Raw genomic sequence first — 115,343 nt, forward strand, 5'->3', positions numbered from 1 at the left:
TATCCAATCCGGATGGGGTTTTCTGTTTTATACAGGTTTTCGAATTTAAGTTCAAGAGTATGCCTTGTCAGTTTAATTAATCTATTTTAAAGAGATTGTTTTTATTTATGACATTTGTCCTTCTTCTTTTTAGAAATAGAGCTTTAAAATGCCTAAAAAATATAGCAAAATCGAGATTGAATTTGCAGTTTATCTGTTGGACTTAGTTTTTGTCTTAATTAAGTTTTATTTTTGATCTGTTATGAAGTTAAAAAAAATAGATGGAAAAGCTAATTCAGATTATAAATAGTTTTCAGGAATTAGATTTAGAGACGGAATCCGCCATTAGAAAAAGTTTTGTAGAGGAAACTTTTAAAAAAGGTGAGTTTCTTGTGCAAGAAGGTAAGATTTGCGATAAAATCTATTTTGTCAAATCAGGTACTGTTAGAAGATTTTGTATTGAAGACGGAGATGAAGTTACGAAGTGGATTTATACCGATAATCAATTTATAACTTCGATGAGTAGTTTTTTTGAGCAGAAACCTTCATTCGAGAATTTCCAAACTTGCGAGGAAACGATTGTGTATGCCTTATCTTATGCAGATGAACAGGCTTTGTTGGAGTATCCTTTGTTTGTGAAGTTTCATATTAAGCAACTTCGATATTATCTTTCTAAAATAAATGAGTTTAATCATTTATTTCGTTTAATGACTGCAGAGAAAAAATACTTATTTCTTTTAGAGTCATTCCCTCAAATTGTTAAAAAAGCTAAATTAAAGCATATTGCTTCGTTAATTGGAGTTAGCCAAGAAACTCTGAGCAGAATTCGAGCATCAATTATTTGATATTACATCAATAAAAATTATTTAAAGTTTTTCAATTTTTGTAGCTAATTAAAGTTATAAAAATTGAAAGATACTTTTATTCATAAAAATGCCATTTTGGGTAATAACATTTCTGTAGGAAATGGTGTTACTATTGAACATGATGTTATTATTGGTAATAATACACAGATTGGAAATAATGTAACGATTTTGAGCGGATCGAGAATTGGTAAAAATTGCCAAATCCATTCTAATGCAGTTCTGGGTGGGATACCGCAGGATTTAAAATATAAGGGAGAATATACTCTTCTAGAAATTGGAGATAATAATATAATTAGAGAGTTTGTAACTATTAACAAAGGGACAATCTCTAAAGGTAAAACTTGTATTGGAAATTCTAATCTAATTATGTCAAATGCTCATATTGGGCACGATTGTATAATAGGAAATAATTGTATAATAGGAAATAATTGTATAATAGGAAATAATTGTATTATAGGATTTAGTGTTGGAATTGCTGGAGAAGTAATTGTCGAGGATTGGGCTAATATAAGCGGACTTACGGCAATACATCAGTTTTCTGTTATTGGCGAACATGCCATGATTAGTGGTTTGAGTCGAGTAGTTAAAGATGTTCCGCCTTATATTGTTGCCGCTCACGAACCTTTACGATTCGCTGGAGTAAATACGGTTGGTTTAAAAAGAAAAGGATTTAATTCTGATAAAATTGATGAACTTCGAGCGATATATCGTGTTTTATTTCAAGAAAAGAGAAATACTAAGTTTGCTTTGGAATCAATTGCTGAAAAATTTCAAGATACGGTTGAGCGAGATAAAATTTTAAACTTTGTGAAATCATCAAAAAGAGGAATTATTAAAGGATTTGAGTTGTAATTGTACGAAATAGTTTCTAAATTCATATATTCAAAAAGAATGTTTTTTTAAATGAATTTATCATGACAGCATATAGCGCAAATTCTAAAGTCGATTTTTATTTCGAAAAGGCAGAAAAATGGAAATCTGAGCTAGGAAAATTAAGAGAGATTGCTTTAGATTGTCATTTAGTTGAAGAATTAAAGTGGGGAAGCCCATGTTATACTTTTGATGGAGCGAACATTGTTTTAATTCATGCATTTAAGGAGTATTGTGCTTTTTTGTTTTTTAAGGGAGCTTTAATGAAGGATCCAGATAAAATATTAATTCAGCAGTCAGAAAATGTGCAGGCGGCGCGTCAGGTTCGATTTACTAATGTTCAAGATATTTTAGCGAAGAAAGAAATTCTAAAGAAGTATATTTTTGAAGCGGCTGAAATTGAGAAATCAGGGCAAAAAGTAGAATTGAAAAAAGTTTCTGAATTTGAAATTGCCGAAGAACTTCAGAATAAGTTTGATGCCGATGTAGATTTTAAAAAGGCTTTTTATGCTTTGACTCCTGGAAGACAACGTGCTTATTTGCTTCATTTTTCTCAACCAAAACAATCTAAAACGAGAGAGGCTCGAGTAGAAAAAAATATTCCTAGAATTTTAGATGGGAAAGGATTGAACGATTAAAACATTTTATAGTATAAGAAGAAAAACTCCTTTTAAGAAAAAGGAGTTTTTTTTGTTTTACAAGCTAAGAAATTTGCTGTTCGATTGTGTCTTTCTTTCGAATAGAAATTACTGACTGAAATAAAACGGAAGTCATAACCAAACCAATTCCTGTATAAAAAGAGAAATTGACAGATTGTCCTTCGTTAAAAAATAAGAAGGCTAATATTATAGAATATATTGGTTCCAAGTTGAATGTTAAGTTTATAGTAAATGCTGGAATCTTTTTAAGTGATTCTGCAAACATTACATAAAGAGCAACGGTGCAACATGAAGCTAATAGTAATAAATAGAAAAGGTCTGTTAGGTTCGGAATGAAAGACTGGTTTGGAAAATTATAAAAATAGAATGGCAGAGCGATTCCTAATGTTAAAGTTCCGCCTAGCATCTGATAAAAATTAATCAGTTTGCTATCGTAAAATTGAACCAACCTTTCGTTGTAAATGGTGTACAGAGCAGCAAACGCAGAAGAAATTACACCAAGTAAAATTCCAAATTGGTAAGAAGAATCAAAATGGAAAATTAGACTTATCCCTATTAAAGTTAACATACTTAATAAAACCTGAACCAGATTGAATCTTTTTTTGTTGAGAATAGGTTCAAAATAAGCAGTAAAAAAACTTGTCAAGCAATAACATATTACACCAATTGATATGTTGGAATATTTAATGCTGGCATAGAAAAAAATCCAGTGAATAGTAATAAGAACTCCTGCTTTAGAGATTTTTGCTGCTTCAGAAAAGGACTTCAGCATTTTAATATTGTATATTTTTAAAATGAAAAGTAGAATAATCGAAGCAAAAAACACTCTGTACCAAACTAGGGTAATTTCATTAAGAGAAATAAGTTTTCCAAAAACGCCAGTAAAACCAGCAAGTAAAACTGCAGTATGCAGTATTAGATAAGATTTTTTCATAAAAAGTTGTCTATCCTTTTTTGAAGGATATATTTAGAATATTAATAATTGAATTGAGGTATAGACACAACAAATCGGACTGAGTGCGATCAGTCGGTGTCAATACTAAAAACGTATTATTAATTTACTGGAGGAGGAAGACAACCTTTTAAGCTCATGATAAAATTTGATTTTAGCAAACTTATTAAAAGAATCCAGAATTAGAAAGTTTAAAAAGTTATTTAAATGCCAAATTTAAGTTTATCTAGTAGCTGAATTGAATAATTCTAATTTTGATTTGAATATTAATTTGTAGAACTTGCATCGATACCAAATCACCAATTCAATAATTAATGAATACTTATCAATCGCCTGCCACAATTCTTGAAACCAAACAGCATTTTGAAATTTTAGATGGATTAAGAGGCATTGCAGCTTTTGCCGTTGTGGTGTTTCATTTTATGGAATGGATTTTTACCGATCCAAGTCAGAATTTTATTGGGCATGGATTTTTGGCTGTCGATTTTTTCTTTTGCCTTTCGGGATTTGTAATTGGATATGCTTATGATGATCGTATTGCTAAAATGGGTCTTCGTAATTTCTTTATATCTAGAATTATAAGATTGCATCCGTTGGTTGTAGCGGGATCCATATTAGGATTGCTGGCTTTTTTATTTGATCCGTTTGGAAGTCATTTGGAATTATACAGCACCAGAAAAATTATTTTGACATTTATCTGTTCATTATTTCTTATTCCGTTTCCAGTAATTGCCGATCGCGGATTTAATTTGTTTAGTTTCAATGCGCCAGCGTGGTCCCTGTTTTGGGAATATATTGCCAATATTGTGTATGCGTTTGTGCTTTATAGAATTGCACGAAGCTATTTGGTGATTTTAACTTTTCTTTCTGCAGTAGCAATTTGTTATGTAGGATATAGTTCTGGTAATTTAATAGGAGGCTGGAGTGGTCCAACTTTTTGGGACGGTTGTGCTAGAATTTCTTATTCTTTTTTGGCAGGATTACTCATCTATCGATCCAATTGGATTATTAAAAACAAACTTGGCTTTGGCGGATTGACGATTTTGTTATTGTTGGCTTTTATTATGCCTTTTTCAGAATGGAATTGGATCTCAGAACCTTTAGTTGTCTTGTTGTATTTTCCGTTACTAATTTCTTTGGGAGCTGGAGCTATCTTAAAGCCAGGACTGAAAAAGGCATGTGTTTTCTCTGGAAAAATCTCTTATCCGCTATACATGACACATTACGCAGTTTTATGGATGTTTGGAAATTATTACACCAATTATAAACCAGACACGGGACAATTAACTTTTATTGTTATAACTTCGGTTTTTCTGCTAGTTGGATTTGCTTATGTGGTAATGGTGTTTTATGATATTCCACTGAGAAATTATTTGAATATCAAAAGAAAAGAAAAATTGGAGAGACAATAAAAATAAAATCAAAGCAATAAAAAACTCTATTAGAAATAATGGAGTTTTTTTATTTGTTCAAATTGATGGGCATTTAGCATAAAAACAATTCGTCATGAAGAAACAACAATTCAGTCAATAAGAATTGATTGTTTTGTGTGAGAAAAATACTTTTACATCAAAATAAATATAACCAGAACCATGAAGAAAATTTTAAAAATCGCCAAAATTACATTTATTACCCTTTTTACTATTGCTATAATATTTGTTACTTATTTATATATCAGTAATAGAATGTTTTTAGAGTCTAAAAATGAAGAGAACATTAGTTATCTGTCAAAAAATAATGTTCAAGTTTCGGGTTCAATAGACGGGAAATTGTTTGATGCAGATTTTTATAAATCACAAGTTTTCTTGTTGGGAGAAATTCATGGTTATGCAGACAACCAAGCTATAGATAAAGAGATGCTTTTCTTTTTGAATAAGAAGGCTGGAGTGAAATACTACATTGCTGAGATGGATAGCTTGGTTGCTAAAAGATTAAATTCCTTTTTGCTTGGAAAACAAAAAAATGTAACAGCTTTGAAAGAAGTTGTCGAAACTATCAAACAGAGAATTCCGCAGCAATCTAGCCAGGAATTATTTGATAAATGGAGTTCAGTTTATGATTACAATCAAAACTTAGCTGACTCTTTAAAGATTACAGTTATTGGAATTGATAAAAACTTTGATGATCAATCTAAAGGCTCAAGAGATGTTGCAATGGCTGCTAACTTCAAAAATACTATCAAAAAAATGAATATTGAAAACGAAAAGTTTTACGGACTTTTTGGATTTTTTCATACTCTTCAAAAGAAAACAGAATCAGGTAGAGAAACTTTCGCACAAGGATTAAAAGAATCTGGAACTAAAGTTACAAGTTTAGTTAGTTATACGATTGACAGTGAGATGTATCTTCCTAAAAATCCTCAATTTCCAACCCCAAAAGATGAAAAAGTAGATTGGATGAATGCCGATGGGCCATTAATGTTGGTAAAAGGAATAAATGATTTAAAAGAATTAAGCAAACCAAATGCCATTACTCTTTTCAAACTTAGTGCTAAGAATTCTCCATATTTGAAATCGCAAAACTTAGTAACCGTAAAATCGAGAGCTTTTGGTGAAAACATTGTTCCTTTGAAAGATGCTTCAGCAAATGATTATTTTCAATATGTGTTTTTATTAAGAAACTCTAAAGCACTAACAAAATTGAGATAAGTTCTATAATTGACAAAAAGAAAACCTCCAAGATTTATTTTGGAGGTTTTTTGTTCTCTCTAAGTTAATAAGGTTCTTCGTATTTGGAAACATACTATATTAGCCTTTTAATCTTACAAAATTTTACTAACCAAAAATAATAGAACTTGAAAATTAATAATGTAATTAAGTATATATTTCTCTTTTTAGCTGTTCATGCATTCGGACAAAACCCTTCTTTTAAAATCAAATATTCGGAGCAGCTGGCAGTTTTTGTTTTCTTGCAGAATTTATCTGATTATTATTCCGATAATGTTTTTAAGACAGAATTTCAAAAATCAAAATATAATAATGAGAAGTACAAAAGCTTGATCTCAAAATTTGATCAATTGTCTATTTCCTATAGTTTTCGTTTTGAAGATTTTCCCTATGGTTCAAAGAAAACCATGCAGACGCAGGATATGTTAAAAAAGAATTTGATTGAAACAGATAATCTCAATGATTTCAAACTTCGTTCTGCCGGCATGATTCCAAATAAAACCTTGAGTAATTTGGGTGAATGCATTTCAGAATTTACTCCAATTTATAACGAGCTGATTTATAATCCGAATAAAGAACAATTTGGAAAACAATTGGACGAAATCATTAAATATTCTCAAGAACATCACATTGAAGATTACTTTAAAACAGGATTACTATTTTATAATTCAAGTTGGGATAATTCAATTCCGTTTGAAGCGGCTTTTTATCCGCTGCCTAATTCAAAAGGATTTACAGCTTCTGCATTTTGCAACAATTTCGTCAGTGCCATTCAAACCGATTTAAAATCGCATAAAGATTTGTTTAGTGTAATGATGCACGAAACGTATCATATCGTTTATGATGAGCAATCGCTTGAAGTTAAAACGGCAATCGATGCTTATTTTAAAGAAAACAAATCAAAATGCAGCAACTACGCTTACCAATTATTAAACGAAGTTTTGGCAACTGTATTGGGCAATGGTTATGTCTACGAAAAATTGGATGGTAAAGTCGATGAAGGAGATTGGTACAATAATAAATATATCAATCTAATGGCAAGACATATTTATCCGTTAACCAAAGAATATATTGAACAGAAAAAGCCGATTGATAAGAATTTTATAGATCAGTACATTCAGCTTTATGAAACCAATTTTCCAGATTGGATAAATGAAATGGATAACATAATGACGTATCTCTATGTGATTACAGAAAATGAAAAAGATTTCAATACCATAAATAAAATGTTTCGCTATCGTTCCAGAACAGAATACGAAGATCAAATTACAGAAACTAGTATTGAAAAAATGCAGAATACTCCGCTAACAAAAATGGTAATTATCTCAAAAGATAGCAAAGGGAAGATTAAGCTTTTAAAAGATAAGTTTAAAGAATTGAAGAACTGGAAAGCAAATCCAGATAAAGAATTTACAGAAAAAATTCTTCTTGGCGATAAAAGCCAGCTAATTATATTAAACCAGAAAAAATCTAATCTAGAAACCTTAATCAAATTAATAAAATGAAAAAAGTAAAAAGTTGTTTATTATCAGTTATTTGTATTTGTTTTTCGTCTGCAACAGCATTTGGTCAATTAACATCGCCACAAGTTGATGCTTTGATGGAATCCGCATTAGCAAAATTTAAAGTGGCAGGAGCAGCAATTGCGATTGTTAAAGATGGCAAAATAATTCATTTAAAAGGTTACGGAGTTAGTTCTATTGAAACAAAAAAAGCAGTAAATGAAAGCACAAATTTTCAAATTGCCTCAAATAGTAAAGCATTTACAACGGCTGCACTTTCTATTTTAGAAGAAGAAGGAAAATTAAAGTGGACAGATAAAGTAAAAGATTTTATCCCTGAATTTAAAATGTACAATGATTATGTAACGGAGAATTTTAATATTCAAGATTTGGTTACTCATCGCAGCGGATTAGGATTAGGCGCGGGCGATTTGATGTTTTTTCCTGATGGCAATAATTTTACGATTAAAGATGTCTTGACAAACTTTCAGTATTTTAAGCCTGTTTCGGCTTTTAGAACAAAATGGGATTATGATAATTTACTTTATATCGTAGCAGGTGAAGTAATTGCAAGAACAAGTGGTATGAGTTATGCAGAATTTGTACAAAGAAGAATTGTTAATCCTTTACAAATGAATAACACTTTCGTTGGAAGTACATTAATAAAGGACCAATCTAATTTTGCAGTTTCACATTCGTCTGAATCTGGAACTATAAAGAAAGTTGACGGGTTTAAAGATGAACTTAGTGTCGCTGCGGGCGGTATATTTTCTAATGCAGAGGATATGGCGAAATGGATGATAGTTCGTTTGAATAAAGGTCAATACGGACCAGATTTGAAAACGTCTCTTTTTTCAATAAAAAATCATAATGAAATGTGGAGAATACATACTGTTCAGCAAACAGATCAGGATCCAAGATACAATTCTCATTTTAATGGCTATGGTTTAGGGTGGCAATTATCAGACGAAAAAGGAAATCTAAAAGTATCGCATACTGGAGGTTTGCCTGGAATGCTTTCTATTGTAACCCTGTATCCAGATTTGAATTTAGGTATTGTAATTTTAACTAATACCGAAAATGGTGGAGGGGGACTTTTTACGGCAGTCAGTAATACTATTTCTGATAGCTATTTAGGTTTAGATGATTTTGGATGGACTGATAAATTAGTAGAATGGTTGAATGAAGATAGAAATAAAGGCGATGACGTAACTAAAAAAGTTTGGGAAAAAGTAAAACTTTCAAAAAATGTAAAAATAAAAAATGAAGATTTTATAGGTCTTTATACTGATAAATGGTTTGGTGAAATTGAAGTGTTTGAAAAAAATAAGCAATTATGGTTTAAATCGTACCGTTCGCCTAAATTAAACGGTCCAATGGCTTTTTACAATGCCAATACATTTGCAATAAAATGGGAATATCAAGCAATGAATTGTGATGCATTAGCAATGTTTTCTCTAGATGAAAATGGTAAAGCTCAATCTATTAAAATGAAAGGTATTTCTCCAAACATCGATTTTAGTTTTGACTTTCAAGATTTAGATCTAGTAAGAATTAAATAACAAAGAATCAATCAGTTTAGAATAAAAAAAACTCCATTAGAAATAATGGAGTTTTTTATTGAATTTTATAAAGTTATAATTGAATAATTTTACAAACTGTCTTGAATTCTTTTTGTTATTTCTTCAATTGTACCCATTCCGTCAAAAGTCAAAACTTTAATTTTTGATTTCATGTATTCAATTGCAGGTCTGGTTGAACTTTCAAAAACTTCAATTCTTTTAAGATGAATATTGACATCTTTGTCGTCTTTTCGATTAGAGGTTTCGGCTCTTTTTTTAGCTCTTTTTAAAAGTTCTTCTTTTGGAACATCAATATTAATTACTTTTCCAATTTCCAGATTTTTAGATTTAACAAGTTCCAATAAATCATTTACTTGTGGTTCTGTTCTTGGATAACCGTCTAAAATGATTCCTTTGGCATTTATATTTTCGTCCAATATTTTGCTGAAAAGATCTTTCATGATAGAATCAGGGACTAAATCTCCTTTTTCTTCATATTGAGACATTATTTTTCCGATTTCTGTTCCGTTTTGTTTTTCCAAGCGGCATCTGTCGCCTGTTGAAATATGCTCAAATTGTAACTCTTCTTTTAAAATTTCGCATTGCGTACCTTTTCCAGAATAGGGCGGGCCTGTTATTATTAATATTTCCATTTCGGCTATTTTCGATTGGTTATGATTCTCAAATTTAAGGATATATTTTGGTCTTTGTCATCTTCGTTTTTAGATGCTCTAAATCTTCACGATTGTATATTCCAGTACCGCTAAAATTAATTTCTTTCAAATGGTATGGAAATAAATTCGGATTTAAGTCTGTGAGTTTTGTGTCAGAAAGTCCTAAAATTCGTAAATTTTGCATTTGATCGAGTGTTTCTGGAATTTTAGATAAAGGACAATTTTCAATTCGAAGCGTTTTTAATTTTTCTAATTGAGAGATTGAATCTGGAATTGTTTCGATATCATTTCCTCGAACCATTAGGTGTTGCAAAGATTTTAATTTAGAAATCCACTCAGGAAAAGTCTTTAAAGGAAAGTTTAGAAACGAAACTTTCTTAAGTTTTTTTAGATTTCCAATTTCATTCGGAAATTCAAAATCATCTAAATAATAAATAGATGGATCAGCTTGCATTTCTAATATTTCGAGATTTATAAATTCTGAAAATATTTCGCCTTTATTTTTTAAGTTCTCATCATAAAATCGTAGTGTCAGCTTCTTGCAATTTTTAGGATTTTTAGAAGCTTCGATTAAAGATGAGAATTTAGTTTTTCGAAATATATTCATTGTAATGCATGTTTTTTTGAATAGGTATGTATTGCAAATAAATATAGTTCAATTTATGGATAATCTTCTTCATTTCTAATATATTTCAAGTGTTAAAAAGCTTTAAAAGCAAAAACAATTACTATATTTGTAACATATAAGTATAGACTATACTCTATGCTTTATTGTTTTTATTTAAAAATTAAAACTATGCTTGTAAACGAACTATCAAAAAAAACGGGACTTTCAATTCATACGATTAGATATTACGAAAATTTAGGAATGATCAAAGGATTGACTGATGAAAGTGTAAAATCGAACAATTACAAACATTACGACAATAATACTATTGAGCGTTTGGAAATTATTATGGAAGCAAGAGAAGTTGGTTTTTCTTTAGCAGAAATAAAAAAGATATTGACTAGTTGGTTTGAAAGTACGGAATCTAAACCAGAAACATTGGAACTTTTTCAAGCCAAAATAAAAGAGATTGACGATAAAATGAGATATTTTAAGCAGACTAAAAATCTTCTTGAAAAAATATGTGATAAAATACAAAATAATGATTGATAACAGATTTTGTAATTGATCTTTTAGAAGTTTTGTCATTTCGAGGGAATTCTCCAGAATACTTTCTAAATCTTTGTTGATTTTCGAGTGAGATTTCTCGTTCCTTGAAATTTTGTGTTTTAATTGAACTGATTTAAAATGTACTGAAAAAAATAGACATAAAAAAAACTCCTTAATTTCTTAAGGAGTCTTTTGGTGGGCGATGAGGGGTTCGAACCCCCGACCCCCTCGGTGTAAACGAGGTGCTCTGAACCAGCTGAGCTAATCGCCCTATTTTATTAGGCTGCTATCGTTTGTGATTGCGAGTGCAAATATACGCTAGTTTTTGAGTTCTGCAAAGAATTTTGAAGAAAAAGTAAAACTTTTTTAAAAATAGTTTTTATCTCTCTGTTTATGAATTTGTTATTAAAATGATTTTTTTAAGTTTTTTATAGATCAAAAGTATATTTTTAGTCCAAAGGCAATTCGGCAACGACAAAAGTGCTCCCGCCAATGTAAATAAAATCATTTTCTGAGGCATTTTTCTTTGCTTCCGCGAAAGCAATTTCAACAGAATTGTATTTTTCTCCTTTCAAACCGAAATTTTCAGAGGCATTTTTTAAAGTTTCAGCAGGAAGACCTCTCGACGAATTCGGACTGCAGAAGTAATATTGTGCCTCTTTTGGAAATAATGGCAGAATAGAATCCAAATCTTTATCATTTACAACACCCAAAACAATATGTAAGTTTTCGAATTTTTCATTTTTCAATTGATTCATCACAACCGATAATCCGTGCTTGTTGTGTGCCGTGTCGCAAATGATTTTCGGATTTTCTCCCAACTGTTGCCATCTGCCTTGTAAACCTGTATTTTTTACAACATTTAGTAAACCTTCTTTCAATTGCTCGATCGAAATTTTAAAATCGGTTTCATTATTAAGAATTGCAATCGTCTGCTGAACGGTCTTTTTATTATGAAACTGATAATCTCCAATCAAGTCAGACAAATAAATCTGATCAATTAAATCTGAGGCAAAATAAATAGAGGCGTTGTTCGCTTCGGCTTTAGCCAAAAATACGGGTTTAGTTTCATCGGTATATTCGCCAATCACAACAGGAATATTCGGTTTGATAATTCCTGCTTTTTCGCCTGCAATTGCTTCCAATGTATTTCCTAAAAACTGCGTATGATCCAAACCAATATTGGTAATTACTGAGACCAGTGGCGTTATAATATTCGTTGCGTCCAATCTTCCGCCTAGACCAACTTCGATAATCGCAATATCTACTTTTTCAGTAGCAAAATAATCAAATGCCAATCCAACCGACATTTCGAAGAAACTCATATCATTGGCTTCAAAAAAATCTTTGTGTTTCGCTACAAATTCAATAACAAACTCTTCCGAAATTTCCTTTCCGTTTATTTTAATTCTTTCTCTAAAATCTTTAAGGTGAGGCGAAGTGTACAAGCCCACTTTGTAGCCCGCTTCTTGAAGAACAGAAGAAAGCATGTGCGAAGTAGAACCTTTTCCGTTTGTTCCCGCAACGTGTATGCATTTCAGTTCCGCTTGCGGATTGTCAAGATGAGCTGCCAATAATTTAATATTCGTTAAATCTTCTTTATATGCAGAAGCACCTTGCAATTGATACATTGGTAACTGATTAAACATCCAATTGGTAGTCTCTTGATAGTTCATTTGTTTAGATAAAATGGTTGTTGATTGAAATAAATTTCGATTTTTGTAGTTTAATATTACAGCGAAAATTATCTTTATTGCAAATTTCAAATATTTTTTAGAATTAATTATTAAAAACCAGAATTAATATATGTTTAGTTTTATCCAGTTACAAACAGATACAATCGCAAATGCTTCAAATGTAGTGGTCGAAAAGATTGCAGCACCGCAAAATGAAATTTCAATGTTTGGGTTCATCATGAAAGGGGGAGTTTTCTTAATTCCGATCGCGATTTTATTGTTTTATACTATTTACCTAATTTTTGAACGTTATATGTACATTAATCGTGCGTCTAAAATTGACAGTCGATTAATGCAGGATATTGGCGAAAAACTACATTCTGGAAATATCGAATTGGCACGAACAATCGTAGAAAGGAATAACACTGCAGCGGGTAATATTTTAAAAGAAGGAGTTTTGGTTATCGGAAGACCAATTTCTGAAATTGAAGCCAACATGGACCGTGCTGCCGATATCGAAATTGGCGAAATGGAAAGGCATTTAGGCCATCTTGGACTTATTGCAGGTATTGCGCCAACTTTAGGTTTCATCGGAACAATTTCAGGAGTTATTAAAATTTTCTATAGCATTTCGGTTACCGAAAATATTAGTATCGGAAATATTTCTGGAGGTTTATACGAAAAAATGATCAGTTCTGGATCTGGATTAATTGTGGGTATTATTGCCTATAGTGCGTATCACTTATTGAACGGAAAGATTGATAATTTTGCTTTAAAAATTCAGAAACAGATTTTAGAATTTGTCAATATAATTCAAAGAGCATAAGCCATGTCTATTAAAAGAAAAAGAAGATTTCACGCCGAAGTTGCGACTTCATCTTTGAGTGACATTATGTTTTTCCTGCTGTTGTTTTTCTTGATTATCTCAACACTGGCAAATCCGAATGTGATTAAGATGACTTTGCCAAAAGCTAAAGCGAATGAAAAGACCAATAAACAATTAATCAGTTTATCGGTTACAGAAGATAAAAAGTTCTACATTGACAAACAAGAAGTAGATTTTGAAAATCTAGAAACGAGTTTAATGTCAAAAATAGGAACAGATAAAGAACAAACCGTTGTAGTTCGAATTCCGTTTAATCTGCAAGTTCAAGACTTAGTAGATGTTTTACAAATAGGAGTAAAGAACAATCTGAAATTTGTAATTGCCACAAGTCCAAAATAGATTTATATTTGGGCGTGACCACAATAAAAAAATGGGCCAATCAGCAAAACGTTGATACGCCCATTTTTTTATTGCGGTCGGGCTATCCGCGCTACTTCGGTAGCCAGCTCCTATCCCTCACGCGAGCATACGTAATCTGCGTCATTGCGAGGGACGAAGCAATCACACTATGATGAGCAACTAAATGTGATTGCTTCGTCCCTCGCAATGACAAACTAGACGAAAAGAAAAAAGGCTTTCATTTATGAAAGCCTTTTGTATAAGATAAGATTTTAGTGTAAATCTGTGAAATTTGTATTTTAATCCAAACTAAAGTTGTAAATAATTTTTCCAACTTGTTTGGCAGGAGCATCACTATCAGACTCCCATTTTGTATTCATGGCTGCAATTCTTGCTTGATCTAACAAGCACTTTGCAGTATTGGTTGTTCCTTTTATTCCAGGAGTTGCGCTTATCGTTTTTCCGTTTTGGTCAACGCTTACTTCTACCACAACTTTTCCTTCTTCATTGCAAGTATATTTTGGAGCAGGTTTAGAAAGTGCTTTTCTGTTGCCTAAAGAATATCCAGATCCACCTCCAGAACCTCCACCGCTTCCAGCTCCGTAGCCGCTTCCGGTACCAATACCATTTCCAGTCCCGTTACCGCCTCCGGTTCCTCCGCCAGATCCACCGCTTCCGTAATAACCATTAGAGTTTAAACTTCCGTTAGATTTTCCTTTGTTTCCTGAAGCTTTATCGTCTCCGTCGCCACCTTTATTAGAACCTTTCATAATGCTGGCCAAAGCATCGTTTGTCGAGTTAGAAACTTTTGGTTTTTCTGGTACAGGTTTTTGTACCGGTTTCTCAACAGGAACAGGTTTTTTAGGCTTTTCTTTCGTCGGAATAACAACATCATTATCAGCAGTTGTGTTTTCTTGAGAAATAATAGCTTCCTCTTCGTGAGTTGCTTTTGCAGGAACTTGCTTTACATTGTTTTTTACATTCAGAACTTCGCTTTTATAATTGGCTCCAGAACCTAAATCACTATCTCCAAAGTTTATAGTTACGCCTCCACCGCCACCTCCGCCATCTGCAAGAGCGACATTGTTTTCAGGATTATAAGGAGGCCAAAAGCGTATAAAAAAAAGCAATGCAATGATTACCAAATATATTGCAGTTGTAAATAGTAACGATTTCCTTTTATCTGAAGAAATGGAAGAACTCATTAAATTGTGAATTTTGAAATGTATTATTTTAAAAACGTTTAAAAGTAGTAAAAATTGTTTAGAATGAAAGTGCTGTCGATAATTTAACCGCAAAGCGCGGTAAGAGTTTTTTTAAATTAATTATAACGCAAAGTTCGCAAAGGTTTACTTTGCGTAAATCTTTGCGTGCTTTGCGGTAAAAATCTTTGCAATAAAAAAAAATGAGCCAAAAACTAATTTGACTCATTTAGAATTGAATATTTTTATAATTACACCAACTGTTTCAAAGCAATTTCAAAAGCAGTTGCACTAATATTTGTTTTTGATGCACTTAAAGCGTGAGCTTTTACGATTGCATTTTTAATCGTTTCTGATGTATCGTTAAAAATAGCCTCATCTGTCATTTGAACTTTTTTCTCCATGAAATAAGCAAAAACTCTCGCCATTCCGCAGTTTGAAATAAAGTCTGGAATCAAGCTTACTTTTTGATCGACCTGCTCCATGATAGAACCAAAGAAAATTTCTTTGTCAGCAAAAGGAACATTTGCTCCGCATGAAATTACTTCCAATCCGTTTGCGATTAAGCTGTCGATTTGGGCTTGAGTTACCAATCTTGAAGCGGCACAAGGCGTGAAAATCTCAGCACCAATTGTCCAGATTTTAGAATTGATTTCTTCAAACGGAATCATATTATCTGTAACCAATTTGTTTCCGTCTTTATTTAAGAACAACGTTCTGATTTCTTCAAAAGAAAAACCTTCTTCCTTAATTAATCCGCCATCGCGATCAATAATTCCGATTACTTTTGCTCCCATTTCAGCTAAATAGAAAGCTGCTGCAGAACCAACATTTCCGAAACCTTGAACGATTGCTTTTTTGCCTTTAATGTCTCCGCCGTAAGTTGCATAGAAATGACGAACAGCTTCTGCAACGCCATAACCGGTAATCATATCGGCAACAGTATATTTTCTAGTTACGTCTGGTGAGAATTTTGGGTTTTCGATCACTTTAATTACGCCTTGACGTAACTGACCAATTCTATTGATTTTGTCAGCCTCTGTTGGTCTAAAGTGTCCGTTGAAAACTCCTTCCTGCGGATGCCATACACCACATTCTTCTGTCATTGGAATAACTTCGTGAATCTCATCAACATTCAAATCTCCTCCAGTTCCGTAATAGCTTTTCAATAACGGAGAAACAGCTTTGTACCAACGTTGTAAAACACCTTTTTTGCGAGGATCGTTTGGATCAAAATTTATTCCAGATTTAGCTCCGCCAATAGCAGGGCCTGAAACAGAGAATTTAACTTCCATTGTTTTGGCCAATGACAAAACTTCGTTCATGTCTAAGCCTTTTCTCATTCTTGTTCCTCCACCCGCAGCTCCTCCACGAAGTGAATTGATAACAGTCCACCCTTCGGCTTCTGTTTCTGAATCTTTCCAATTGAAAACAATTTCAGGTGCTTTGTTTTCAAATTGTTGTAATAAATCTTTCATTTTGTTGAGATATGTTTATTTTGCGTAAATGTATAAAATAGAATAATGCGAATAATGTATTTTGCATCAAATTTATAAAACAAAAAAGAAAAGCCGAAAACTATTCCGTTTTCGGCTTTCGGTATATTCAAAAAATTAAGACTTATTGTCCTAATAAGTGTTTTTTCAAAGTTTCGTCTACTGGTTTGTCAGAAAGCCAGATTCCGAATAATGCTTTTTTGAAATCAAATCCAGGAATTTTCCCTTTCAAAACTTCATTTTTACTCACATAAACATTTTGATCTAAAGGGTTGTAAGCCAAAACAAACACATCTTTCTCTGTAATAGCATCACTTAAAAAGCTTTTTAACTGTTCAATTCTTGGGCGTAATTGTTCTAGATTTGCTCCTGCAGATTTTTCAAAACCTGTATTCATGGCTTTTGTTAGCTTATTGGAAGAAACCATAGAAGAAGTGATTTCAATTCTAACAGCCATTTCAGTATCACTGTCTATAATAAATTGAGGATCTTGGGTTAACTGAGATAAGTACAGTGCTTGTACATAAACTTCCAACCACATTTTAGATCTGCCGCCCGCACCATTTAGTTGTAATGCTTTTCCTTGAAAGTCTATTTTTCTTGGTACGCTTACCCCATTTACTTCAATTTGCGTTTGAGCAGAAACAGTCGAAAATTGCAAGCTTAACAAGACTGTTAGTAAAAGTAAAATCTTTTTCATATTCTATCAATTTTTTATTTTTAGGGCAAAAATAATAGTAATTTATTAATATTTGGGTCATATTGGGAATGTTTTTTTATTCAAAATTTGATCTTTTATTTTTGTATTGCATTAACAATCAATTTAGTAAGAGTAGGTTTACGTACTTTTACTGGTTTTAAGAATTGTTTAATTTTTCCGATGATGAAAAATGACTTTTTTTAGATTAAAATATGCTTTAGAACTCAATTTTTTCAAGCAGATATTTTAGAGAATTTGTTGTCAAATTAATGCTCTTTTGAAAAAAAAGTTAAATAATAACGAAAACGTTATCGTAATCTTTGCTGATCTACTAAATTTATATGCATGCATTGTAATTTAAACTTTTAAAAAGTATCTTTGGAAACCTTTGCATTAAAAATTAAAGGCACCCAAAAATCACAAAAAAACATAAAAACATCAACTAAAGAAATCTGTTTGAAATCTGGTTGAGAAAAACATTTAAAGTAAACTACTATGGATTTTAATCTTACCGAAGAACATTTAATGATTCAGCAGGCAGCAAGAGATTTTGCTCAAAATGAATTATTGCCGGGAGTTATTGAACGTGACGAAAAACAAATTTTTCCAACTGAGCAAATCAAAAAAATGGGTGAGCTTGGATTTATGGGAATGATGGTTGATCCTAAATACGGAGGAAGCGGGCTAGACGCTGTTTCTTATGTGATTGCAATGGAAGAAATTTCTAAAATAGATGCCTCTGCTTCTGTTGTAATGTCGGTAAACAATTCATTGGTTTGCTGGGGACTTCAAGAATATGGAACTGAAGAACAAAAACAAAAATATTTGCCAGGTTTGGCTTCTGGCCAAATTCATGGTGCATTCTGTTTAAGTGAACCTGAGGCAGGAAGTGATGCAACTTCTCAAAAAACAACTGCGGTTGATATGGGAGACCATTATTTGGTTAATGGTACAAAAAACTGGATTACAAATGGTAATACAGCTTCTGTATATTTAGTAATTGCACAAACACATCCAGAATTAAAGCACAAAGGAATCAATGCTTTGATTATGACTAAAGATATGCCAGGTTTTTCAGTTGGTCCAAAAGAACAAAAAATGGGAATCCGTGGGTCTGATACGCATTCTTTAATGTTCTCTGATGTGAAAGTTCCGAAAGAAAACAGAATCGGTGAGGATGGTTTCGGATTTAAATTTGCCATGAAAACTCTTGCTGGTGGTAGAATTGGTATTGCTTCTCAAGCTTTAGGAATTGCTTCTGGTGCTTACGAATTGGCTTTAAAATATTCTAAAGAGCGTAAAGCTTTTGGAACAGAGATTTGCAATCATCAGGCAATTGCTTTCAAATTGGCAGACATGGCTGTAAACATCGAAGCGGCTCGTCATCTATGTATGAAAGCGGCTTGGGATAAAGATCAGCATAAAAACTATGATGTGAGTGGAGCTATGGCAAAACTTTTTGCTTCGCAAGTGGCAATGGATACAGCGGTAGAAGCGGTTCAAATTCACGGTGGAAACGGATATGTAAAAGAATATCATGTAGAACGTTTAATGCGCGACGCAAAAATTACTCAGATTTACGAAGGAACTTCTGAAATTCAGAAAATCGTAATTTCTAGAGCAGTGATTGCTGGATAAATAAAATTTAGAATTTGATTTTAAACCCTTTCGAACTAAAAGACGAAAGGGTTTTTTTATGAATATTCTATTACTTTTCATAAGTTTATAGCTTCAAGTGATATTTTAATTTCAATCATCAATAAACCAACAAGAAACATGAGAAAACTATATTTTTTACTTCCATTTGTATTTTTAGCCTGTAAATCGGGAACAACAACTGCAAATGATAAAGAAACAAAAGCAGATTCGAAACCAATTGAAATTACTTATAAAGTAAAAGAAAATGAAATATCAGATTTTCTGAAATATCTTTCTTCTGATGAAATGGAAGGTCGTGAAACAGGAACTAAAGGAATTGAAAAAGCGGCAGTTTTCTTGGAAGACTTTTTAAAGAAAAATAAAATTAAACCTTATTTTAAAACCTATAGAGATACCTTAACCAATTTTGATTCTCCAGCTTTTAATATTGTTGGAGTTATTGAAGGGACAGATCCAGAACTTAAAAAAGAATTTGTGGTATTGAGCGCGCATTACGATCACATTGGTATCGAAAAAAAAGAGCAGCCTGATAAAATTAATAACGGTGCCAATGATGATGCTTCAGGAGTAACTTCTGTAGCAGCAATGGCAAAGTATTTTAACGAAACTAAAGCAAACAAACGCAGTATACTAGTTGTCTTTTTTGCTGGAGAAGAAAAAGGCTTGTTAGGTTCTAAAAGTTTAGTTCAGAAATTGAAAAAGCAAAATTTTAATCTTTATACGCAATTGAATATTGAAATGATTGGTGTTCCGATGAAAAGAGATTACTTAGCTTATATTACTGGCTTTGACAAATCAAATATGGCGCAAAAAATAAACGAATACACAGGAAAAAACACCATCGGATTTTTGCCAAAAGAGGCGGAGTATCAATTGTTCTATCGCTCAGATAATTATTCATTTTATGATGCTTTCAAAAAACCGTGTCAATCTATAAGTACTTTTGACTTCGAAAATTTTGATTTCTATCACCATGTTTCAGATGAATTTAAAGTGATGGATATTCCGCATATTACAGCATTCACTCAAGAATTATTGCCTGCTGTGACCAAAATTGCAGTTTCGCCAACTCAAGAAATAACGATGAACAAATAAGAGGCTGTTTTACAGCATTTGATTATTTTTGCGACATGAAAAATATTATTGTTACAGGAACAAGCAGAGGAATTGGTTACGAATTAGCCTTGAAATTTGCTGAGGCTGGTCATCAGGTTTTGGCCATTTCCAGAAAAATACCGCAAACACTTTTAGAGCATCAAAATGTAACTTGTTTGTCTGTTGATTTGGCAGATGAATCGGCTTTGGATCAAGTGGAAAATTTTCTTTCTTCAACTTGGAAAAAAGTAGATGCAGTGGTTCATAATGCCGGAGCTTTAATTTGGAAACCTTTTGAGCAAACTACACAAGCAGATTTTGAAAATATTTATAAAGTGAATGTTTTTGCAGTTGCTAATCTAACTCGTATTTGTATTCCGTACTTAGAAAAAGGAAGTCATGTTGTTACAATTAGTTCAATTGGCGGCGTTCGCGGAAGTTTGAAATTTGCTGGATTAGCAGCGTATAGTTCGAGCAAAGGTGCTGTAATTACTTTGACAGAATTATTAGCTGAAGAATATAAAGAAAAAGGAGTTTCGTTTAATGTCTTGGCCTTAGGTTCTGTTCAAACTGAAATGCTGAATGAAGCTTTTCCAGGATATCAAGCGCCAATTTCGGCCGAAGGAATGGCAACTTATATTTATGATTTTACGCTTAACGGAAATAAATATTTTAACGGAAAAGTGCTTGAAGTTTCGTCTACTAATCCGTAATTAAATTTCAATATTAAAATTCCAAATTCCAATTGATTGCAGAAGACATCTAACTTTTTACAAATAACATCTAACTTAAATTGAGCGAAACTTTAGCTAAATACATTCCTGAACACGCGGTAAAACCCGTTTTCGATTTGATAGTGGCCAATCAGGTGCACTTGAAAATTGTAAACGAGCGTCAGACACGTCATGGTGATTATAGACGCGGGCCAAGTGGTAAGCACGAAATTACGGTTAATGCAAGTTTGAATAAGTATCGGTTTTTAATTACGCTGATTCATGAAATTGCACATTTGGTTGCTTTTGAAAAGTTTGGACGAAATATAAAACCGCACGGAAATGAGTGGAAGTTTACTTTTCAGCGTTTGATGGTTCCGTTTATTAGGCCAGAAATATTTCCGGGACATATTTTGCCTTTATTGGCGAGACATTTTAAGAATCCTTCTGCAAGTAGCGATACCGATACAACATTGTCTTTGGCTCTAAAACAATACGACAAGGATAGTGATAAGAATTATGTTTTTGAAATTCCGTATGGAAGTGTTTTTAGGATCAAAAACGGAAAAGTTTTTAAGAAATTGGCCGTTCGTACAAAACGTTTTGAATGTATTGAAATAAGCTCAGGAAAAACATATCTTTTTAATCCGAATGCGGAAGTGGAATTAATACATTAAAAATTCCAATATTTAAATTCCAAATTCCAATAAGGAAATCCCAAATTCCAAAACTGGATGAATACTCAAAATAAAAAAATCCAAATTCCAAAGTTGGAATGAATATTCAATAAAAAAATCCCAAATTCCAAAGTTTATGACAATTGGAATTTGGGATTTTTAATATTGAAATTTAAAACTTCTATAATCCTTTTAAATAGGCTTCACGAACTTTCTTGAATAAGTTTGAAGAATACACGAATTTAACGATTGCTTCATTATCGGTTCTAAAGATTTCTTCTTTAGTTCCTTGCCAAGCTTTTAATCCTTTTTTCAAGAAAACAATATTTTCGCCAATCTCCATTACAGAGTTCATATCGTGTGTATTGATTACCGTAGTGATATTGTATTCTTTTGTAATTTCTTGAATCAAGTTATCAATCAAAATCGAAGTATTCGGATCCAAACCTGAGTTTGGTTCATCACAAAACAAATATTTCGGATTGTTTACAATAGCACGCGCAATCGCCACACGTTTCTGCATACCTCCAGAAATTTCAGAAGGTAATTTTTTATGAGCGTCTACCAGATTTACTCTTTCTAAAACAAAATCAACACGTTCTTTGATTTGTCCTTTGCTGTTATTGGTAAACATTTTTAATGGAAAAGCCACATTTTCTTCAACAGTCATCGAGTCAAATAAAGCGCTTCCCTGAAATACCATTCCGATTTCAGTTCTTAAGTCACGCTTTTCATCTTTGTCTAGATCAGAATAAACTCTTCCGTCAAATTCAATTGTTCCTGAGTCTGGTGTGTGAATTCCTAATAGCGTTTTTAACAAAACTGTTTTTCCAGATCCACTTTGTCCGATAATCAAATTGGTTTTTCCAGTTTCAAATACCGTCGAAACGCCTTTTAAAACTTTGCTGTCGCCAAATGATTTTTCTATATTTTTTACTTCTATCATTATCCTAATAATAATTGAGTTAATATATAATTTAAAAGGATGATAGTTACAGATGTCCATACAAACGATGTTGTACTTGCTTTACCAACTTCTAATGCGCCACCTTTCATATAATATCCATGAAAAGATGGAATGGTTGCCAATAACATAGCAAATATTAAGGTTTTGATAAAGGCATAAGTAATATGAAAGGGTATGAAATCTTTCTGAGCTCCCATAATAAAATCGGCACCAGTTGAAAATCCTCCGTAAGCACAAGCAAGCCATCCTCCAAAAATTCCTAAAAACATACTAATTCCGATTACAAATGGATACATCAATAAAGCAATGATTTTTGGGAAAACAAGATAGTTTACAGAGTTAACTCCCATAACTTCTAAAGCATCGATCTGTTCTGTAACACGCATTGTTCCGATACTTGAGGTAATGTATGATCCCATTTTTCCAGCCATAATTACCGAAATAAAAGTAGGTGCGAACTCCAAAACTACAGACTGTCGTGTAGCAAAACCAATTAAATATTTAGGGATTAAAGGATTAGTTAAGTTTAAGGCTGTTTGAATGGCAACAACTCCTCCGATAAAGAAAGATATAAAACAGACAATTCCAAGAGAGTCAATAATTAAGTCGTCGATTTCTTTGAAAATTAAATTTTTCATAACAGGCCATTTGGTCTGTTTATTGAAAATTTCTTTCAGCATTAAAAAATATTTTCCTATTTGGGATAAATAACGAATTAGCATCATAAGTTTTACAAATATTGGCTAAGGTAAAAATAAGTTATGAGTTTTGAGTTATGAGTTAAGAGTTTTCGGCATGTTTCCGAATCAAATTAACTTTTTTTTCATTTTTTCAAAACGATATTTCCTGATAAATTTAGCCTGTTCAGGAGTAACTAATAAAGGAGTTTTGGCTTTTTTGGCTTTCCAAAACCCTCGGATGTAATCTAAAAACAGAAATGGTTTTTTCTTCATCATAGCCAGTTTTGCAGAAGCAATTGCGGTAATCCAAAAACCATATCCTAAAGTATAAAAAGCCTCGCCTTGTTTATAGCGGGCTGTTTTGTTGTAATTGGCACCAGTTGGTTTTAGGTGTTTTACATGTAAAGATTCGTCGGTAACGATTTTCCAATCGTAATATTTGCAAAGCAATTCATCTACTGTATCCCAGCCCATTGCAGGTCGTAAACCGCCAATTTGCTGAAACGTTTCTTTTCGATATGCTTTTAAAGCGCCACGAATATGGTCTTTGTCGGTAAGGTTTTCTAAAACCCATTCGCCATTTTTATCAATATAACAGAATCCGCCAGCCATTCCAACTCTAGAATCAGATTCGAAATGTTTAATGATAGTTTCGAAATAGTTTGAAGGAAAAATTAAATCGCCGTCGATTTTTAAAATAATATCATAATCTTGATCTAAAGTTTCAAAACCTTTCTGAAAAGCCTGAATTACTTTGCTTCCCGGAAGATGTATGGCATCGGAAGTTTTATTTACCACAGAGATGTACGGATTCTCTTTTGCAAATCCCAATACAACTTCTTCTGTTTTATCAGTCGAATTATCATTTACAACCACAACTTTTGTTGGTAAAACAGTTTGAGTTACCAAAGATTGCAAAGTAAGACCAATAAGATCTTGCTCGTTGTGTGCGGGTATAACAATGTAATACTTCATAAATTTTCAATTTAAAATTCCAATTTTAAAATTCCAAATTCCAATCAAACCGGGTTCAATTGGAATTTGGGATTTGTTTTATAAGCTTTCCAAATTTGGGATTTGGAATTTTTTTATTGGAATTTGCCGTTAGGCTCTTTCAGCAACAACAATATAGTATCTCGGAGTGAAATATCGTAATAAAGGTCTTAGACCAAACTTTTTTACGGGATGGGTAAATTGCAAACGGTCGGTTATTTTCCAACCTGTTTTTTCTAAAAGCCAATCCAATTGCCAGTCCTCAAATTCATGGTAATGTCTATCCCACATATCTGTTTTAGAACGATATGCTGGTGAAAACCATAAACGCAACGGAATTGAAATTAACAATTTATCGCATTTTACATTTTGTAAAATCGTGTATGGATTAAGTAAATGTTCGAAAATCTCAAATGCAGTAAAAACAGTGTATTCTTCTGTTTGCAAAGCGGTATGATCGTTGTCTAAATCTTCGCCCTTTGTGTTTTTTACGGTATAGCCATTTTCTTCCATTATTTTAGAAAACGGGTTTGGAACTCCAAAATCAAAAATGGTTTCAGATGTGCTAACGTGCTTTTGTAAAAACTCTAAGGTAAGTTTGAATCTTTTATTCGGAAACGTTTTTTCGTACATAGTCATTGCGAACGAATTAATTTCTCGTTCTTGATTTTAATTAGGTCGCAAATATACTAAAAAAGTAATCAGTGTTCAGTTTTTAGTATTCAGTTACAGTGCTAAGTTTTAAAAAGAATTTCTCGCAAAAACAAAAAGTATTGAGCAAAAAAATAAACCATATAAGTAATATAAGTTCAATTAGGTAAAAACTTAAAATATTTTATATTACTTATATGGTTTAAAATCTTTGCGACCTCGAGTCTTTGCGAGATTATTTAGTATCTATAAACAAAAGCATTAATGTTCATTCCTGCTCCAACTGAAGCAAAAATAAGAACATCGCCTTTGTTGATTTCTTGTTTTTCTATTTTTCCCTGTAAGATCAAATCGAATAAGGTAGGAACTGTTGCAACACTGCTGTTTCCAAGATCGTGAATACTCATTGGCATAATGTCTTTTGGAGCAGTTTTATCATAAAGTTTGTAGAAACGTTCTACAATGGCTTCATCCATTTTTTCATTGGCTTGGTGAATCAAGATTTTTTTCACTTCGTCAATTGAAACCCCGCTTTTATCCAAACAGCTTTTCATAGCACACGGAACATTGCTCAAAGCAAATTCGTAAATTTTACGTCCGTACATTTTGATGTATTTAATGTCTGGATCTAAATCTGGATTATAAGATTTTCCGAAGAAAAGATAATTGGCTTCATCGGTAGCAAAAGTGGCGCTTTCGTAAGATAATAATCCAGCTTCGTCAGTCGATGCTTCTAAAATTGAAACACCAGCTCCATCAGAATAAATCATCGAATCACGGTCGTGATCGTCTACTACTCTTGATAAAGTCTCAGATCCAATTACCATTACTCTTTTTGCCATTCCAGACTTGATGAAAGCATTCGCTTGAAGAACTCCCTCAATCCAGCCAGGACACCCAAAAATAATATCGTAAGCCACACATTTAGGATTTTTGATTCCTAATTTGTTTTTAACTCTTGTAGCTAAACTTGGTAAAACATCGGTTTGATGCGTGCCTGTTTTTACATCGCCAAAATTATGAGCGAAAATAATGTAGTCTAAAGTTTCGGCGTCTATTCCTGCATTTGCAATTGCTTTTTGTGCAGCAAAAAATGCTAAATCAGAAGAATTATATTGAGGTTCGGCATAACGACGGTTTTGGATTCCCGTGATACCTTTAAATTTTTTAATTACAACTTCATTCGGATAACCAAAAGGAGTTCCGTCCTCATTTAAAAAAACATGTTTATCAAAATCTGTGTTTTTTACTTCTAAATTAGGGATATAGCTCCCAATACCAATAATTTTTATTTTCATTTTTGCCCGTAATTGTCCGATAAATTTATTGCTAATGTATAAATAATATTATGATAACTATCATAAAAAATAGTATGCATGCATATAATTGTGAAATAACTATTTTTAGATTGATATATTGTTTTTTTTCTAATGATTTTTTAATATTTCCTAGATTTCAAACGATTGCAGGATGATTTTAGGGTGAAGTTTTTTTGAAACAATGCCTTGTTTTGTTGAAATAATTTCACAAAAGATTAGCAGAAAGTTATGTTTCTTTAAATCAGATTTCTTCTGTCTAAAAAAGTTTCAGGTTCCAAGTTTCAGGTTCCAAGTTTCAAGTTCCAAGTTTCAAGTTTCAAGTTGGCTCACTAACTCGAAACCTGAGGCCAAAAATAAACCCGACAAGTTTTGAAGACCTGTCGGGTTTGAAATAGGTAAAGAAAACTATTTCTTAGCTTTCCATATAAGCTTCAATAGGAGCACAGCTGCAAACTAAATTTCTGTCACCATAAGCATCATCAACACGACGAACAGATGGCCAGAATTTATTTTCAGCGATGTAGTCTAATGGATAAGCTGCTTTTTCTCTTGAGTAAGGGAAATCCCAAGCATCATTAGTTAACATTGCTAATGTATGAGGTGCATTTTTTAATACGTTGTTTGTGTCATCAGCTGTTGCAGCATCGATTTCTTTTCTAATTGAAATAAGTGCATCGCAAAAACGATCTAATTCTGCTAAATCTTCAGATTCTGTAGGCTCGATCATTAAAGTTCCTGCTACTGGGAAAGAAACCGTTGGAGCGTGGAAACCGTAATCCATTAAACGTTTAGCGATATCACCAACTTCGATTCCGTTTTCTTTAAAAGCACGGCAATCTAAAATCATTTCGTGAGCCGCTCTTCCGCATTCTCCAGTATAAAGAATTGGGTAGTGACCTTCGAAACGTGCTTTCATGTAATTTGCATTTAAGATGGCGTACTCAGTAGCGCTTTTTAATCCTTCAGCTCCCATCATAGTGATGTAACCGTAAGAAATTAAACATACTAAAGCAGATCCGTAAGGTGCAGATGAAATAGCTGTAATCGCTTGCTCACCGCCAACTTTTAAGATTGGGTTTGTTGGTAAAAACGGAACTAATTTTTCGTTTACACAAATTGGTCCAACACCAGGTCCGCCGCCGCCGTGAGGGATAGCGAAAGTTTTGTGTAAGTTTAAGTGACAAACGTCGGCACCAATTGTAGCAGGATTTGTTAATCCAACTTGCGCGTTCATGTTTGCACCATCCATATATACTAATCCGCCGTTTTCGTGGATTAATTTTGTGATTTCAATAATTGAAGATTCGTAAACACCGTGAGTAGAAGGGTAAGTTACCATCAAACAAGATAAATCATCTTTGTGTTCAATTGCTTTTTCTCTTAAATCTTCTACGTCAATATTTCCTTCTGGAGTCGTTTTCGTAACAATGATTTTCATTCCAGCCATTGCAGCAGAAGCAGGATTTGTTCCGTGAGCTGATGAAGGAATCAAACATACGTTACGGTGACCTTCGTTTCTTGACATGTGGTAAGCACGAATCGCCATTAAACCAGCATATTCTCCTTGTGCTCCAGAGTTTGGCTGTAAAGTTGTTCCAGCAAAACCAGTAATTACATTTAATTGCTCTTCTAATTTTTTAAGCATTGTGATGTAACCTTGAGCTTGCTCAACTGGTGCAAATGGGTGAATGCTGTTCCAGTTTGGCATTGATAAAGGCAACATTTCAGAAGCTGCATTTAATTTCATTGTACAAGAACCTAATGAAATCATTGAGTGATTCAATGATAAATCTTTACGCTCTAATTTTTTGATGTAACGCATTAACTGGCTTTCTGAATGATGATTGTTGAATACATCATGAGTTAAGAAAGAGGATGTTCTTTCTAATGAAGCCGGTAATTGACTTGCCTCAGTTAATTCAGAAACAGAAACTGTTTCTTTTCCTAAAGCTTCAGCAAAAATCGAAACGATTTGGTTGATGTCGTTAACTGAAGTTGTTTCGTTAAACGAAATAGAAATCGTATCAGCATCAACATAGAAGAAGTTTACTTCGTTTTTCTCAGCAATTGCTTTTACTTTTTGAGCATCTGCTTTTACCAAAATAGTATCAAAGTAAGCCGAGTTAATTTGAGAAACTCCAATTTTATTTAAAGCCTCAGCAGTTGTAACTGCCGATGCGTGAACTTTGTTTGCAATATATTTCAAACCTTCTGGTCCGTGGTAAACCGCGTACATTCCAGCCATAACTGCCAATAAAACCTGAGCCGTACAAATGTTAGAAGTTGCTTTTTCACGTTTAATGTGTTGCTCACGAGTTCCTAAAGCCATACGTAAAGCGCGGTTTCCATTTACATCAATCGAAACTCCGATGATACGACCTGGCATAGATCTTTTGTATTCTTCTTTAGTTGTAAAGTAAGCAGCGTGAGGACCACCATAACCCATTGGTACACCAAAACGTTGAGTAGTTCCAACTACAACAGCAGCTCCCATTTCTCCTGGAGAAGTTAAAGTTGCTAATGATAAAATATCAGCAGCAAAAGCTACTTTGATTTCGTTTTCTTTTGCTTTAGCAACAAAAGCGCTGTAATCGTTTACCTGACCATATTTTCCTGGGTATTGTAAAATAGCTCCGAAGAATTCATTTGAAAAATCAAATGTTTCATGGTTTCCAACAACTAATTCAATTCCGATTGGAGTTGAACGTGTTTGAAGCACAGATAAAGTTTGTGGTAAAATTTCTTCAGAAACGAAGAATTTATGTGTATTGTTTTTCTTTTGATCGCGAGTACGAACATCAAATAATAATGCCATAGCTTCTGCTGCAGCAGTACCTTCGTCAAGTAAAGATGCATTGGCAATTTCCATTCCAGTTAACTCAATAACCATAGTTTGGAAATTCAAAATAGCTTCTAAACGACCTTGAGCAATTTCTGCTTGGTAAGGTGTGTAAGCGGTATACCATCCCGGATTTTCGAAGATATTTCTCTGAATTGGTGCCGGAACAATAGTTGGATGATAACCCAAACCAATATATGATTTGAATACTTTATTTTTCTTTCCTAATTCCTGAATATGATTTGCAAATTCATACTCTGTCATTGCAGGATCTAAATTCAAAGGTGCTTTTAAACGAATGTCGTCCGGAAGGGTTTCGTAAACAAGTTGCTCAATCGAGTCAACTCCAATAGTTTTCAGCATGTGCTGAAGATCAGTTTCTCTTGGACCAATGTGTCTTAAAGCAAAAGCATCTGTTTTCATGTAGCTATCTAAGTTTTTTAAATTAATGTGTTCGTGCACTTTTGCTGTACGAATCACATTTAAAAGTAAATGTGTTGTTTTTTGTGGCGCAAAATTAAGTATTATTAATAATTTATTAGGTATTTTTAACTTCATTTTTTATCAAATTTCTAACTAATGATATGATTTGTTAATAAATGATTAGATTTGAGGTATGATAGTATCAAAACGCATCTTAGATTTTTACCTAAATAGCAGTATTCACGTGGCTTTGTCGTGTTATGCTTTGGTTCAAATTACGTTTCATGTGTTTCATATTCAGTACGATGAGCCAATGGCGCTTTTTGTTTTTTTTGGAACAATTGTAGGATATAATTTCGTAAAATATGATGCATTAGTTCGCGTAAAGAAAAAACGGATAGGAGCGCAGCTAAAAATTATTGCTGTTTTAAGTTTTGTTTCTATCGTTTTAGTTGGATATTATTTCTTCCATCTCAAAAGAATTACTCAGATCGTTTCCATCGGAATTTTTGCCATAACCGCGCTTTACACATTACCCTTTTTTCCCAATCGGAAAAATGCCAGAAATTGGGCAGGCGTTAAAATATACATAGTAGCACTTTGTTGGGTTGGAGCTACTTTGGTGTTGCCTTTAATAAATGCCGAAATTCCACTTACAACAGATTTTTTTATTAAATGCATTCAGCGTTTTATTTTGGTTTTTGTGCTGATTTTGGTTTTTGAGATTTTAGATTTAGCCAACGACGATCCGCATTTACAGACCGTTCCGCAGACAATTGGAGTGAAGAAAACCAAACTTTTGGGATTTCTATTATTGATTCCGTTTTGGTTTCTAGAAGTTTTTATATCTACATTTAATTATCATGATGCAATAATAAATTTGATTATGGTTGTAATGTTGATGCTGTTTATTGCTTTCGCAAATCCCAATCGTTCCAAATATTATACTTCTTTTTGGGTAGAAAGTGTGCCTATTTTTTGGTGGCTGATGGTGGTTTTTCTTTAGATGATTTTTTTGGGCGTGTCCCTCCGGGTCGGGCTTTCGGCTATATCTTTTATTCCGCTATCGCTTCATAAAAGGATACCGCCTCAATCCCTCACGCAAATTAGAAAGCGAGAAAATATCATTTTCAAAAGATATGTTTGTTCTTTTTGAATTGCCTCCAGCTTTAGCTGGAGGTAAAAAAGTGATTTCAATTGGCTTTAGCCAAAACACAAGTTCGGCTAAAGCCATAAATATTCTATTCCATTTCCCCTCCAGCTAAAGCTGGAGGCAATTCTATTCTTTTTCTGAAACTTCTTTCAAAACTTTATTCCTTTCCAAAAGAAAATTAGTTTTTATTGGAGCGTTTATTTTTGTTATGAGGTTTATTGTAGCCATTTTTGATTGACTTAGTAAATCCGACAGGTTTCTAAAACCTGTCGGGTTTGTTTATGAATGTTAAGCTTTAAAAACTAATCTTTCTTCGCGTTGACTTTCTTTAACTTTTCTTTTTCCTCTAAAAAAGAAATATAAATTGAAGAATAACATTATACCAAGATAAATAGAAAATCCGCCAATTTTATAACTTAAGTTTTCGATTAATTGCTGATAACTGTTTTTGCTTAGTTGTAATTCTAAAATCATTAAAGCAAAACCAATATTTAAAAGATAAAATCCAGTTTCGAAAAGTTTATTCGTAGCCTGAGCAATATCTTCTCTTCCTTTAAAAATGTCGAGCATAAATATTTTTCCATTTTTAAAAAGCGTTTTAGAAACGTAATAAGTTAAAAACAAAGCAACTGGTAAATAAATGCTATAACCGATTAAGATTTTTGTAGTTTCCATGATATTTAATTTTAGTTATTATTTGATTAATTTTTGAATGTATTTTGTAATAAGCAGAATGTTGAGGTAATGTAAAACTGATATAATAAAAATGATGAGAGCAGTTTTGGATCCAATGGTTTCGATTAATTGCGTGACGGAGATTATTTTTTGCCAGGATATTAAAGTCATGGCACAATAGCCAATATTTAAAAGATAGTAAGCCAGCAGTAAAACCTGATTTATTTTTTGACAGATATCTTTATGATTCGGAATTAATTCTGACACATAAACGTTTCCATTTTTGTAGCAGATTTTTCCAACTCTCAAAATGATCAGAGTTGTTATGCCGAGGTAAATAAAATACCCAATGATGTTGAGGTTCATGTATTAGATTTTTTTATAAATTATTATGGATAAATAAATCGCCAGTATTAGAGGAATTGGAAATAGAACATATGTTAAGGAATTATTGTAGCCAATAAGGTTATTGAGAAACCAAAGTCCAAAAAAGAATGCAACTCCAATCATGTAAGTTTGCATACTTCGATTCCTAGGGTTATCAACTAGCATTTTTACGCCAATTGAAAATTGGATAAAGCCAGTAACCATTGTTGATAATAGTGCTAATAGTATAGCGCCTTCTCCGAGTAAAAGTGATGATACAAGAAGAACAATTGGGAGTGCAATAGCAAATGTGTTGATTTTTTTTATTGCTTTCATAGTTATTGATTGTTTTGAACTTTCAGAAAATATTGAAAGTTTAGATTAAAATTTTTTATTTAAGCAGTTTGATAACCATACGACCCAGCCAGTTCTCGTTCATTTCTGTTATTTTGTCAAGCATGTTGTCTACTTTTAAAACGAAATCATACAATTTTTCGGTTTGATCTACGAAGTGTTTTTCTTCTGGAGAATTGTTTACTTCTATAGTCGAAACTTCCTTTAAAATTTTAAGAGTAGGTTTAATTTCTCTTTTACTTCTTTCTCTCGAAATTTTTACGGCCAATTCGTCCAAATCTTTTTCAGCTGTAAAAAACTCTCTTCTTTCTCCAGCTTTAAATTCTTTGTATACAATTCCCCAATCCATTAAGGCTCTTAGGTTCATGCTGGCGTTACCGCGAGAGATTTGTAATTCTTCCATTATATCTTCCATAGAAACAGGTTCGTTCGAAACCATTAATAGAGCATGAATCTGTGCCATGGTTTTATTAATGCCCCATTGAGAACCTAATGCTCCCCAAGATTGAACGAATTTATTTTTTGCTTCTTTGAATTCCATAGTTCAAATGTAAGTAAAAGTTTTTAAACTTTCAAAAATAAATGAAAGTTTATTGCTAAAAGCTGTTTCTATTAATGAAAAGTATCTTGTAACATAGTTTATCTGTTTCATAACCAAACATTTCCGTTTCATGACATATTATCAAAAATAGCTTTAAACAAGATATAATTTTGAAATGAAAATAGTTCGCAAAACTATTTTTCATAACATTAAAAAACTCAAATCGTTAAACCATACAAATCATTGACTTGTTAATTTAAACGATTTGAATTTGAAAACTCGAAAACTGATACTGCAGATCAGGAAATGAGAAAAGCATTAACATCGAAATTATAATCTGATTCAAGAATGTAAATGAGATTTTTATCTCAATAATCAAAAAAGTACAGTTGCTTAATACAGATTATCTGTTTGATTGTTAATTCTTAGAAAACTAAACCGCAATTTGAGGTTTTATAGTAGAAATAAGAAAGCCTCATAATTATTGTCTAACGTAAAAATCTAAAATTATGATCGATTTATTAATTAAAAATGAAGCAGGTACAAGACCAGTGGCAACTGCAAGAAGTAATGATGCTGTTGGAGCTCAAAATTTGAGAGTGACCAATCTTGATCCAGCAAATTTAATTGTCATTGGGAACGATTATCAAGTAGGACTTGATGACGGTTCTAATATGAGAGGTCGCACTTGTACTGCAAAAGCAGGAAATACGGCAACATTTGTCTTGTAATTATTAGTGAAGCACTAAAAAACAAATTGTTTGTATTCAGAAAATAATACAAAGCGGAAACCGAAAAGCTTACGAGTAGGAGCAAACAAATCAAAAACATAAATTATGGCAACTTTTAAAACCACAATCAACATTAGCCCAGAAGATGTAAAGACTTTAAAATCTCAAGGATATTCTTTATACGGATTTAAATCTGTAGCGGCTTCAGGAGATGGTTCTCCTACAGTTTGGTTCAATCTTCCGGCTGAAAAATTACTGGGGAAAACAGTAATTACTTGGCAAGAAGAATTTCAAGGTTACAATTCGACTACGACAATTCTTCCAAAAACAGTTATTGAAGCAAGTAATACTATCGATACTGATTTAGGACAGCTGATCACTATAGAACAAGGGTCTGGAAATTTAGATTCTAGTTCAGATGGAGTCGATGGAGCGGTAGCTTTTCTTAACAACGACACGCAGCAGTTTACAGTGGGAATTAACCAATTGGTAAATGGACAATCTAACATTTTATGTGCATTTCCTATCTTAGGAGCTGGTTCTGCTAGAGTTATCACTCCAATAACAAAAATTGCATTGATTTTTTCTACAGAGCAAGTATTAACTGCAACTGTAATTACTAAAGCAATGTCGGCTGGCGCATTTATTAACCTAACAGGTGTTACATCTAGAGAAACTGATTATTCTATAAACGCAGGATGGAGTGCAGGAGGAGCAACGTGGTTGAAAAACTTTAATGCATTTACTGACTTAAAAAAGTTATTGATTGAGAATACTAATAAGTTAGAAAAATCAATCAGCGAAAAATTCGCTGTATAATTTAAGGGATTTGAATTGCTCTTCATCAATTTTTGGTGAGGAGCGATTCTTTATTATTAAAAAATGATATTTAACTAAATAAAGGAAATGAAAAGTGCATTAACTATAAATTTATCGCAAGAAACCGTTGAGATATTAAATCAAGGGAATTTTACTTTATGTTGCTTTATTGCTTCTAAATCTGATAATGCTTTGTCATGTTCTCCTTTATGCTGGAATACCATCAGTAAGAATTTTTTAAAATCGATACTGATTCAATGGGAATTTAATCTTTCGGCCTATTTGTCCACAAGTCCCATTTCAGATAATGCTGTCATCTACATTCCACAGCCACTATCGTCACTATCTAAACAATCTGCTAGATATACAGTAAAAAAAAACGTTTCAGGTTCTAATGATGAAATCGAATTAAAACAACGAATGCTAATTGAGAATTTTGGCAAAATTACAATTGATACAAATAATGCTTCTCCAAATGTGTTGATACAAAACAATTCTACTGATTCTTATTCTACAGGTATCTGCGTTTACAGCAGCGATGATAGCCAATATTATGGCACTTGTGCTTTTTCTATATATAATGGAAACACAATTTCTGTAAGTCCTTTGAATAAGATTTTTGTAATGTTTACAACCAAAAATATTCAAAATAATACTGTGATATCCAAATCTGAAAATCAAGGACTTTTAATTGATTTTAGCGGAAGTAGTGATAATTCAAGAACGGTTTCTTATGATATTAGGTTAGGATGGAATTCTAACAATCAGCCTTGGGGAACCAAAATTCCTGTTGGAACATTGCTTAATACGATTTTGGTAAGTTGATGAATATTTGCATGATCCAAAAAATATTTTCAAGATCAATTTTTCGGGATTTTAATAATTATAAAGTTATGTTAATTCAGCCCTTGAAATTTTCGATTAAATAAGGAGAAAGATATTTTTGTAAAAATCACTTTTATGGAATTATACTACACATTTTCGGTACTTATTGTGCTGGCTTCTTTCTTCGCCTATTTGAATTTAAGATTTTTGAAACTTCCAGGGACGATCGGAATTATGATTATTGCGATGCTGGTTTCGGTTGGAATTCGCCTTTTGGGAGATTCTTACTTTCCAGCAACGACCAAACATTTTTTTGATTTAATCAAACAATTTGATTTCAATGAAATCTTAATGGGAGCAATGTTAAACTTCTTATTGTTTGCGGGCGCACTGCACGTAAACATCTCAGATTTGAAAGAACAAAAAGTGCCAATTATGATTTATTCCACGATAAGTGTAGTCCTGTCAGCCTTAATTATTTCAATGCTTCTTTTTTATATAGCACCACTTTTAGGAATAAAAATACCTTATATCTTTTGTTTAGTCTTCGGAACCTTAATTTCTCCAACCGATCCTATTGTGGTTTTAGGGGTTTTAAAAGAAGCGAAAGTTCCAAAAAGAATAGAAACCAAAATTGTTGGGGAATCTCTTTTTAATGATGGAGTTGCAGTAGTAATGTTTGCGGTTGTTTTAAAAATGGCAACTGATCCAACATTTGATGCGACTTTTGGCTCAATCTCTTTGTTGTTTATAGAAGAAGGAATCGGCGGACTTTTATTAGGAGCGGTTTTCGGATTTACTGCTTCAAGAGTCATGAAGAAAGTTGATGATTATAAAGTTTCTGTTTTAATAACACTTTCTATAGTAACGGGAGGATTTTTAGTTGCCCAAGCATTACACGTTTCTAGTCCGCTAGCGATGGTAGTGGCCGGATTGATTATTGGAAATTATGGTAAAAAAGTGGCTATGAGCGAAGTTACTAAAGACTACTTAGGAAAGTTTTGGGAACTTATTGATGAGATTTTAAATGCGGTTTTATTCTTATTTATTGGTTTCGAATTATTATTACTTCCAGATTTGAACAAACAATTGCTAACAGGTTTTGTAGCAATTTTTATTGTACTTTTCTCAAGATTGACTTCTATAGTCTTACCTTGGAAATTCTTCGATATCTTTAAGTTCTTCGGAATCAAATCGGCTTATAACAAAGGTTCTTTGATGGTTTTGGTTTGGGGCGGAATTCGTGGCGGAGTTTCTATCGCATTGGTGCTTTCTATGCCCGAAGGAGAATATAAAAACCTACTGCTTGAGGTAACTTATATTGTGGTTTTATTCTCAATCGTAGTACAGGGATTGACTGTTGGTAAATTGGCTAAACGAGTTTTGGAGAAAGAGTAAAGAATATAGAGAAAAGAGTAAAGAAAATAGATTTCTATTCTTTATCTTAAAGTTATAACTAAAAACCCTGCAAGTTCTTTTGCAGGGTTTTTAGTTTATTCATGTTTGATTTTTAATTTCTATAACTCTTTTTTATTTTGAAAGATTTTTCTTAATTTTAATCTTTGATTTATTTGTAACTAATATTTAGTTGCAGAATAAAGAATTAATGATAAATTTGTATGAGTAAAATTGATAAACTTATTGAAAGGTTAAAGTCTAGACCAAAAGATTTTTCTTGGGATGAAATGGTAAAAGTTCTAAATCATTTTGGTTATAATCAGATTTCACAAGGGAAAACAGGTGGTTCACGAAGAAAATTTGTAAATGAGAATAAGCAGATTATAAGTCTGCACGAACCACATCCACAAAAAGTTTTGAAAGGATATCAGCTTGATATTATTATTGAACATTTAGAATTGTAAGATGAAAAACTATTTAGAATATAACGGATATATTGGAACATTAGAGTTTTCTGCAGATGATAAAATTTTCTTCGGGAAAATTCAAGGTATAAATGATTTGGTAACTTTTGAAGGTTCTTCTGTTACTGAATTGGAAGAATCTTTTAAAGACGCTGTTGACGATTATTTAGAAACATGCAAAGTATTGAATAAAGCTCCAGAAAAAATCTATAAAGGATCTTTTAATGTAAGAGTGTCACAGGAACTACATCAAAAAATTGCTCTTTTAGCAGTTAAAAAAGGATTGAATTTAAATGAAATTGTAAAAGAAGCAATATCATACGTTTTAAAACATGAAGAGGTTTTAAACTGAAAAATGCAAACGTAATTCTTTATCTTTTATCTTCTTTAGAATAATTAGATTCTCCATTAATATTAATTTCTCCACCTAGAAAATGAGGTTCACGATTTCGTAGAACATCCAAAAAGGATTTGAAAGTAGAGAGGCATTCTCTAAATGTAACATATTTATAACCGAGATATTCTCCTTGATTTGCCGAATAGCCAACAGATTTTACTCCTAACTGATTTCCGATGTAAATCGCACGGTTTAAATGGTATTTCTGCGAAATTAATGTAGCTCTTTTAATTTTGAAAATATGTTTAGCGCGATACATCGTTGAATACGTGTCGAAACCTGCATAATCAATAAAAATTTTGGTTGTGTCAACGCCATGATTATAACAGTAATTTTTCATTACCGTTAATTCATCATATTCATCGCGACCATTATCTCCCGAAAGCAAAATTTTATTAATGCGTTTTGCTTTCCAAAGCATAATTCCTGCATCAAGTCGGTCTTTTAAATATTTACTTGGCTGATTGCCATTAATTCCAGCGCCAAAAATAATTCCGACATCATTTTTCGGAAACTTTTTAGCAGAATAATAAATCTTAGTTTTGGTTGAAGATTTTACATAGTAATTCACCGAAATAATCGCGATTAATCCAATAATAGTAAGATAAAGCGCTATTTTAAAATATTTTTTCAAAATGGATTTTGTAAGATTAGGATTTAAAATACGAAGATAACCAAATTTACTTTGAGATAAAATCAAATAAAAAACCGAAGCGAAAAAGCTTCGGTTTAATCTGAATTTATTCGGTAAAGAAATTTAATCTAAAATCTAAAATCAGAAATCTAAAATTAAAGAAGCCCCGCTCTCTTCAGCAAAGCTTCAGGTTTTGGCTCCTGACCTCTGAAACGTTTGTATAAAGTCATTGGATGTTCTGTTCCTCCTTTTGAAAGAACATTGTCTTTGAATTTTTTAGCGATTTCTTCATTGAAAATCCCATTTTCATGGAAATATTCAAAAGCATCAGCATCTAGAACTTCAGCCCATTTGTAGCTGTAATATCCAGAAGAATATCCGCCTTGGAAAATGTGTGAAAAAGCGGTACTCATCGCATTTTCTTTTACATCTGGATACAATTGGGTATTAGCAAATTGCTCCGTTTCAAAAGTTTTAAGATCTGTAATATTAGTTGGATCTTGTCCGTGCCAAGCCATATCCAACAATCCGAAACTTAATTGGCGCAAGGTTGCTAAACCTTCTTGGAAGCTTGCACTTTCTTTAATTTTCTGAACATATTCAATCGGAATAATTTCTCCCGTTTCGTAATGATTCGCAAATAAAGCCAAAGCTTCCGGTTCGTAACACCAGTTTTCCATAATCTGACTTGGCAATTCTACAAAATCCCAATAAACAGAAGTTCCAGACAAACTTGGGTAAACCGTATTGGCTAACATTCCGTGCAATCCGTGACCGAATTCATGGAATAGAGTAGTCACTTCATTAAAAGTCAATAATGAAGGTTTTGTTTCGGTTGGTTTTGTAAAGTTGCAAACATTCGAAATATGTGGTCTTTCGTTTACGCCGTCTTTTACATATTGCGATTTGAATGAAGTCATCCAAGCACCGTTTCTTTTTCCTTTTCTTGGGAAGAAATCGGCGTAGAAAATCGAAACTAAATCATTTTTAGCATCTCTTACTTCGTAAGTCGTTACTTCTTCATGGTATTTATCGATATCAAAAACTTCCGTAAAAGTTAAACCGTATAGTTTTTTTGCTATTGTAAAAGCACCGTCCAGAACTTTTTCTAATTGGAAATAAGGTTTTAGCTTTTCATCATCTAAATTAAAAAGCTGTTGTTTTAATTTTTCCGAATAATAAGCGCCATCCCATTTTTCCAATTGCTCAATTCCGTCTAATTCTTTCGCGAAAGTAGTTAATTCTGCAAATTCTTTTTGAGCAGCAGGTTTTGCTTTTGCCAATAAATCATTCAAGAAAGAAAATACTTTTTCTGGACTTTCGGCCATTCTTTCCTCCAGAACAAAATGAGCATGTGTTTTATAGCCTAATAAATTGGCTCTTTCATGACGAAGTTTAGCAATTTTCAGAACATTTTCTTCGTTGTTGAATTCGTTTTTCTGAAAACCTTTTGCTCCAAAAGCAATCGCCATTTTTTTACGCAATTCGCGATTATCAGCGTAAGTCAAGAACGGAACATAGCTTGGATGATCTAAAGTGAAAATCCATCCTTCTTTTTCTTGGTTTTTGGCTAATAATCTAGCGGCCTCGATTGTGCCTTCTGGCAAACCTGAAAGATCTTTTTCATCCGTTAAATGCAATTCGAAGTTGTTGGTTTCTGCCAAAACATTTTCGCCAAATTGCAAACTTAATGTCGATAATTCTTTGTCGATTTCTCTTAATTGATTTTTCTTGTCTTCTGGCAAATTAGCTCCGTTTCTAGAAAAGCTTTTATATTTTTTATCTAATAAAGTCGTTTGCTCTGGGTTGAGGTTCAAACTTTCTTTTTGATCGTAAACTGCTTTTACTCGTGCAAACAATTCCGCATTTAAGCGAATATCATTTCCAAGTTCTGAAAGCCAAGGCGAAACTTCCTGAGCAATTTTCTGCATTTCGTCATTCGTTTCAGCCGAATTCAAATTAAAGAAAATACTAGAAAGGCGATCTAAAATATCTCCAGAATAATCCATTGCCACAATTGTGTTTTCAAAAGTTGGCGCTTCTGGATTGTTTGCAATCGCATCAATTTCGGCTTTGGCCAAAGCAATCCCTTCTTGAAAAGCAGGAACGTAATCTTCGATTTTAATCTGCGAAAAAGGTGCGGTGTTATGTTTGGTGTTGAAATATTGTGTTAATACGCTCATGTTGTAGATTTTTATAAGTGAGCAGTGGTCAGTTTTTTAGTATTCAGCACAATACTGAACACTAAAAAACTGACCACTGAATACTAAATTTATTTATTAAGACCTTCAGCCGCTTTATTTACCGCAGCTTTCAATTCTTCTTTATAGGCAATAATCGTATCCAAAACTTTTTTGTCATGGCTTCCGATGATTTGTGCTGCTAAGATTCCAGCATTTTTTGCTCCGTTCAAAGCTACTGTTGCAACTGGAACACCACCTGGCATTTGCAGAATTGATAAAACAGAATCCCAACCATCAATCGAGTTGCTTGATTTTACAGGAACTCCAATTACAGGAAGCGGAGACATTGAAGCCACCATTCCTGGCAAATGTGCTGCACCACCTGCTCCGGCAATAATTACCGAAATGCCGCGATTGTGTGCATTTTTGCTGAAATCGAATAATTTCTCTGGCGTTCTGTGTGCCGAAACAATATCTACTTCAACTTCAACATTAAATTGTTTTAATATGTCGATTGCATCTTGCATAACTGGCATGTCTGAGATGCTTCCCATTATAATAGCTACTTTGCTCATGTTTCTTTTTTGTTTCAAGTTTTAAGTTTCAGGTTTCAAGTTATACTGAGACTTAAAAAAATATTTAGTTTTAAACTGATTACTGCGACTGACTGATCATTAATTTACTGACCACTGATTACTCTAATTGTATTCTTAACTTCCTCTGCAATTCTTCTTGCTTCGGCCATGTTTTCGTTCACGATGGTTACGTGCCCCATTTTTCTGAAAGGACGTGTTTGTTTTTTACCGTAAATATGTGGTGTAACGCCATTCCAGCCTAAAATGGTTTCAATGTTTTCATAAACTACATTTCCAGAATAACCTTCGGCACCTACTAAATTGACCATAATTCCGGCAACCTTACTGTCTGTGTTTCCTAACGGAAGATCTAAAATAGCACGCAAATGATTTTCGAATTGTGAAGTATAACTCGCTTCGATAGAATAATGTCCCGAGTTGTGCGGACGCGGAGCTACTTCGTTTACCAAAATTTCATCGTCTTGTGTCTGGAACATTTCAACCGCTAGAAGTCCAACGTGATTGAAGCTTTCAGAAACTTTTAAAGCAATTGTTCTGGCTTTTTCTGCAACTTTATCATCGATTCTGGCTGGGCAGATTACGTATTCCACTTGGTTGGCTTCTGGATGGAATTCCATTTCTACAACCGGATACGTTTTGATTTCTCCTGATGGATTTCTAACTACAATTACCGCCAACTCGTTTTTGAACGGAACCATAGTTTCTGCAATACATTCCACATTTGGAAGCGTATCTAAATCGGAAGCTTGGCGAACTATTTTTACACCATTTCCATCATAACCAAATTCAGTGCATTTCCATACAAAAGGAAATTTTAGATTGCTGATTTTAGATTTTAGATTTTCTAGATTTTCAAATCTTTCAAAAGGTGCAGTTGGGATATTATTCTGAGCGTAAAAGTCTTTTTGAACACCTTTATTCTGAATTCCTTTTAAGGTTTTTGGAGATGGATATACTTTTAAACCCTCGTTTTCTAATTGTGTCAAAGCTTCAAGATTTACCAATTCGATTTCAAAAGTTAAAACATCGACTTGTTTCCCGAAGTTGTAAACCGTATCATAATCCATTAAATCGCCTTGAAAGAATTTGTTGCAGGCAATTTTGCTCGGCGCTTCGTCGCTTGGATCTAGAACGTACGTTTGTATATCAAATTTTCTGGTGTCAAACAAAAGCATTTTACCTAATTGTCCGCCACCTAGTATTCCTAATTTAAAATCAGAAGAAAAATAATTCATTTTGTGTTGTGTTTTTGCAAAGATACTTTTTAATCTTTTTTTAGCCAAAATTCATTACGCACTAGTTTTTTGCCACGAATTACACGAATTGCTCGAATTTTTTATTGCTAATTATAATTAGTGGAAATTAGTGTAATTAGTGGCAACTCAAAAACCTATTTTATTTTCTTCAAAACTTCTTTTGCGACGGCTTTATAAGCGGGAGAATGATCTGCGAAATCTTTTTCGAGTATAACCTTAAGTTCTGGATGAATCCAGTCGTAATCACAGCCTAAAATATATAAAGTCCTGATAGAATAGGCTTTTGTGGCAACTTTAGTGTCATTAATTAGCCAATCAAAAGAAGCTTCGATGCAATCTTGAAGATTTTCTTCGGAGAGTTTAATGCTGTTCTCACTTTTCTTATAATGTGATTTTACCAAAAGCTGTGTCACTTTTGCAATCGGACGAAGCGAACTTTCGTCTTTTAAAACCTTCAAATTCGAAAAGAAAAAATCAAGATGTGGCTGTAGCCAAAGTAATTCTTCGTAAGAAACAAATTCTAAAATCCAGCAAGCTTTATGGTTGTTTTTGTCTGAAGGCGTAAAACAGATGGAAACTAATTCGCTAAAAAGCGAAGGATTTTCTAAAACATCTTGCGCAGCTTTTAGACGGTTTTCTCTATATGCATTTACGTAATCTAGTTTTTTTTGCAGTTCAGAAAGCATTATTTTGAAATTAAATACTATGCTAAAATAAGTAATTTAATGAGATCATTCCGTAGTAATTTATCGGTAGACCAGGATAATAAAACCTTGGCTGTGCATTTCCGATTCCGGTCGCATTGGTCAAAATCATCGAAGCATATTTTTCATTGGTCGCATTATTTATTCCGGCATCGAAATGCGCTTTCAATCCAGACAAAATTTCAAATTGATAGCCTGTTTTTAAATTCAATAAAGAATAAGAATCTGAAAAATTGGCGTTTGAATCGTTCATCGGAATTTTATCTGTGAACTGAAAATCGGCTGAAAAATAAAATCCTGAATTGGTATTGAAATTAAAACCTGCGCTTGCCGTATTGGCAGGAACTCCTGTTAATTTATTTCCTGAATAATCATTTCCGTTGTCGACAAATTCTTTGAATTCATAATTTCCAATAGAAGTGCCGACGTAAGAGTTTAAATTAAAAATTCGATTAATAGTCCAATTATGTTTTAGCAAAATTTCAATTCCTTCATGGAAAGTCTTTCCCGTATTTACGCCTTCATATTGATCGTCTCCAATTCTTTTAGCAACCAATAAATCTTTAATTTCCATTCGATAAACGGCAATTTCAACATATAATTTTTTACTGAAAAGATGAAGTTTGCTTCCTAATTCAAAATTGTAACCTGTTTCTGGTTTTATGTTCTGATTGATATTTCCTGTGCTAGTTAAAGTTTCTTCGGTTGCGGGAAGAGAAAATCCCCGGCTTGCAGAAAAGTAAAAAGTCTGGATTTCATTTGGTTTGAACAAAAAGGAAAGCTGTGGTGAAAAAATGCCATCATAACTATAATGCTCCGTCGGATTATTCGCAGAAGCGGGAAAATCATTCTGAAGTTCAAATTTGGTTTTGTTGTAATTTAAACCTGCCTGAATCTCAAATCGGTCAGAAAGCAAGGTTCTAATTTGCGAAAAAATATTATAAAAATGCCTTTTCTGATTGGTTGCTGTAAGCTGATCGCCTTGTAGGCTTCCGTTTCCATTATTTTGCTGATACAGATTTTGAAAAGTATTGCCACTATAATGGTCTGCGAAATATTCAATGCCACCAATAAATTGATTGTTGATTTTTCCGATTGTAAAATCTCCAGAAAATTGCGTTCGTACGCCTGAAGCAAAAGTATATTGACGCAAAATATCAAAAGGACGCGGTTCGTTGCTGTCTTTATAATTAACAAAGACCGAAGTCGAATTATTCAAATGATCATTGATTTTAAAGTCATAAGCCAATCCGCCTAAAGTCGATTTGTATTCTTTAAAACCTTTTGAAGCAACCCAAGTTGGTGCGCCTGCTTGTGGATTATTTTCGAAAGTAGTCTTATTGATCGAACTCGGAATGTATGCTTTCAAATAAGTATAATTGGAAAAATAAGTCAGTTTGCTGTTTTTCTTTCTAAATAATTCTCCGCCAAGCGTAATTCCTTCACGATTGTAAGCGCTGTTTTCACGCCAGCCGTCAGTTTTTAAATTATGATAACTCACATTTAGCGATGAACTTTTTTCATTCAAATCAAAACTGATTCTGTTTTTCAATAATCCGTAAGAGCCAAAAACAGAACTGACTTCCGCTTGATAATTGCCTTTTCTTAAAGATTCGGGAGAAATCAAAATTGCGCCGCCCAAGCCAGCGCCATAAACACTAGAAAGCGGACCTTTTATAACTTCAATTTGATTAATATTTTGAAGGTCAATATCATCAATCACCGTTTCGCTGTTTCCAGAAGTAAGTGGAATGCTTCCGTAAAAAGCCCTAATTTTATTCGTTCCGTATGGAGTTCGTGCGCCAATGCCGCGAATCGAAATTCGGGTTGTGGTAATATTAGACGATTGCATAAAAACGCCAGGAATGGTATTGATGACATTGCTAATGTCTGTAGTATTATTTCGAAGTAATTCTTTTTCGGATAAAATGCCAATAGAAGCGGGACTGTTCTGCAAATCCCGATTAATATGAAGTGAACTAATTAAAACTTCATTCAGTTTTTGCGTTTTAACCGAATCAATATTTTGGACTTCTTTTTCTTGTGCCATCAAATTTTGAAAAACCAGAAACACAACAATAAGAAAATCGTATTTTTTTTGAAGCATAAATTTTTTTTGAAGCAATTTTCGAGTTTAGAATTTTATCTCGGCAGATTGATATTGGAATTTAATTTTAACACATAGAAACATAGCATTGATTGAGGCAAAAAAGGCGTTTCAGATTTTATTGTAACTTCTTTTTAAACAAAAATCTATATCTCTATGTGTTTAAAATTTTCATTTATAATTGATTCCAATATAAGTTGGAATTTGGGTTTTTAGAAATTGGAATTTAAAAAATTATTTCTTCGCTGTTACTTTCCAAATGGTATTACTGCTATCATCATTTACCAAAAGGGATCCATCATTCATCACAGTTACTGCAACAGGACGTCCGTAAACTTCGGCTTTTTCATCATTCGAAATAAAACCCGTTAAAAAATCTTCTGGCTTTCCTGAAGGTTTTCCGTCTTTAAAAGGAATGAAAAGCACTTTGTAACCTGAAATTTTAGAACGGTTCCAAGAACCATGCTGACCTACAAAAACACCATTTTTATATTTTGCTGGAAATGCATCTTTAGTGTAAAAAGCCAATCCTAAAGAAGCTGTGTGAGGACCAACCGATACATCAGGAACAATTGTTTTTTCTACCAAATCTTTTCTTTCGCCTTTCATTCTCGGGTCAGGAATATTTCCAAAATAAGCATAAGGCCAACCGTAGAAACCATCTCTTTTTACACTTGTAATATAATCAGGAACCAAATCGTCTCCCAATTCATCACGCTCATTTACTGCAGTCCACAATTCTTTGTTTACAGGATTCCAATCCATTCCAACAGGATTTCGCAACCCAGAGGCATAGATTTTTTCACCCGTTCCATCAGGATTAATTTCTAGAATTGCAGCACGACGAACTTCTTTGTCCATTCCGTTTTCTCCGTTATTACTTCCAGAACCTACAGAAACGTAAATTTTGCTTCCGTCAGGACTTGCTAATAAATTTCTTGTCCAGTGATTGTTGTAACCGCCGGCAGGAAGTTCAAGGATTTTTTCTCCTTTGGTTTCCAACTTCAGCGGATTGTTTTTATAAGGATAGCGGTATAAGCCATCGGTATTGGCAATGTAGAAAAAGTCTTTTAAGACCAGCATTCCAAAAGGTTTGTTCAGTCCCGAAATAAAAACTTCTCTCGTTTCAAACTTTCCATCCTTATCTTTATCTCGCAAAACCGTAATTTGGTTTTTACTGGCGCGCGTTCCGCTTTCCACAACAAAAATATCTTGGTTAGGAGCAATATATGTCCAACGCGGATTCTCAAATCCGTCCGCAAATTTAGTTACAGTAAAACCTTCAGGAGCTTTTGGCGTTTTGCCTGAAGGCCAGCCAATCACTTTACTATTCTTGGTTTTAGACTCCGTTGCATAGGGCGGAGGAAGCGTAATTTCTCCAATGGCAGTTTTTACAACATTTCCTGGCTGTTTGGCCAAGGCTTCTTTTTCTTCTTTTTTCACTTGCCCATTGCAGGCAGTCATTAAGGCTAGTAGCGGTATCGATAATAAGGCTAAGGATTTTTTCATTTGAGTTTTGGAGTTAATCATTTATAAAACAACAATTTAATCATTTAAAATAAGGCATCAAAAAAGAGTTTGTAAATATTAACTGATATTTAACATTCGTAAAAAATATCTCGAATACAGTTTATTTTGATAGAAGCTGTTAAGTTCTAATTCTTTATCTTTGTCCATTATTTTAAAAAGAAAAATAATGATACAACTTCACGATAAACAATTTGTTCCGTTTATTTCGGCTAAAGAAATTGATTTTGCTTTGACCAAAATGGTAGCTCAGGTAGAAAACGATTTTGGAGATGATACGCCAATTTTTATTGGAGTTCTGAATGGTGCTTTTATGGTGGTATCAGATTTTTTGAAGAAATATAAAAAACCATGTGAAGTTTCGTTTATAAAAATGGCTTCGTATGAAGGAACAGAAAGTACAGAATCGGTTAAGGAATTAATTGGAATCAATCATGATCTTTCAGGAAGAACAGTAATCGTGATTGAAGATATTGTTGATACTGGAAATACTGTAGAAGAATTAAAGCACTTGTTTAAAGCGCAAAATGTAAAGCATTTTAAAATTGCAACCTTGTTCTTTAAACCAGAGGCATATAAAAAAGACATTAAAATAGATTATATCGGAATCCGTATTCCGAACAAATTTATTGTAGGTTACGGTCTAGACTATGATGGTTTAGGGAGAAACCTAACCGAAGTTTACAAACTAGCAGAATAAAAAAACAAAACACAACTAAATATTCATTTAAAGACTTCTGAAAGACAGAAGTAACAACACTCATTTAAATTATGATTAACATCGTTTTATTTGGAAAGCCTGGTGCAGGAAAAGGAACTCAGGCAGAATTTTTAAAAGAAAAATATAATTTAACACACCTTTCGACAGGAGATATTTTTCGTTTCAATTTAAAAAATGATACTGAACTAGGAAAACAAGCAAGAGTTTTTATGGACAATGGAGAATTGGTTCCTTGCGAAGTAACAACTGCAATGTTAATTGATGAGGTTAAAAAACATCCAGATACTGCAGGATTCTTGTTCGATGGTTACCCAAGAACAATCAATCAAGCAGAAGCTTTAGATAAATTTTTACCAACAATCGGATCTAGCGTAACAGCAACAATCGCTTTAGAAGCTGATGACGAAATTTTGGTAAAACGTCTATTAGAAAGAGGAAAAACAAGCGGAAGAGCTGACGATCAAGACGAAGAAAAAATTCGTGTAAGATACCAAGAGTACAATGAGAAAACAGCTCCTCTTATTGGATATTATAAAGAACAAGGTAAGTTTCATGCCGTAGACGGTATCGGAACTATTGAACAAATTACAGAGCGATTAACGTCAGTTATAGATAATTTGTAGAAGCTTATTCCAGCTGTACGTTACAAGTCCTCGCTAAAAAAACTATTTTTCCAAACCATAAAACGAGCTTCCTTCGGTCGCTGTTTTCTGGCAGGAAAAATTAGTTTTTTTAGCTCCGGGCTTTTCACTTCCATCTGGGCTAGAAATCAAGATTGCGAATTACTATTAACGAGACCATTTTATAACGAATCCACTATCAATTGGAAATACTAATTATATTTTTTCTAATTCTATTAAACGGAGTTTTCTCCATGTCTGAAATCGCTTTGATTTCGGCCCGTAAAAACAGGCTGGAAACTGCTGCGAAAAAAGGCAATAAAAGTGCTAAAACAGCACTCGATTTAGCCAATTCCCCAAATAAGTTTTTATCTACAGTACAAATCGGAATTACCCTTATCGGAATTTTGACGGGTATTTATTCTGGTGACAAAATCACTGCCGATGTAGAACTTTTTGTAGCGGGTTTTGCTGTTCTTAAACCTTACGCACATTCAATCGCGGTTGGAATTGTAGTTGTAGTTTTAACTTTTTTCTCATTGGTTTTAGGGGAATTGCTTCCAAAACGAATCGGATTAAATTATCCAGAATCAATTGCCAAAATGGTGGCAATGCCAATGAAAGTGATTTCGATTATTACGGCTCCATTTATTTGGTTGCTAACTACATCAACAGATTTTTTATTGAATGTTTTTCAAATAAAACCAACTGCTGACGGAAAAGTTACCGAAGAAGAAATTAAAGCCATTATTAAAGAAGGAACAGAAGTAGGAGAAGTTCAAGAAATTGAACAAGATATCGTAGAGCGTGTTTTTCATATTGGCGATAGAAAAGTAAGTTCGTTGATGACGCACAGAAAATCTGTTGACATGCTGCCCTTAAAAGAAGATAAAGCAAAAATCAAAGAATTAGTTGTTCAGGATTTACACGCAGTTTATCCTGTTTACAATGAAAATTACGATGATATTGTGGGAGTCGTAACGCTTAAAAATATCTTTGCCAACATCGAAAACGAACAATTTGATTTGTCGGCAATAGTTTCAGATGCGCCTTATTTAATGGAACAAACGACAGCTTACAAAGCTTTAGAAAATTTCAAAAAAACAGGAGTTCATTACGCTTTAGTTTCAGATGAATATGGTGTTTTTCAAGGTTTAATTACTTTAAATGATATTCTAGAAGCTTTGGTTGGAGATGCATCAGAATTTTACAAAGACGAATTCCAACTAATAGAAAGAGAAGACGGTTCGTGGTTGGTTGACGGACATTATTCGTTACACGACTTCTTAACGTATTTCGAATTGGACGAACTGACAAACGATTACGAAGTAAATACCGTAAGCGGAATGATTATGACCGAGCTTTCTCATATTCCAAAAGAAGGAGAGAAGTTAGTTTGGCAAAAATTTGTTCTAGAAGTTATCGACATGGACGGTGTTAAGATTGACAAAGTGCTTGTAAGAGCATTAAAAGAGTAGAGAAATTTGTTTCAAGTTGTAAAGTTTCAAGTTTCAGGTTAACAGCTTTGAGCCAACTTGAAACGTGAAACGTGAAACATGGAACTACACATAAACAAGAAAAAATGACAGAAGGAAATTTTGTAGATTACGTTAAGATATATGTTTCTTCCGGAAAAGGAGGAAAAGGTTCTACGCATTTACATAGAGAGAAATTTATTGAAAAAGGAGGTCCAGACGGTGGTGATGGTGGCCGTGGGGGACATGTGTATTTAGTTGGAAATAAAGGACTCTGGACATTATTTCATTTAAAATTTGCACGCCACGTCAAAGCAGGTCACGGTGGAGATGGTGGTTCTGACAGAAGTACAGGTGCAGATGGAGAAGATAAAATTATTGAAGTGCCACTAGGAACTGTTGTAAAAGACAAAGAAACTGGAGAAACACTTTTTGAAATTACAGAACACGGAGAAAAACAGATTCTGGCAAGAGGAGGAAAAGGAGGTTTAGGAAACTGGCATTTTAGAAGTTCTACAAACCAAACGCCTCGTTATGCACAGCCAGGTTTACTTGGTGTAGAAATGGATGTGATTCTAGAACTTAAAGTTTTGGCAGATGTTGGATTGGTTGGTTTTCCTAATGCAGGAAAATCTACTTTATTATCTGTACTGACTTCAGCAAAACCAAAAATTGCAGATTATCCGTTTACGACTCTAAAACCAAACTTAGGAATTGTAGCATACAGAGATTTTCAATCTTTTGTAATAGCTGATATTCCTGGAATTATTGAAGGAGCTGCAGAAGGAAAAGGCTTAGGGCATTATTTCTTGCGTCATATCGAGCGTAACTCGACTTTATTGTTTTTAATTCCTGTTGATACAGCAGATATTAAAGCAGAGTATGATATTTTGGTTAACGAATTAACGAAGTACAATCCTGAAATGTTAGACAAAGAACGTCTTGTTGTTATTTCAAAATGCGATATGCTGGATGATGAACTAAAAGCCGAATTGAAAGCTGAATTAGATGTTTCTTTCAAGGGTGTTCCTTACATGTTTATTTCTTCTGTTGCGCAACAAGGTTTGACAGATTTAAAAGATAAGCTTTGGAAAATGCTTAATGAATAAGATTATGAGTTTCTAAGCTCAAAAGAGAAAATTTAGAATCTTAGTATCTTAGTAACTTTTCAAAAAAGGTGTTCTGTTTTCAGAGCACCTTTTTTGCTTTATAATGTTAAATTCGTAATGAACTGCTAAAAATACAGTATCATTTTTAATTTTAAGATTGTTTGGGTTGAGTTAATTGCCAAAATGGCTTATATTCGCATCACTTAAACAAAATAACATGAAAAAAGTAATTTTATTCTTGACCATGTGCCTTATGGCTTTCCCAATGAGAGCTGATGAAGGAATGTGGTTTTTGATGTTTATCGAAAGATTGAACCATAGAGATATGGAAAAAATGGGCTTGCAATTGACAGCCGAAGAAATTTACAGTATTAATCACCATAGTTTAAAAGATGCGATTGTACAGTTTAACGGAGGTTGTACTGCAGAAATCGTTTCAAATAGCGGTTTGGTTCTTACGAATCACCACTGTGGCTATAGCGCGATTGCTGAACTTTCTACTGCAGAACAAAATCATTTGAAAAATGGTTTTTGGGCAAAAAGCCGTTCAGAAGAATTAAAGCCAAAATCTTTATATGTGCGTTTCTTCGTTCGTATGGATGATGTTTCAAAAAGAATTTTGTCTAAAGTAAATGATACTATGACAGAAACGGAAAGAAACAAAATCATTCAGCAGGAAATCGCTTTAATCGAAAAAGAGAATAGCGAAAACGGAAAATACACTGTTTCTGTTCGTCCTTTCTTTCAAGGAAATGAATATTACTATTTTGTTTACCAAGATTACACAGACGTTCGTTTAGTAGGAACTCCTCCTGAAAGCGTGGGTAAATTTGGTGGAGATACAGACAACTGGGAGTGGCCTCGTCAAACTGGAGATTTCTCTATGTTTAGAGTTTATGCAGATAAAGATGGAAATCCAGCGGCTTATTCTAAAGACAATGTGCCATTACAGCCAAAACACTATTTGCCTGTAAGTTTAAAAGGTGTAAAAGAGAATGATTTTGCCATGATCTTAGGTTATCCAGGAAGAACAAACCGTTGGATGCCTGCTGGAGGAATTGAGCAAAACATTAAATATGCTTATCCTGCTTGGGTTGAAGGCGCAAAAACAGGAATGGATGTAATGAAAAAGTATATGGATAAAGATGCAACTGTTCGTTTACAGTATGCTTCTAAATATGCTTCGACAGCAAACTACTGGAAAAACCGTCAAGGTATGATCGATGCTTTAACAAAAGCTGGAACTGTAGATACAAAAGCAGAACAAGAAGATAAATTCTACGAGTGGGCAAGCAAACCTGCAAACAAAGAAAAATACGAGAATGTAATTCCAACTATCAACGATTACTACAGAGAGACAAACTTAAAAGCACGTCACGATAATTATTTGATGCAACTTTTACGTACTTCTAGCTATGCAACTGCACCAGCTAATTTAGGAAACGCATTAATTGCTTACTACAAAGAAAATGATGCTAAAAAAGCAGAAATGCTTCCTAAAATCAATGCAATGGTTGAAAGCATTTATGGTGATTTCTACGCTCCTTTAGAAAAAGATATTTTAGCAGCACAGTTGAATTTATACGCTTCAAAAGGTGCTGAGTACGGAATTGCTCCAGAAATTGCAAAAATGAAAACTGCTAACAATGGTGACTTTACTGCAGATGTAGCAAAAGCAACAGAGATTAGTTATTTTACAAGTAAAGAAAAAGTTTTAGCATTTTTAGCTGATCCAAAACCATTGGCAATTGTACACGATCCGTTGTATATTATTTCTAATGATTTATTGACAAAATACCGTTCTAAAACAGACGATCAAGCAAAAGCTGACGACGGATTTGCAACTGCATACCGTAAATTGGTTGAAGGTTTAAGAGAATCTAAACTGAATGCTATTAAATATCCAGATGCAAACTCTACGTTGAGGTTGACTTACGGAAAAGTTCGCGCTTTGCCTGCAGATCCTCGCAACGACGCTAAAATCAACAACTATACTACAATGGAAAGTATGGTTAAAAAATACAAAGCAGGAGATCAGGAATTTGACTTGCCAGCTCGTTTATTAGAATTAAACAAGAAAAAAGATTACGGACAATATGCTGATAAAGCAGGTTATATGCCAGTAAACTTTTTAACAGATAATGATATTACAGGAGGAAACTCTGGATCGCCAGTTCTTAACGGAAAAGGTGAATTAATTGGAATTGCTTTTGACGGAAACATCGAAGCAATGGCTGGAGACGTAATTTTCGATTCTAAATTGCAAAGAACGATCAACGTTGATATTCGTTATGTACTTTGGATTATTGACAAATACGCTGGAGCTAAAAATATTATCGACGAATTGACGATTACTAAATAATCTCATTTCCATTTTAAAAAACAACCCGATAGGTTTCTAAGACCTGTCGGGTTTTTTATTTTATATTTCGTTATTTTTGAAGCATGAAAAATCTCCTTTTGTTTCTTTTTATTTTGCCTGTTTTTGGTTGGGCACAATCTAATTTTGAGAAAGGAGAAAAATTATTTCAGGCTAAAAAATATAGTGAAGCTGAGCCTATTTTTGAAGGAATTCTAAAAAACAATCCATCCGATATAAAAGCATTAGAATATTTAGGAGAAATAGCAGGACATCAAAAAATGTGGATAAAAGGAGCTTCATATTTCAAAAAACTTAAAGAATTGCGTCCTAATGTGGCTGATTATTTTTTTAAGTATGGTGGCTGTTTAGCTATGAGAGCTGTTGAGGTGAATCGATTAAAAGCTTTTACAATGGTGGGAGATATGAAGGAAGCTTTTGAAAAAGCCATCGAATTGAATCCGAAACATGTGCAGGCAAGATGGGCTTTAATCGAAATATATTTGCAATTGCCTGGCATTTTGGGCGGAAGTGAGTCGAAAGCAATTGCTTACTCAAATGAACTGGCTCAATTTTCTCCTGTCGATGGTTATTTATCACGAGGAAGAATTGAAGAGTATTTCAAAAGATATAATCAGGCAGAGAAAAATTATAAAAAAGCTCATGAAATTGGTGGTTCAAAAGTAACATTTCAAAAATTATATAATCTATATTTGAATAAGTTAAAAGACCCTAAAAAAGCTAAGGATTTAAAACAAAAATACGAAGAATAATATAAAAGGCAGATTTCAAAAAATGAGATTTGAAATTTAAAAATTGATATTTAAATGAAAACACATTTCATCGCCATTGGCGGAAGCGCTATGCATAATCTGGCATTAGCATTACACAATAAAGGATATCAGGTAACAGGAAGTGACGATGCTATTTTTGAACCTTCAAAATCAAGATTAGAAAAGAAAGGAATTCTTCCTGCTGAACTAGGATGGTTTCCAGAAAAAATAACTTCAGATATTGATGCGATTATCTTAGGAATGCACGCAAAAGCAGATAATCCTGAATTGTTAAAAGCGCAAGAATTAGGTTTGAAAATCTATTCGTATCCTGAATTTTTATACGAACAATCTAAAAATAAAACTCGTGTTGTAATTGGCGGTTCTCACGGAAAAACCACCATTACTTCTATGATTCTTCATGTAATGCATTACCATAATATTGCGGTTGATTATATGGTAGGAGCGCAGTTGGAAGGTTTCGATACAATGGTGCATTTGACCGAAGAAAATGATTTTATGGTTTTAGAAGGAGATGAGTATTTATCATCGCCAATTGATAGACGCCCGAAGTTTCATTTATATCAGCCAAATATTGCTTTGATTTCTGGAATCGCTTGGGATCATATTAATGTTTTTCCAACTTATGAAAACTATGTAGAGCAGTTTGAAATTTTCATCGAAAAAATTACAAATGGCGGAATTTTGGTTTACAACGAAAATGATCCTGAAGTGAAACGAGTTGCTGAAGCAGCGACAAATCCGATTAGAAAAATTGCTTATTCAACTCCAGAGTATTCGGTTAACGATGGCGTGACTTTATTAAAAACTCCAGAAGGCGATATGCCAATTGAAGTTTTTGGAGCTCATAACTTAAATAACTTGGCAGGAGCAAAATGGATCTGCCAAAATATGGGTGTTGATGAAGAAGATTTCTACGAAGCAATTGCAAGTTTCAAAGGTGCTTCTAAACGTTTAGAGAAAATTGCTGAAGGAAAGGGAAAAGTGGCATATAAAGATTTTGCGCATTCTCCAAGTAAAGTAGCTGCGACAACAAAAGCAGTAAAAGAACAATACCCAAACAGAACTTTGGTGGCTTGTTTAGAATTGCATACTTACAGCAGTTTAAATGCGGAGTTCTTAAAAGAATATGAAGGCGCTTTAGAATACGCTGATGTTGCGGTTGTATTCTATTCTCCAGACGCAGTAAAAATTAAGCAATTGGAAGAAGTTACTTACGAGCAGATTGCTACAGCATTCAATAGAAAAGATTTAATTATTTATACCAATCCAGCTGAGTTTAAAGAATATTTATTCAATTTAAATTTAGATAATTCTGCACTTTTATTAATGAGCTCAGGAAATTACGGAGGTTTAAATTTTGATGATGTAAAAGGATTGATTGAGTAATTAGTCAATTAGAAAATAAGATAATGTGTCAATTGTTATACGATTGGCACATTTTTTTTGAATTATCTCATTTTCTACTTGCCACATTATCTAATTATAAAATTTTATGAGAGAATTTTCTTCTTTTTTATATCTTCGCTTCTTAAAAGTATTATTATTATGGAAGGAGGTCATTTTGCTATAAAAAATTGGTCTGATGATGACAAACCTCGCGAAAAACTAATGCTCAAAGGAAAAGAGGCTTTGAGCGATGCTGAATTATTAGCAATCTTAATTGGTTCTGGAAGCCGTAATGAATCGGCTGTTGCATTAAGCCAACGAATTTTAGCTAGTGTTGGAGGATTAAATTCACTGGCAAAATTATCGATTGCTCAATTAATGAAATTTAAAGGAATAGGAGAGGCCAAAGCCGTTACAATTGTAGCTTCTTTAGAATTATGTGCACGTCGAAGATCAGAAAAAAATGTGGAGCAGACTAAAATAACTTCGAGTAAAAAGGTTTTCGATTTAATGCAACCTGTAATTGGAGATTTATCTCATGAAGAATTTTGGGTGCTTTTTCTTAATAATTCTAATAATGTGGTTTCTAAGACTCAATTGAGCAAAGGCGGAATTGGTGGTACAACTGTCGATGTCAGATTGATTTTTAAATTGGCGTTTGAAAAATATGCTACAGCCTTGATTTTGTGCCATAATCACCCTTCTGGAAGTTTGATTCCTAGTGATGCGGATAAACAAATTACAAGAAAAATACGCGAAGCGGGAAGTAAGTTAGATGTTAAAGTTTTAGACCATGTTATTATAACTGAATCAAAATATTATAGTTTTGTAGATGAAGGAATCTTTTAATGCATGAATACCACAAATATTACCGACATTTTTTTTGATTTAGATCATACACTTTGGGATTTTGATAAAAATTCAGAAATGGCATTTGATCGAATTTTCAAAACGAAATACCAAGAAATCGTAACTCAAGATTTTATTAAAGAATATATTCCGATCAATCAAGAATGCTGGAGATTGTATCAGAACGATAAAATTACACATCAAGAACTGCGTTATAATCGTTTGAAGTTTTCGTTTGATGCTTTGAATTATGTAATTTCAGAAGAAAATATCTTGGAAATAGCTAATGATTATATTGAGTTTCTTACCGACAATAATTATCTTTTTGATGGAGCAATTGAAGTTTTGGAGTATTTAAAGCCAAAATATAAACTTCACATTATTACAAACGGATTTGCTCATGTGCAGGAAAAGAAAATTAATAATGCTTCGCTTGGAGGTTATTTCAGCACGATTACAAATTCGGAATTAGCTGGTGTTAAAAAGCCAAATAGTATTATATTTGATTATGCATTAAAATTGGCCAATACTTCAAAAGAAAATAGTATTATGATTGGAGACGATTTTGAAGCCGATGTAAACGGAGCTTTGAATGCAGGCCTAGATGCTATTTTCTTTAATGAAAAAAGATTGGCAGTTTCAGAAAACTATAAACAAATTTACCATTTATTAGAACTAAAAAAATATTTATAATGATGAGAATTAAATTTTTACTTGTTGCCTTATTATGTTCAGTTATTGGATTTGCGCAGTCTATTAATGATTACAAAGCTGTAATTGTACCTTTGAAATATGATTTTATAAAAACAGACAATCAATATCGTTTGGCTACACTAAGCAAATCAAATTTAGTAAAAGCTGGTTTTGAAGCTTTTTATGCAAATGAACAGCTTCCTGACGGATATACAGATCGTTGCCAGGTGTTATATTTAGATGTAGTAAGAGATAACGCTTTCTTAGTTACTAAACTTATCGTACAATTCAAAGATTGTTTTGGTCAAGTGGTTTATACTTCAGAAGTAGGAAAAAGTAGAGAGAAGGAATATGAAGTAGCGTACAAAGAAGCACTAGACAATGCTTTTACGTCAGTTAATGCTTTGCATTATAAATACAGTGGTAATCCAGTTGCAACTTCAAGAACAACTGCTCCTGTAAAAGCTGCTGTGGCGACAAATGCAGTTGCTGCTATTGCTGCAACGCAAATTGCTGTAGCTTCTTCGCCAGATTTAAAAGATCCGAATTTATTGTATGCTCAACCAACAGAATCTGGATATCAATTAATCGATAAAACGCCAAAAGTAGTTATGAAACTTTTCAAAACTTCACAGCCAAATGTTTACATCGCTAGCAAAGATAATGTTCAAGGTTCTTTGATTTTAAAACAAGATGGGCAATGGTATTTTGAATCTTATCAGAATGATAAGCTGGTTTCAGAAAAAATTGTAGTTAAATTCTAAAATACAAAATGCGGTTTAATAACCGTATTTATCTTTCCAACGGTTCTTTAAAAATTCGCGGGTACTGTTCTCTCTAGAATTGTTTCCAGGATTATAAAGAACCGTTTCTTTTACAGCATCGGGCAAAAACTCTTGCTCAGCAAAATTATTGGCATAATCGTGCGAATATTTATATTCATCTCCATATCCTAGTTCCTTCATTAATTTGGTTGGAGCATTTCGCAAATGAAGCGGAACTGGTAAATCGCCAGTTTGTTTCACTAATTGTTGCGCACTGCCAATTGCCATATAAGAAGCATTGCTTTTTGGCGATGTAGCCAAGTAAATAGCACATTGGCTTAATATGATGCGACTTTCTGGATATCCGATAGTGGTAACAGCTTGAAAAGTATTATTAGCCATTATAAGTGCCGTTGGGTTGGCATTACCAATATCTTCGCTTGCTAAAATAAGCATTCTTCTGGCAATAAATTTTACATCTTCACCACCTTCAATCATTCTGGCGAGCCAGTAAACGGCTCCATTCGGATCACTTCCGCGAATAGATTTAATGAAGGCAGAAATAATATCATAATGCTGTTCGCCAGTTTTGTCATAAAGAACCGTGTTTTGCTGTACAAGTTCTAAAACACGATCATTGGTTATGGTAATTTCGTCACCAGCAGAAGCATTAACAACAAGCTCAAATACATTTAAAAGTTTTCTTCCATCTCCTCCAGAAATGCGTAATAACGCTTCTGTTTCTTTTAGATTTATCTTTTTAGTCAATAAATAAGTGTCAGTTTTCATTGCGCGCTCTAAAAGAGCCTCTAAATCGGCTTTTGTAAAAGCATTTAGTATATAAACTTGGCAACGTGACAATAATGCAGGAATCACTTCAAAACTTGGGTTTTCGGTTGTCGCACCGACCAAAGTTATCCAGCCTTTCTCTACAGCAGCCAACAATGAGTCTTGCTGTGACTTGCTAAATCTGTGAATCTCATCAATAAATAGAATAGGATTTTTGGCAGTAAAAAGCCCGCCGCTTTGTTTTGCTTTATCAATAACATCGCGAATGTCTTTTACACCCGAGTTGATAGCGCTTAGAATATAAAAGGGTCTTTTGGACTCTTGAGCAATAATTTGGGCTAATGTTGTTTTTCCCGTACCAGGAGGCCCCCAGAAAATCAAAGAGGGAATTATTCCTTTCGAAATCTGCTGTGTTAAAGAACCAGTTGGGCCAACCAAATGCTGCTGGCTGATATAATCTTCTAATTTCTGCGGACGAATACGCTCTGCTAAAGGTGCTTCCATAAATACAAAATTAGTATTTTAAGATTTAAATTTCATTCATTCAAAAGTTAAAACAACTCACTGAAAGAATGATTGTTCTGATTTGAGACAATTTCTATTTTAATATGACAAAATATCAGTAAAATATTTTTGGATAGTTTTTTGAGTTCTGTTAAATGTTATTTTCAAAAAATATGAGCGATACTAATTTTAAGTTTTCAAATTCGGTTATTGGACTTCCATTGTTTTTTGTCCTTTTTTTATGGATAATATATTGGCTTCAGATTCGCTTTGATTTTGATTTTTATCGCTACGGAATTTATCCTCGTGATTTTATAGGACTTCGAGGTGTTTTATTCAGTCCATTCATTCACGAAAATTTAGATCATTTATACAATAATAGTATTCCGCTTTTAATACTGTTGGCGGCAATGCAATACTTTTACCCAAAACAGACTTTCGGTGTTATTGCATACGGGATACTGCTTTCAGGATTGATTACATGGGTTGTCGGAAGAGAGAATTTTCACATTGGAGCCAGCGGACTCATTTATGTTCTAGTTAGTTTTATTTTCTTTAAAGGTATTCAAACTAAATATTATAGATTGGTAGCATTGTCTCTTACTGTGATTTTGCTTTATGGCGGAATGATATGGTATGTTTTTCCAGATGTAGATCAATCTATTTCTTGGGAAGGACATTTGGCAGGCCTTATTACAGGTTTTGTTTTGACTTTGTTTTATAAAGCGCCCGAATATGCCAAACCAATTGTTTACGATTGGCAACATCCAGATTTTGATCCTAGCAATGATCCTTTTATGAAACATTTTGATGAAAACGGTAATTTTGTCCCTACTTCATATGATGATGAAGAGGAACCGATAGAATATTTTTCGTCTAGTTTTCCTGTAAATTATATTGTAATTAAAAAGACGGAGCAAGAAGAAGAAACAGATCAATAATTTTCTTTGAAATAAAAGGAGTAAATTTGTTAGGGTAACAATTAAATTCTGAGCATTATGAAATTGAAATTTATCGTTTTGTTTTTGTGTTTTGTTTTTAATGCGAAAGGCATTGCTCAATGTGAAATAAAAAATAGAGTGCAGGCAGATGGAAGTATGATTTATTACTTTGAGCCAGCCGTTTTTTATACTACAAAAGCGAAATCGTTGAAAATTAATATTGTTACAGACAAAGAACATTATTTTGTTGCGCTACAGCCTACGCCTTTCCCTGATAAGAAAGAAGGGAAAAAAATTAAAGAGGATTTAATAATTCATCTTGCTGATAATAAAACGTATAACTTAGCTCATTACGATACGCAATACAGACGCAACGATTCTATAATGCAGGTTCTTTATTTGATAGATAATAAAGATATAGAGGCATTTTCAAATTATGAAGCCGTTAGTGCTGAAATTAATATGCAGGGTACAGAATTTGTGCGAAGCTATAATTTTAAGCTTCATAAAAACGCTATTGTCGAACAGCTGAATTGCTTTTTGAAGAAAGAAGAGAATTAATTTTACTCTTCGTCTTTTGCTTCAGGATCTTTTTTAGCTTCAATTTTCTTTTGAAGGTTTCGAAGAAGATTGTTGAAAGTGATAGTAAGTGAAGCAGCATTGGTTGTTTGATTTCCGCTATTTCTCGGAAGGTATTCATTGCAATAGGTTAGTTCGACTTGAAAATCATCCGAAAATAGATAACCTGCCCCAATGTTTAATCGATTTCGATCAAAGAAACTTTCGCCTGTTATTTTTGCTCCAGATTTAAAATAAAGTTCATCTGATGCAATTGCATATACAACACCACTTCTTAAAAATTTACTATTAAGAGGTTGGATGTATTTAATCTGCTGGCGATATCTAAAAACATTTTCGTAATCACCATCTTCATTTCTAATGTGCCGATATTCGGTACGCATTCTTGTGCTTAAGGTATAACCCGTTTTATGAAAGTAATAAATGCCCTGAAGAGCAAAACGCCATTCAGGAGATTCGAACTGGCCGATTTCGGGAACGTCTCGATTGTTGAAATAAGCTATAAAACCTGAAAATTTCCATCTAGGAGAGAAGTAGTAATGTCCCCAACCTCTAAGGGATCTTTGAATGGTATTTTCAAATAAGTTTGGAGATGATTCTGTACTGCTGTAGGCCGCTGCTACATCTATTTCAGTAGCCCATTTTTTGCTTATAGTCTGGTTAAACTGAAACTCATTCCAAAATTGATTGTATGTAGTATTTTGTCCGTAGCTGTTTGTAATCAGTAAAATTACAAACAGGCATCGGAATATGTTAACTTTTGATTTTGAATTAGATTTTGAAAGCATTAATTAAAGGTATTTAATTATTTCATTCGCATCTTAATTTCTCAATTTGTTTTTTTTTAGATTCTTTGTCGAACAGCTTCGTATAGAAAAGCCCCACAGGCAACAGATACATTTAAAGATCCAATTGAACCAAACATTGGCAGCTTAGCTTTTTCGTCTACTATTTTTAAAACAGAAGGATTTATTCCTCGGTCTTCAGATCCCATAATAATAGCTAATGGTTCAGATAACGATATGTCGTATATGTTTTGATCTGTTTTTTCGGTTGCTGCTACTGTTTTGATTCCAGAACCTTGTAAGTAAAAGATAGCATCTTTTATATGTTCTACTTTGCAAATAGGCACATTGAATACGGCTCCGGCAGAAGTTTTAACAGTATCTCCGTTTACAGGAGCAGAACCTGCTTTTTGTATAATGATTCCGTTTACACCAGTACATTCTGCTGTTCTAATAATAGCACCAAAATTTCTGGCGTCTGATATCTGATCTAAGATAAGAAAAAGAGGTTTTTTGCCTGACTCTATGGTAGATTCAATCAAATGTTCTAAATCAATAAAACCAATAGGAGAGATGGTTGCTACAGCTCCTTGGTGGTTATTTGGCGTAAGACGATTTAGTTTTTCTACAGGCACATAAGAGAAATTAATGTTAGCACGTTTCATTACCTTCATTAAATCTTTCATAAGTTCACCAGAAATATCTTTCTGAATAAAAACTTTGTCTACTTCTTTCCCTGCCTGAATTGCTTCTATGATGGCTCTAATGCCAAATATTTGATGTTCTTTTTCCATTGGACAAATATAGGTAATATGTTTATATAAAAAAACCACCCCAAATTAATGGGGTGGTTTAAATAAAATGCTATATGCAATTTTTTAGTGTTCGTCTTCTTTGAAACCAGTTCTCTTGTAACCTTTTATTTCATAAATAGTTCCTGGATCATCTGAGAATTCAGCTTTAAAAGAGATACCGTCAACAATATGACCTCCAGTAGTTTTAGTGTCATTTTTAGTGACTTTCCCATCTGTAACATTAACAGTGATGTTATATCCATCAACACTACTAGCTAATTTACTTCCTGCAAATGTTAATGAGCCTAGGGTTACTGGTGACTTAACTTTAAAAGTCCAAATTTTACCATGGTCATCAATCCACATTTCTTTTCCATCATCTGCTGATGTATTATAAGTAGAAAGAAGAGTATAATTAACTGCTAATTTTCCGTTAACGAATGTTTGAACATACCAGTCTCCTGCCATTGATTCCACAGATGTTCCTCCTGGATCAGTGTCTCCCACTTCATCACAAGATGCAAATGAAGCAAGTACAAATACAGCTGCAACTATACGGATTATATTTTGTTTTAATTTTTTCATTTTAATAATTTTAAAGTTGTACTTGAGTTAATGTTGATACAAAAGTATAAGTAGTTGATGCATCAGCTTCCCAAACTGTTGTAAGTACAAGTGTTTTAGTAGTAGGATCAACAGTTAAACCTGTAATATTAGCAGATCCTCCAAATTGTTTGTTTGTTAACGGGTTGCCTGGAAAAGTAAAAGTATTTGTTGGAATATTTCCAGCAATTGTACCTCCTAAAGTGGCTGAATTGATTCCTATGCTTCTACCTAGATCATACCAGCCTCCAAAAGCATCAGAAACACCAAATGTGCCATCTGCATTTTTCCAAATATACACATATTTCATGTTTACTGAACTTCCCTGACTAGCACTCATCAATACACCATTTCTTTTTACTGTAGAGATATATACACCTTCAATACTGTTAACTAAATCTCCGGTTTTGTAAACAATAATTTTTCTACCTTTAGTTGCTTTGTATCCATCTTTGTTTACTGCACTGTAATTTTCAGTATACTCGTCAATTTTGTTAACGTCAAGAGTAGTACCACCTCTATATTTTCCACCTGTTAAAGCTGATGTAGTTGGTATTACAGCTCCACCTTCTGTAGATACAGCACCTGGGTCTGTGTAAGTTTGACCCAGTGGTAAAAAGTATGGATTGTCACCATTAACAGTAATAAGAGCATAATTTGTTACTTTTGAAACGTGATCAGTATCTGTTGAGCATGATGTAAGTAGCAGACTGCTAAACACCATTAATTGTATAAATATTTTTTTCATCAGTTAGTTTTTTAGTTAACATCCCACCATACTGGAAGAGTTATTGCTTTTAAGGCTGGAGCATTTGGATTTCTTGATTTTACTGTATTTGGTAAAACAATTCTTTTTGGGAAGTTTTTACCAATTACACTTCTCACAGATACAGCAAAATGCCCAGGAACGTATAATTCACTCGTCTGAGGAATAGTAGTAGATGCTACTGGGAAACCAGTTCTATTTTGCTCAATGAATGATTCGTAACCATTTCCAGGAAAACTTGCGATCCATTTTTGAGTAATAATAGCCTCGATTTGTGTTGAAAGTGTACCTGCTGTAGGATATTCATATGCGCCTCCAGCAGCTAGTAAAGAATTAGGAGTAAGAGCATATTTTTTGAAATTAGCTGCAACACCTAAATCATAAGCAGATTTGGCACCAGTTCCGCCATAGTATCTAGCCAGAGCTTCTGCTTGTAAGAAATAGCTTTCTTCCGCACTCATTAAATATGCTGGAGTTGTTGGTGCTAATATTACTGTTGAAAGTCCTGTAGCATTGTTTAAGAAGTCACCTTGGTTGTTGGCTTTTCCTGCTGGAGTTCCACCATCTTCATAATATTTAGCGATACGAGGGTCAGCTTTTTGCGTTAAGTAAGAATACATTGTTGTACTAGCTTTAAGGTTTAAAGTAGTATTTAATTGTCTTCTATCTGATTCAAATAAAGGGTTACTTTTACTATCTGCATCTTCAAAGTTGTGCATTGAAGCATCTACATCTAAAAATTGTGCACCTGAGTTGATTAGTGCTCTAACTCCTGATTCAGCAAGAGTAGGATTTACTTCAGTTAATCTTAAATGAAGTTTTAATAGTAAAGAGTTACCTAATTTTGTCCATTTTGTCATGTCTCCATTGAAAATGAAATCATCTTTAGCAGGAGTATCTCCTACAGATGTGCTTAGATTTTTTGATAATGCTAGCTTTAAGTCAGCAATCATTAAATCATAAGCCTCTTTCCCGGTGTTGAATTTCGGTTGTAATATTAATGGATTGTTTGATTCAGCATAAGGAATATCATCATACAAGTCTGTTAATACTTGAGAAGCTTGTACTTCAAGTATTGTAGCAATTAAATAGTATTTTGTATTCCCTTCAGCTAATGCTTTTGCTTTTATAACTTTAATATCGTTTAAAGCATCATACATTGCACCCCAACCAGCTTGGTAATCATTTGTTCCAATGCTGTATTGGTCTATGTCTTTGTACTGGTTTGAAGTCGTATTTTGTGTCCAGAATTGTGACCAAAACCCTCCTATGATCGCATAGTAAGATCCTTCAGCTCCTATAACTCCTGCAATACCAGAAGGTAGAATAGTTGAGTAAGCTTGTCCTGGAGGCAATACATCCGGGTCTCTATTAATGTCAAATGTTTCGTCACATGACACTAATAAGAAAAGAGCGGTTATTAATGTTGCTATTTTTTTCATTTTCCTATATTTTATTTTAGAATGATAATTTTAAAACTCCACCAATTGATCTTTGTGAAGGGTTAGATCCAAATTCTCCAAAATCTGAAATCACACGAGACGCACCATAAGTTGATACCTCTGGGTCAACATAAGGGTTTGCTCCAGGTGTCCACATGAAAAGGTTTCTTGCGTAAACTCCAAGCGATATTTTGTTTAAGCCCATATTTTTAGTCAGTGCAGAAGGGAAGTCATAGTTAAAGTTAACCTCTCTCAATCTAACAAAAGTTTTGTCGATTACGTGATTGTTTTCGTAAGCTGGATTGTCCTGAGTATTATAGAATGATGAAACGTTTTCGTAAGAAACTGGAGTAGTGTTTTCTACATATGAAACTACACCATTTGTCACAACCTCATTAACTGAGTTTGGAACGATAAATGTATTTCTGTTGTTATATGTAGTTTCAATACCATTTCCTACAAAATGAGCAAGTCTTTTAGTGTAAGAATACATTTCTCCACCTTGTTTCCAATCTAGAGAGAATCCTAAGTTGAAGTTTTTGTATTTGAAGGTATTTTGTAACCCCATAACAAAATCTCTTTGAGAATCTCCAACACGTTGAATCTCGTCGCTAAGTTCATACATTCCTGAATTAGGATTAACAATAATTTGTCCAGCTGCATTTGTTTTTGGAACATAAGCATAGTATGTGCCTATTGGTTGTCCTTTAGTAGCTCTGTATGTTACTGAATAACCAGTAGCTAAATCGATGTTGTCAAATCCGTCAGCTGTTTTTGTAACTTCGTTCAAGTTTTTAGTGAATGTGTAAGTGATATTCCAAGTGAAATTCTTGTTTTTAATTGGGCTGCCAGTAAGAGATAACTCGATACCTTTATTTACAATTTCTGCAGCATTAATAGCTTTGCTAGTAAATCCTGTTGATGGGTCTAATGGTAAGTTTACAATTAAGTCTGAAGTTGTTTTGTGGTATAATGCTAAGTCATAGCTAATTCTGTTTTTCAAGAATGAACCTTCAGCTCCGATTTCGTATTCAACTGTACTTTCTGGTTTTAATTGAGAGTTTCCAAGTCTTGAAGAAGCTTCGAAGAAACTAACTCCACCAATTGGAGATGTAATAACACCAAAGTTTGCAGCCGCAGATCCAGATACGTATGAATTTTCTGTTACATAAGCTCCTGTGTCATTTGCAATTTTAGAAGCTGCACCTCTTAACTTTAAGAAAGTATTACCGTTATCAATAACAATTGCTCCAAGAGATAATGCAGGGTAAAAGTATGAATTGTTACCAATTGGTAAAGTAGATGTCATATCTTGTCTTCCTGTAAGGGTAGCAAAATATCTATTTTTGAAAGCAAATTCTGCAGATGCATATACCGCACCAGTTTTTCTTACCATGTTATCCTGAGTAATTACAGGTCTTGATGCTGAGTTAGAAAGCTCATAGAAATTTTTAATACCTAAACCAGTAACAGTGTTAAATAATTCGTCAGATTCTCTTTTGTTATAGTTTAAACCTCCTAAAAGATTTAAAGTCCAGTCTTCGCCTAAGTTTGTATTGTAGTTTAAGTTGAAGTATGTATCAAATTCGCTGAATTCAGATCTGCCTTCTGTAACTCCACCTACTATCTTGTTTTTTTTGCCGTCTTGTGGGCTTCCTGGTTCGTAATCTACAATAGCTCCGTAACTTTTGTATCTTTCAGATCTTACGTTACCACCAATTTGCCATGAAGCAGTAATCTTGTCAGTAATTTTATAGCTTAAGTTTATGTTTCCAAATAGGTTATTTCCATAAACTTTTGTGCTGTTTTCGTTTATAGCAAAATATGGGTTTCCAGCGTATGGAGTAAAGTAGTAGCTGTTGTTGTTAAACGGATTGTTTTTGTAATCTGCTAAATCAACAATACTAACATCTCTAGGAATTTGTAATAATTCTTGTTGTAATGTAGAACCTTGACCAGCGTCATCACCTTGTCCTGTATTAACAATACCTTGATCTTTGTAAACGTAGTTTAAAGATGTTCTTAAAGTAAATCTTTTACCTTTTAAGCCTCCATTAAAACCTAAAGATTGTTTTTTGTATAAATCAGCATCTGTAGGTACGACTCCATCACTGTTTACATTAGAGAATACTAATGAGAAATCAGAAGTGTCTCCACCACCGCTTAATGTTACAGATTGTGTAGCTAATGTTCCAGTTGTGTAAAAATCTCTTACATTATTTTTCAATCCTACGTAAGATTTGATTTGTTGGCTGTTATTGTATATTGTTCCCCAAGGCCTAACTTCACCGTTGAAAGCGGGTCCCCAAGAACCATTCTCGTTACTGTATGAGTTAGCTCCTGAATATCCAAGTCCGTTCCAACCTTGTCCAAATTCATTTTGTAAATGAGGAACTCTTGCAACTTCACTAAACTCTGTAGAGGCTAGCATATCAACTTTGATTCCAGTATTTGCTTTTCCTTTTTTAGTTGTGATGATAATTACACCACCCCCAGCTCTTGATCCGTATAACGCAGAAGCCGCAGCTCCTTTAAGAACTGTCATGCTTTCAATGTTGTTAGGGTCAAGGTCACTGATACCGTTACCAGCATCATAAGATCTGTTTATAGATGCAACCCCATCATTACCACTCCCTGATGCACTGTTGTTAATTGGAGATCCGTCAACAACATAAAGAGGACCAACATTACCTGTAATAGTATTCAAACCACGGATAACAACTTTGGTTGAAGCTCCAGGTTGAGAAGGTGCAGTAATATCTACCCCTGCAATTTTACCAGAAAGGGTTTCAAAAGGGTTAGTGTTAACTACAGCAGTAATTGCTTCTGATTTTAAAGTCGTTGTTGCGTACCCAAGAGATTTTTTCTCTCTTTTAATACCAAAAGCTGTTACAACTACTCCTTCAAGTTCTTGCGCTGCTGCATCTGCCATTTTAACATTTACAGTAGAAGAACTTGCGGCTACTTCTTGGGTTTTCATGCCAATGTAGCTAAATACCAAAATTTGGCTTGAAGAAGCTTTGATAGAAAATTTACCATCAAAGTCTGTTTGCGTTCCTGTCTTAGTTCCTTTAACTAATACACTAACACCCGGTAAAGGCATTCCTGCATTGTCAGAAACTGTTCCCGAAACAGCTCTTTCTTGCGCAAAAGAAAGTTGCGCAACTAGTACTAATAAAAGTACTAAGAATCCATTGAACTTTAGTTTCATTTTTAAATATTTTGAATTAGTCTGACAAAAATCTTAATAATTTGTTAATCTACCTAATTTAAAAAGCTTTTTTTTTAGTTAAATAATGATTTTAGCTTTAGATTTTGCTGTTTTATAGATTAAAACTTGCTTAAAATTACAAATTCGTAATTTTTAGTGTTAAATTTGATAATAATTAAAAATTTTGTCATGCTATCAAATGTTAAATTTATAGAAAAAGAGTGTTTAAATGCTTTTTTTTATAACTTTTGACGAGAAAAAACAATCAGACTAACCTGATAAATTTTGTTAAAATGGTATGCAGTCTTTAATGGTTAGTGGTAATATGTTGTAAACTATTTTATTTTAGAGCGCTACTTTTGAGAAATAAGGAAAGTTTTCTGCTTATAAAAAGGATTGAAAAGATGGTTCTCATTTTAATAGTTTTATGTCGTTTATTTTTGAAATTCTAATGTTGATTTTTAAAAATGAGTTAAATGTAAATTTAAGATTAATGTGTCTATAAAAAAGAAAACGGTTACAGGATGGATGCCTGTAACCGCTTTCGATTTATTGTAATGATATAATTTAGAATTTATCCCAAAACAATTTAGTTTCTACAGCATCACCGCCAATTGCAGCACTTGCTTCTGTGTAACTTGCCTTGTTTAATGATTGTTCGATAATTGGATAGGTGTAACGCATTGGAAAACCTGAGACAGCATCAGGCGGAGCGACTAAAACAGGGAAATCCAATCTTCTGTAAAATGACCAGCCTTCAAATGAATTGTTATAAAAAGCTATCCAGCTTTGGGTTCCTATTTTTTGTTTCCAAGTTCCAGCTGCGGTTGTGTAAGCAACATCTGGATTTGCTAAGTAAGTTGTAGCATCCGCTTCTGTTCCTCCCCAGTCTAAAATTGAAGCCGTTATTGCAGCATTATAATGTGCTTCTGCATTTGAAGGTGTCCCATATAAAGATCTTTCAGCCGCTTCTGCTAATAGAAATTCTGCTTCAGCGTAGTCTAAAATTGTTCCTGGAAAGTCTGGAGCCTGAATTGTTGGTGTAATATGTGTTTTTTGTGCAAATGAATTAGCAGATCCATTTTCTCCACCGATATACTCTATTTCCGGAGTAGATGGGTCATCCATATTGTCATCAAAATATTTTGCACGTCTTGGGTCATTCAAATTGTTCATCATGTCTATGATAGTACTAGTTGGAACAAAATCTGAGCGACCACTAGCAACAAGATCTACATATAATGGATTAGTATTTGGTGTAGCTGTAAGGTACTTTAGATCTGCATTGTCAAGATTTGATTTAAAAACTAAGGGCGCAGCACTTGATACAGTTGCTTGTGCCAATGCACTTTCGGAAGGGATGTCAGAAATAGTGATGCCCATTCTTAATTTTAGGGTATTTGCAAACTTGATCCATTTTGACACATCTCCTCCGTATATCCTGTCATTGTCTCCAAAGCTTTTGCCACCAGTATTTAGTTTGGCTATCGCATTATTTAATCGGCTAATTAAATCTTTGTAAATTGTTAAGCCATCATCGTACTTTGGTGTTTTGTAGTTAAGATTTATGGCTTGAGAATATGGAACATTCCCAAATGTCTCAACTAGTATGGCGTAGGTGTAAACGTTTAAGACTTCTATAATTGCAAGTTTGTTTTGTTTGTCTAAAGGGTTTTCTGTTAAGCCAAGTGGAGTATTGGTGATGTTTTTAGCGCTTTGATCCAAATCCTTCAGAACATCTTTATATAAGAATTGCCAGTGCTGTTCTGGGATTGTTCTAGTAACTAAGTCATAATTACTTTCGTCTGTGTATACAGTTTCTGTAAAATATTGATCGATTAATCTAATGATATTATTGTTGACATTTGTGTTTGTCATTTGATCTACCAAACTTTTTTGAGCACTTGTGAATAAAGCCTCTCCTGGTACGTTTGATGGATCTTTTACATTAACATTTAATTTTTCGATATCATCAGAGCAGGACGAGAATGTTGCTGCGGTTAGTATGATTATAAATATCTTTTTCATGATTTCTAGATTTAAAATTGGAATTTAATATTGAAGCTAATGTCTCTTGTAGAAGGTAAAGATCCTGTAGAGTAGCCTTGCAAGTTACCAGCTCCCAATCCTGATTCTGGATCTGCATCTGGTAGGTTTTTGTGTATAATCCAGAGATTTGTTCCAACAATGCTAAAAGTCATTCCGTTTATGAATGTATTTTTTAATATACTTTGTGGTAGAGAATATGTAATTGATGTTTGTCTAAGTTTGATGTAGCTGGCATCGTATACAAATGCTTCGTCTGGTAGGCCTCTTCTATATCCTTGAGCGCCAAATCGGCTTGCATTAATTCTAGTGGTGTTTACTTTGCCATCAGGATTTACTCCTGGGTTTATAAAACCTCCACTATCAGATCCAGACGTCAATGGATTTCTAATAGGATTTCCTAGGTCATTTAAATAAGCTGTATCGTCTGGTAGACCTGTTGCTAAACCATAATAACGGTCTAATGAGAATATTTGTCCACCTTTTTGCATGTCAATTAAAAATTCAAGTGAGAAGTTTTTGTAAGTGAATTTGTTATTTAAACCTCCAGTATAATCTGGATTTGCATTTCCAATTGGATTATCAGATGTTGAAGTTTTTATATATTGACCATTACTAGGGTCAACAACTCGTTGTCCATTTAAATAAGTATATTGTGTGCCATATATAACACCATATGGTTGCCCGACAGCAGCATTTATTGTCACACCTCCCTGAAAAGATCCCAATTGTAGGTTGTTAATACCGTCTAATAGATCTAATACTTTGTTTCTATTTCTGGCAAAGTTTAAATTTATTTCCCATGAAAAAGTATCTGTTTTTACAGGCGTACCATTTAATGTTATTTCAATCCCTTTGTTTTCAATTTCACCGGCATTAATTAATTCGTAAAGATATCCTGTAGAAGCAGTAAGTCTTAATGGTATGATCTGATCAATTGAATTTGATTTGTAGTAAGAGAAATCAAATCCTAATCTTTTTTTAAAGAACGAAAGTTCTAGACCTGCTTCGTAACTTTTTGTACGTTCTGGTTTTAGGTTAGGATTGTTTTTAGTGTCTTTTACAGATGCTGATGCTGCCCCAAATGCTGTGTTAACTGCGTATGTGTCTAAAACTCTGTCAAAACCAGGGCTGTTTCCAACTTCGGCATAGTTAAGTCTTACTTTTCCAAAGGATAGCCAATCTGCTTTTACAAATTTAGAGAATACAAAGCTGGTAGAAACAGAAGGGTAGTAATAGGTGCTGTTTGCTTCTGGAAGAGTTGAAGAGTGATCTCTTCTGATTGTCCCCTCTAGAAATAAATAATCTTCATATCCAAAAGATGCGCTTCCGTAAAGGCCATCTACACCTATAGCTTCATCTCTTTCTATTGGCGCTAATAGTGGACTTACTGTGTTTTGTAAAGAATATAATTTTGGTATAGCAAGTCCGCCATTTGTTGCTGCGAATATTGAATTGTAGTAGCTTCTTCTAATGTTAACCCCAACAACACCCTTTAAATTTAGTTTTTCTGTGATATCTGTGTTGTAGTTTAGCATGAAGTCATAGTTGTATTCACTAAATCCTATGTTTTTGCGAGAGTAACCAGATGATGCTGGGCTTCTGTTAAGAGAGCCGTCGCCACCGCCAGTTCCAATTCCAAAATTAACAGGAACACTTCCAATGGCTCTTCTTTCTTCTTGCAGTTCGTCATATGTGTCAACAGAAACTCGGCCAAAGGCATCTAGCCAGCTTGCTATTTTGTAGTTTAAAGAAACATTTCCTATAAATCTGTTTCTGCTATCTGATTCATAATTTTCATAACGCTGAAAATACGGGTTATCCCAAAATATAGGAGTCGGATTAGTGTACGAATTTGGATTCCATGATACATTGCGCCCTGTAAGTTGATAAGCTTGTCTTAGGCCTTTTATATCAACATTGGTTTGCCACCATTGTCTGAAATTACCAGCAATGTTGTCATTGTAACCTGTGCTATTTCTACCAATTGTGCTTGTTCTTGAAAAATTTCCATATCCCGCTATGGTTAATCTGTCGTTGATTAGGGTAGAAGCGTTCAAGGTGAAAGTGTTTCTCTTCAAGCTGCTGTTTGGCAATAAACCAGTCTGGTCAAGATTGTTGGCTCCTATTCTTAAGTATCCATTTTCTAAACCTTTGTCTATCGAAATGGAATTAGTAAGGGCTACTGGTTTTTCAAAAAAAGTGATAGGACCATTTTTTGCGGCTAGCCAAGGTGTGGCTTTCATATAATTTGGAGATTCAGGATAGAATGCATCCCACTGATAAACCATTAGTTTTGGATCAAAAGCTTGTCCATATGATGCGTCTTCAGTTAAAGGTGTTACGTTGTCTAAAATTCCGTCTCCATTTATATCAATATGATCTAAATACGAATCTTCGTCTGGACCATAATACGGTCCGTACCCGGCACCATATTGTTTTTGATATTTTATGAAAGTGCTTTTGTCAATAGAGCCAATGGTTACGCCTGAATTAATAGTGACAGAGTAGCCTTTTGCTTTCTTGTTTCCTTTTTTTGTTGTGATAACAACAACTCCATTAGCGGCTCTTGATCCATAAAGTGCACTTGCGGCAGAGCCTTTAAGAACGTTAATAGATTCGATGTCTTCAGGGTTGATGTCTGATGCTGCGCTTCCGTAATCGTAACCTGCTCCAGATTGCTCTTGATCTCTTGTGTTTGAATTGTTGTTGCTTACAGGAACCCCGTCAATCACAAACAAAGCTTGGTTATTTCCTGTTAGAGAAGAATTTCCTCTAATTACAATATTGGTAGAACCTCCAAAATTGGTTGTTCTTTTTACTTGTACCCCAGAAACTTTTCCTGATATGGCATTTACGAAGTTGTCGCTTTTAACGGCGGCCAAATTTTCTCCTTTAACTTCTTGAGTTGCATAACCAAGAGATTTTTTCTCTCTTGATAATCCTAAAGCTGTAACTACAACTCCTTCTAATTGTTGTGCGTCACTGGATAGTTTAGCATTAACTTTAGTTGAGCTTGCTGGAAATTCTTGAGATTTCATTCCAATGTAGCTAAAAACTAAAACTTGGTTCGATGTTGCTTTGATGGAATATTTTCCGTCAAAATCGGTTTGTGTTCCGGTTTTTGTCCCTTTTATTAATACGCTTACGCCTGGTAAAGGCATATTGGCATCATCGGTCACAACACCCGAAACTGTTCTTTCTTGCGCAAAGGTTAGTTGCGCGATTAGTGCTAGTAAAAACACTAAGATTTTGTTAAACTTTGGTTTCATATTTGTCAAATATTTTGAATTAGTACTGTAATATTCGTAATTACTTGTTAAAAATCCTAATATTGTGTTAACAAATTTTTACAAATAGCTAAAATTTAACATTGTAACATATTGTGAGTATACTGTTATAAAACTTTATTTCGGTTTGATTTGTGCTACCGTTTGCTATAAATATTTTTAATAAGCCATTTTTTGTTAGTAGTCCTAAGCCTACACCAGCGCTGATTAAACTGCTGAATTTTTCGCTATTTTTTATTGAAGTTTGATCTTGATAAATTCCATAATCAAGTATTGTGTGTAGGTATAAATTTGAACTAAGTAAATATCTGTATTCGGTAATGAATAGACTTGCCATATTTCCTTGAAGACTATTTTCTGAAAAGCCTCGAATTGAATTTAATCCTCCAAATCTGAAAAGCTCATTTGTTATATAATTATCGCTTTTTAGATATAAGATTTGGGGGTTGATGTAGATAAAGCTTTTTTTGTTTAATTCGAAATTGTAAGACAGATTTAGGTTGGTGTAAAATTGCTTGGTTGTTTCTGTGGTTTCAGTAGTGTTGTTTGTTGTTCTTTTTCCGTAACCAAATAATAGACTTGCGTATGATTTTCTTGGAAAAAGATCATTGGAGCTATTGTTTTTTTTGTATTCTAAGGTAGAAGTAAGGTATGAGTTTTTGAAATCGCTGATTGTTGCGCTATTGTTGTTTTGAATATCACTTGATTCTGTTGATTGATATCCAATGTATACTTTAGAATTGTAATTTAAATAATAGCCTAGATCTATTGCGGTTTTTGTATTTTGAAAGGTACTGTCCTGTTTGAAAATATTTAGTTGGGCTTTTATTCCTAATGCTGATTTGAAAATGTAGGGGATTTCAAGTTTTGTATTAAATGTTGTTTGCTTGTTGCCATCGCTTTTCCAGTATAAAGAAAATTGTTCGCCTGCACGAAGTATGTTTAATAAGGAGATGTCTAAATACCCGTTAAGGCGTATTTTTTTACTTTCATCGTTTGAAAATCCAATATAGCCATCAAAATTATTTGCTTTTCTTTTGTCGAGATAAGTATAGATTTTAGTTGAATCTGGAGTGAATAAGATTTCTGGATACTTAGGCTGAGAAACAAATTCAAAACTATTAATATCATCGTAAAGTTTTTTAACGGTTTCTTGATTAAAAGTTCTGTTAACGTATTTTTTGTTTAATTGTTTTAATGCTCCTTTTGGAAAATAATCGATCATGGCAGGATTCGTGTAGTTTACAATAATAGAATTTAAGATTCTTTTTTTTTCGGAATCAAAACTTAAGTCCGCGTAAATTATCAAATTCTTTTTTTTGATATTTTGTAGTTTGATTTTTGAAAATGCAAAACCCGCTTTTTCTTTGTCTGATATTTTCTGATTTAAGAAGTTCTCAAGTTCTCTGTAAGGTATAAATATGGTGTCTTTTGATATTTTTTTTGAATCATAAAAAGAACTATTTGTACCTATATATATATGGACTTCTTTTATTTGGTTTTTTAGGTCTATTAAAACATTGTAGGTACTATCGTTTGTCTTTTTGTTTTCTAATATTTTAGAGTCAAGGTAGCCTTGTTTTGCAAGTCTGTTTGTTACTGTTGAAATTTCACTGTTTAGGGATTTAATGTTTGGGTGTTTTTTTGTGTAAGGAATCGAATCGATGGTTTGATTTTGTTTTTTATTGATTCCGTTTATATTAAGGTAAAAAGATTGTGCGAAACAATTAGATGATAAAAGAAAAATGAGTATGTAATATAATTGTTTCAAAAGCAATTGTTTTGTTAGTTAATTGTAAAGCAAATATCTAATGTTTCTTTGTGAAATCATAGATATAAATAATGTTATTGAAAATTAATGATTTAACGTTTGTATACTGAAAAATATTTTATACATTTGCAACCCCGTAAAAAGCGGGAATTTAATAAACATAATAATTTTTAGTATTAATTATGCCAACAATTCAACAATTAGTAAGAACAGGAAGAACTCAGATCACTAAGAAGAGTAAATCGGTTGCTTTAGATTCTTGTCCTCAAAGAAGAGGGGTTTGTACGCGTGTTTACACTACTACACCAAAAAAACCAAACTCTGCAATGCGTAAAGTTGCGCGTGTACGTTTGACAAATGGTAATGAGGTGAATGCTTACATCCCAGGAGAAGGACATAATCTACAAGAGCACTCGATAGTATTAGTGCGAGGTGGAAGGGTAAAAGATTTACCAGGTGTTAGATATCACATCGTTCGTGGAGCGCTTGATACGTCAGGTGTTGCAGGAAGAACGCAAAGAAGATCTAAGTACGGTGCTAAACGCCCAAAAGAAGCAAAAAAGTAATTTAAAAACTTTTAAGAAAAAGACATGAGAAAAAGAGCGGCAAAGAAAAGACCACTTTTACCGGATCCAAGGTTTAACGACCAATTAGTAACGCGTTTTGTGAATAACTTAATGTGGGATGGTAAGAAATCTACAGCTTTTAAAGTATTTTATGATGCTATTGATATCATCGAAACTAAAAAGCAAAATGATGAGAAAACTTCATTAGAGATCTGGAAAGATGCTTTAACAAACGTTATGCCTCACGTAGAAGTACGTAGCCGTAGAGTTGGTGGAGCTACATTCCAAATCCCAATGCAAATTCGTCCAGACAGAAAAATTTCTATGGCAATGAAGTGGTTAATACTTTATTCAAGAAGAAGAAATGAAAAATCTATGGCGCAACGTTTAGCTTCTGAGTGTTTAGCTGCGGCTAAAGAAGAAGGTGCTGCGGTTAAGAAAAGAATGGATACTCACAAAATGGCAGAAGCTAACAAAGCATTCTCTCACTTTAGATTTTAATTCGTAAGAAATGGCTAGAGATTTAAAATATACAAGAAATATCGGAATCGCTGCTCACATTGATGCTGGTAAAACAACAACAACTGAGCGTATTCTTTTTTATACTGGAAAGTCACACAAAATTGGTGAGGTGCACGATGGTGCTGCAACAATGGACTGGATGGCTCAAGAGCAAGAGAGAGGTATTACAATTACTTCTGCTGCTACAACTTGTACTTGGAACTTCCCAACTGTACAAGGTAAAGTTATTCCAGAATCATTACCGTACCACTTTAATATTATTGATACTCCTGGACACGTTGACTTTACTGTAGAGGTAAACCGTTCTTTACGTGTACTTGATGGTTTAGTTTTCTTATTTAGTGCTGTAGATGGTGTTGAGCCACAATCAGAAACTAACTGGAGACTTGCTGATCAATATAGAGTTCCTCGTATGGGATTCGTAAATAAAATGGACCGTCAAGGTGCTAACTTCTTAGCTGTATGCGGACAGGTTAAAGATATGTTGAAATCGAATGCGGTTGCAATTACTTTGCCTATTGGTGATGAAGCAGATTTTAAAGGTATTGTTGACTTAGTTAAAAATCAAGCTATCGTATGGCATGATGAAACTCAAGGAGCTACTTTTGACGTTGTTGATATCCCAGCTGACATGGTTGATGATGTTAAGCATTACCGTTCTATTCTTATCGAAGAGATTGCTACTTACGATGAAAATCTTTTAGATAAGTATATGGAAGATGAGAACTCTATTACTGAGGAGGAAATCAACAATGCATTGAGAGCTGCTACTATTGATATGGCTATCATTCCTATGCTTGCTGGTTCTTCTTTCAAAAACAAAGGGGTTCAATTTATGTTAGATGCTGTTTGTAAGTATTTGCCATCTCCATTAGATAAAGAAGGTATTGAAGGAATTCATCCTGATGATGCTGAATTATTAGAAGAGGATCAAACTAAAATCATTCGTAGACCAGATGTAAAAGAGCCATTCGCTGCTTTGGCATTTAAAATTGCTACTGATCCATTCGTAGGTCGTTTAGCTTTCTTCCGTGCTTACTCTGGACGTTTAGATGCTGGTTCTTATGTTTTAAATACTCGTTCTGGTAACAAAGAGAGAATCTCTCGTATTTACCAAATGCACGCTAACAAACAAAATCCAATCGAATTTATTGAGGCTGGAGATATTGGAGCTGCTGTAGGATTTAAAGATATTAAAACTGGAGATACTTTATCTGATGAGAAGCATCCAATTATCTTGGAATCTATGAAATTCCCAGAGCCAGTAATTGGTATCGCTATTGAGCCTAAAACTAAAGCTGACGTTGATAAAATGGGTATGGCTTTAGCTAAATTAGCTGAAGAAGATCCAACGTTTACTGTAAGAACTGATGAAGCTTCAGGTCAAACTATTATTTCTGGTATGGGTGAGCTTCACTTAGATATCTTAGTTGATCGTATGAAACGTGAGTTTAAAGTAGAAGTTAATCAAGGTGAGCCACAAGTAGAGTATAAAGAGGCGTTTACTAAATCTGCTCAACATAGAGAGACTTACAAAAAACAATCTGGAGGTCGTGGTAAATTCGGTGATATCGTATTTAGAATCGAGCCTGCTGACGAAGTTGACGGTAAAGTTCCTGTAGGATTACAGTTTGTTAATGAGGTAAAAGGTGGTAACGTTCCTAAAGAATATATCCCTGCTGTTGAAAAAGGTTTCCGTGAAGCTATGAAAACAGGTCCATTAGCTGGATACGCTGTTGATAGTTTGAAAGTAACTTTATTAGACGGATCTTTCCACCCTGTGGATTCTGATGCTCTTTCTTTTGAATTAGCTGCAAGAATGGGTTATAAAGAATCTGGACGTGCTGCTGGAGCTGTTATTCTTGAGCCAATCATGAAAATCGAAGTTATTACTCCTGAAGAAAACATGGGTGATATCGTAGGTGACTTGAACCGTCGTAGAGGTCAAGTTAATGACATGGGTGATAGAAATGGTGCTAAAACTATTAAAGCTGATGTGCCTTTATCAGAGATGTTTGGTTATGTAACTACATTAAGAACATTATCTTCTGGTAGAGCAACTTCAACAATGGAGTTTTCTCACTATGCAGAAACACCTTCTAATATTTCAGAAGAGGTAATCAAAAAAGCAAAAGGTAACGCTTAATTTTAAGAAAATGAGTCAAAAAATCAGAATAAAACTAAAATCTTACGATCACATGTTGGTAGATAAATCTGCTGAAAAGATCGTAAAAACAGTAAAAACTACTGGAGCAGTTGTAACAGGTCCTATTCCGTTGCCAACTCACAAAAAACTTTTCACTGTATTACGTTCTCCGCACGTTAACAAAAAAGCGAGAGAGCAATTTGAAGTAATGTCATACAAGAGATTGATTGATATTTATTCATCTTCATCTAAAACTATTGATGCTTTAATGAAACTTGAATTGCCAAGTGGAGTTGAAGTTGAGATTAAAGTATAATTTTTTTATATTTTTTTATATAAAAAGCGAGACATTTTTTGTCTCGCTTTTTTTGTTTTTAAAAGTTGTTTTTTAGGGTGAAAAAATGCATGGTTTTTGTCTCTTTGGATTTTTTTAAATTTTGTAAAAGCCTTTGTTTTAAAGGGCTGTGGGTTTTTATTGTTGTGGTTTTATTAACTAACCGTTAAGTGTAAAGTGTTTTTAGATTGAAAAATCATGTTGGGTTTTTGATGTAAATAGAACTTGTTTTGGTGTTGTTTTGATGCTTGGATTTTGATTATGAGCGATTTAATTTTTGTGAGCGTTTGGTATATTCAATTTTAATGTCTACTTTTGCACTCCCTGTTTGGAAATTTCTGTTATTTTCAAATTGAAGGGAATTTTAGTAATTAATAATTAATATTTATGTCTGGGTTAATTGGTAAGAAAATCGGCATGACTAGTATTTTTGACGAAAACGGGAAAAACATTCCTTGTACAGTAATCGAAGCTGGTCCATGCGTTGTTACCCAAGTCAGAACCAACGAGGTTGACGGGTATGAAGCGTTGCAACTTGGTTTCGATGACAAAAACGAGAAACATTCTACTAAAGCTGCTTTAGGGCACTTTAAAAAAGCTGGAACTGTTGCTAAGAAAAAAGTCGTTGAATTCCAAGATTTTGCAACTGAACAAAAATTAGGAGATCTTATTGATGTTACTATTTTTGAAGAAGGAGAATTTGTAGATGTACAAGGTGTATCTAAAGGTAAAGGTTTCCAAGGTGTTGTTAAACGTCACGGTTTTGGTGGTGTTGGACAAGCTACTCATGGTCAGCACAACCGTTTAAGAGCGCCAGGTTCTGTAGGAGCTTCTTCTTATCCATCTAGAGTATTCAAAGGAATGCGTATGGCTGGAAGAATGGGAGGAGAAAATGTAAAAGTTCAAAACCTTAGAGTTTTAAAAGTAGTTGCTGAAAAGAATCTACTTGTTGTTAAAGGATGTATTCCTGGACACAAAAACTCTTATGTAATCATTCAGAAGTAATGGAAGTAAAAGTATTAGATTTCAACGGAAAAGATACTGGAAGAAAAGTTCAACTTTCTGATTCAGTATTCGCAATTGAACCAAACAATCACGCTGTATATCTTGATGTTAAGCAATATCTTGCTAATCAAAGACAAGGTACTCACAAAGCTAAAGAAAGAGCTGAAGTAACTGGAAGTACACGTAAGATTAAAAAACAAAAAGGAACTGGTACTGCTCGTGCAGGAAGTGTTAAGAATCCTTTGTTTAAAGGTGGTGGAACAGTTTTCGGACCAAGACCAAGAAGTTATTCATTCAAATTGAATAAAGGTTTAAAGAGGTTAGCTAGAAAATCAGCTTTCTCTATCAAAGCAAAAGAGTCAAATATTGTAGTTTTAGAAGACTTTAATTTTGAAGCTCCAAACACTAAAAATTTCATTAACGTTTTGAAAGCTTTAGGGTTAGAGAACAAAAAATCTTTATTTGTGTTGGGTGAGTCAAATAAAAACGTATATTTGTCGTCACGTAATTTAAAGGCTTCAAATGTCGTAACTAGCTCAGAATTAAGCACTTACGCAATATTAAACGCTAATAATTTAGTGCTTTTGGAAGGTTCTTTAGAGTTAATTGAAGAAAATTTAAGTAAATAATAGGAAGATGAGCATTATTATTAGACCTATAGTAACGGAAAAAGTAACCAAAGAAAGTGAAGTTCTAAACCGCTTCGGATTCGTTGTTAACAAAAAAGCAAACAAAGTTGAGATTAAGAAAGCTGTTGAGGCTGCTTATGGAGTAACTATCGTTTCTGTTAACACAATGAATGTGAGACCAGATAGATCTACTAAATACACTAAAAGTGGTTTAATCAGTGGAAAGACAAATGCATATAAAAAAGCAATTGTTCAAGTACAAGAAGGAGAAACAATTGATTTTTACAACAATATCTAAGATAGAAAAATGTCAGTAAGAAAATTAAAACCTATTACCCCGGGTCAGCGATTTAGAGTTGTGAATGGTTATGACGCTATTACAACTGATAAGCCGGAACGCTCTTTGATAGCACCGATAAAAAACTCAGGAGGTAGAAATAGTCAAGGAAAGATGACCATGCGTTATACGGGTGGTGGTCACAAGCAGAGATATCGTATTATCGATTTCAAAAGAACTAAAGATGGAATTCCAGCTACAGTGAAATCAATCGAATACGATCCAAATCGTACTGCGTTTATCGCTTTATTGGCTTATGCTGATGGAGAGAAAACTTATATTATCGCTCAAAACGGATTGAAAGTTGGTCAGAAATTAGTTTCTGGACCAGAATCTCAACCAGAGATCGGTAATACTTTACCTTTAAGCAGAATTCCTCTTGGAACTGTTATATCTTGTATTGAGTTACGTCCAGGACAAGGAGCTGTTATCGCTCGTTCAGCTGGAACTTTTGCTCAGTTAATGGCAAGAGACGGGAAATATGCAACAATTAAAATGCCATCTGGTGAGACAAGATTAATCTTGTTAACATGTTCGGCTACAATTGGAGCTGTTTCTAACTCTGACCACCAATTAGTTGTGTCTGGTAAAGCAGGTAGAACAAGATGGTTAGGAAGAAGACCTAGAACTAGACCAGTAGCGATGAACCCTGTTGATCACCCTATGGGAGGTGGTGAAGGACGTTCTTCTGGAGGGCACCCACGTTCAAGAAACGGATTGCCAGCTAAAGGTTACAGAACTCGTTCTAAGAAAAACCCGAGTAACAAGTATATCGTAGAACGTAGAAAGAAATAATAAGATATGGCACGTTCATTAAAAAAAGGACCTTTCGTTCATTATAAATTAGACAAGAAAGTTCAAGAAAACGTAGAAAGTGGTAAAAATGCAGTTGTTAAGACTTGGTCTAGAGCTTCAATGATTACACCAGATTTCGTTGGACAAACTATCGCAGTTCATAACGGTCGTCAATTTGTACCAGTTTACGTAACAGAAAACATGGTAGGTCACAAATTAGGAGAGTTTTCACCAACTAGATCTTTTAGAGGTCATGCTGGAGCAAAAAATAAAGGTAAAAAATAAAAGAAGCAATGGGAGTTCGTAAAAGAGAAACAGCAGATGCGAGAAAAGAGGCTAATAAGTCTATCGCTTTCGCAAAATTGAATAACTGCCCTACTTCACCTAGAAAAATGCGCTTAGTAGCGGACTTGGTAAGAGGTCAGAAGGTAGAAAGAGCACTTAACATTTTAAGATTCAGTTCTAAAGAAGCTTCAAGAAAATTAGAAAAACTATTATTATCTGCAATCAACAACTGGGAGCAAAAAAATAGTGAAGGTAATTTAGAAGAAGCTGGATTATTTGTTAAAGAGATCAGAGTAGATGGTGGAATGATGTTAAAAAGACTTCGTCCAGCTCCACAAGGTCGTGCACACAGAATAAGAAAACGTTCTAATCACGTAACAATCGTGCTTGGAGCTATCAATAACACACAAAGCAATTCTTAAGCAGCATGGGACAAAAGACAAATCCAATTGGAAATAGACTTGGTATCATCAGAGGATGGGACTCAAACTGGTATGGTGGAAATGATTACGGCGATAAATTAGCTGAGGATCACAAAATCAGAAAGTATATCCATGCTCGTTTATCAAAAGCTAGTGTATCAAAAGTAATCATCGAGAGAACTTTGAAACTTGTAACCGTTACTATCACTACTGCTAGACCTGGTATCATTATCGGAAAAGGCGGACAAGAGGTAGACAAGTTAAAAGAAGAACTTAAGAAAGTTACTGACAAAGAGGTTCAAATTAACATCTTTGAAATTAAAAGACCTGAGCTAGATGCTTATCTTGTGGCTACAAGCATCGCTCGTCAAATCGAAAGCCGTATTTCTTACAGACGTGCAATCAAAATGGCTATTGCTGCTTCTATGCGTATGAACGCTGAGGGTATCAAAGTTTTGATTTCTGGTCGTTTGAATGGTGCAGAGATGGCGCGTTCAGAAGGTTTCAAAGAAGGTAGAATTCCTCTATCAACTTTCAGAGCTGACATTGATTATGCTTTGGCTGAAGCTCACACTACTTACGGTAGAATGGGTATCAAAGTATGGATCATGAAAGGTGAAGTTTACGGTAAGAGAGAACTTTCTCCACTTGCTGGAATGGACAAAAAACAATCTGGTACAGGTGGTGGAAAAGGTGGAGATGCTCCTAGAGGCAAATCTAACTTTAACAAAGGTGGAAAACCAGACGCTCGTAAAAGAAAGTAAATTTTTAAACTAAAGAAAAATGTTACAGCCTAAAAGAACAAAATACCGTAAGGTACAAAAAGGTAGAATGAAGGGTAACTCTCAAAGAGGGCATGAACTTTCAAATGGAATGTTTGGTATTAAATCTGTACATGAAGATGGAATGTTCTTAACATCTCGTCAAATCGAAGCTGCGCGTATCGCTGCAACTCGTTACATGAAGAGAGAGGGACAATTATGGATTAAAATTTTCCCAGACAAACCTATCACTAAGAAACCTCTTGAAGTACGTATGGGTAAAGGTAAAGGAGCAGTTGAGTATTGGGCTGCTGTTGTTAAACCAGGAAGAATTATGTTTGAAGTTGGAGGAGTTCCATTGTCAGTTGCAAAAGAGGCTTTACGTCTTGCAGCTCAAAAACTTCCAGTAAAAACTAAGTTCGTCGTTGCTAGAGATTTCGAAGCATAATTTATATTTATTATGAAACAATCAGAAATAAAAGATCTTTCTGCAGCGGAGTTGCAAGAAAAGCTTAGTCAAACTAAGAAAGTATATGCTGACCTAAAAATGGCTCATGCTATTTCTCCAATTGCTAACCCACTTCAAATTAGAAGCGTTAGAAGAACAGTTGCAAGATTGGCTACAGAGTTAACTAAAAGAGAGTTACAATAATTGTATTCTGCTGAAAGATGGAAGAAAAAAGAAATTTAAGAAAAGAAAGAATAGGTGTTGTTACTTCAAATAAGATGGATAAATCTATCGTTATTTCTGAAGTAAGAAAAGTAAAACACCCATTATACGGTAAGTTCGTGTTGAAAACTAAGAAATATGTTGCACACGACGAAAAAAACGACTGTAACATTGGAGATACTGTAAGAATTAGCGAAACGCGTCCTTTAAGTAAAACAAAATGTTGGAGATTAGTTGAAATCTTAGAAAGAGCTAAATAATTATGGTACAACAAGAATCAAGACTAAAAGTAGCAGATAACACGGGAGCTAAGGAAGTTTTAACTATTCGTGTTTTAGGAGGTACTAAAAGAAGATATGCCTCTGTTGGTGACAAAATTGTAGTTTCTATCAAAGATGCAACTCCAAACGGAAACGTGAAAAAAGGAGCTGTTTCAACTGCAGTTGTTGTACGTACTAAAAAAGAAGTGAGAAGAGCTGATGGTTCTTATATCCGTTTCGATGACAATGCATGTGTTCTTTTGAATGCTGCAGGGGAAATGAGAGGAACTCGTGTTTTTGGTCCGGTAGCAAGAGAACTTCGTGAAAAACAATTCATGAAAATTGTATCATTAGCACCAGAAGTGCTTTAATTCGTTTTAAGATGATAAAGCTAAAAATAAAATCAGGAGATATCGTAAGAGTTATTGCTGGAGACCATAAAGGTGCTGAAGGTAAAGTTTTACGTGTTTACCGTGAAAAAAACAAAGCGATAGTTGAAGGTGTGAACTTGGTTTCAAAACATACTAAACCAAGTGCTAAAAACCCTCAAGGTGGTATCGTTAAGAAAGAAGCTTCTATTCAAATTTCTAACATTGCTTTAATTGATCCTAAAACTAAGGAAACAACTAGAGTAGGTATTAGAGTAGAAGGAGATAAGAAAGTAAGATTTTCAAAAAAATCTAATCAAGTACTATAGTAATGGCATATACACCTAGACTAAAAGAAGAATATAAGAGTAGAGTAATCTCTGCTCTTAAAGAAGAGTTCGGATATACAAACGTAATGCAAGTTCCAAAACTTGAAAAAATCGTTTTGAGCCGTGGAGTTGGTGCAGCTGTATCTGATAAAAAACTTATTGACTATGCAGTTGATGAGTTAACAAAGATCACTGGACAAAAAGCAGTTTCTACAATCTCTAAGAAAGACGTTGCGTCTTTCAAATTGAGAAAAGGAATGCCTATTGGGGCAAAAGTTACTTTACGTGGAGAAAGAATGTATGAGTTTTTAGATAGACTTATTACTTCTGCTTTACCACGTGTAAGAGATTTCAGTGGTATTAAAGCTACTGGTTTCGACGGAAGGGGTAACTACAATCTTGGAGTTTTAGAGCAAATCATTTTCCCAGAAATTGATATTGACAAAGTAAACAAAATTTCAGGAATGGATATTACTTTTGTTACTACTGCAAAAACTGATAAGGAAGCAAAGTCATTATTGGCTGAATTAGGATTACCTTTTAAAAAGAATTAAGACATGGCTAAAGAATCAATGAAAGCCCGCGAGGTGAAAAGAGAGAAAACGGTAGCTAAGTATGCTGAGAAGAGAAAAGCTTTATTAGAAGCTGGAGACTACGAAGGTTTACAAAGATTACCTAAAAATGCTTCACCAGTTCGTTTACACAACCGTTGTAAATTAACAGGTAGACCTAGAGGTTATATCCGTCAATTCGGTATTTCACGTGTAACTTTCCGTGAAATGGCTAACAATGGATTAATTCCAGGAGTTAAAAAGGCTTCTTGGTAATCTCGCAATAAGTTATTACTTTTGCAAACCAAAAAATAATTTTTAATTGATTAAAGGTTCGGGAAACGAGTGTTTCCCGAAAACCATAATCGCAATCAAATACATATGTATACAGATCCTATTGCAGATTATTTGACTAGAGTTCGTAACGCTGTGGCTGCAAACCACAAAGTTGTTGAAATTCCAGCATCTAATCTAAAAAAAGAGATAACTAAGATCTTATTTGATCAAGGTTACATCTTGAGTTACAAATTTGAGCAGAACACTGTACAAGGTTCTATCAAAATTGCTTTGAAGTATGATAAAGATACTAAAGAGCCTGTAATCAAAGATATCCAAAGAATTAGTAAACCTGGTTTACGTAAGTACGCAGGTGCTGCCAAATTACCAAGAATCCTTAATGGATTAGGAATTGCTATCGTTTCTACATCAAAAGGTTTGATGACTGGAAAACAAGCGAAGCAATTAAATGTAGGTGGTGAAGTAATTTGTTACGTATACTAATTTTAAACACTAGATAAGATGTCAAGAATAGGTAAAAGCCCAATTGTAATTCCTGCTGGTGTAACTGTTGAAGTTAAAGACGGTAGTATTACAGTAAAAGGAAAAAGAGGTCAACTAACTCAGGAGTTTTCGGACGTAACTGTAAAAGTTGAAGGTGATCAAATCGTAGTAGAAAGATCATCTGATTATAAAGACCAAAGAGCAAAACACGGATTATACAGAGCATTAATCAGTAACATGATTGTTGGTGTATCTGAAGGTTTTACAAAAGAACTTGAATTAGTTGGAGTTGGTTATAGAGCTTCAAACCAAGGACAAAAGTTAGATTTAGCTCTTGGATATTCTCACAATATTGTTTTAGAAATTGCTCCAGAAGTATCTCTAGAAACAATATCTGAAAAAGGTAAGAACCCAATCGTAAAATTAACATCATTTGATAAACAACTTTTAGGACAAGTTGCTGCGAAAATCAGAGGTTTCCGTAAGCCAGAGCCATACAAAGGAAAAGGTGTTAAATTTGTGGGTGAAGTATTAAGAAGAAAAGCAGGTAAATCAGCTTAAAATATAAGATTATGTCATTAACAAAATCTGAAAGAAGACAGAGAATTAAATTCAGAATTAGAAAATCGGTTAGTGGTTCTGCTGCAAGACCAAGACTTTCTGTATTTAGAAGTAATAAAGAAATTTACGCTCAAATCATTGATGATGTAAATGGAGTTACTATCTTAGCTGCATCTTCTAGAGAAAAAGAAATAGGAAAAGGTACTAACGTTGAAGTAGCTGCTGCTGTTGGAAAATTAGTTGCAGAGAAAGCGTTAAAAGCTGGGATCGATACTATCACTTTCGATAGAGGTGGGTATTTATATCACGGTCGTATTAAATCATTAGCAGAAGGCGCAAGAGCCGCTGGACTTAAATTCTAATATATTATGTCTAAATACAAAAATGTAGAATTGGTAAAACCTAGTGGTCTTGAATTAAAAGATCGTCTAGTTAGTGTTAATCGTGTTACTAAAGTTACAAAAGGAGGTAGAGCTTTCGGTTTTTCTGCTATTGTAGTTGTAGGTGATGAAAATGGAGTAGTTGGTCACGGATTAGGAAAATCTAAAGACGTTTCTGAAGCAATTGCGAAAGCAGTAGAAGATGCAAAGAAAAACTTAGTTAGAATTCCTTTAAATGGTCAATCAGTTCCTCACGAACAAAAAGGTAAATTTGGTGGTGCACGCGTATTCTTAATTCCAGCATCTCATGGTACTGGAGTTATCGCTGGTGGAGCTGTTCGTTCAGTTCTTGAGTCAGTAGGTATTCACGATGTATTGTCTAAATCTCAAGGATCATCAAATCCACATAACGTAGTAAAAGCAACTTTTGATGCTTTATTGCAAATGAGAAGCGCTCACACTGTTGCAAAACAAAGAGGTGTTTCTTTAGAGAAAGTTTTTAAAGGTTAATTAGGAAATTATGGCTAAATTATTAGTAAAACAAGTAAGAAGCAAAATCAACTGCCCTCTTTCTCAAAAGAGAGGTTTGGAAGCTTTAGGTCTACGTAAAATTGGACAAGTTGTGGAGCATGAGTCAAATCCTGCTATCCTTGGGATGATAAACAAAGTTAAACACTTAGTTTCTGTTGAAGAAGCTAAATAACAAATACTGTTATGAATTTAAGTAACTTACAACCTGCTGAAGGATCTACACACAATCAAAATAAAAGATTAGGTAGAGGAGAAGGCTCTGGAAAAGGTGGTACCGCTGCAAGAGGACACAAAGGAGCTAAATCTCGTTCTGGTTATTCTAAAAAGATTGGTTTTGAAGGAGGACAAATGCCACTTCAAAGACGTGTACCTAAGTTTGGTTTCAAAAACATCAATCGTAAAGAATACGAAGGTGTTAATTTAGATACTCTTCAATTACTAGTTGACAATGGTGCAATTACTGATTCTGTATCAATGGCAGAATTTGTAGCAAATCGTCTAGCTACTAAAAATGAAATCGTTAAGATTTTAGGTAGAGGAGAATTGAAAGCAAAATTAAAAGTAACTGCCCACAAATTTACTGCTACTGCAAAAGCTGCTATCGAAGCTGCTGGTGGAGAAGCTGTAACTATATAACTTATCTATTAAGATGAAGAAATTTATTGAATCAATAAGTAATGTTTGGAAAATCGAAGAACTAAAGAATAGAATCTTAATTACTTTAGGATTACTTTTAGTATATCGTTTTGGAGCACACGTTACGCTTCCTGGAATTGACGCAACGCAATTGACTGGTTTAGCGGGACAAACTAAAAATGGTCTAGGATCTATTCTAGACATGTTCACCGGGGGTGCTTTCTCTAAGGCTTCAGTTTTTGCCTTAGGTATCATGCCTTATATTTCTGCGTCTATTGTTGTTCAGTTAATGGGAATTGCGATTCCATATTTACAAAAACTTCAAAATGATGGGGAAAGTGGTAGAAAAAAGATTAATCAAATCACTCGTTGGTTGACAATCGCTATCACATTGGTTCAAGGTCCAACTTATATCTATAATTTATACAGAACATTGCCTAGTAATGCATTTTTGCTAGGCTTTAATTCACCTGAATTTTTGTTCTCGTCTGTTATCATTTTAGTTACAGGTACAATTTTTGCTATGTGGCTTGGTGAGAAAATTACAGATAAAGGTATTGGAAATGGTATTTCATTGTTAATTATGGTTGGTATTTTAGCACGTTTACCGCAAGCTTTTATTCAAGAGTTTACAACACGTGTTACCAATAACAATGGAGGTCCAATGTTATTAGTTATTGAAATTATTGTGTGGCTGTTAGTTATCATTTCTTGTGTATTGCTTACAATGGCAGTACGTAAAATTCCAGTACAATACGCTCGTCGTACAACAACTGGAGATTACGAGCAAGATTTGGCAGGAGGTAATAGACAATGGATTCCTCTAAAGCTTAATGCTTCTGGAGTTATGCCAATCATTTTTGCTCAGGCAATTATGTTTATCCCTGCAGCAGTGGCTGGATTGTCTAAATCAGATACATCACAATCTATTGTTGGTGCATTTAGTAATATGTTTGGTTTCTGGTATAATTTTGTTTTTGCAACTTTAATTATTGTATTTACATTCTTTTATACTGCAATCACCGTTCCTACTAACAAAATGGCTGATGATTTAAAAAGAAGCGGTGGTTTTATTCCAGGCGTACGTCCAGGAGCAGAAACTTCTGATTTCCTTGATAAAGTGATGTCTTTAATAACTTTCCCAGGATCTTTATTCCTTGCTTTGATTGCTGTGTTCCCAGCTATTGTTGTAAGTATTATGGATGTACAACAATCTTGGGCAATGTTTTTTGGAGGTACCTCATTAATAATTATGGTTGGAGTTGCAATAGATACTATTCAACAAATCAATTCATACTTGTTAAACAAACATTATGATGGTTTAATGAAGACTGGTAAAAATAGAAAAGCGGTAGCTTAATATATTTATGGCAAAACAATCAGCAATAGAACAAGACGGATCAATTATAGAAGCATTATCTAATGCAATGTTCCGTGTAGAGTTAGAAAATGGACATATTGTAATTGCTCATATTTCTGGTAAAATGCGTATGCATTACATCAAATTATTACCTGGTGATAAAGTGAAACTAGAAATGAGTCCTTACGATTTGTCAAAAGCAAGAATTACTTATCGATATTAAAGGATATTCACTATGAAAGTTAGAGCATCAGTAAAAAAGAGAAGTGCCGAGTGCATTATCGTGCGTAGAAAAGGGAGACTGTACGTAATAAACAAAAAGAATCCTAGATTTAAACAAAGACAAGGATAATTATGGCAAGAATAGCAGGGGTAGATATCCCAAAAAACAAAAGAGGTGTTATCGCACTTACCTATATTTTCGGATTAGGAAAAAGTAGAGCTATTGAGATTTTAGAAAAAGCTCAAGTTAGCCAAGATAAAAAAGTTCAAGATTGGAATGATGACGAGATCGGAGCGATTCGTGAAGCTGTTTCATTTTACAAAATTGAAGGAGAATTACGTTCTGAAATTTCTTTAAACATTAAACGTTTAATGGATATTGGATGTTACAGAGGTATTCGTCATAGATCTGGTCTTCCATTAAGAGGACAAAGAACTAAAAACAACTCAAGAACAAGAAAAGGTAAAAGAAAAACTGTTGCTAACAAGAAAAAAGCAACTAAATAATAAGTAATATGGCTAAAGCAACTGCAAAAAAACGTAAAGTTATCGTTGAATCAACGGGTGAGGCTCATATTTCTGCCACTTTTAATAACATTATTATTTCTTTGACTAATAAGAAAGGTGAAGTTATCTCTTGGTCTTCAGCTGGTAAAATGGGTTTCAGAGGTTCTAAAAAGAACACTCCTTATGCGGCTCAAATGGCAGCAGAAGATTGCGCTAAAGTAGCACTTGAGGCAGGACTTAAAAAAGTGAAAGTTTATGTAAAAGGACCAGGTAACGGACGTGAGTCTGCTATCCGTTCTATTCATAACGGTGGAATTGAAGTTACTGAAATTATTGATGTTACTCCAATGCCACACAACGGATGTCGTCCTCCAAAAAGACGTAGAGTTTAATTTTTTATTTTTATAGTATAAACAAGGTAGAACATAGATTATCGAAGGATTAGACCTGAATTCATAATTTCTACCTTAAATTTTTTTTAAAATGGCAAGATATACTGGTCCTAAAACCAAAATCGCTCGTAAATTTGGCGAAGCAATCTTCGGAGATGATAAATCTTTCGAAAAAAGAAATTACCCACCTGGACAACACGGGATGGCTAAAAAAAGAGGAAAAAAATCTGAGTACGCTGTTCAGTTAATGGAAAAGCAAAAAGCTAAATATTCTTATGGAATTTTAGAAAAACAATTCAGAAATTTATTCGAAAAAGCATCAGCAACTAAAGGAGTAACTGGTGAAGTTTTATTACAATTATGCGAGGCAAGATTGGATAATGTTGTTTTTAGAATGGGAATTGCTCCATCTAGAAGAGGTGCGCGTCAAATCGTTTCTCACAGACACATTACTGTAAATGGAGAGGTTGTTAATATTCCTTCTTACCACCTTAAGCCTGGTGATAAAGTTGCAGTTCGTGAAAAATCTAAATCTTTAGAAGCTATCGAACGTTCTTTATCAAATTCAAGTCATGTTTATGAATGGATTACTTGGAACAATGATCTTAAAGAAGGAACTTTCGTTTCTGTACCTGCGAGACTTCAAATTCCAGAAAACATTAAAGAACAATTAATCGTAGAGTTGTACAACAAATAATAATTGACTTAGTCGAAATTTATGGCAATATTTAATTTTCAAAAGCCCGATAAAGTTATCATGATCGATTCAACCGATTTTGAAGGTAAATTTGAGTTTAGACCTTTAGAACCTGGTTACGGATTGACAGTTGGTAATGCACTTAGAAGAGTTTTGCTTTCAGCGTTAGAAGGTTATGCAATTACATCTGTTCGTATCGAAGGTGTAGATCATGAGTTTTCTACTATTTCAGGTGTTGTTGAGGATGTTACCGAAATTATCCTTAATCTAAAACAAGTACGTTTCAAACGTCAGATTGAAGATATCGATAATGAATCAGTTACTATTTCTGTTTCTGGTAAAGATCAATTAACAGCAGGTGATTTTCAAAAATTTATTTCAGGTTTCCAAGTTCTAAATCCAGACCTTGTAATCTGTAATTTAGATTCTAAAATCAAATTGAATTTCGATTTAACTATCGAAAAAGGTAGAGGATACGTGCCTGCTGAAGAGAACAAAAAACAGAATGCTGCAATTGGAACGATTTTTACAGATTCTATTTTTACTCCGGTAAAAAATGTAAAATATGCAATCGAAAATTTCCGTGTAGAGCAAAAAACAGATTACGAAAAGTTAGTTTTTGAAATCAAAACTGATGGATCTATTAATCCAAAAGATGCTCTTACTGAAGCTGCTAAAGTTTTAATTCACCATTTCATGTTATTCTCTGATGAAAGAATTACACTTGAGGCTGACGAAATTGCACAAACAGAATCGTATGATGAAGAGTCATTGCATATGAGACAATTGCTTAAAACTAAGCTTGTTGATATGGATTTATCTGTGAGAGCATTAAATTGCTTGAAAGCGGCTGAAGTTGATACACTTGGTGATTTAGTATCGTTCAATAAAAATGACCTAATGAAATTCCGTAATTTTGGTAAAAAATCTTTAACTGAACTTGATGAACTTGTTGCAGTGAAGAATTTAACTTTCGGAATGGATTTAGCTAAATACAAATTAGATAAAGAATAATTTACTTCATATTTTGCTCTCCATGGTGGATTGTAGCAAGATGAAGATAAAAAAAACACGTCATGAGACACGGAAAAAAATTCAACCACTTAAGCAGACAGACTGGACATAGAAAAGCTATGTTAGCTAATATGGCTTGCTCTCTTATTGAGCACAAACGTATTAACACTACTGTTGCTAAAGCTAAAGCGCTTAAACAATTTGTTGAGCCTTTAATCACAAAATCAAAAGAGGATACGACTCACAACCGTCGTATTGTTTTTGCTTACTTACGTAGTAAATATGCTGTGACAGATTTGTTCAGAGATGTAGCTGCTAAAGTTGGAGACCGTCCAGGAGGATACACTCGTATCATTAAAGTTGGAAATCGTTTGGGAGATAACGCTGATATGGCGATGATCGAACTTGTTGACTTCAATGAACTTTACAACGGAGGTAAAAAAGAAGTTAAAAAAGCTAAAAGCCGCCGTGGTGGTAAAGCTAAAAAAGCTGAAACTGCTGCTCCAGAAGCTCCTGCTGCTGAAACAGAAACGACAACTGAAGCTTCTGAATAATTATGAAAGTAATCATTCTATAAAAATCAAGGATAAACTAATTTTTAGTTTATCCTTTTTTTTTGATTTTTTTGAAAGCACAAAAATCTAACTTATTTAAAATGATAGGTTTTATTTTTGCGAATGAAAGTTTTGAAAAATCTTGGAATGGCTCTTTTAAAGAAGTAAATTTGCAAAATATCTAATTATAAATGAGGTTTTACTTCATACACAATTAAAAAACAATACAAATTAAAGAATGAAATACACAACACGACAAAGCGCCATTTTATTACTAAGTGATGGAACTATTTTTCATGGAAAGTCTATCGGTATTAGCGGTAAAACTTTTGGTGAAGTTTGTTTTAATACTGGAATGACTGGATACCAAGAGATTTTTACAGATCCTTCTTATTTTGGTCAAATTATGGTTACTACTAATCCGCATATTGGGAATTATGGTATAAATGATTTAGAAGTTGAATCAGAGAGCGTGAAAATTGCTGGTTTAGTTTGTAAAAATTTTAGTTTTAACTATTCTAGAGAAGGTGCTTCTGGAAGTTTGGAAGATTACTTTAAGAAACAAAACTTAATTTGCATTTCGGATGTAGATACGAGAGCTTTGGTTAGTTATATTCGTGATAATGGTGCGATGAATGCTGTTATCTGTACAGATGGAACTTCAATTGAAGACTTGAAAAAAGAGTTGGCTAATGTTCCGAATATGGAAGGTCTGGAGTTAGCATCAAAAGTGTCTACAAAAGAACCTTATTTTATTGGAGACGAAAATGCTGCATACAAAATCTCGGCGCTTGATCTTGGAATTAAAAAGAACATTTTAAGAAACTTTGCAAAAAGAGATTGTTATATTAAGGTGTTTCCTTATGATGCAACTTACGAAGAGTTGAGTGCATTTAACCCAGATGGTTATTTCTTGTCTAATGGTCCTGGTGATCCTGATCCATTACACGGAGTAATAGAAGTTGCCAAAAAAATTATTGCTGATGACAAGCCATTGTTTGGAATTTGTTTAGGACATCAAATTATTGCTTTGGCAAATGGAGTTCAGACTTATAAAATGTTTGGTGGCCACCGTGGGATTAACCACCCTGTAAAAAATCTTATTACAGGTAAAGGCGAGATTACTTCTCAAAATCATGGATTCGCCGTAAAAAGAGAGGCATTAGAAGGTCATCCAGAATTGGAGCTTACACACATACATTTAAACGATGATACGGTTGCGGGCATGAGAATGAAAAATAAAAATTGTTTTTCAGTACAGTACCACCCAGAGGCTAGTCCAGGGCCGCATGATTCGTCATATTTATTTGACCAATTTGTAGAGAATATTAAAAGTAGCAAAGTCTAAAACGATGTAGTTAATAAATAAAGGTGTTTAATGACTAGATTGCGTTTTTAGTATTAAATATTTTTATAATTTCGAAAAAAAAATATAATTTATTAATAAAAAACAAAAATAATGAGTATTATAATTAAAGTTCACGCAAGACAAATTCTTGATTCTAGAGGTAATCCTACTATTGAAGTAGATGTAGTAACTGAAAATGGAGTTTTAGGTAGAGCTGCGGTTCCATCTGGAGCATCAACTGGGGAGCACGAAGCTGTTGAATTACGTGATGGAGGTAAAGCTTATCTAGGTAAAGGTGTTTTGAATGCAGTGAATAATGTAAATACTATTATTGCTGAAGAATTAGTTGGAACTTCTGTTTTCGAACAAAACACAATTGACCAATTAATGATTGATTTAGATGGAACTCCAAACAAATCTAAATTAGGAGCTAATGCTATTTTGGGTGTTTCTTTAGCTGCTGCAAAAGCTGCTGCTAATGAACTTGGTTTGCCATTATACAGATATGTAGGTGGAGTTTCTGCTAATACATTGCCAGTTCCAATGATGAACATCATCAATGGTGGTTCTCACTCTGACGCGCCTATCGCATTTCAAGAGTTTATGATTTTCCCAGTAAAAGCAACTTCTTTTACACATGCTATGCAAATGGGAACCGAAATTTTCCACAACTTGAAAAAAGTATTACACGATAGAGGTTTAAGCACTGCTGTAGGTGATGAAGGAGGTTTTGCTCCAAACTTGGCTGGTGGAACTGAAGATGCTTTAGATACTATCAAATTGGCAGTTGAAAAAGCAGGATATTCTTTCGGTGACGAAATTATGATCGCTCTTGACTGTGCTGCTTCTGAGTTTTATGTAAATGGTAAATACGATTACACTAAATTTGAAGGTGAAACAGGAAAAATCAGAACTTCTGAAGAACAAGCTCAGTACTTAGCTGAACTTGCTGCTAAATATCCAATTATCTCTATCGAAGATGGTATGTATGAAGATGACTGGGATGGATGGAAAGCTTTAACTGAAAAAATCGGAGATAAAGTACAATTAGTAGGTGATGATTTATTTGTTACTAACGTTGCTCGTTTGTCAACTGGTATCGAAAAAGGAATTGCTAATTCAATCTTAGTAAAAGTAAACCAAATTGGTACTTTGACTGAAACTATCGCAGCTGTAAACATGGCTAAAAATGCTGGATATACATCTGTAATGTCTCACCGTTCTGGAGAAACTGAAGATAATACAATTGCAGATTTAGCTGTAGCTTTAAACTGTGGTCAAATTAAAACTGGTTCTGCTTCTCGTTCAGATCGTATGGCAAAATACAACCAATTATTAAGAATCGAAGAAGAACTTGGAAGTACTGCTTATTTCCCTGGTTTAAACGCTTTTAAAATCAAATAATTGAACAAATTATATATTGGAAAGGACCATCCGCCGCCGCGGATGGTTTTTTTTTGGAGTTTTAACAAATTCCTAGCAGTATTCTTTTTTTAATTAGTCTTAAATTCATTAGATTTGATAAATTATTATTTAAAGAATTATTTCCAGTATATTATGTCAAAAATAGCTACATTAGAAATAGATGGTAAAAAGGTGGAACTTCCAGTAATCACAGGAAGTGAAAACGAATCAGCTATCGATATTAACAAATTACGTGATTTAACAGGTTATATTACACTAGATCCAGGTTATAAGAATTCAGGATCTTGTACAAGTGAAATCACTTTCCTAGATGGAGAAGAAGGAATTTTACGTTACAGAGGATATTCGATCGAAGATCTTGCTGAAAAAGCTAGCTTCTTAGAAGTATCATATCTTTTGATTTTTGGTGAATTGCCTACAGCTGCACAATTAGAAGATTTTGAAAATGGTATTAAAAAACACTCTTTGGTAAACGAAGAAATGAAAAATATCATTGACGGTTTCCCTAAAACAGCTCATCCAATGGGAGTGTTATCTGCTTTAACAAGTGCTTTAACGGCTTTCAATCCAAAAGCGGTTAATGTTGATAACGAAAAAGAAATGTACGAAGCTATTTGTAAAACAATGGCTAAATTTTTAGTGATTGCTACATGGACTTACAGAAAATCTATGGGCTATCCTTTAAATTATTACGATAATACAAAAGGTTATGTAGAAAGCTTTATGCAATTAATGTTTAAATTGCCTACAGGACCTTACGCTGCAAATCCGATAATTGTAAATGCTTTAGATAAATTATTTATTCTTCACGCAGATCACGAGCAAAACTGCTCTACTTCTACAGTTAGAATGGTAGGTTCTTCTCACGCAGGTTTATTCGCATCAGTTTCTGCAGGAGTTTCTGCTTTATGGGGACCACTTCATGGTGGAGCAAACCAAGCAGTACTTGAAATGCTTGAAGAAATCAACAAAGATGGTGGAGATACAGATAAATTTTTGGCGAAAGCAAAAGATAAAAATGATCCTTTCCGTTTAATGGGATTCGGACACAGAGTTTATAAAAACTTTGACCCAAGAGCTAAAATCATCAAAAAAGCAGCTACAGAAGTATTAGAGACTTTAGGTGTTGAAGATCCGATTTTAGAAATTGCAAGAAAATTAGAAAAAGCGGCTCTTGAAGATGAATACTTCAAGTCAAGAAACTTATATCCAAACGTTGATTTCTACTCTGGAATTATCTACAGAGCGTTAGGAATTCCGACAGATATGTTTACTGTTATGTTTGCAATTGGAAGACTACCAGGTTGGATTGCGCAATGGAAAGAAATGCGTGAAAACAAAGAACCAATTGGAAGACCAAGACAAATTTATACAGGACATCCTTTACGAGAGTTTAAGTCTAATAAATAAAAAACGAAAGCTTCACTTTACTGTGAAGCTTTTTTTATATTTGCTCAAAATATAATAAAGTTATGTTGCAATTAAATGTAAAGAACGAAACGTCTCGGCTTAGAGCTGTAGTTTTGGGTTCTGCTGTTCATAATGGGCCAACTCCAACTATAGAAGAGGCTTATGATCCTAAATCATTGGAACATATTAAAGCAGGAACTTATCCTGTAGAAAAAGATATGGTTGCTGAAATGGATGCTTTTAATGCTGTTTTTCAGAAATATAATGTAACCGTATATCGTCCGGAAATGATCGAGAACTATAATCAGATTTTTGCTAGAGATATAGGATTTGTAATTGATGACGTTTTTGTAAAATCAAATATTCTGCCAGATAGAGAAAGAGAATTGGATGCAATACAATATATTATCGATCAGATTGATCCTGCAAAAGTAGTACGACCTCCAGAAGAAGTTCATATTGAAGGCGGTGATGTTATGCTTTGGAATGACCATATTTTTATAGGAACTTATAAAGGAAGCGATTATAAAGATTACATAACTGCGAGAACCAATATGCATGGTGTAAATTATATTAAATCACTGTTTCCGAATAAAATTGTAAAAGAATTTGATTTGGTAAAATCTTCATTGGAAGCGAGAGATAATGCTTTGCATTTAGATTGCTGTTTTCAGCCTGTTGGGAAAAATAAAGGTATTATTTATAAAAGAGGTTTCCGCGAAGAAGCAGATTATCGTTATTTGGTGAAGCTTTTTGGAAAAGAAAATCTATTTCATATTGAAAGAAACGAAATGTATAATATGTTTTCAAACGTCTTTTCAATCGATGAAAATGTGGTGGTTTCCGAAAAGAATTTTACAAGATTGAATAACTGGCTTCGCGAGAATGGATTTACTGTTGAAGAAATTCCATATGCGGAAATTTCAAAACAAGAAGGCTTGCTAAGATGTTCAACGCTTCCATTAATTAGAGATTAAAAATAGTTTTTTGTTTCAAGTTTCAGGTTTCAAGTTTTTACAAGACGTGAAACCTGAAACTTGAAATCTAAAACAAAAAAAATATAAAATCATGAAACAAACTACTAATGCTATCGTGATGATTCGTCCAGTTGCATTCAGAATGAATGAGCAGACGGCTGTAAATAATTATTATCAAAAAGTTTTAGATGGACTTTTGCCAAGTACGGTTAATGCTAAAGCGCAACAGGAATTTGATGCCTTTGTTGAAAAACTAAGAGCGGTTGGGGTAGATGTAACTGTTATAGATGACAATTTGGATACTGATACTCCAGATAGTATTTTTCCAAACAACTGGGTTTCATTTCATGAAAATGGAGATGTGGCACTTTACCCGATGTTTGCCGAAAATCGCCGTCAAGAACGCCGTGAAGATATTTTGGATACCTTGGAAGAAAAAGGATTCGAAATTGCTAACATCATTGATTATACTTCTGCAGAAGAGGATGGTATTTTCTTGGAAGGAACAGGAAGTTTGTTGTTAGACAGAGCAAACGGAAAAGCATATTGTGCATTGTCTCCACGAGCAGATGAAGAATTGTTCATCGAATTTTGTGAAGATTTTGATTATGCTCCTGTAATTTTTGAAGCTTTTCAAACGGTTAACGGAGAACGCAAGTTAATTTATCATACTAATGTGATGATGTGTTTGGGAGAAACGTTTGCAGTTATATGTGCGGATTCTATCGATGATAAAAAAGAACGCAAAATGGTTTTGGATAATTTGAAAGAGGATAAAAAAGAAATCATTCTCATTACAGAAGATCAAGTGAATAATTTTGCTGGAAATATGCTGGAAGTTCGCGGGAAAGATGATAAAAGATATATTGTCATGAGTGCCTCTGCACATCAAAGCTTAACTGCGAAACAGATTGCCCAATTGGAGAATCATGCTGAAATTTTAAGTTCGAGTTTGGATACAATCGAGGCTTGTGGTGGAGGAAGCGCAAGATGTATGATGGCTGAAGTTTTCTTGCCGAGAAATTAAAAGTAGCTACTATTAAAAAAATAAAGGGATGAGATTTATTGAAAAATCTCATCCCTTTTCTTTTGAGCGAAAAAATAATATTAATTAAAAATTTCCTTTAATAATATTGACGATAGCGCTTACTATATATTGAATACCAATTGAAATAACTATAAAACCAACAATTCTAGAAATAGCAACGATTCCCGAAGCTCCTAAAATTCTAGCTAAATAATGAGCACTTTTTAAAATGGCGAAAATTGCTACGGCTATAGCAAGAATTGCTAATGAAGAAATTATGATTTCGTTTATTTCATGGTGCTCCTGGTAGAAAGCTATTAAAAGAGACATAGATCCAGGACCAGCAAGCATTGGAATTGCTAAAGGTGTTAATGCAATATCATTTCTTTGCTGTGCTTCATTTTCAATTTTTTTATTGATTCCTCGTTTCTTGTTGAATTTGCCCGAAAGCAAAGAAAACCCAGAGTTTACAATTACAATTCCGCCGGCAATTCTTAAAGCGTCTATGCTAATTCCGAAAAATGTTAGAACATATTGGCCTATAAAGTAAGAAACTAATAAGATGATAAAAACGTTAATTGCGGTCCAAAGAGAGATTCGAGATCTTTCTTTTTGAGAATCATGTTGGGTAAGTCCAACAAAAATTGGCACAGTTCCAATTGGGTTTAATACCGAGAATAAGGCGGCAAAGAGATAAATAAATAATTCCATACTGTATTGGTTAGTGAGGTAAATGTAGTTATTTTTTGATGCTTTTGTGTGAAATTATGTTATAATAATGTTTTTTATTGTTATCGATTCTGAATCAAAGACATAAAGTTAAATCGTTCTTTTTGATTACTTTTGCAGTCTAAATAAAAACTATGAAAAGTAAAAAAACATTAGTTATAGGAGCATCAACAAATCCTGAACGTTATTCTTATAGAGCTGTAAATATGTTGGCAGGAAAAGGTCATTCTGTATTAGCAATTGGTCAAAAAGCAGGAGAAGTTGCTGGAGTTAAAATTCAAACTAAAGCCATTCCTGTTAAAAATATCGACACTATTACTTTGTACCTAAATCCTGTTCGTCAAAGAGATTATTATAATTACATTATTGAAGCGCATCCTAAACGAGTAATTTTTAATCCTGGAACAGAAAATCCAGAGCTTTATCAATTGTTAGAATTAAATGATATTCAAGTTGAAGTAGCTTGTACGTTGGTGCTATTGGCTACAAATCAGTATTAATCTATTATTTGAACGCGTAAAAGAAAGGGGTTTCGTAATAAATCATTAGTAGAATTAAGCTTTGAATTTAATGCCTGTAATTTAGGCTAAACCATTAAAAGTATTACTTTTGTCGTCATGGAATTTTCATCAAAATTAATTGAAAAAGCAGTAAACGAAATGTCACAGTTACCAGGTATAGGTAAACGTACAGCACTTCGATTAGTTCTTCATTTGTTAAAACAGCCAAAAGAACAAACTGCCTTTTTATCTCAGGCGTTATTAAATATGCGTGAGGATATTAAGTTTTGCGAAAGTTGCCATAATATTTCTGATACTAAAATTTGTGAAATCTGTGCTAATCCAATTAGAAATCATGAAACGATATGTATTGTAGAAGATATTCGAGATGTTATGGCTATAGAAAACACTGGCCAATTTAAAGGGATATATCATGTCTTGGGAGGAAAAATTTCACCAATTGAAGGAGTTGGACCCAGTCAGTTGAATATTTCTAGCTTGGTAACAAAAGTAAAATCTGGCAATGTGGCAGAGATTATTTTTGCGTTAAGCTCAACAATGGAAGGTGATACAACCAATTTTTATATCTATAAACAAATAGCAGATTCTGAGATCATAATTTCAACAATCGCAAGAGGAATATCAGTTGGAGACGAATTAGAATATGCAGACGAAATTACATTAGGAAGAAGTATTTTACATCGAGTACCTTTTGAAAAAACATTTAAAAACAATTAACAAAACCCCAAATAGCAAGTAGGTTTTCTTGATAGTAACGGAAAAAATATTTGCGATAAAATTGAACGAATGACAAAAAAAAGTTTTTTTCTATTCTTATTAATCTCAACATTATTTATCTCATGTATTCCAATTAAAGATTTGGTTTATCTTCAGGATAAAAATAGTTCAGGTGAGCAGACTTCGATTGCTGCAGTCGAATCAAAACCATATCGATTACAAGTAAATGATATTATAAGTGTTAATATAAAAGCAATCGATCCCAAATTGATTTCTATTTTTAATACAACGGAGAGTGGCCAACCTTCAAAATCAGAGTCTGGACTTTATTTTGATGGATTCACAGTCGATGATCACGGAAATATAAGAATGCCAATTCTAGGAGAAATTAATGTAATTGGTTATACTCTAGAAGAAGTACGTGTAAAAATTGAGAAAAAGTTATTGGAGGAGTATTTTAAAAGTGAAGCCAATATTTTTGTTACAGTTAAATTAGCTGGTTTTAGATATACTATTAATGGTGAAGTAGGAAGTACGGGAACAAAAACACTATTTAAAGAGAATGTTACAATTTTGGAAGCTGTTGCGAATGCAGGTGATATTACCACAGTTGGTAATAGAAAAGAAGTAACAGTAATTCGCCAAACTCCTACCGGTGTGCAGATGCATGATATTGATCTTACAGATGTGAATGTAATGAAGTCACCTTATTATTATTTACAGCCTAATGATTATATCTACGTAAAACCATTAAGACAAAAAACATGGGGAACTGGACAAACGGGAATACAATCTATAGGAACAATAATTACATTATTGTCTTTGGCAACAACAGTTTATCTAATTATAAAATAAAATAGATTTTTAAAATGTTAGACATTAAAGATTTTGCCATTTTTGAAAATCATTCTCATTTTGATTTTAAAGGTTTTCTGTTGAAAATTGCAAGTTACTGGAAATGGTTTCTTGTAAGTTTAATTATTACATTCACGATTGCTTATCAGGTAAATATTCGCAAAGAAAAAATTTACGATATGCAGACAATGATTTCTATCAAAGAAGAAAGTAATCCCTTTTTTACTTCAAATACCAGTTTAGTTTTCAATTGGGGAGGAATTTCAGATCAAGTCAACGGTATTTCAACAATTCTGCAGTCAAGATCTCATAATGAGTTAGTTGTAAATAAGCTTCAATTTTATATTGATTATCTTGAACAAGGAAAATACAATTTAATAGATTCTTATGGAGCTGTACCATTTTATGTAGATATTGATAAAACAAAGGGGCAGATTGCAAATGCATTAATTAGTATAAAATTTTTGAGCGAAAATGAATATCAAATCCAGATTCCATTTGAAAATAGTTCCGTTTCGTTAATTGCTTATAGTAATAATTCTTATAGTAATACTTCGGTTCAACCTGGAACTTTTATTAAAAAGTATAAGACAGGGGAAAGTGTTAATCTTCCATTTTTGAATTGGAAACTTCAAATTACGGATAATCCAGGATTTTATAAGGGGAAGGAGTATTTTGTCAGATTTAATGATTTTGATGGAACAGTATCTCGTTATAGAGGTATTAATGTGGATGCTGGTAAAACTGGAGGCTCGCTCTTGACTTTATCACTACAAGGAACAAATAAGGCAAGAATGGTTGATTATTTGAATTCTACTGTTAAAATGCTTATTAAATTGCAGTTAGATGGTAAAAATCAATTTGCGACAAATACTATTCGATTTATAGATAGTACTCTTGTGGCAATGGAATCTCAACTGAAACAAACGGGTAATGAATTAAAATCTTTTCAAAAAGATAAAAATATTTATGAAATTCAAGATGGGGGTTCTAGAGTTTCAGAAAAAATAATGAATTTTGATGTTGAAAAAGATCAAGTTACTAGAAAAATAGCGTATTATAATTCGTTAAAATCGTATTTAAATAGTAGTGATGATTATTCTAGATTACCTGCACCTTCTGTTGCAGGAATTGAAGATCCAAATATTGTTGCAAATGTTTCAAAACTGATAGCACTTTCTACGCAAAGGTCTGAAATGGCTTATGCCGTAAAGAGTGAAAAAATTTTTAAAGATTTTGACAATCAAATGGCTGCAGTAAAAAATGTTCTCCAAGAGAATATAGTTACAGCAAAAGCTTCTTTAGTCTATGATTTATCTTTATTAAATGCTAAAATTGGTGAAGCAGAAAGCACTGTTAAAAAACTTCCTGCCGAACAGCAAGAGTTATTGAAAATCAAAAGAAAGTATGATTTGAATGATAATGTTTATACAGAGTTTCTTCAAAAAAGAAATGAAGCAGAGATTGTAAGAGCATCTAACTTGTCTGATATTCATTTTATTGATCCAGCCAAAGATATTGGTGGAGGTTTAATAGGTCCTAAGACCTCTGTGAATTATGTAATGGCTTTATTTTTAGGAGTTTTAGTTCCTTTGTTATTTGTTCTAATAATCTTTTTCATTAATAATTCGATTCAGAATAGCGAAGATATTAGTAAATTGACTCAGATTCCATTACTTGGTGTAATTGGTGTTAACAAGGATTCAAGTAGTATGGCTGTTTTTGAAAAACCAAAATCAGCGCTTTCTGAGTCATTTAGAGGGATACGTTCTTCACTTCAGTTTTTATATAAAAAGCAACAGGTTAGCGGATCTAAAACATTAATGATAACATCTTCAATAAGTGGGGAAGGAAAAACGTTCTGCTCTATAAATATAGCTACTGTTTTCGCTTTAAGCGAAAAGAAAACAGTAATTGTTGGTTTGGATTTAAGAAAACCTAGATTAGCAGATGAATTTCAATTAAAATCATCTTTAGGAGTTGTCAATTATTTAATTAGACAAAATAATTTAGAAGAAATAACGAATCATACTCAGATTCCAAATCTGGATGTAATACTTTCGGGGCCAATTCCTCCAAATCCTTCAGAGCTTATTTTAAGCGATGCAATGAAAGAATTGATTGATGAATTGAAACAGAAGTATGATTATATAGTTTTAGATACTCCTCCTGTAGGTTTAGTGGCAGACTCATTAGAATTGGTTCAATTCGCAGATGTAACATTGTACATTGTTAGACAGAATTATACTAAGAAAGATATGATAACGTTGTTAAACACTAGACTTAAACGTGGAGAGTTGAACAATGTAAGCATTGTATTGAATGGTTATGAAAATAAAGCAAAGTATGGTAGTGGCTACGGGTATGGTTACGGTTACGGAGCTTATTCAAATGGTTATCACGAAGAAGAAGTTAAAAATAAATTTTGGAAGACATTTTTGAATCGAATTAGAAAAAGCTAAACTTTGATAAATGGAAAGTAAAACAAAAAATACAATTTTAATTACTGGTGGAGCCGGATTTATAGGTTCAAATTTGATTGAGTATTTTTTAGGCTTAAATTATAAAGTAATCTGTCTAGATAATTTTTCTACAGGTCATCGTCATAATTTAAAAGATTTTTTAGATAATCCTGATTTTAAATTAATCGAAGGAGATATTCGAAATTTAGTTGATTGTAATTTGGCAGTTGAGGGAGTTGATTATGTTTTGCATCAAGCAGCTTTAGGATCTGTTCCAAGATCAATAAAAGATCCGATTACGACAAATGAGGTAAATGTTTCGGGTTTTTTAAATATGCTTACTGCGGCGCGAGATGCCAAAGTAAAACGATTTGTATATGCGGCAAGTTCTTCAACCTATGGGGACTCTCAAGGATTGCCAAAAGTAGAAGATGTAATAGGGAAACCTTTGTCTCCTTACGCGATTACCAAATATGTAAACGAACTATATGCTGAAATTTTTAGCAAGACATACGGATTAGAAACAATTGGGCTTCGTTATTTTAATGTTTTTGGAAGAAAACAAGATCCAAATGGAGCTTATGCAGCTGTGATTCCAAAATTTGTAAAGCAGTTTATGAATCATGAAAGTCCTGTAATTAACGGAGATGGAAATTACTCTCGTGATTTTACCTATATTGACAATGTTATTCAAATGAATGAATTGGCAATGACTTGCCAGAATTCAGAAGCGGTTAATGCAGTTTACAATACAGCATTTGGAGATAGAAATACATTAAATGACTTAGTTAAATATTTAAAAGAATATTTATCTCAGTTTGATTCAAAAATAAAAGATGTTCCAGTCGTTTACGGAGAAAATAGAGCAGGAGATATCCCTCATTCTTTGGCAAGTATTGAAAAAGCCAAAAAAATGCTAGGATATAATCCAAAATACTCACTGCAAGCAGGTTTAAAAGAAGCTGTTGAATGGTATTGGAATAATTTAAAATAGATTTAAGATCAAGATAAAATAGATCAAATGAAAATTACAAAAATTTGCTGCATTGGTGCAGGTTATGTTGGTGGACCTACAATGGCTGTTATTGCTCAAAAATGTCCTCATATTCAGGTTACGGTTGTGGATTTAAATGAACAAAGAATAGCAGATTGGAATGATCCAAATCCTGAAAATATTCCAATATATGAACCTGGGCTTTCTGAAATTGTTGCAGAGGCAAGAGGCAGAAATCTATTTTTTTCGACCGATGTTGATGGAGCAATAGACGAAGCTGAAATGATATTTATTTCGGTAAATACGCCAACCAAGACTTATGGAAAAGGGAAAGGAATGGCTGCTGATTTAAAGTACATCGAATTATGCGCAAGACAGATTGCAAGAGTTGCTAAGCAAAATAAAATAGTAGTTGAAAAATCTACTTTACCAGTACGAACTGCTGAAGCTATTAAAAGCATATTGGATAATACAGGAAATGGTGTTCAGTTTCAAATTTTGTCTAATCCAGAATTTTTGGCGGAAGGTACTGCGGTTACAGATTTGTTAAATCCAGATCGAATTTTAATCGGTGGGGATACAACCCCTGAAGGCGAGGAGGCGATTAATGCTTTAGTAGACGTGTATGCAAATTGGGTAAGCAAAGAAAAGATTTTAACAACAAATGTTTGGTCATCAGAGTTGTCTAAATTGACTGCAAATGCATTTTTAGCGCAACGAATTTCATCTATTAATGCGATGTCTGAATTATGTGAAAAAACAGGTGCAGATGTCAATGAAGTAGCGAGGGCAATAGGAATGGATAGCAGAATCGGTTCTAAATTCTTAAAAGCTTCTGTCGGATTTGGAGGTTCTTGTTTTCAAAAAGATATTCTGAATTTAGTTTATATAGCAAAGTCATATGGATTAAATGAAGTTGCCGATTATTGGGAACAAGTTATTATTATGAACGATCATCAAAAAAGAAGATTTTCAAATAAAATTGTTCAGACATTGTACAATACAGTGGCCGATAAAAAAATTACTTTTTTAGGTTGGGCTTTCAAAAAAGATACAAACGACACAAGAGAATCTGCTGCGATTTATGTTGCTGATGATCTAATAAACGAACAAGCTAAAATCTCGGTTTTTGATCCGAAAGTTTCAGAAAATAAGATGTTAAGTGATCTTAACTATTTAGAAACAAGATCAAGTGAAGAAAATGTAAAAGCGTTGAATGTGTTTGACAATGCTTATGAAGCTTGCAAGGACGCTCACGCAATAGCAATCTTAACAGAATGGGATGAATTTACTACTTATGACTGGAAAAAAATATACGATTCTATGCATAAGCCCGCTTTTGTTTTTGATGGAAGAAATATTTTGAACGCAAAAAAATTAGAATCTATTGGTTTTGTTTACAATGGGATAGGTTCGTAAGTTTGTCTGGTAGTGAAGTAAAAGGATGTGAAAATGTGAAGTAGTAAGATTTACTTCGTTATAAATAAAAAGATGAATTGGTACGTAGTTTACACAAAACCTAAATGGGAAAAAAAAGTCGCAGATAAACTCAATCAATTAGGAATTGAATGTTATTGTCCACTTATTATTCAGGTTAAACAGTGGTCTGATAGAAAGAAAAAGATCGAAGTGCCACTTTTTAATTCTTATGTTTTTGTTCAGTTGGAAGATTCGGAAAGGAATTTAGTTTTTCAAGTTGCTGGAGTGGTTAGATATTTGTTTTGGTTAGGGAAACCCGCAATTGTAAAAGACTGGGAAATCGAAGCGATAAAAAACAGTCTTAAAGCAACAAATGTTAGTGAAGTTGCTGTTTCCGCCCTTCAAGTGGGAGATAATATTAAATTAGAATCGGGAGCATTTATTAATCAAAATGCAATTGTTCAAGAAGTTTCTAATAATTATTATACTTTAATCTTGGAAACTTTAGGATGTGTTCTAAAAATAAAATATAAATAATAACGTTATAAAATAAAAATTAACAGAAGAGAAGTCTTTTTTTTAGATTTTTTCTTCTGTTTTTTTTATGAAGGAATTATTTACAGCCTGATTAATAATGTGTTGTCGTTAAGTGTTTTTAAATTAACAATTTGTTTTCGAGTATTACGTGAAACCGTATTGAATAACTAGACTTATTATACTATATTTGCGCGAAAATGATTAATTTAGGCATCTGAGTCAGATATTGTGACTTGGAATGGCGAAGCCGTGAATTTTTGATAGCCTAAAGAAATTAAGAAAATGGAATTAGATAAAAATATTAAAATTGCAGTTATTGGTTTAGGGTATGTAGGATTGCCATTAGCTAGATTATTTGCGACAAAATATTCAGTAATTGGTTTTGATATAAATGAGTCTAGAGTCAATTCTTTAAGATCGGGAACTGATACAACTTTAGAAGTTGAAGACGATGTTTTGCAAGAGGTTTTAGTTAATGAACCAAATACAGGAAAAGGATTATACTGTACTACGTCTTTAAATGATATTGCTGAATGTAATTATTATATAGTTACAGTTCCTACTCCAGTTGATAAAAATAATAGACCAGATTTAACGCCTCTTTATAAATCTAGCGAGACGGTTGGTAAAGTTCTTAAAAGAGGAGATGTTGTTATTTATGAATCGACAGTTTACCCTGGTGTAACAGAAGAGCAATGTGTTCCAGTGTTAGAACAAGTTTCGGGCTTGAAATTTAATGAAGAATTTTTTGCAGGCTATTCGCCAGAAAGAATAAATCCAGGTGATAAGGAGCATACAGTTGAAAAAATCTTAAAAGTAACCTCAGGGTCAACGCAAGAAATTGGGTTAAAAGTTGATGCTTTATATAAGTCTGTAATTACTGCTGGAACTCATTTAGCTCCAACAATAAAAGTTGCAGAAGCAGCTAAGGTTATTGAAAATTCTCAAAGAGATATTAATATCGCTTTTGTTAATGAATTGGCGAAGATTTTCAATCTAATGAATATTGATACGCAAGAAGTCCTAACAGCAGCGGCAACAAAATGGAATTTTTTGCCATTTAAACCAGGTCTTGTTGGCGGACATTGTATAGGGGTTGATCCATATTATTTAGCGCAAAGAGCCCAAGAGTTCGGTTATCATCCTGAAATAATTTTGGCAGGAAGACGTCTAAATGATAGCATGGGGGAATATGTAGCTTCACAAATAGTGAAGTTAATGATTAAAAAAGGTATTTCTGTTAATGGCGCCGAGTTATTAATGCTCGGAATTACTTTCAAAGAGAATTGCCCAGATGTTCGAAACACCAAAATCGTAGATGTTGTTAAAGCATTAAAAGATTATGGAATTGTTGTAACAATATTTGATCCTTTAGCAGATGTGCAGGATGTAAGAAAAGAATATAATTTAGTAACATTAGACTCTCTTCCTGATAATAAATTTGATGCTATAGTTCTTGGAGTTTCCCATGCGGAATTTCTCGAATTAGATTTTTCAAATTTACAGAAAGAAAAAAGTTTAATTTATGACGTAAAAGGAGTTTTAGGATCTTTAGCTGACAATAGGCTTTAGATTTTAGCTTCTTTTTTTATTTAAAATAATTATGAATTCAAATAAAAATATTACACATGTTATCCTTACAGGAGGAGTAGGAAGTCGTTTGTGGCCATTATCTCGTAAAAGTAGACCAAAACAATATCTTGAAATATTTGAGGGAAAATCTTTGTTTGAAATGACTGTGGAACGAAATAGTCATCTAGCAAATAAAGTAATGGTTGTTGGTAATATAGACAATCATCAACTAAGCGGTAAAGTAATGGATAAAACCAATACTTCTTATTTAAATATTATTGAGGCAACTCCAAGAAACACAGCTGCTGCAATCGCCTTTGCTGCATTTGCATCTGAACCTGACGACATTTTAATAATTACTCCCTCAGATCATATTATAGATCAGATGGAGAATTATAATCAAGCTATAAGCGAGGCAGTACAAAAAGCTAATGATGGATTTATTGTAACTTTCGGTGTAATACCAACTAAACCAGAAACAGGTTATGGTTATATTGAAGCAGAAGGAGATAATGTAATTTCATTTCGCGAAAAACCAAATGAAACTACAGCAAAAGAGTTTATAGCAAAAGGTAATTTTTTATGGAATAGTGGAATGTTTTGTTTCAAAGCAAGTGTTCTACTAGAAGAATTGAAGAAATTCCAACCAGATGTTTTTGAAAAGTCAAAAGCAGTATGGGAGGCAAGTAAAGAAGGATTTTTAGATTTAAATCTGTCTATGGAAATTCCTTCTATCAGTATTGATTATGCAGTAATGGAACGCAGTAAAAAGATTAAAGTTGTTCCTGCTTCTTTTTCATGGTCAGATTTAGGGTCATTTGAATCAGTATATGATTACTTATATTCAAAAGGTCATTCTACAGATTCTAATGGTAATATGGTAATTGGATGTGATAAACATACAACTTTTTTAGGTTTGAAAAATACCATTTTTGTTTATACAGAAACTGCTAATCTAATTTTGCAGAAAGAGAATTCGCAGGACGTGAAAGATATATACAGTGCATTGGAGAAGCAAAATTCAGATTTATTAAATTAATATAAGGCATTTAGAAATGAAAAAAATTCTAATAACAGGTGGTGCTGGTTTTATTGGTTCGCATGTAGTGAGACGTTTTGTGAACAAATATCCAGAGTATCAAATTTTTAATTTGGATGCTTTAACGTATGCAGGAAATCTTGAGAACATAAAAGACATAGAAAATAAATCAAATTATACTTTTGTAAAAGGTGATATTGTTGATGAAAGTTTTATTAATGAACTTTTTGAACTTCATAAATTTGATGGAGTTTTACACTTAGCCGCAGAATCACATGTTGATCGTTCTATCGAAGATCCACTTGCTTTTGTTAAAACTAATGTTATTGGAACAATGAATTTATTAAATGCTACTAAAAATCAATGGAAAGATGATTTTGAGGGTAAAAGATTTTATCATATCAGTACTGACGAGGTTTATGGCTCATTAGGTGCAACAGGATTATTTACGGAGGAAACTCCTTATGATCCAAATTCACCATATTCCGCTTCAAAAGCGAGTTCTGACCATTTTGTGAGAGCTTATGGTGAAACTTATGGTTTGCCATATGTTTTAACTAATTGTTCAAATAATTATGGTTCATATCACTTTCCTGAAAAACTAATTCCTCTTTTTATTAATAATATTATCAATAACAAATCTCTTCCAGTATATGGCGACGGGAATTATACAAGAGATTGGCTGTTTGTAGAAGATCACGCAATAGCAATTGATTTAGTTTTTCATGAAGGAAAGAATCATGAAACCTATAATATTGGTGGATTTAATGAATGGAAAAATATAGATCTTGTTAAGTTGTTATGCAAAATAATGGATAGTAAATTAGGAAGAGAAGACGGAACTTCAGAAAAACTAATTAGCTACGTTAAAGATAGACCTGGTCACGATTTGCGATATGCTATAGATGCTTCAAAAATTAATAGAGAGCTAGGGTGGAAACCTTCAGTTACCTTTGAAGAAGGATTAGAAAAAACTACTAATTGGTATCTTAACAATCAAGAGTGGCTTCAAAATGTAACTTCAGGGGCTTATAAGGATTATTATCAAAAACAATACTCATAAAAAATAACTTAAAAAATAATTTTTCCTTTAACATGAAAAAAATATTATACGTTCTTACATTATTTTTTGCATTGATTACTTGTAATGCAACTGCACAGGATATAATGAGATCTAAAGATCTAAGTACAGTACAAGTAGATTATTTATCTGATGATGATTTAGCAAAAATTAGTGCTCAGTTAAAAAGCAACAATGCAACTATCGATCAAGTTGAATCTATGGCTTTATCAAAAGGGATGAGCCAAACAGAGTTTAATAAACTTAGAGTCAAACTTAATGAGTATGACAAGAAGAATGCTAAGGATAGTGCTAAAGATAAAAACAAGGATAGTAAATCAAAAACAGGAGAGAAAACTTCAGAGTTTGGAAGGAAACAGGGCGAGATAAAAAATGATAAAGTAAAAGATTCGTTAAATGCATTAATTTTTGGATCAGAGCTATTTGATAATCCTACTTTAAATTTTGAGCCAGATTTGAATTTGGCTACTCCTATGAATTATATTCTTGGTCCTGGAGATGAATTACAAGTAAGTGTTTATGGGGTTCAAGAATATAATGCTAATATACCTGTAAGTGTTGAAGGAAAAGTAAGCATCGATTATGTCGGACAAATCTCCGTTTCTGGAATGTCTATCGAGGCAGCTACACAAAAAATAAAAGCGGCAATTGCTAGAGTATATAGCACTGTTCGCTCTGGACAATCTCAAGTGAGTATTAGTTTAGGAAAAATACGTACTATAAAAGTTACAATCGTTGGTGGTAAACAACCTGGTAATTATTCAATTTCCTCGTTAGCAACTGTCTATAATGCTTTGCATTTGGCGGGTGGACCTGGAAAAAATGGCAGTTATAGAAATATTGAGTTAATAAGAAATAACAAAGTTTACAAGAACATTGATATTTACAGGTTTTTAGTTAAAGGAGATCAGTCTGATAATGTTGCTTTAAAAGAGAATGATGTAATTAGAATTCCTGCCTATAGTCAAAGAGTTACTGTTGAAGGAGAAGTAAAGAGACCCGGAATCTTTGAAATGAAAAAAGGAGAAAAGTTTTCTGATTTATTGAATTTCGCTTCAGGATTTAATGAGTTTGCTTATACAGCATCTGTAAATGTCTTGCAAAAGACTGGAAAAGAATTTAAAGTTCACGATATTAATGAAAGTGAATATAATTCTTATCAACCTCAGTCAGGAGATGTTTTTAGAGTTACGAAAATTTTAAATAGATTCGAAAATCGTATCAAGATTGAAGGTGCTGTTTTTAGACCAGATTATTATTCTTTTACAGAGGGAATGAGAATTTCAGATCTTGTAACAAGAGCAGAAGGATTAAAAGAAGATGCTTATAGTAAAAGAGCAAGGATTATTCGTTTAAAGACTGATCTGACAACAGAGATTGTTAATGTAGATTTAGGCGCAGCATTATCGGGAGATTTAAATGCAGATATTGAATTAAAAAGAGAAGATATAGTGACTGTATATTCTATTTTAGATTTTAGAGAAGAATATAAAGTAACCATAGATGGAGAAGTAAAAAATCCTGGCGAATATGAATATTTTGAAAATTTAACTTTAAATGATTTAGTTATTCAAGTTGGTGGATTAACAGGTTCTGCTTCTAAAAGGGTCGAAATTGCTAGAATGATTAAATCTGATGCTATTGATGATGCAGATCCTAAACGTGTAGAATTAGTTGAGTTAGAGATTACTGCAGACAATAATGAACAAATAAAAAATTTCGTTTTAAAACCTTTTGATGTTGTTAATATTCGCCGAATGGCAGTTTATGAGAAGCCAGAGATGGTTAAAGTAAGTGGTGCTGTTACTTATCCAGGTAAATATGTTTTAGCGAATAAAAAAGAACGAGTTTATAATGTTGTAATGAGGGCAGGTGGATTAACATCTATAGCTAATTTGGATGGGATGAAAATTAAAAGACCAATTAAAGAAGAGCAGATAGAGCAATTGGAAAGTATAAATCTTAACTTGGAGAAAAAGGAAACATTAGAGAAAAAGGAAGGAACTTTAGATGAATCAAATCTTAAAACTAATGATACTCTTAAATCCAAATTATCAAAAAAATTAAGAGACGAATTAAAATATACAACTATTCCTGTTAATTGGGAGAAAATTGTAAAAGATAAGAATCATTATTCGAATGTTACTTTATTTCCTGGAGATGAAATTGAAGTTGCTGTTTATAATGAAGGTGTTAAAGTTACTGGTAATGTGCTGTTAACATCTGAGATACCTTACAGAAACGGAAAAGGGTTTAAATATTATATTAACTCTGTTGGTGGTGTAGATAACAAAGGATGGAAGAGAAAAGCTTATATTATTTATCCTAACGGCAAAGCTGCTGTAACAAGTTCGTTTTTGTTTTTCAGATCTTATCCCAAAGTAGAACCTGATTCACAAATTGTTGTACCTGAGAAACCAGAAAAGAAAAAAATGAGTGCTGGTGAATGGGCAGGACTTGGAACTGCATTTGCTAGTTTGGCATTGCTAATTGTAACTGCGTTTAAATAAAGATTACATGCATAATAAACCGATGGAAAACGAGGAAGTTTCATTTAAAGAATTAATTGCAACAATAAAAGTGTGGTGTTCATATCTGCTTTTGCAATGGAAACTTATTGTCATAGGAGTACTCATAGGGGTAATTGGAGGAGTAGCATATTCATTGATAAAAAAGCCTACTTATACTGCTACTTTATCTTTTGCAGTCGAGGATGAGAAAAGTGGCGGTGGGTTAGGTAGTGCACTTGGATTAGCAAGCTCTCTAGGTTTAGATATGGGGAGTAGTGGAGGCAGTCTTTTTACAGGTGCTAATTTGGCGGAATTATTTAAATCAAGATCAATGGTTGAAAAAACATTGATGTCTCCTGTAAATGTAGATGGTAGGATTGTATCATTAGCCGAGATGTACATTGATAACAACGATTGGAGAGAGAAATGGGAAAAAGATCCAAATTTGTCAAAAATTCAGTTTTTACCAAACTCAAATCGTAAATTATTTATTAGAGAACAAGATAGTATTTTAGGCGTAATTTATCAAAACCTTTCAAAAAAATCGCTTAGTGTAGCGCAGAAAGATAAAAAGGTCGCTATTATCACTATGGAGGTATCTTCGACAGATGAGCTTTTCTCATTATATTTTTGTAGAGCTCTAGCAAAAGAAGTAGGTAAGTTTTATATTAGTACGAAAAGTAAAAAGGCTCGTACTAACATGGAAATTTTGGAAAGACAAACTGATTCTATTCGTAGAGAGTTGAATGGTGCAATTACTGGAGTTGCTATAGCAAATGATAACACTTTCAACCTGAATCCAGCTTTAAATGTTAGGCGGACACCTTCAGCTAGAAGGCAAGTTGATGTTCAGGCTAATACTGCAATATTAACGGAATTAGTAAAACAGTCTGAATTAGCAAAGGTTACCTTAAGAAAAGAAACTCCATTAATTCAAGTTATTGACGAGCCAATTTTACCTTTAAATGTAGAAAAGGTAGGAAAGATAAAGGGAGGTTTTTATGGTTTTTTTTTAGGAACTTTTCTAACATTAGTTTTTTTAATTGTAAAGAGATTATACAATACTTACATTTAATGGCTTTTATATAAATTTTCAAAATTAAAATACATAGTGAATCATGTTTAAAGATAAGATTTTATTAATTACAGGCGGTACAGGTTCTTTTGGAAATGCCATGTTGAAAGGTTTTTTAAATTCAGATTTGAAGGAGATTAGGATTTTTTCTCGCGATGAGAAAAAACAAGAAGATATGCGTATTGAGTATAAAAATGATAAATTAAATTTTGTTATTGGAGATATTCGTGATTTTGATAGTATCAATGCAGCAATGAATGGGGTAAATTTTGTGTTTCATGCTGCTGCGCTTAAACAAGTGCCTTCGTGTGAGTTTTATCCTATGCAGGCTGTTCAAACAAACATACTTGGTGCAGAAAATGTATTAGAGGCGGCTGCAAGAAACAATGTAGAAAGAGTAGTTGTTCTTAGTACAGATAAAGCCGTATACCCAATCAATGCAATGGGAATTTCTAAAGCATTTATGGAAAAATTAGCAGTTTCTAAAGCCAGAGATTCTAGAGTTAAAAATATAGATGCAATTTACACGGCTACTAGATATGGAAATGTTATGTGTTCTAGAGGATCTATAATTCCACTGTTTGTAAAACAAATAAAGGAAGGCAAAGCATTAACAATTACAAACCCAAAAATGACAAGATTCATGATGTCATTAGATGATTCTGTTGAGCTAGTTATGTTTGCTTTTACGAATGGTAACCCAGGAGATATTTTTGTTCAGAAATCTCCAGCAGCTACAATTGAAGATTTAGCGCAAGCTTTGAAAGAGTTGTTTAATGCAGATAATGAAATTAAAATTATAGGTGAACGTCATTCCGAAAAGATGTATGAAACACTTTGTGCAAAGGAAGAGATGGCGAAAGCAGATGATTTAGGAGATTTTTACAGAATTCCAGCTGATTTTAGAGATTTGAATTACACTAAGTACGTTCAAGAGGATGGACCAAAACTTGTAGATACTGAATATAATTCAGATAATACAAGAAGATTAAGTGTTGAAGAGTTAAAAAAATTGTTATTAACTCTAGAGTATGTAAAGGAAGAACTAGCTTCTCATAACCAATAATTCATTATGTTACCATTAGTAAAAACAAGTATTCCATGTCGAGATATTTTAATGCCAAAACTTGAAGAAGTTTTATATAGCGGATATGTTGCGCAAGGAGAAGCAGTTGAGGAGTTTGAAAGAAAATTTGAAGAATATATTGGAGGAGGGCACTGTCTTTCTTTGAATTCAGGAACCGCAGCTTTGCATATAGCATTAATTTTAGCTGGAGTTAAGGAAGGAGATGAGGTTATTAGTACTGCATTAACAGCAGAACCGACTAATGTAGCAATTAAAATGGTTGGTGCAAAAATAAGATGGGCAGATGTTGATTACGACACAGGTAATATTTCAGTAGCTTCTATTGAAAAATCGATAAATCAAAAAACAAAAGCAATTATTGTAGTTGATTATGCAGGTATTCCTGTTGATGTAAAAACTATACAAGAGTTGTCTAATAAATACAAAATACCGGTCATTGAAGATGCTGCGCATGCTTTAGGTGCTAAGTTTAATGGCAAAAAAACGGGCAATCATTTTCCATTTACAGTTTATTCTTTTCAAGCGATTAAACATCTAACAACTATCGATGGAGGGGCATTACAGATATTAGACAGTGAGTTGTACGAGAGAGGTAAAATTATTAGATGGTTTGGATTAGATAAAAAATTAACTCGCCTGGATAATAATATCACTTTTCAAGGATACAAATATCATATGAATAATGTGAACGCTACAGTTGGATTAATTCAATTACAAAA

The 115,343-nt window shown here is 33.5% G+C and carries 119 protein-coding genes and 1 tRNA gene (1 of these 120 running past the window's edge); 84 read left to right on the forward strand and 36 right to left on the reverse strand.

Features of this window, described 5'->3' with window-relative positions; genetic code table 11:
- The first annotated feature begins 260 nt into the window (after nt 1-260).
- The 3 genes from J7574_RS16910 (at nt 261) to J7574_RS16920 (ending at nt 2,353) form a co-directional block, all read left to right on the forward strand.
- Nucleotides 261-824: a Crp/Fnr family transcriptional regulator gene (locus J7574_RS16910; protein WP_290971203.1), complete on the forward strand. Its 564-nt coding sequence runs from the start codon at nt 261-263 to the stop codon at nt 822-824.
- A gap of 63 nt (nt 825-887) precedes the next feature.
- On the forward strand, nt 888-1,697 hold the full coding sequence (locus J7574_RS16915) for a UDP-N-acetylglucosamine O-acyltransferase (RefSeq protein ID WP_290971206.1): 810 nt from the start codon (nt 888-890) through the stop codon (nt 1,695-1,697).
- A gap of 62 nt (nt 1,698-1,759) precedes the next feature.
- Entirely contained in the window at nt 1,760-2,353 is a 594-nt protein-coding gene (locus J7574_RS16920; protein WP_290971209.1) for a DUF1801 domain-containing protein, read from the forward strand.
- A gap of 64 nt (nt 2,354-2,417) precedes the next feature.
- Here J7574_RS16920 and J7574_RS16925 read toward each other — a convergent pair whose 3' ends face one another.
- Complete coding sequence (locus J7574_RS16925) at nt 2,418-3,308, reverse strand: DMT family transporter (protein ID WP_290971212.1); 891 nt, start codon at nt 3,306-3,308, stop codon at nt 2,418-2,420.
- Between the two features lie 332 nt (nt 3,309-3,640).
- Here J7574_RS16925 and J7574_RS16930 point away from each other — a divergent pair, with 332 nt between their 5' ends.
- From J7574_RS16930 to J7574_RS16945, 4 genes are all read left to right on the forward strand, one after another.
- The gene (locus tag J7574_RS16930; protein WP_290971214.1) at nt 3,641-4,738 is read left to right on the forward strand and encodes an acyltransferase; all 1,098 of its coding nucleotides are present in this window, start codon (nt 3,641-3,643) and stop codon (nt 4,736-4,738) included.
- Between the two features lie 180 nt (nt 4,739-4,918).
- Nucleotides 4,919-5,974, forward strand: a complete 1,056-nt coding sequence (locus J7574_RS16935; protein WP_290971217.1) for a hypothetical protein — start codon at nt 4,919-4,921, stop codon at nt 5,972-5,974.
- Nucleotides 5,975-6,120: 146 nt separating this feature from the next.
- Nucleotides 6,121-7,497, forward strand: a complete 1,377-nt coding sequence (locus tag J7574_RS16940; RefSeq protein WP_290971220.1) for a hypothetical protein — start codon at nt 6,121-6,123, stop codon at nt 7,495-7,497.
- Nucleotides 7,494-9,056, forward strand: a complete 1,563-nt coding sequence (locus J7574_RS16945; protein ID WP_290971222.1) for a serine hydrolase — start codon at nt 7,494-7,496, stop codon at nt 9,054-9,056. Before J7574_RS16940 ends, J7574_RS16945 begins: the two co-directional genes overlap by 4 nt.
- Nucleotides 9,057-9,145: 89 nt before the next feature.
- Here the strand turns inward: J7574_RS16945 and J7574_RS16950 are convergent, their stop codons facing one another.
- Together J7574_RS16950 and J7574_RS16955 are read right to left on the reverse strand one after the other, a co-directional pair.
- Nucleotides 9,146-9,709, reverse strand: coding sequence for a nucleoside monophosphate kinase (locus J7574_RS16950; RefSeq protein WP_290971225.1), 564 nt, complete (start codon nt 9,707-9,709; stop codon nt 9,146-9,148).
- Nucleotides 9,710-9,743: 34 nt separating this feature from the next.
- On the reverse strand, nt 9,744-10,337 hold the full coding sequence (locus tag J7574_RS16955) for a hypothetical protein (RefSeq protein ID WP_290971229.1): 594 nt from the start codon (nt 10,335-10,337) through the stop codon (nt 9,744-9,746).
- 189 nt (nt 10,338-10,526) lie between these two features.
- On the opposite strand from J7574_RS16955, the gene J7574_RS16960 reads away from it, so the two are divergent.
- On the forward strand, nt 10,527-10,886 hold the full coding sequence (locus tag J7574_RS16960; RefSeq protein ID WP_290971232.1) for a MerR family transcriptional regulator: 360 nt from the start codon (nt 10,527-10,529) through the stop codon (nt 10,884-10,886).
- Nucleotides 10,887-11,079: 193 nt separating this feature from the next.
- On the opposite strand, the gene J7574_RS16965 is transcribed toward J7574_RS16960, so the two are convergent.
- Both J7574_RS16965 and J7574_RS16970 read right to left on the reverse strand, forming a co-directional pair.
- Nucleotides 11,080-11,157: transfer RNA gene (locus J7574_RS16965), tRNA-Val, on the reverse strand.
- A 178-nt stretch (nt 11,158-11,335) separates the two neighbouring features.
- Nucleotides 11,336-12,562 carry a folylpolyglutamate synthase/dihydrofolate synthase family protein gene (locus J7574_RS16970; RefSeq protein ID WP_290971235.1) on the reverse strand — a complete coding sequence of 409 codons (1,227 nt, stop codon included), beginning with the start codon at nt 12,560-12,562 and terminating at the stop codon, nt 11,336-11,338.
- Between the two features lie 130 nt (nt 12,563-12,692).
- Here J7574_RS16970 and J7574_RS16975 point away from each other — a divergent pair, with 130 nt between their 5' ends.
- Both J7574_RS16975 and J7574_RS16980 read left to right on the forward strand, forming a co-directional pair.
- Nucleotides 12,693-13,388, forward strand: coding sequence for a MotA/TolQ/ExbB proton channel family protein (locus tag J7574_RS16975; RefSeq protein ID WP_290971238.1), 696 nt, complete (start codon nt 12,693-12,695; stop codon nt 13,386-13,388).
- Nucleotides 13,389-13,391: 3 nt separating this feature from the next.
- Nucleotides 13,392-13,787: a biopolymer transporter ExbD gene (locus J7574_RS16980; RefSeq protein WP_008464192.1), complete on the forward strand. Its 396-nt coding sequence runs from the start codon at nt 13,392-13,394 to the stop codon at nt 13,785-13,787.
- A 299-nt stretch (nt 13,788-14,086) separates the two neighbouring features.
- Here the strand turns inward: J7574_RS16980 and J7574_RS16985 are convergent, their stop codons facing one another.
- The 3 genes from J7574_RS16985 to J7574_RS16995 form a co-directional block, all read right to left on the reverse strand.
- Nucleotides 14,087-14,992, reverse strand: a complete 906-nt coding sequence (locus J7574_RS16985) for an energy transducer TonB (RefSeq protein WP_290971245.1) — start codon at nt 14,990-14,992, stop codon at nt 14,087-14,089.
- A 248-nt stretch (nt 14,993-15,240) separates the two neighbouring features.
- Nucleotides 15,241-16,467, reverse strand: a complete 1,227-nt coding sequence (locus tag J7574_RS16990) for a Glu/Leu/Phe/Val dehydrogenase dimerization domain-containing protein (protein ID WP_290971248.1) — start codon at nt 16,465-16,467, stop codon at nt 15,241-15,243.
- 142 nt (nt 16,468-16,609) lie between these two features.
- Entirely contained in the window at nt 16,610-17,185 is a 576-nt protein-coding gene (locus J7574_RS16995) for a chalcone isomerase family protein (RefSeq protein ID WP_290971251.1), read from the reverse strand.
- 495 nt (nt 17,186-17,680) lie between these two features.
- Here J7574_RS16995 and J7574_RS17000 point away from each other — a divergent pair, with 495 nt between their 5' ends.
- From J7574_RS17000 to J7574_RS17015, 4 genes are all read left to right on the forward strand, one after another.
- Nucleotides 17,681-18,823 carry an acyl-CoA dehydrogenase gene (locus tag J7574_RS17000; RefSeq protein WP_290971254.1) on the forward strand — a complete coding sequence of 381 codons (1,143 nt, stop codon included), beginning with the start codon at nt 17,681-17,683 and terminating at the stop codon, nt 18,821-18,823.
- Between the two features lie 138 nt (nt 18,824-18,961).
- Nucleotides 18,962-19,939, forward strand: coding sequence for a M20/M25/M40 family metallo-hydrolase (locus J7574_RS17005; RefSeq protein WP_290971257.1), 978 nt, complete (start codon nt 18,962-18,964; stop codon nt 19,937-19,939).
- A gap of 35 nt (nt 19,940-19,974) precedes the next feature.
- Nucleotides 19,975-20,652: an SDR family oxidoreductase gene (locus J7574_RS17010; protein ID WP_290971260.1), complete on the forward strand. Its 678-nt coding sequence runs from the start codon at nt 19,975-19,977 to the stop codon at nt 20,650-20,652.
- A gap of 80 nt (nt 20,653-20,732) precedes the next feature.
- Nucleotides 20,733-21,329, forward strand: a complete 597-nt coding sequence (locus J7574_RS17015) for a SprT-like domain-containing protein (RefSeq protein WP_290971263.1) — start codon at nt 20,733-20,735, stop codon at nt 21,327-21,329.
- Between the two features lie 181 nt (nt 21,330-21,510).
- Here J7574_RS17015 and J7574_RS17020 read toward each other — a convergent pair whose 3' ends face one another.
- From J7574_RS17020 to gcvP, 6 genes are all read right to left on the reverse strand, one after another.
- A complete protein-coding gene (locus J7574_RS17020; RefSeq protein WP_008464208.1) occupies nt 21,511-22,275 on the reverse strand; it encodes an ABC transporter ATP-binding protein in 765 nt (254 codons plus the stop codon).
- The gene (locus tag J7574_RS17025; RefSeq protein ID WP_012022541.1) at nt 22,275-23,021 is read right to left on the reverse strand and encodes an ABC transporter permease; all 747 of its coding nucleotides are present in this window, start codon (nt 23,019-23,021) and stop codon (nt 22,275-22,277) included. Before J7574_RS17025 ends, J7574_RS17020 begins: the two co-directional genes overlap by 1 nt.
- Before the next feature lie 81 nt (nt 23,022-23,102).
- The gene (locus J7574_RS17030; protein WP_290971270.1) at nt 23,103-23,951 is read right to left on the reverse strand and encodes a glycosyltransferase family 2 protein; all 849 of its coding nucleotides are present in this window, start codon (nt 23,949-23,951) and stop codon (nt 23,103-23,105) included.
- A gap of 129 nt (nt 23,952-24,080) precedes the next feature.
- Complete coding sequence (locus tag J7574_RS17035) at nt 24,081-24,602, reverse strand: methyltransferase (RefSeq protein ID WP_207294609.1); 522 nt, start codon at nt 24,600-24,602, stop codon at nt 24,081-24,083.
- A 257-nt stretch (nt 24,603-24,859) separates the two neighbouring features.
- Complete coding sequence (locus J7574_RS17040; RefSeq protein ID WP_290971274.1) at nt 24,860-25,918, reverse strand: 3-oxoacyl-ACP synthase III family protein; 1,059 nt, start codon at nt 25,916-25,918, stop codon at nt 24,860-24,862.
- 433 nt (nt 25,919-26,351) lie between these two features.
- Nucleotides 26,352-29,201 (reverse strand): aminomethyl-transferring glycine dehydrogenase, encoded by a 2,850-nt coding sequence (gene gcvP / locus J7574_RS17045; protein WP_290972306.1) that lies wholly within the window; start codon nt 29,199-29,201, stop codon nt 26,352-26,354.
- A 193-nt stretch (nt 29,202-29,394) separates the two neighbouring features.
- On the opposite strand from gcvP, the gene J7574_RS17050 reads away from it, so the two are divergent.
- Nucleotides 29,395-30,207 (forward strand): hypothetical protein, encoded by an 813-nt coding sequence (locus J7574_RS17050; protein WP_290971277.1) that lies wholly within the window; start codon nt 29,395-29,397, stop codon nt 30,205-30,207.
- 435 nt (nt 30,208-30,642) lie between these two features.
- Here J7574_RS17050 and J7574_RS17055 read toward each other — a convergent pair whose 3' ends face one another.
- The 4 genes from J7574_RS17055 to J7574_RS17070 are packed head-to-tail and all read right to left on the reverse strand — an operon-like array spanning nt 30,643 to nt 32,290.
- Nucleotides 30,643-31,029 (reverse strand): hypothetical protein, encoded by a 387-nt coding sequence (locus J7574_RS17055; protein ID WP_290971280.1) that lies wholly within the window; start codon nt 31,027-31,029, stop codon nt 30,643-30,645.
- An 18-nt stretch (nt 31,030-31,047) separates the two neighbouring features.
- Entirely contained in the window at nt 31,048-31,395 is a 348-nt protein-coding gene (locus J7574_RS17060; RefSeq protein WP_290971283.1) for a hypothetical protein, read from the reverse strand.
- Nucleotides 31,396-31,398: 3 nt separating this feature from the next.
- Nucleotides 31,399-31,731, reverse strand: a complete 333-nt coding sequence (locus tag J7574_RS17065) for a hypothetical protein (RefSeq protein ID WP_290971286.1) — start codon at nt 31,729-31,731, stop codon at nt 31,399-31,401.
- 55 nt (nt 31,732-31,786) lie between these two features.
- Nucleotides 31,787-32,290: a MarR family transcriptional regulator gene (locus J7574_RS17070; protein WP_290971289.1), complete on the reverse strand. Its 504-nt coding sequence runs from the start codon at nt 32,288-32,290 to the stop codon at nt 31,787-31,789.
- Between the two features lie 509 nt (nt 32,291-32,799).
- On the opposite strand from J7574_RS17070, the gene J7574_RS17075 reads away from it, so the two are divergent.
- The 6 genes from J7574_RS17075 to J7574_RS17100 all read left to right on the forward strand — a co-directional run bounded on the left by J7574_RS17075 (nt 32,800) and on the right by J7574_RS17100 (nt 36,879).
- Nucleotides 32,800-33,021 (forward strand): hypothetical protein, encoded by a 222-nt coding sequence (locus J7574_RS17075; protein ID WP_290971292.1) that lies wholly within the window; start codon nt 32,800-32,802, stop codon nt 33,019-33,021.
- Between the two features lie 105 nt (nt 33,022-33,126).
- Complete coding sequence (locus J7574_RS17080) at nt 33,127-33,840, forward strand: hypothetical protein (protein ID WP_290971295.1); 714 nt, start codon at nt 33,127-33,129, stop codon at nt 33,838-33,840.
- Nucleotides 33,841-33,927: 87 nt separating this feature from the next.
- Entirely contained in the window at nt 33,928-34,665 is a 738-nt protein-coding gene (locus tag J7574_RS17085; RefSeq protein ID WP_290971298.1) for a hypothetical protein, read from the forward strand.
- Nucleotides 34,666-34,800: 135 nt separating this feature from the next.
- Nucleotides 34,801-36,063, forward strand: a complete 1,263-nt coding sequence (locus tag J7574_RS17090) for a sodium:proton antiporter (RefSeq protein WP_290971300.1) — start codon at nt 34,801-34,803, stop codon at nt 36,061-36,063.
- Nucleotides 36,064-36,284: 221 nt separating this feature from the next.
- Entirely contained in the window at nt 36,285-36,527 is a 243-nt protein-coding gene (locus tag J7574_RS17095) for a type II toxin-antitoxin system HicA family toxin (protein WP_290971303.1), read from the forward strand.
- Nucleotide 36,528: 1 nt separating this feature from the next.
- Complete coding sequence (locus J7574_RS17100) at nt 36,529-36,879, forward strand: type II toxin-antitoxin system HicB family antitoxin (protein WP_290971305.1); 351 nt, start codon at nt 36,529-36,531, stop codon at nt 36,877-36,879.
- 19 nt (nt 36,880-36,898) lie between these two features.
- On the opposite strand, the gene J7574_RS17105 is transcribed toward J7574_RS17100, so the two are convergent.
- From J7574_RS17105 to J7574_RS17135, 7 genes are all read right to left on the reverse strand, one after another.
- The gene (locus tag J7574_RS17105; RefSeq protein WP_290971307.1) at nt 36,899-37,558 is read right to left on the reverse strand and encodes an ElyC/SanA/YdcF family protein; all 660 of its coding nucleotides are present in this window, start codon (nt 37,556-37,558) and stop codon (nt 36,899-36,901) included.
- 155 nt (nt 37,559-37,713) lie between these two features.
- The gene (locus tag J7574_RS17110) at nt 37,714-39,741 is read right to left on the reverse strand and encodes a M3 family metallopeptidase (protein WP_290971310.1); all 2,028 of its coding nucleotides are present in this window, start codon (nt 39,739-39,741) and stop codon (nt 37,714-37,716) included.
- An 89-nt stretch (nt 39,742-39,830) separates the two neighbouring features.
- The gene (purE, locus tag J7574_RS17115) at nt 39,831-40,316 is read right to left on the reverse strand and encodes a 5-(carboxyamino)imidazole ribonucleotide mutase (RefSeq protein WP_290971313.1); all 486 of its coding nucleotides are present in this window, start codon (nt 40,314-40,316) and stop codon (nt 39,831-39,833) included.
- A 104-nt stretch (nt 40,317-40,420) separates the two neighbouring features.
- Complete coding sequence (locus J7574_RS17120; RefSeq protein ID WP_290971315.1) at nt 40,421-41,572, reverse strand: 5-(carboxyamino)imidazole ribonucleotide synthase; 1,152 nt, start codon at nt 41,570-41,572, stop codon at nt 40,421-40,423.
- Nucleotides 41,573-41,727: 155 nt separating this feature from the next.
- Nucleotides 41,728-42,279, reverse strand: a complete 552-nt coding sequence (locus J7574_RS17125) for a hypothetical protein (RefSeq protein ID WP_290971318.1) — start codon at nt 42,277-42,279, stop codon at nt 41,728-41,730.
- Between the two features lie 22 nt (nt 42,280-42,301).
- On the reverse strand, nt 42,302-44,404 hold the full coding sequence (locus tag J7574_RS17130) for a TonB-dependent receptor (protein ID WP_290971320.1): 2,103 nt from the start codon (nt 44,402-44,404) through the stop codon (nt 42,302-42,304).
- Between the two features lie 234 nt (nt 44,405-44,638).
- The gene (locus J7574_RS17135) at nt 44,639-45,913 is read right to left on the reverse strand and encodes a sorbosone dehydrogenase family protein (protein WP_290971323.1); all 1,275 of its coding nucleotides are present in this window, start codon (nt 45,911-45,913) and stop codon (nt 44,639-44,641) included.
- A 187-nt stretch (nt 45,914-46,100) separates the two neighbouring features.
- Between J7574_RS17135 and hpt the strand changes: the two genes are divergently transcribed.
- The 10 genes from hpt to J7574_RS17185 all read left to right on the forward strand — a co-directional run bounded on the left by hpt (nt 46,101) and on the right by J7574_RS17185 (nt 56,704).
- Nucleotides 46,101-46,631: a hypoxanthine phosphoribosyltransferase gene (gene hpt / locus J7574_RS17140; protein WP_290971326.1), complete on the forward strand. Its 531-nt coding sequence runs from the start codon at nt 46,101-46,103 to the stop codon at nt 46,629-46,631.
- A gap of 71 nt (nt 46,632-46,702) precedes the next feature.
- Entirely contained in the window at nt 46,703-47,275 is a 573-nt protein-coding gene (locus J7574_RS17145; RefSeq protein WP_239452933.1) for an adenylate kinase, read from the forward strand.
- Nucleotides 47,276-47,475: 200 nt separating this feature from the next.
- The gene (locus tag J7574_RS17150; protein ID WP_290971332.1) at nt 47,476-48,750 is read left to right on the forward strand and encodes a hemolysin family protein; all 1,275 of its coding nucleotides are present in this window, start codon (nt 47,476-47,478) and stop codon (nt 48,748-48,750) included.
- Nucleotides 48,751-48,854: 104 nt separating this feature from the next.
- On the forward strand, nt 48,855-49,856 hold the full coding sequence (gene obgE, locus J7574_RS17155; RefSeq protein WP_290971334.1) for a GTPase ObgE: 1,002 nt from the start codon (nt 48,855-48,857) through the stop codon (nt 49,854-49,856).
- A gap of 217 nt (nt 49,857-50,073) precedes the next feature.
- Nucleotides 50,074-52,218, forward strand: coding sequence for a S46 family peptidase (locus J7574_RS17160; protein WP_290971336.1), 2,145 nt, complete (start codon nt 50,074-50,076; stop codon nt 52,216-52,218).
- Between the two features lie 83 nt (nt 52,219-52,301).
- A complete protein-coding gene (locus tag J7574_RS17165) occupies nt 52,302-52,988 on the forward strand; it encodes a tetratricopeptide repeat protein (protein ID WP_290971339.1) in 687 nt (228 codons plus the stop codon).
- A gap of 54 nt (nt 52,989-53,042) precedes the next feature.
- Nucleotides 53,043-54,398, forward strand: a complete 1,356-nt coding sequence (gene murC, locus J7574_RS17170; protein WP_290971341.1) for a Mur ligase family protein — start codon at nt 53,043-53,045, stop codon at nt 54,396-54,398.
- A gap of 159 nt (nt 54,399-54,557) precedes the next feature.
- The gene (gene radC / locus J7574_RS17175; protein ID WP_290971344.1) at nt 54,558-55,247 is read left to right on the forward strand and encodes a DNA repair protein RadC; all 690 of its coding nucleotides are present in this window, start codon (nt 54,558-54,560) and stop codon (nt 55,245-55,247) included.
- A 3-nt stretch (nt 55,248-55,250) separates the two neighbouring features.
- Nucleotides 55,251-55,940, forward strand: a complete 690-nt coding sequence (locus J7574_RS17180; protein WP_290971347.1) for a YjjG family noncanonical pyrimidine nucleotidase — start codon at nt 55,251-55,253, stop codon at nt 55,938-55,940.
- Nucleotides 55,940-56,704 carry a hypothetical protein gene (locus J7574_RS17185; RefSeq protein WP_367272607.1) on the forward strand — a complete coding sequence of 255 codons (765 nt, stop codon included), beginning with the start codon at nt 55,940-55,942 and terminating at the stop codon, nt 56,702-56,704. The genes J7574_RS17180 and J7574_RS17185 overlap by 1 nt, the downstream gene beginning before the upstream one ends.
- A 15-nt stretch (nt 56,705-56,719) precedes the next feature.
- Here the strand turns inward: J7574_RS17185 and J7574_RS17190 are convergent, their stop codons facing one another.
- The gene (locus tag J7574_RS17190) at nt 56,720-57,997 is read right to left on the reverse strand and encodes a replication-associated recombination protein A (protein ID WP_290971350.1); all 1,278 of its coding nucleotides are present in this window, start codon (nt 57,995-57,997) and stop codon (nt 56,720-56,722) included.
- Nucleotides 57,998-58,170: 173 nt separating this feature from the next.
- Between J7574_RS17190 and J7574_RS17195 the strand changes: the two genes are divergently transcribed.
- Together J7574_RS17195 and J7574_RS17200 are read left to right on the forward strand one after the other, a co-directional pair.
- The gene (locus J7574_RS17195; protein WP_290971353.1) at nt 58,171-58,938 is read left to right on the forward strand and encodes a rhomboid family intramembrane serine protease; all 768 of its coding nucleotides are present in this window, start codon (nt 58,171-58,173) and stop codon (nt 58,936-58,938) included.
- 57 nt (nt 58,939-58,995) lie between these two features.
- Nucleotides 58,996-59,499 carry a hypothetical protein gene (locus J7574_RS17200; protein ID WP_290971356.1) on the forward strand — a complete coding sequence of 168 codons (504 nt, stop codon included), beginning with the start codon at nt 58,996-58,998 and terminating at the stop codon, nt 59,497-59,499.
- Nucleotides 59,500-59,501: 2 nt separating this feature from the next.
- On the opposite strand, the gene J7574_RS17205 is transcribed toward J7574_RS17200, so the two are convergent.
- The 9 genes from J7574_RS17205 to J7574_RS17245 all read right to left on the reverse strand — a co-directional run bounded on the left by J7574_RS17205 (nt 59,502) and on the right by J7574_RS17245 (nt 74,225).
- The gene (locus tag J7574_RS17205) at nt 59,502-60,305 is read right to left on the reverse strand and encodes a DUF2490 domain-containing protein (protein ID WP_290971359.1); all 804 of its coding nucleotides are present in this window, start codon (nt 60,303-60,305) and stop codon (nt 59,502-59,504) included.
- A 56-nt stretch (nt 60,306-60,361) separates the two neighbouring features.
- Complete coding sequence (gene rlmB / locus J7574_RS17210) at nt 60,362-61,096, reverse strand: 23S rRNA (guanosine(2251)-2'-O)-methyltransferase RlmB (protein WP_290971362.1); 735 nt, start codon at nt 61,094-61,096, stop codon at nt 60,362-60,364.
- A gap of 84 nt (nt 61,097-61,180) precedes the next feature.
- Nucleotides 61,181-61,681, reverse strand: coding sequence for a lipid-binding protein (locus tag J7574_RS17215; protein ID WP_290971365.1), 501 nt, complete (start codon nt 61,679-61,681; stop codon nt 61,181-61,183).
- A 10-nt stretch (nt 61,682-61,691) separates the two neighbouring features.
- Nucleotides 61,692-62,447 (reverse strand): immunoglobulin-like domain-containing protein, encoded by a 756-nt coding sequence (locus J7574_RS17220; protein WP_290971368.1) that lies wholly within the window; start codon nt 62,445-62,447, stop codon nt 61,692-61,694.
- A gap of 11 nt (nt 62,448-62,458) precedes the next feature.
- Nucleotides 62,459-63,907, reverse strand: coding sequence for a SusD/RagB family nutrient-binding outer membrane lipoprotein (locus tag J7574_RS17225; RefSeq protein WP_290971371.1), 1,449 nt, complete (start codon nt 63,905-63,907; stop codon nt 62,459-62,461).
- A gap of 16 nt (nt 63,908-63,923) precedes the next feature.
- Nucleotides 63,924-67,118 carry a SusC/RagA family TonB-linked outer membrane protein gene (locus tag J7574_RS17230; RefSeq protein ID WP_290971374.1) on the reverse strand — a complete coding sequence of 1,065 codons (3,195 nt, stop codon included), beginning with the start codon at nt 67,116-67,118 and terminating at the stop codon, nt 63,924-63,926.
- 567 nt (nt 67,119-67,685) lie between these two features.
- Nucleotides 67,686-69,146, reverse strand: coding sequence for a SusD/RagB family nutrient-binding outer membrane lipoprotein (locus J7574_RS17235; RefSeq protein ID WP_290971377.1), 1,461 nt, complete (start codon nt 69,144-69,146; stop codon nt 67,686-67,688).
- An 11-nt stretch (nt 69,147-69,157) separates the two neighbouring features.
- Complete coding sequence (locus J7574_RS17240; RefSeq protein ID WP_290971380.1) at nt 69,158-72,436, reverse strand: SusC/RagA family TonB-linked outer membrane protein; 3,279 nt, start codon at nt 72,434-72,436, stop codon at nt 69,158-69,160.
- Nucleotides 72,437-72,524: 88 nt separating this feature from the next.
- Complete coding sequence (locus tag J7574_RS17245) at nt 72,525-74,225, reverse strand: hypothetical protein (RefSeq protein ID WP_290971382.1); 1,701 nt, start codon at nt 74,223-74,225, stop codon at nt 72,525-72,527.
- A 182-nt stretch (nt 74,226-74,407) separates the two neighbouring features.
- Between J7574_RS17245 and rpsL the strand changes: the two genes are divergently transcribed.
- The 37 genes from rpsL (at nt 74,408) to ctlX (ending at nt 98,026) form a co-directional block, all read left to right on the forward strand.
- Nucleotides 74,408-74,791 carry a 30S ribosomal protein S12 gene (gene rpsL / locus J7574_RS17250; RefSeq protein WP_007136570.1) on the forward strand — a complete coding sequence of 128 codons (384 nt, stop codon included), beginning with the start codon at nt 74,408-74,410 and terminating at the stop codon, nt 74,789-74,791.
- A gap of 24 nt (nt 74,792-74,815) precedes the next feature.
- Nucleotides 74,816-75,292: a 30S ribosomal protein S7 gene (gene rpsG / locus J7574_RS17255; RefSeq protein ID WP_026727879.1), complete on the forward strand. Its 477-nt coding sequence runs from the start codon at nt 74,816-74,818 to the stop codon at nt 75,290-75,292.
- A 10-nt stretch (nt 75,293-75,302) separates the two neighbouring features.
- Entirely contained in the window at nt 75,303-77,459 is a 2,157-nt protein-coding gene (gene fusA, locus J7574_RS17260; RefSeq protein ID WP_026727878.1) for an elongation factor G, read from the forward strand.
- A 10-nt stretch (nt 77,460-77,469) separates the two neighbouring features.
- Nucleotides 77,470-77,775: a 30S ribosomal protein S10 gene (gene rpsJ / locus J7574_RS17265; protein ID WP_007803605.1), complete on the forward strand. Its 306-nt coding sequence runs from the start codon at nt 77,470-77,472 to the stop codon at nt 77,773-77,775.
- A 405-nt stretch (nt 77,776-78,180) separates the two neighbouring features.
- Nucleotides 78,181-78,798: a 50S ribosomal protein L3 gene (rplC, locus tag J7574_RS17270; RefSeq protein WP_144217592.1), complete on the forward strand. Its 618-nt coding sequence runs from the start codon at nt 78,181-78,183 to the stop codon at nt 78,796-78,798.
- On the forward strand, nt 78,798-79,427 hold the full coding sequence (gene rplD / locus J7574_RS17275) for a 50S ribosomal protein L4 (RefSeq protein ID WP_111379744.1): 630 nt from the start codon (nt 78,798-78,800) through the stop codon (nt 79,425-79,427). The genes rplC and rplD overlap by 1 nt, the downstream gene beginning before the upstream one ends.
- Nucleotides 79,428-79,434: 7 nt before the next feature.
- Complete coding sequence (gene rplW / locus J7574_RS17280; protein WP_008464286.1) at nt 79,435-79,725, forward strand: 50S ribosomal protein L23; 291 nt, start codon at nt 79,435-79,437, stop codon at nt 79,723-79,725.
- Between the two features lie 9 nt (nt 79,726-79,734).
- Nucleotides 79,735-80,559, forward strand: coding sequence for a 50S ribosomal protein L2 (gene rplB, locus J7574_RS17285; protein WP_008464287.1), 825 nt, complete (start codon nt 79,735-79,737; stop codon nt 80,557-80,559).
- Nucleotides 80,560-80,565: 6 nt separating this feature from the next.
- Complete coding sequence (rpsS, locus tag J7574_RS17290; protein WP_008464288.1) at nt 80,566-80,844, forward strand: 30S ribosomal protein S19; 279 nt, start codon at nt 80,566-80,568, stop codon at nt 80,842-80,844.
- Nucleotides 80,845-80,852: 8 nt separating this feature from the next.
- A complete protein-coding gene (rplV, locus tag J7574_RS17295) occupies nt 80,853-81,266 on the forward strand; it encodes a 50S ribosomal protein L22 (protein WP_007803631.1) in 414 nt (137 codons plus the stop codon).
- A 5-nt stretch (nt 81,267-81,271) separates the two neighbouring features.
- Nucleotides 81,272-82,030 carry a 30S ribosomal protein S3 gene (gene rpsC / locus J7574_RS17300; RefSeq protein ID WP_008464292.1) on the forward strand — a complete coding sequence of 253 codons (759 nt, stop codon included), beginning with the start codon at nt 81,272-81,274 and terminating at the stop codon, nt 82,028-82,030.
- 19 nt (nt 82,031-82,049) lie between these two features.
- On the forward strand, nt 82,050-82,475 hold the full coding sequence (rplP, locus tag J7574_RS17305) for a 50S ribosomal protein L16 (protein WP_008464295.1): 426 nt from the start codon (nt 82,050-82,052) through the stop codon (nt 82,473-82,475).
- Nucleotides 82,476-82,487: 12 nt separating this feature from the next.
- Nucleotides 82,488-82,679 carry a 50S ribosomal protein L29 gene (gene rpmC / locus J7574_RS17310; RefSeq protein ID WP_008464297.1) on the forward strand — a complete coding sequence of 64 codons (192 nt, stop codon included), beginning with the start codon at nt 82,488-82,490 and terminating at the stop codon, nt 82,677-82,679.
- A gap of 17 nt (nt 82,680-82,696) precedes the next feature.
- Complete coding sequence (gene rpsQ / locus J7574_RS17315) at nt 82,697-82,957, forward strand: 30S ribosomal protein S17 (RefSeq protein ID WP_008464298.1); 261 nt, start codon at nt 82,697-82,699, stop codon at nt 82,955-82,957.
- 2 nt (nt 82,958-82,959) lie between these two features.
- Nucleotides 82,960-83,328, forward strand: coding sequence for a 50S ribosomal protein L14 (rplN, locus tag J7574_RS17320; RefSeq protein WP_007803649.1), 369 nt, complete (start codon nt 82,960-82,962; stop codon nt 83,326-83,328).
- A gap of 11 nt (nt 83,329-83,339) precedes the next feature.
- Complete coding sequence (gene rplX / locus J7574_RS17325) at nt 83,340-83,654, forward strand: 50S ribosomal protein L24 (protein ID WP_008464300.1); 315 nt, start codon at nt 83,340-83,342, stop codon at nt 83,652-83,654.
- Nucleotides 83,655-83,656: 2 nt separating this feature from the next.
- Nucleotides 83,657-84,208 (forward strand): 50S ribosomal protein L5, encoded by a 552-nt coding sequence (rplE, locus tag J7574_RS17330; protein ID WP_017495015.1) that lies wholly within the window; start codon nt 83,657-83,659, stop codon nt 84,206-84,208.
- A gap of 3 nt (nt 84,209-84,211) precedes the next feature.
- Nucleotides 84,212-84,481, forward strand: a complete 270-nt coding sequence (gene rpsN, locus J7574_RS17335; RefSeq protein ID WP_008464305.1) for a 30S ribosomal protein S14 — start codon at nt 84,212-84,214, stop codon at nt 84,479-84,481.
- 105 nt (nt 84,482-84,586) lie between these two features.
- Nucleotides 84,587-84,985, forward strand: coding sequence for a 30S ribosomal protein S8 (gene rpsH, locus J7574_RS17340; RefSeq protein ID WP_008464306.1), 399 nt, complete (start codon nt 84,587-84,589; stop codon nt 84,983-84,985).
- Nucleotides 84,986-85,003: 18 nt separating this feature from the next.
- The gene (gene rplF, locus J7574_RS17345) at nt 85,004-85,546 is read left to right on the forward strand and encodes a 50S ribosomal protein L6 (RefSeq protein ID WP_290971412.1); all 543 of its coding nucleotides are present in this window, start codon (nt 85,004-85,006) and stop codon (nt 85,544-85,546) included.
- Between the two features lie 11 nt (nt 85,547-85,557).
- The gene (gene rplR / locus J7574_RS17350; RefSeq protein WP_035650451.1) at nt 85,558-85,908 is read left to right on the forward strand and encodes a 50S ribosomal protein L18; all 351 of its coding nucleotides are present in this window, start codon (nt 85,558-85,560) and stop codon (nt 85,906-85,908) included.
- A 3-nt stretch (nt 85,909-85,911) separates the two neighbouring features.
- Complete coding sequence (gene rpsE / locus J7574_RS17355) at nt 85,912-86,436, forward strand: 30S ribosomal protein S5 (RefSeq protein WP_085949269.1); 525 nt, start codon at nt 85,912-85,914, stop codon at nt 86,434-86,436.
- A gap of 10 nt (nt 86,437-86,446) precedes the next feature.
- Nucleotides 86,447-86,629, forward strand: coding sequence for a 50S ribosomal protein L30 (gene rpmD, locus J7574_RS17360; RefSeq protein ID WP_008464315.1), 183 nt, complete (start codon nt 86,447-86,449; stop codon nt 86,627-86,629).
- Between the two features lie 11 nt (nt 86,630-86,640).
- A complete protein-coding gene (gene rplO / locus J7574_RS17365) occupies nt 86,641-87,093 on the forward strand; it encodes a 50S ribosomal protein L15 (protein WP_179002200.1) in 453 nt (150 codons plus the stop codon).
- Between the two features lie 13 nt (nt 87,094-87,106).
- Entirely contained in the window at nt 87,107-88,453 is a 1,347-nt protein-coding gene (gene secY / locus J7574_RS17370) for a preprotein translocase subunit SecY (RefSeq protein ID WP_008464318.1), read from the forward strand.
- Between the two features lie 7 nt (nt 88,454-88,460).
- On the forward strand, nt 88,461-88,676 hold the full coding sequence (gene infA / locus J7574_RS17375; RefSeq protein ID WP_007136545.1) for a translation initiation factor IF-1: 216 nt from the start codon (nt 88,461-88,463) through the stop codon (nt 88,674-88,676).
- 12 nt (nt 88,677-88,688) lie between these two features.
- Nucleotides 88,689-88,805 carry a type B 50S ribosomal protein L36 gene (ykgO, locus tag J7574_RS17380; RefSeq protein ID WP_002987490.1) on the forward strand — a complete coding sequence of 39 codons (117 nt, stop codon included), beginning with the start codon at nt 88,689-88,691 and terminating at the stop codon, nt 88,803-88,805.
- A gap of 2 nt (nt 88,806-88,807) precedes the next feature.
- Nucleotides 88,808-89,182: a 30S ribosomal protein S13 gene (gene rpsM, locus J7574_RS17385; RefSeq protein WP_008464322.1), complete on the forward strand. Its 375-nt coding sequence runs from the start codon at nt 88,808-88,810 to the stop codon at nt 89,180-89,182.
- A gap of 8 nt (nt 89,183-89,190) precedes the next feature.
- Nucleotides 89,191-89,574: a 30S ribosomal protein S11 gene (rpsK, locus tag J7574_RS17390; RefSeq protein WP_026727866.1), complete on the forward strand. Its 384-nt coding sequence runs from the start codon at nt 89,191-89,193 to the stop codon at nt 89,572-89,574.
- Nucleotides 89,575-89,665: 91 nt separating this feature from the next.
- Nucleotides 89,666-90,271 (forward strand): 30S ribosomal protein S4, encoded by a 606-nt coding sequence (gene rpsD / locus J7574_RS17395; protein WP_008464326.1) that lies wholly within the window; start codon nt 89,666-89,668, stop codon nt 90,269-90,271.
- Nucleotides 90,272-90,292: 21 nt separating this feature from the next.
- Complete coding sequence (locus J7574_RS17400) at nt 90,293-91,285, forward strand: DNA-directed RNA polymerase subunit alpha (RefSeq protein WP_008464329.1); 993 nt, start codon at nt 90,293-90,295, stop codon at nt 91,283-91,285.
- Nucleotides 91,286-91,347: 62 nt separating this feature from the next.
- The gene (gene rplQ, locus J7574_RS17405) at nt 91,348-91,839 is read left to right on the forward strand and encodes a 50S ribosomal protein L17 (protein WP_095931493.1); all 492 of its coding nucleotides are present in this window, start codon (nt 91,348-91,350) and stop codon (nt 91,837-91,839) included.
- Nucleotides 91,840-92,077: 238 nt separating this feature from the next.
- Nucleotides 92,078-93,187, forward strand: a complete 1,110-nt coding sequence (gene carA / locus J7574_RS17410) for a glutamine-hydrolyzing carbamoyl-phosphate synthase small subunit (RefSeq protein WP_290971432.1) — start codon at nt 92,078-92,080, stop codon at nt 93,185-93,187.
- A 111-nt stretch (nt 93,188-93,298) separates the two neighbouring features.
- Nucleotides 93,299-94,591 carry a phosphopyruvate hydratase gene (eno, locus tag J7574_RS17415; protein ID WP_132989113.1) on the forward strand — a complete coding sequence of 431 codons (1,293 nt, stop codon included), beginning with the start codon at nt 93,299-93,301 and terminating at the stop codon, nt 94,589-94,591.
- A gap of 153 nt (nt 94,592-94,744) precedes the next feature.
- Nucleotides 94,745-96,022 (forward strand): citrate synthase, encoded by a 1,278-nt coding sequence (locus J7574_RS17420; RefSeq protein ID WP_290971436.1) that lies wholly within the window; start codon nt 94,745-94,747, stop codon nt 96,020-96,022.
- 62 nt (nt 96,023-96,084) lie between these two features.
- Nucleotides 96,085-96,999, forward strand: a complete 915-nt coding sequence (locus tag J7574_RS17425) for a dimethylarginine dimethylaminohydrolase family protein (protein WP_290971439.1) — start codon at nt 96,085-96,087, stop codon at nt 96,997-96,999.
- Nucleotides 97,000-97,090: 91 nt separating this feature from the next.
- Nucleotides 97,091-98,026: a citrulline utilization hydrolase CtlX gene (gene ctlX / locus J7574_RS17430; RefSeq protein WP_290971442.1), complete on the forward strand. Its 936-nt coding sequence runs from the start codon at nt 97,091-97,093 to the stop codon at nt 98,024-98,026.
- Nucleotides 98,027-98,110: 84 nt separating this feature from the next.
- On the opposite strand, the gene J7574_RS17435 is transcribed toward ctlX, so the two are convergent.
- Nucleotides 98,111-98,737 (reverse strand): MarC family NAAT transporter, encoded by a 627-nt coding sequence (locus J7574_RS17435; protein WP_129748007.1) that lies wholly within the window; start codon nt 98,735-98,737, stop codon nt 98,111-98,113.
- 152 nt (nt 98,738-98,889) lie between these two features.
- Here J7574_RS17435 and J7574_RS17440 point away from each other — a divergent pair, with 152 nt between their 5' ends.
- From J7574_RS17440 to J7574_RS17505, 14 genes are all read left to right on the forward strand, one after another.
- On the forward strand, nt 98,890-99,255 hold the full coding sequence (locus J7574_RS17440) for a CoA-binding protein (RefSeq protein ID WP_290971450.1): 366 nt from the start codon (nt 98,890-98,892) through the stop codon (nt 99,253-99,255).
- Between the two features lie 117 nt (nt 99,256-99,372).
- Complete coding sequence (gene recR / locus J7574_RS17445) at nt 99,373-99,993, forward strand: recombination mediator RecR (RefSeq protein ID WP_290971452.1); 621 nt, start codon at nt 99,373-99,375, stop codon at nt 99,991-99,993.
- Nucleotides 99,994-100,062: 69 nt separating this feature from the next.
- A complete protein-coding gene (locus tag J7574_RS17450; RefSeq protein WP_290971455.1) occupies nt 100,063-100,848 on the forward strand; it encodes a polysaccharide biosynthesis/export family protein in 786 nt (261 codons plus the stop codon).
- A gap of 14 nt (nt 100,849-100,862) precedes the next feature.
- Nucleotides 100,863-103,310: a polysaccharide biosynthesis tyrosine autokinase gene (locus J7574_RS17455; protein WP_290971458.1), complete on the forward strand. Its 2,448-nt coding sequence runs from the start codon at nt 100,863-100,865 to the stop codon at nt 103,308-103,310.
- 10 nt (nt 103,311-103,320) lie between these two features.
- On the forward strand, nt 103,321-104,304 hold the full coding sequence (locus tag J7574_RS17460) for an SDR family oxidoreductase (RefSeq protein WP_290971461.1): 984 nt from the start codon (nt 103,321-103,323) through the stop codon (nt 104,302-104,304).
- 27 nt (nt 104,305-104,331) lie between these two features.
- Nucleotides 104,332-105,723, forward strand: coding sequence for a UDP-glucose 6-dehydrogenase (locus J7574_RS17465; protein WP_290971464.1), 1,392 nt, complete (start codon nt 104,332-104,334; stop codon nt 105,721-105,723).
- A gap of 72 nt (nt 105,724-105,795) precedes the next feature.
- On the forward strand, nt 105,796-106,260 hold the full coding sequence (locus J7574_RS17470; RefSeq protein ID WP_290971467.1) for a UpxY family transcription antiterminator: 465 nt from the start codon (nt 105,796-105,798) through the stop codon (nt 106,258-106,260).
- Nucleotides 106,261-106,542: 282 nt separating this feature from the next.
- Nucleotides 106,543-107,832: a nucleotide sugar dehydrogenase gene (locus J7574_RS17475; RefSeq protein ID WP_290971470.1), complete on the forward strand. Its 1,290-nt coding sequence runs from the start codon at nt 106,543-106,545 to the stop codon at nt 107,830-107,832.
- 31 nt (nt 107,833-107,863) lie between these two features.
- Nucleotides 107,864-108,871, forward strand: coding sequence for a mannose-1-phosphate guanylyltransferase (locus tag J7574_RS17480; RefSeq protein ID WP_290971472.1), 1,008 nt, complete (start codon nt 107,864-107,866; stop codon nt 108,869-108,871).
- 16 nt (nt 108,872-108,887) lie between these two features.
- A complete protein-coding gene (gene rfbB / locus J7574_RS17485; RefSeq protein WP_290971475.1) occupies nt 108,888-109,934 on the forward strand; it encodes a dTDP-glucose 4,6-dehydratase in 1,047 nt (348 codons plus the stop codon).
- 32 nt (nt 109,935-109,966) lie between these two features.
- Complete coding sequence (locus J7574_RS17490) at nt 109,967-112,462, forward strand: SLBB domain-containing protein (RefSeq protein ID WP_290971519.1); 2,496 nt, start codon at nt 109,967-109,969, stop codon at nt 112,460-112,462.
- A 7-nt stretch (nt 112,463-112,469) separates the two neighbouring features.
- Nucleotides 112,470-113,537, forward strand: coding sequence for a Wzz/FepE/Etk N-terminal domain-containing protein (locus J7574_RS17495; RefSeq protein ID WP_290971522.1), 1,068 nt, complete (start codon nt 112,470-112,472; stop codon nt 113,535-113,537).
- Nucleotides 113,538-113,580: 43 nt separating this feature from the next.
- Nucleotides 113,581-114,603 (forward strand): polysaccharide biosynthesis protein, encoded by a 1,023-nt coding sequence (locus J7574_RS17500; protein WP_290971524.1) that lies wholly within the window; start codon nt 113,581-113,583, stop codon nt 114,601-114,603.
- A 6-nt stretch (nt 114,604-114,609) separates the two neighbouring features.
- On the forward strand, nt 114,610-115,343 hold the 5' portion of the coding sequence (locus J7574_RS17505; protein ID WP_290971527.1) for a DegT/DnrJ/EryC1/StrS aminotransferase family protein. The gene runs 355 nt beyond the window's last position; 734 of the gene's 1,089 nt are visible here — the first part of the coding sequence; the start codon lies at nt 114,610-114,612; the stop codon falls past the right edge of the window.

Source organism: Flavobacterium sp. (genome assembly GCF_017744675.1).
GTDB lineage: Bacteria > Bacteroidota > Bacteroidia > Flavobacteriales > Flavobacteriaceae > Flavobacterium.

Coding starts and splice junctions, on each gene's coding strand:
- rpsD (WP_008464326.1), top strand. CDS start 89,666: ATGGCAAGATATACTGGTCCTAAAACCAAAATCGCTCGTAAATTTGGC.
- rpsC (WP_008464292.1), top strand. CDS start 81,272: ATGGGACAAAAGACAAATCCAATTGGAAATAGACTTGGTATCATCAGA.
- J7574_RS17090 (WP_290971300.1), top strand. CDS start 34,801: ATGGAATTATACTACACATTTTCGGTACTTATTGTGCTGGCTTCTTTC.
- rplX (WP_008464300.1), top strand. CDS start 83,340: ATGATAAAGCTAAAAATAAAATCAGGAGATATCGTAAGAGTTATTGCT.
- ykgO (WP_002987490.1), top strand. CDS start 88,689: ATGAAAGTTAGAGCATCAGTAAAAAAGAGAAGTGCCGAGTGCATTATC.
- J7574_RS17160 (WP_290971336.1), top strand. CDS start 50,074: ATGAAAAAAGTAATTTTATTCTTGACCATGTGCCTTATGGCTTTCCCA.
- J7574_RS17190 (WP_290971350.1), bottom strand. CDS start 57,997: ATGGAAGCACCTTTAGCAGAGCGTATTCGTCCGCAGAAATTAGAAGAT.
- J7574_RS17220 (WP_290971368.1), bottom strand. CDS start 62,447: ATGAAAAAAATATTTATACAATTAATGGTGTTTAGCAGTCTGCTACTT.
- J7574_RS17145 (WP_239452933.1), top strand. CDS start 46,703: ATGATTAACATCGTTTTATTTGGAAAGCCTGGTGCAGGAAAAGGAACT.
- J7574_RS17490 (WP_290971519.1), top strand. CDS start 109,967: ATGAAAAAAATATTATACGTTCTTACATTATTTTTTGCATTGATTACT.
- J7574_RS17165 (WP_290971339.1), top strand. CDS start 52,302: ATGAAAAATCTCCTTTTGTTTCTTTTTATTTTGCCTGTTTTTGGTTGG.
- J7574_RS17195 (WP_290971353.1), top strand. CDS start 58,171: ATGAGCGATACTAATTTTAAGTTTTCAAATTCGGTTATTGGACTTCCA.
- rfbB (WP_290971475.1), top strand. CDS start 108,888: ATGAAAAAAATTCTAATAACAGGTGGTGCTGGTTTTATTGGTTCGCAT.
- J7574_RS17470 (WP_290971467.1), top strand. CDS start 105,796: ATGAATTGGTACGTAGTTTACACAAAACCTAAATGGGAAAAAAAAGTC.
- J7574_RS16970 (WP_290971235.1), bottom strand. CDS start 12,562: ATGAACTATCAAGAGACTACCAATTGGATGTTTAATCAGTTACCAATG.
- J7574_RS17205 (WP_290971359.1), bottom strand. CDS start 60,305: ATGCTTTCAAAATCTAATTCAAAATCAAAAGTTAACATATTCCGATGC.
- J7574_RS17180 (WP_290971347.1), top strand. CDS start 55,251: ATGAATACCACAAATATTACCGACATTTTTTTTGATTTAGATCATACA.
- radC (WP_290971344.1), top strand. CDS start 54,558: ATGGAAGGAGGTCATTTTGCTATAAAAAATTGGTCTGATGATGACAAA.
- J7574_RS17055 (WP_290971280.1), bottom strand. CDS start 31,029: ATGGAAACTACAAAAATCTTAATCGGTTATAGCATTTATTTACCAGTT.
- rplC (WP_144217592.1), top strand. CDS start 78,181: ATGTCTGGGTTAATTGGTAAGAAAATCGGCATGACTAGTATTTTTGAC.
- J7574_RS17185 (WP_367272607.1), top strand. CDS start 55,940: ATGATGAGAATTAAATTTTTACTTGTTGCCTTATTATGTTCAGTTATT.
- J7574_RS16990 (WP_290971248.1), bottom strand. CDS start 16,467: ATGAAAGATTTATTACAACAATTTGAAAACAAAGCACCTGAAATTGTT.
- J7574_RS17030 (WP_290971270.1), bottom strand. CDS start 23,951: ATGAAGTATTACATTGTTATACCCGCACACAACGAGCAAGATCTTATT.
- J7574_RS17020 (WP_008464208.1), bottom strand. CDS start 22,275: ATGATAGAAGTAAAAAATATAGAAAAATCATTTGGCGACAGCAAAGTT.
- rpmD (WP_008464315.1), top strand. CDS start 86,447: ATGGCTAAATTATTAGTAAAACAAGTAAGAAGCAAAATCAACTGCCCT.
- rpsG (WP_026727879.1), top strand. CDS start 74,816: ATGAGAAAAAGAGCGGCAAAGAAAAGACCACTTTTACCGGATCCAAGG.
- rpsQ (WP_008464298.1), top strand. CDS start 82,697: ATGGAAGAAAAAAGAAATTTAAGAAAAGAAAGAATAGGTGTTGTTACT.
- rplR (WP_035650451.1), top strand. CDS start 85,558: ATGTCATTAACAAAATCTGAAAGAAGACAGAGAATTAAATTCAGAATT.
- rpsL (WP_007136570.1), top strand. CDS start 74,408: ATGCCAACAATTCAACAATTAGTAAGAACAGGAAGAACTCAGATCACT.
- rlmB (WP_290971362.1), bottom strand. CDS start 61,096: ATGGAAAAAGAACATCAAATATTTGGCATTAGAGCCATCATAGAAGCA.
- rpsS (WP_008464288.1), top strand. CDS start 80,566: ATGGCACGTTCATTAAAAAAAGGACCTTTCGTTCATTATAAATTAGAC.
- J7574_RS17400 (WP_008464329.1), top strand. CDS start 90,293: ATGGCAATATTTAATTTTCAAAAGCCCGATAAAGTTATCATGATCGAT.
- eno (WP_132989113.1), top strand. CDS start 93,299: ATGAGTATTATAATTAAAGTTCACGCAAGACAAATTCTTGATTCTAGA.
- obgE (WP_290971334.1), top strand. CDS start 48,855: ATGACAGAAGGAAATTTTGTAGATTACGTTAAGATATATGTTTCTTCC.
- J7574_RS17455 (WP_290971458.1), top strand. CDS start 100,863: ATGTTAGACATTAAAGATTTTGCCATTTTTGAAAATCATTCTCATTTT.
- J7574_RS17440 (WP_290971450.1), top strand. CDS start 98,890: ATGAAAAGTAAAAAAACATTAGTTATAGGAGCATCAACAAATCCTGAA.
- J7574_RS16975 (WP_290971238.1), top strand. CDS start 12,693: ATGTTTAGTTTTATCCAGTTACAAACAGATACAATCGCAAATGCTTCA.
- fusA (WP_026727878.1), top strand. CDS start 75,303: ATGGCTAGAGATTTAAAATATACAAGAAATATCGGAATCGCTGCTCAC.
- J7574_RS17065 (WP_290971286.1), bottom strand. CDS start 31,731: ATGAAAGCAATAAAAAAAATCAACACATTTGCTATTGCACTCCCAATT.
- rplW (WP_008464286.1), top strand. CDS start 79,435: ATGAGCATTATTATTAGACCTATAGTAACGGAAAAAGTAACCAAAGAA.
- J7574_RS17215 (WP_290971365.1), bottom strand. CDS start 61,681: ATGAAAAAATTAAAACAAAATATAATCCGTATAGTTGCAGCTGTATTT.
- ctlX (WP_290971442.1), top strand. CDS start 97,091: ATGAAACAAACTACTAATGCTATCGTGATGATTCGTCCAGTTGCATTC.
- J7574_RS17460 (WP_290971461.1), top strand. CDS start 103,321: ATGGAAAGTAAAACAAAAAATACAATTTTAATTACTGGTGGAGCCGGA.
- J7574_RS17465 (WP_290971464.1), top strand. CDS start 104,332: ATGAAAATTACAAAAATTTGCTGCATTGGTGCAGGTTATGTTGGTGGA.
- J7574_RS17075 (WP_290971292.1), top strand. CDS start 32,800: ATGATCGATTTATTAATTAAAAATGAAGCAGGTACAAGACCAGTGGCA.
- J7574_RS16935 (WP_290971217.1), top strand. CDS start 4,919: ATGAAGAAAATTTTAAAAATCGCCAAAATTACATTTATTACCCTTTTT.
- rpsH (WP_008464306.1), top strand. CDS start 84,587: ATGTATACAGATCCTATTGCAGATTATTTGACTAGAGTTCGTAACGCT.
- J7574_RS17040 (WP_290971274.1), bottom strand. CDS start 25,918: ATGAAAATAAAAATTATTGGTATTGGGAGCTATATCCCTAATTTAGAA.
- rplQ (WP_095931493.1), top strand. CDS start 91,348: ATGAGACACGGAAAAAAATTCAACCACTTAAGCAGACAGACTGGACAT.
- J7574_RS17110 (WP_290971310.1), bottom strand. CDS start 39,741: ATGAGCGTATTAACACAATATTTCAACACCAAACATAACACCGCACCT.
- J7574_RS17475 (WP_290971470.1), top strand. CDS start 106,543: ATGGAATTAGATAAAAATATTAAAATTGCAGTTATTGGTTTAGGGTAT.
- J7574_RS17230 (WP_290971374.1), bottom strand. CDS start 67,118: ATGAAACTAAAGTTCAATGGATTCTTAGTACTTTTATTAGTACTAGTT.
- J7574_RS17095 (WP_290971303.1), top strand. CDS start 36,285: ATGAGTAAAATTGATAAACTTATTGAAAGGTTAAAGTCTAGACCAAAA.
- J7574_RS17235 (WP_290971377.1), bottom strand. CDS start 69,146: ATGAAAAAGATATTTATAATCATACTAACCGCAGCAACATTCTCGTCC.
- rplO (WP_179002200.1), top strand. CDS start 86,641: ATGAATTTAAGTAACTTACAACCTGCTGAAGGATCTACACACAATCAA.
- J7574_RS16945 (WP_290971222.1), top strand. CDS start 7,494: ATGAAAAAAGTAAAAAGTTGTTTATTATCAGTTATTTGTATTTGTTTT.
- J7574_RS16995 (WP_290971251.1), bottom strand. CDS start 17,185: ATGAAAAAGATTTTACTTTTACTAACAGTCTTGTTAAGCTTGCAATTT.
- gcvP (WP_290972306.1), bottom strand. CDS start 29,201: ATGAAAACAGATGCTTTTGCTTTAAGACACATTGGTCCAAGAGAAACT.
- rplF (WP_290971412.1), top strand. CDS start 85,004: ATGTCAAGAATAGGTAAAAGCCCAATTGTAATTCCTGCTGGTGTAACT.
- J7574_RS17450 (WP_290971455.1), top strand. CDS start 100,063: ATGACAAAAAAAAGTTTTTTTCTATTCTTATTAATCTCAACATTATTT.
- J7574_RS17025 (WP_012022541.1), bottom strand. CDS start 23,021: ATGATGCTAATTCGTTATTTATCCCAAATAGGAAAATATTTTTTAATG.
- J7574_RS16925 (WP_290971212.1), bottom strand. CDS start 3,308: ATGAAAAAATCTTATCTAATACTGCATACTGCAGTTTTACTTGCTGGT.
- J7574_RS16910 (WP_290971203.1), top strand. CDS start 261: ATGGAAAAGCTAATTCAGATTATAAATAGTTTTCAGGAATTAGATTTA.
- rplE (WP_017495015.1), top strand. CDS start 83,657: ATGGCATATACACCTAGACTAAAAGAAGAATATAAGAGTAGAGTAATC.
- rpmC (WP_008464297.1), top strand. CDS start 82,488: ATGAAACAATCAGAAATAAAAGATCTTTCTGCAGCGGAGTTGCAAGAA.
- J7574_RS17000 (WP_290971254.1), top strand. CDS start 17,681: ATGGATTTTAATCTTACCGAAGAACATTTAATGATTCAGCAGGCAGCA.
- J7574_RS16985 (WP_290971245.1), bottom strand. CDS start 14,992: ATGAGTTCTTCCATTTCTTCAGATAAAAGGAAATCGTTACTATTTACA.
- J7574_RS16960 (WP_290971232.1), top strand. CDS start 10,527: ATGCTTGTAAACGAACTATCAAAAAAAACGGGACTTTCAATTCATACG.
- J7574_RS17085 (WP_290971298.1), top strand. CDS start 33,928: ATGAAAAGTGCATTAACTATAAATTTATCGCAAGAAACCGTTGAGATA.
- rplP (WP_008464295.1), top strand. CDS start 82,050: ATGTTACAGCCTAAAAGAACAAAATACCGTAAGGTACAAAAAGGTAGA.
- J7574_RS16980 (WP_008464192.1), top strand. CDS start 13,392: ATGTCTATTAAAAGAAAAAGAAGATTTCACGCCGAAGTTGCGACTTCA.
- J7574_RS17135 (WP_290971323.1), bottom strand. CDS start 45,913: ATGAAAAAATCCTTAGCCTTATTATCGATACCGCTACTAGCCTTAATG.
- J7574_RS16920 (WP_290971209.1), top strand. CDS start 1,760: ATGACAGCATATAGCGCAAATTCTAAAGTCGATTTTTATTTCGAAAAG.
- J7574_RS17125 (WP_290971318.1), bottom strand. CDS start 42,279: ATGCTTTCTGAACTGCAAAAAAAACTAGATTACGTAAATGCATATAGA.
- J7574_RS17495 (WP_290971522.1), top strand. CDS start 112,470: ATGCATAATAAACCGATGGAAAACGAGGAAGTTTCATTTAAAGAATTA.
- J7574_RS17200 (WP_290971356.1), top strand. CDS start 58,996: ATGAAATTGAAATTTATCGTTTTGTTTTTGTGTTTTGTTTTTAATGCG.
- J7574_RS17240 (WP_290971380.1), bottom strand. CDS start 72,436: ATGAAACCAAAGTTTAACAAAATCTTAGTGTTTTTACTAGCACTAATC.
- J7574_RS17120 (WP_290971315.1), bottom strand. CDS start 41,572: ATGAATTATTTTTCTTCTGATTTTAAATTAGGAATACTAGGTGGCGGA.
- J7574_RS17420 (WP_290971436.1), top strand. CDS start 94,745: ATGTCAAAAATAGCTACATTAGAAATAGATGGTAAAAAGGTGGAACTT.
- J7574_RS17130 (WP_290971320.1), bottom strand. CDS start 44,404: ATGCTTCAAAAAAAATACGATTTTCTTATTGTTGTGTTTCTGGTTTTT.
- recR (WP_290971452.1), top strand. CDS start 99,373: ATGGAATTTTCATCAAAATTAATTGAAAAAGCAGTAAACGAAATGTCA.
- J7574_RS17010 (WP_290971260.1), top strand. CDS start 19,975: ATGAAAAATATTATTGTTACAGGAACAAGCAGAGGAATTGGTTACGAA.
- J7574_RS17080 (WP_290971295.1), top strand. CDS start 33,127: ATGGCAACTTTTAAAACCACAATCAACATTAGCCCAGAAGATGTAAAG.
- J7574_RS17100 (WP_290971305.1), top strand. CDS start 36,529: ATGAAAAACTATTTAGAATATAACGGATATATTGGAACATTAGAGTTT.
- J7574_RS17480 (WP_290971472.1), top strand. CDS start 107,864: ATGAATTCAAATAAAAATATTACACATGTTATCCTTACAGGAGGAGTA.
- rpsM (WP_008464322.1), top strand. CDS start 88,808: ATGGCAAGAATAGCAGGGGTAGATATCCCAAAAAACAAAAGAGGTGTT.
- J7574_RS17225 (WP_290971371.1), bottom strand. CDS start 63,907: ATGAAAAAAATAGCAACATTAATAACCGCTCTTTTCTTATTAGTGTCA.
- J7574_RS17060 (WP_290971283.1), bottom strand. CDS start 31,395: ATGAACCTCAACATCATTGGGTATTTTATTTACCTCGGCATAACAACT.
- secY (WP_008464318.1), top strand. CDS start 87,107: ATGAAGAAATTTATTGAATCAATAAGTAATGTTTGGAAAATCGAAGAA.
- rplB (WP_008464287.1), top strand. CDS start 79,735: ATGTCAGTAAGAAAATTAAAACCTATTACCCCGGGTCAGCGATTTAGA.
- rplN (WP_007803649.1), top strand. CDS start 82,960: ATGGTACAACAAGAATCAAGACTAAAAGTAGCAGATAACACGGGAGCT.
- rpsK (WP_026727866.1), top strand. CDS start 89,191: ATGGCTAAAGCAACTGCAAAAAAACGTAAAGTTATCGTTGAATCAACG.
- rpsJ (WP_007803605.1), top strand. CDS start 77,470: ATGAGTCAAAAAATCAGAATAAAACTAAAATCTTACGATCACATGTTG.
- J7574_RS16930 (WP_290971214.1), top strand. CDS start 3,641: ATGAATACTTATCAATCGCCTGCCACAATTCTTGAAACCAAACAGCAT.
- purE (WP_290971313.1), bottom strand. CDS start 40,316: ATGAGCAAAGTAGCTATTATAATGGGAAGCATCTCAGACATGCCAGTT.
- carA (WP_290971432.1), top strand. CDS start 92,078: ATGAAATACACAACACGACAAAGCGCCATTTTATTACTAAGTGATGGA.
- infA (WP_007136545.1), top strand. CDS start 88,461: ATGGCAAAACAATCAGCAATAGAACAAGACGGATCAATTATAGAAGCA.
- rpsN (WP_008464305.1), top strand. CDS start 84,212: ATGGCTAAAGAATCAATGAAAGCCCGCGAGGTGAAAAGAGAGAAAACG.
- J7574_RS17050 (WP_290971277.1), top strand. CDS start 29,395: ATGATAGTATCAAAACGCATCTTAGATTTTTACCTAAATAGCAGTATT.
- J7574_RS16950 (WP_290971225.1), bottom strand. CDS start 9,709: ATGGAAATATTAATAATAACAGGCCCGCCCTATTCTGGAAAAGGTACG.
- J7574_RS17070 (WP_290971289.1), bottom strand. CDS start 32,290: ATGGAATTCAAAGAAGCAAAAAATAAATTCGTTCAATCTTGGGGAGCA.
- rplV (WP_007803631.1), top strand. CDS start 80,853: ATGGGAGTTCGTAAAAGAGAAACAGCAGATGCGAGAAAAGAGGCTAAT.
- J7574_RS17035 (WP_207294609.1), bottom strand. CDS start 24,602: ATGTACGAAAAAACGTTTCCGAATAAAAGATTCAAACTTACCTTAGAG.
- J7574_RS17005 (WP_290971257.1), top strand. CDS start 18,962: ATGAGAAAACTATATTTTTTACTTCCATTTGTATTTTTAGCCTGTAAA.
- murC (WP_290971341.1), top strand. CDS start 53,043: ATGAAAACACATTTCATCGCCATTGGCGGAAGCGCTATGCATAATCTG.
- J7574_RS17435 (WP_129748007.1), bottom strand. CDS start 98,737: ATGGAATTATTTATTTATCTCTTTGCCGCCTTATTCTCGGTATTAAAC.
- hpt (WP_290971326.1), top strand. CDS start 46,101: ATGATACAACTTCACGATAAACAATTTGTTCCGTTTATTTCGGCTAAA.
- J7574_RS16955 (WP_290971229.1), bottom strand. CDS start 10,337: ATGAATATATTTCGAAAAACTAAATTCTCATCTTTAATCGAAGCTTCT.
- rplD (WP_111379744.1), top strand. CDS start 78,798: ATGGAAGTAAAAGTATTAGATTTCAACGGAAAAGATACTGGAAGAAAA.
- J7574_RS17500 (WP_290971524.1), top strand. CDS start 113,581: ATGTTTAAAGATAAGATTTTATTAATTACAGGCGGTACAGGTTCTTTT.
- J7574_RS17425 (WP_290971439.1), top strand. CDS start 96,085: ATGTTGCAATTAAATGTAAAGAACGAAACGTCTCGGCTTAGAGCTGTA.